Source organism: Streptomyces sp. NPDC059452 (assembly GCF_042750035.1).
Taxonomy (GTDB): Bacteria; Actinomycetota; Actinomycetes; order Streptomycetales; family Streptomycetaceae; genus Streptomyces.
This window is the reverse complement of sequence record NZ_JBHYVE010000008.1, coordinates 112005-226355: the sequence shown is the minus strand read 5'-3', so window position 1 is coordinate 226355 and position 114351 is coordinate 112005. Positions and strand designations below refer to the sequence as shown.

The 114351-nt window shown below is 71.9% G+C and carries 98 protein-coding genes and 1 riboswitch (1 of these 99 cut by a window edge); of the genes, 20 read left to right on the top strand and 78 right to left on the bottom strand.

The features are described 5' to 3' along the window. The 10 genes from ACFW9Z_RS14250 to rimP all read right to left on the bottom strand — a co-directional run. On the bottom strand, positions 1-685 hold the 5' portion of the coding sequence (locus ACFW9Z_RS14250; protein WP_384639348.1) for an XdhC family protein. Its footprint begins 548 nt before the window's first position; 685 of the gene's 1233 nt are visible here — the first part of the coding sequence; it begins with the start codon at positions 683-685; its stop codon lies beyond the left edge, outside the window. Between the two features lie 66 nt (positions 686-751). Continuing rightward, a complete protein-coding gene (locus tag ACFW9Z_RS14245; RefSeq protein ID WP_384639345.1) occupies positions 752-1708 on the bottom strand; it encodes a bifunctional riboflavin kinase/FAD synthetase in 957 nt (318 codons plus the stop codon). A gap of 43 nt (positions 1709-1751) precedes the next feature. Then, the gene (locus tag ACFW9Z_RS14240; RefSeq protein WP_384639342.1) at positions 1752-5498 is read right to left on the bottom strand and encodes a serine protease; all 3747 of its coding nucleotides are present in this window, start codon (positions 5496-5498) and stop codon (positions 1752-1754) included. Between the two features lie 228 nt (positions 5499-5726). Next, positions 5727-6626 (bottom strand): tRNA pseudouridine(55) synthase TruB, encoded by a 900-nt coding sequence (gene truB, locus ACFW9Z_RS14235; protein WP_384639339.1) that lies wholly within the window; start codon positions 6624-6626, stop codon positions 5727-5729. After that, a complete protein-coding gene (rbfA, locus tag ACFW9Z_RS14230; protein ID WP_384639337.1) occupies positions 6623-7096 on the bottom strand; it encodes a 30S ribosome-binding factor RbfA in 474 nt (157 codons plus the stop codon). Before rbfA ends, truB begins: the two co-directional genes overlap by 4 nt. Positions 7097-7132: 36 nt before the next feature. Next, entirely contained in the window at positions 7133-7426 is a 294-nt protein-coding gene (locus ACFW9Z_RS14225; RefSeq protein WP_015611818.1) for a DUF503 domain-containing protein, read from the bottom strand. Positions 7427-7603: 177 nt separating this feature from the next. Further along, positions 7604-10747 (bottom strand): translation initiation factor IF-2, encoded by a 3144-nt coding sequence (infB, locus tag ACFW9Z_RS14220; protein WP_384639333.1) that lies wholly within the window; start codon positions 10745-10747, stop codon positions 7604-7606. A 148-nt stretch (positions 10748-10895) separates the two neighbouring features. After that, positions 10896-11174 carry a YlxR family protein gene (locus tag ACFW9Z_RS14215; RefSeq protein WP_384639330.1) on the bottom strand — a complete coding sequence of 93 codons (279 nt, stop codon included), beginning with the start codon at positions 11172-11174 and terminating at the stop codon, positions 10896-10898. Between the two features lie 113 nt (positions 11175-11287). Then, positions 11288-12328: a transcription termination factor NusA gene (gene nusA, locus ACFW9Z_RS14210; RefSeq protein WP_384639328.1), complete on the bottom strand. Its 1041-nt coding sequence runs from the start codon at positions 12326-12328 to the stop codon at positions 11288-11290. Between the two features lie 2 nt (positions 12329-12330). Beyond that, positions 12331-12834, bottom strand: a complete 504-nt coding sequence (rimP, locus tag ACFW9Z_RS14205) for a ribosome maturation factor RimP (RefSeq protein ID WP_384639325.1) — start codon at positions 12832-12834, stop codon at positions 12331-12333. A 176-nt stretch (positions 12835-13010) separates the two neighbouring features. Between rimP and ACFW9Z_RS14200 the strand changes: the two genes are divergently transcribed. The 3 genes from ACFW9Z_RS14200 to ACFW9Z_RS14190 are packed head-to-tail and all read left to right on the top strand — an operon-like array spanning position 13011 to position 15037. Further along, the gene (locus ACFW9Z_RS14200; RefSeq protein WP_384639322.1) at positions 13011-13526 is read left to right on the top strand and encodes a hypothetical protein; all 516 of its coding nucleotides are present in this window, start codon (positions 13011-13013) and stop codon (positions 13524-13526) included. Continuing rightward, positions 13526-14035, top strand: a complete 510-nt coding sequence (locus ACFW9Z_RS14195) for a ferritin-like domain-containing protein (RefSeq protein ID WP_384639320.1) — start codon at positions 13526-13528, stop codon at positions 14033-14035. The genes ACFW9Z_RS14200 and ACFW9Z_RS14195 overlap by 1 nt, the downstream gene beginning before the upstream one ends. Before the next feature lie 30 nt (positions 14036-14065). Then, entirely contained in the window at positions 14066-15037 is a 972-nt protein-coding gene (locus tag ACFW9Z_RS14190) for an aminoglycoside phosphotransferase family protein (protein ID WP_384639317.1), read from the top strand. A 119-nt stretch (positions 15038-15156) separates the two neighbouring features. Here ACFW9Z_RS14190 and ACFW9Z_RS14185 read toward each other — a convergent pair whose 3' ends face one another. From ACFW9Z_RS14185 to ACFW9Z_RS14130, 12 genes are all read right to left on the bottom strand, one after another. After that, positions 15157-16860, bottom strand: a complete 1704-nt coding sequence (locus ACFW9Z_RS14185) for a proline--tRNA ligase (protein WP_384639315.1) — start codon at positions 16858-16860, stop codon at positions 15157-15159. Between the two features lie 69 nt (positions 16861-16929). Then, on the bottom strand, positions 16930-17502 hold the full coding sequence (locus tag ACFW9Z_RS14180) for a GNAT family N-acetyltransferase (RefSeq protein ID WP_384639312.1): 573 nt from the start codon (positions 17500-17502) through the stop codon (positions 16930-16932). A 154-nt stretch (positions 17503-17656) separates the two neighbouring features. Further along, on the bottom strand, positions 17657-18499 hold the full coding sequence (locus ACFW9Z_RS14175; protein ID WP_384639475.1) for a GNAT family N-acetyltransferase: 843 nt from the start codon (positions 18497-18499) through the stop codon (positions 17657-17659). Between the two features lie 177 nt (positions 18500-18676). Further along, on the bottom strand, positions 18677-19834 hold the full coding sequence (gene ispG, locus ACFW9Z_RS14170; RefSeq protein WP_384639310.1) for a flavodoxin-dependent (E)-4-hydroxy-3-methylbut-2-enyl-diphosphate synthase: 1158 nt from the start codon (positions 19832-19834) through the stop codon (positions 18677-18679). Positions 19835-20034: 200 nt separating this feature from the next. Further along, a complete protein-coding gene (locus ACFW9Z_RS14165) occupies positions 20035-21345 on the bottom strand; it encodes a M50 family metallopeptidase (protein ID WP_384639307.1) in 1311 nt (436 codons plus the stop codon). After that, positions 21342-22595: a 1-deoxy-D-xylulose-5-phosphate reductoisomerase gene (dxr, locus tag ACFW9Z_RS14160; RefSeq protein WP_384639304.1), complete on the bottom strand. Its 1254-nt coding sequence runs from the start codon at positions 22593-22595 to the stop codon at positions 21342-21344. Before dxr ends, ACFW9Z_RS14165 begins: the two co-directional genes overlap by 4 nt. 221 nt (positions 22596-22816) lie before the next feature. After that, a complete protein-coding gene (locus tag ACFW9Z_RS14155) occupies positions 22817-24772 on the bottom strand; it encodes an acyl-CoA dehydrogenase family protein (RefSeq protein WP_384639301.1) in 1956 nt (651 codons plus the stop codon). Positions 24773-24920: 148 nt separating this feature from the next. Continuing rightward, the gene (locus ACFW9Z_RS14150) at positions 24921-25508 is read right to left on the bottom strand and encodes a GNAT family N-acetyltransferase (protein WP_384639298.1); all 588 of its coding nucleotides are present in this window, start codon (positions 25506-25508) and stop codon (positions 24921-24923) included. A 352-nt stretch (positions 25509-25860) separates the two neighbouring features. Next, entirely contained in the window at positions 25861-26994 is a 1134-nt protein-coding gene (locus ACFW9Z_RS14145; RefSeq protein ID WP_384639295.1) for a hypothetical protein, read from the bottom strand. Next, positions 26991-27896 carry an NAD(P)-binding domain-containing protein gene (locus ACFW9Z_RS14140; protein ID WP_384639292.1) on the bottom strand — a complete coding sequence of 302 codons (906 nt, stop codon included), beginning with the start codon at positions 27894-27896 and terminating at the stop codon, positions 26991-26993. The genes ACFW9Z_RS14145 and ACFW9Z_RS14140 overlap by 4 nt, the downstream gene beginning before the upstream one ends. After that, the gene (locus ACFW9Z_RS14135; RefSeq protein ID WP_384639290.1) at positions 27893-28963 is read right to left on the bottom strand and encodes a hypothetical protein; all 1071 of its coding nucleotides are present in this window, start codon (positions 28961-28963) and stop codon (positions 27893-27895) included. Before ACFW9Z_RS14135 ends, ACFW9Z_RS14140 begins: the two co-directional genes overlap by 4 nt. Before the next feature lie 279 nt (positions 28964-29242). Then, positions 29243-29587, bottom strand: coding sequence for an ATP-binding protein (locus ACFW9Z_RS14130; protein ID WP_384639287.1), 345 nt, complete (start codon positions 29585-29587; stop codon positions 29243-29245). 128 nt (positions 29588-29715) lie between these two features. Here ACFW9Z_RS14130 and ACFW9Z_RS14125 point away from each other — a divergent pair, with 128 nt between their 5' ends. Next, positions 29716-31113 (top strand): hypothetical protein, encoded by a 1398-nt coding sequence (locus ACFW9Z_RS14125; protein ID WP_384639284.1) that lies wholly within the window; start codon positions 29716-29718, stop codon positions 31111-31113. Between the two features lie 67 nt (positions 31114-31180). On the opposite strand, the gene cutA is transcribed toward ACFW9Z_RS14125, so the two are convergent. From cutA to ACFW9Z_RS14095, 6 genes are all read right to left on the bottom strand, one after another. Continuing rightward, complete coding sequence (gene cutA / locus ACFW9Z_RS14120) at positions 31181-31504, bottom strand: divalent-cation tolerance protein CutA (RefSeq protein WP_384639282.1); 324 nt, start codon at positions 31502-31504, stop codon at positions 31181-31183. Positions 31505-31689: 185 nt separating this feature from the next. After that, a complete protein-coding gene (locus ACFW9Z_RS14115; protein ID WP_384639279.1) occupies positions 31690-33135 on the bottom strand; it encodes an aldehyde dehydrogenase family protein in 1446 nt (481 codons plus the stop codon). A gap of 153 nt (positions 33136-33288) precedes the next feature. After that, positions 33289-34497: an MFS transporter gene (locus ACFW9Z_RS14110; RefSeq protein ID WP_384639277.1), complete on the bottom strand. Its 1209-nt coding sequence runs from the start codon at positions 34495-34497 to the stop codon at positions 33289-33291. 140 nt (positions 34498-34637) lie between these two features. Further along, on the bottom strand, positions 34638-35234 hold the full coding sequence (locus ACFW9Z_RS14105) for a TetR/AcrR family transcriptional regulator (RefSeq protein WP_384639274.1): 597 nt from the start codon (positions 35232-35234) through the stop codon (positions 34638-34640). A 55-nt stretch (positions 35235-35289) separates the two neighbouring features. Continuing rightward, a complete protein-coding gene (locus ACFW9Z_RS14100; protein WP_384639271.1) occupies positions 35290-36864 on the bottom strand; it encodes a PucR family transcriptional regulator in 1575 nt (524 codons plus the stop codon). A gap of 173 nt (positions 36865-37037) precedes the next feature. Continuing rightward, positions 37038-39590 carry an ATP/GTP-binding protein gene (locus ACFW9Z_RS14095; protein WP_384639269.1) on the bottom strand — a complete coding sequence of 851 codons (2553 nt, stop codon included), beginning with the start codon at positions 39588-39590 and terminating at the stop codon, positions 37038-37040. A 269-nt stretch (positions 39591-39859) separates the two neighbouring features. Between ACFW9Z_RS14095 and gabT the strand changes: the two genes are divergently transcribed. Both gabT and ACFW9Z_RS14085 read left to right on the top strand, forming a co-directional pair. Further along, positions 39860-41200 (top strand): 4-aminobutyrate--2-oxoglutarate transaminase, encoded by a 1341-nt coding sequence (gene gabT / locus ACFW9Z_RS14090; RefSeq protein ID WP_384639266.1) that lies wholly within the window; start codon positions 39860-39862, stop codon positions 41198-41200. Positions 41201-41348: 148 nt separating this feature from the next. Then, a complete protein-coding gene (locus ACFW9Z_RS14085) occupies positions 41349-42176 on the top strand; it encodes a phosphatase PAP2 family protein (protein WP_384639263.1) in 828 nt (275 codons plus the stop codon). Here ACFW9Z_RS14085 and ACFW9Z_RS14080 read toward each other — a convergent pair. From ACFW9Z_RS14080 to ACFW9Z_RS14040, 9 genes are all read right to left on the bottom strand, one after another. Further along, entirely contained in the window at positions 42124-43377 is a 1254-nt protein-coding gene (locus tag ACFW9Z_RS14080; RefSeq protein WP_384639261.1) for an alpha/beta hydrolase family protein, read from the bottom strand. The two genes, ACFW9Z_RS14085 and ACFW9Z_RS14080, sit on opposite strands and share 53 nt — an antisense overlap. 157 nt (positions 43378-43534) lie before the next feature. After that, entirely contained in the window at positions 43535-45358 is a 1824-nt protein-coding gene (locus ACFW9Z_RS14075; protein WP_384639258.1) for a chitinase, read from the bottom strand. 87 nt (positions 45359-45445) lie between these two features. Continuing rightward, positions 45446-45910, bottom strand: coding sequence for a hypothetical protein (locus ACFW9Z_RS14070; protein WP_384639255.1), 465 nt, complete (start codon positions 45908-45910; stop codon positions 45446-45448). Positions 45911-46050: 140 nt separating this feature from the next. After that, on the bottom strand, positions 46051-47466 hold the full coding sequence (locus tag ACFW9Z_RS14065; RefSeq protein WP_384639252.1) for an NAD(P)/FAD-dependent oxidoreductase: 1416 nt from the start codon (positions 47464-47466) through the stop codon (positions 46051-46053). Between the two features lie 23 nt (positions 47467-47489). Beyond that, positions 47490-48293, bottom strand: a complete 804-nt coding sequence (locus ACFW9Z_RS14060) for an ABC transporter permease (RefSeq protein WP_384639249.1) — start codon at positions 48291-48293, stop codon at positions 47490-47492. After that, the gene (locus ACFW9Z_RS14055) at positions 48293-49225 is read right to left on the bottom strand and encodes an ABC transporter permease (RefSeq protein WP_384639246.1); all 933 of its coding nucleotides are present in this window, start codon (positions 49223-49225) and stop codon (positions 48293-48295) included. The genes ACFW9Z_RS14060 and ACFW9Z_RS14055 overlap by 1 nt, the downstream gene beginning before the upstream one ends. Continuing rightward, on the bottom strand, positions 49222-50376 hold the full coding sequence (locus ACFW9Z_RS14050; RefSeq protein WP_384639244.1) for an ABC transporter ATP-binding protein: 1155 nt from the start codon (positions 50374-50376) through the stop codon (positions 49222-49224). Before ACFW9Z_RS14050 ends, ACFW9Z_RS14055 begins: the two co-directional genes overlap by 4 nt. An 86-nt stretch (positions 50377-50462) precedes the next feature. Then, positions 50463-51710, bottom strand: coding sequence for a spermidine/putrescine ABC transporter substrate-binding protein (locus ACFW9Z_RS14045; RefSeq protein ID WP_384639241.1), 1248 nt, complete (start codon positions 51708-51710; stop codon positions 50463-50465). 73 nt (positions 51711-51783) lie between these two features. Further along, on the bottom strand, positions 51784-53298 hold the full coding sequence (locus ACFW9Z_RS14040) for a gamma-aminobutyraldehyde dehydrogenase (RefSeq protein WP_384639238.1): 1515 nt from the start codon (positions 53296-53298) through the stop codon (positions 51784-51786). 207 nt (positions 53299-53505) lie between these two features. On the opposite strand from ACFW9Z_RS14040, the gene ACFW9Z_RS14035 reads away from it, so the two are divergent. Then, positions 53506-54069 carry an NADAR family protein gene (locus ACFW9Z_RS14035; protein WP_384639236.1) on the top strand — a complete coding sequence of 188 codons (564 nt, stop codon included), beginning with the start codon at positions 53506-53508 and terminating at the stop codon, positions 54067-54069. Positions 54070-54298: 229 nt separating this feature from the next. On the opposite strand, the gene ACFW9Z_RS14030 is transcribed toward ACFW9Z_RS14035, so the two are convergent. Beyond that, complete coding sequence (locus tag ACFW9Z_RS14030; RefSeq protein WP_384639233.1) at positions 54299-54979, bottom strand: DUF4190 domain-containing protein; 681 nt, start codon at positions 54977-54979, stop codon at positions 54299-54301. Between the two features lie 162 nt (positions 54980-55141). Between ACFW9Z_RS14030 and ACFW9Z_RS14025 the strand changes: the two genes are divergently transcribed. The 3 genes from ACFW9Z_RS14025 to ACFW9Z_RS14015 are packed head-to-tail and all read left to right on the top strand — an operon-like array spanning position 55142 to position 57776. Further along, positions 55142-56176: an adenosine deaminase gene (locus ACFW9Z_RS14025; protein WP_384639230.1), complete on the top strand. Its 1035-nt coding sequence runs from the start codon at positions 55142-55144 to the stop codon at positions 56174-56176. Between the two features lie 22 nt (positions 56177-56198). After that, complete coding sequence (locus ACFW9Z_RS14020) at positions 56199-56912, top strand: glycerophosphodiester phosphodiesterase (protein WP_384639228.1); 714 nt, start codon at positions 56199-56201, stop codon at positions 56910-56912. A gap of 60 nt (positions 56913-56972) precedes the next feature. Continuing rightward, a complete protein-coding gene (locus tag ACFW9Z_RS14015; RefSeq protein ID WP_384639225.1) occupies positions 56973-57776 on the top strand; it encodes an SAM-dependent methyltransferase in 804 nt (267 codons plus the stop codon). 64 nt (positions 57777-57840) lie between these two features. Here the strand turns inward: ACFW9Z_RS14015 and ACFW9Z_RS14010 are convergent, their stop codons facing one another. Both ACFW9Z_RS14010 and ACFW9Z_RS14005 read right to left on the bottom strand, forming a co-directional pair. Further along, positions 57841-59004 carry a PotD/PotF family extracellular solute-binding protein gene (locus tag ACFW9Z_RS14010; RefSeq protein WP_384639222.1) on the bottom strand — a complete coding sequence of 388 codons (1164 nt, stop codon included), beginning with the start codon at positions 59002-59004 and terminating at the stop codon, positions 57841-57843. A gap of 169 nt (positions 59005-59173) precedes the next feature. Further along, a complete protein-coding gene (locus tag ACFW9Z_RS14005) occupies positions 59174-60613 on the bottom strand; it encodes a gamma-aminobutyraldehyde dehydrogenase (RefSeq protein WP_384639220.1) in 1440 nt (479 codons plus the stop codon). 176 nt (positions 60614-60789) lie between these two features. On the opposite strand from ACFW9Z_RS14005, the gene ACFW9Z_RS14000 reads away from it, so the two are divergent. The 4 genes from ACFW9Z_RS14000 (at position 60790) to ACFW9Z_RS13985 (ending at position 64789) form a co-directional block, all read left to right on the top strand. Next, the gene (locus ACFW9Z_RS14000) at positions 60790-61281 is read left to right on the top strand and encodes an Lrp/AsnC family transcriptional regulator (RefSeq protein WP_030928325.1); all 492 of its coding nucleotides are present in this window, start codon (positions 60790-60792) and stop codon (positions 61279-61281) included. Next, positions 61266-62645 carry an aspartate aminotransferase family protein gene (locus tag ACFW9Z_RS13995; protein ID WP_384639217.1) on the top strand — a complete coding sequence of 460 codons (1380 nt, stop codon included), beginning with the start codon at positions 61266-61268 and terminating at the stop codon, positions 62643-62645. The genes ACFW9Z_RS14000 and ACFW9Z_RS13995 overlap by 16 nt, the downstream gene beginning before the upstream one ends. Before the next feature lie 264 nt (positions 62646-62909). After that, positions 62910-63647, top strand: a complete 738-nt coding sequence (locus ACFW9Z_RS13990; protein ID WP_384639214.1) for an ABC transporter ATP-binding protein — start codon at positions 62910-62912, stop codon at positions 63645-63647. Continuing rightward, entirely contained in the window at positions 63629-64789 is a 1161-nt protein-coding gene (locus ACFW9Z_RS13985; protein ID WP_384639211.1) for a hypothetical protein, read from the top strand. The genes ACFW9Z_RS13990 and ACFW9Z_RS13985 overlap by 19 nt, the downstream gene beginning before the upstream one ends. 38 nt (positions 64790-64827) lie before the next feature. On the opposite strand, the gene ACFW9Z_RS13980 is transcribed toward ACFW9Z_RS13985, so the two are convergent. The 3 genes from ACFW9Z_RS13980 to ACFW9Z_RS13970 form a co-directional block, all read right to left on the bottom strand. Further along, a complete protein-coding gene (locus ACFW9Z_RS13980; protein ID WP_384639208.1) occupies positions 64828-65313 on the bottom strand; it encodes an SRPBCC domain-containing protein in 486 nt (161 codons plus the stop codon). 213 nt (positions 65314-65526) lie between these two features. Beyond that, positions 65527-66663 carry a glycosyltransferase family 4 protein gene (locus tag ACFW9Z_RS13975; protein ID WP_384639205.1) on the bottom strand — a complete coding sequence of 379 codons (1137 nt, stop codon included), beginning with the start codon at positions 66661-66663 and terminating at the stop codon, positions 65527-65529. A 49-nt stretch (positions 66664-66712) separates the two neighbouring features. Further along, positions 66713-67987 (bottom strand): hypothetical protein, encoded by a 1275-nt coding sequence (locus tag ACFW9Z_RS13970; RefSeq protein WP_384639202.1) that lies wholly within the window; start codon positions 67985-67987, stop codon positions 66713-66715. Between the two features lie 142 nt (positions 67988-68129). Between ACFW9Z_RS13970 and ACFW9Z_RS13965 the strand changes: the two genes are divergently transcribed. Further along, positions 68130-69392, top strand: coding sequence for a sensor histidine kinase (locus tag ACFW9Z_RS13965; RefSeq protein ID WP_384639199.1), 1263 nt, complete (start codon positions 68130-68132; stop codon positions 69390-69392). Continuing rightward, positions 69386-70054, top strand: coding sequence for a response regulator (locus ACFW9Z_RS13960; protein WP_384639195.1), 669 nt, complete (start codon positions 69386-69388; stop codon positions 70052-70054). Before ACFW9Z_RS13965 ends, ACFW9Z_RS13960 begins: the two co-directional genes overlap by 7 nt. 63 nt (positions 70055-70117) lie before the next feature. Here the strand turns inward: ACFW9Z_RS13960 and ACFW9Z_RS13955 are convergent, their stop codons facing one another. The 9 genes from ACFW9Z_RS13955 to rpsB all read right to left on the bottom strand — a co-directional run bounded on the left by ACFW9Z_RS13955 (position 70118) and on the right by rpsB (position 80115). Next, on the bottom strand, positions 70118-71140 hold the full coding sequence (locus ACFW9Z_RS13955; protein WP_384639192.1) for an ABC transporter ATP-binding protein: 1023 nt from the start codon (positions 71138-71140) through the stop codon (positions 70118-70120). A gap of 38 nt (positions 71141-71178) precedes the next feature. Further along, positions 71179-72792, bottom strand: coding sequence for an ABC transporter permease (locus tag ACFW9Z_RS13950; RefSeq protein ID WP_384639472.1), 1614 nt, complete (start codon positions 72790-72792; stop codon positions 71179-71181). A gap of 137 nt (positions 72793-72929) precedes the next feature. Next, positions 72930-74033 carry a thiamine ABC transporter substrate binding subunit gene (locus ACFW9Z_RS13945; RefSeq protein WP_384639189.1) on the bottom strand — a complete coding sequence of 368 codons (1104 nt, stop codon included), beginning with the start codon at positions 74031-74033 and terminating at the stop codon, positions 72930-72932. Positions 74034-74114: 81 nt separating this feature from the next. Next, positions 74115-74231: riboswitch (TPP riboswitch) on the bottom strand. Between the two features lie 101 nt (positions 74232-74332). Beyond that, complete coding sequence (gene rlmN / locus ACFW9Z_RS13940; protein ID WP_030569530.1) at positions 74333-75439, bottom strand: 23S rRNA (adenine(2503)-C(2))-methyltransferase RlmN; 1107 nt, start codon at positions 75437-75439, stop codon at positions 74333-74335. 111 nt (positions 75440-75550) lie between these two features. Continuing rightward, the gene (locus ACFW9Z_RS13935; protein WP_384639186.1) at positions 75551-76636 is read right to left on the bottom strand and encodes a phosphatidate cytidylyltransferase; all 1086 of its coding nucleotides are present in this window, start codon (positions 76634-76636) and stop codon (positions 75551-75553) included. Further along, a complete protein-coding gene (gene frr, locus ACFW9Z_RS13930) occupies positions 76636-77193 on the bottom strand; it encodes a ribosome recycling factor (RefSeq protein WP_018509617.1) in 558 nt (185 codons plus the stop codon). Before frr ends, ACFW9Z_RS13935 begins: the two co-directional genes overlap by 1 nt. 124 nt (positions 77194-77317) lie before the next feature. After that, a complete protein-coding gene (gene pyrH, locus ACFW9Z_RS13925; protein ID WP_384639183.1) occupies positions 77318-78091 on the bottom strand; it encodes a UMP kinase in 774 nt (257 codons plus the stop codon). A gap of 161 nt (positions 78092-78252) precedes the next feature. Next, positions 78253-79089, bottom strand: coding sequence for a translation elongation factor Ts (gene tsf, locus ACFW9Z_RS13920; RefSeq protein ID WP_030569540.1), 837 nt, complete (start codon positions 79087-79089; stop codon positions 78253-78255). A 99-nt stretch (positions 79090-79188) separates the two neighbouring features. Then, the gene (gene rpsB, locus ACFW9Z_RS13915; protein ID WP_030810176.1) at positions 79189-80115 is read right to left on the bottom strand and encodes a 30S ribosomal protein S2; all 927 of its coding nucleotides are present in this window, start codon (positions 80113-80115) and stop codon (positions 79189-79191) included. Between the two features lie 415 nt (positions 80116-80530). Here rpsB and ACFW9Z_RS13910 point away from each other — a divergent pair, with 415 nt between their 5' ends. Next, entirely contained in the window at positions 80531-81304 is a 774-nt protein-coding gene (locus tag ACFW9Z_RS13910; protein ID WP_384639469.1) for a murein hydrolase activator EnvC family protein, read from the top strand. Here ACFW9Z_RS13910 and ACFW9Z_RS13905 read toward each other — a convergent pair. From ACFW9Z_RS13905 to ACFW9Z_RS13825, 17 genes are all read right to left on the bottom strand, one after another. After that, positions 81255-81812, bottom strand: a complete 558-nt coding sequence (locus ACFW9Z_RS13905; RefSeq protein WP_384639466.1) for a TetR/AcrR family transcriptional regulator — start codon at positions 81810-81812, stop codon at positions 81255-81257. The two genes, ACFW9Z_RS13910 and ACFW9Z_RS13905, sit on opposite strands and share 50 nt — an antisense overlap. A 106-nt stretch (positions 81813-81918) precedes the next feature. Continuing rightward, entirely contained in the window at positions 81919-82755 is an 837-nt protein-coding gene (whiG, locus tag ACFW9Z_RS13900; RefSeq protein ID WP_384639180.1) for an RNA polymerase sigma factor WhiG, read from the bottom strand. A 254-nt stretch (positions 82756-83009) separates the two neighbouring features. Continuing rightward, complete coding sequence (gene dprA, locus ACFW9Z_RS13895; RefSeq protein WP_384639463.1) at positions 83010-84122, bottom strand: DNA-processing protein DprA; 1113 nt, start codon at positions 84120-84122, stop codon at positions 83010-83012. A gap of 275 nt (positions 84123-84397) precedes the next feature. Then, the gene (locus tag ACFW9Z_RS13890; protein ID WP_384639177.1) at positions 84398-86026 is read right to left on the bottom strand and encodes a YifB family Mg chelatase-like AAA ATPase; all 1629 of its coding nucleotides are present in this window, start codon (positions 86024-86026) and stop codon (positions 84398-84400) included. Further along, positions 86026-86385, bottom strand: a complete 360-nt coding sequence (locus ACFW9Z_RS13885; protein ID WP_384639174.1) for a YraN family protein — start codon at positions 86383-86385, stop codon at positions 86026-86028. The genes ACFW9Z_RS13890 and ACFW9Z_RS13885 overlap by 1 nt, the downstream gene beginning before the upstream one ends. Before the next feature lie 163 nt (positions 86386-86548). Beyond that, entirely contained in the window at positions 86549-86857 is a 309-nt protein-coding gene (locus ACFW9Z_RS13880) for a DUF2469 domain-containing protein (protein WP_109381766.1), read from the bottom strand. 64 nt (positions 86858-86921) lie between these two features. Beyond that, positions 86922-87410, bottom strand: a complete 489-nt coding sequence (locus tag ACFW9Z_RS13875; RefSeq protein WP_384639460.1) for an NUDIX hydrolase — start codon at positions 87408-87410, stop codon at positions 86922-86924. Between the two features lie 95 nt (positions 87411-87505). Next, positions 87506-88255: a signal peptidase I gene (gene lepB / locus ACFW9Z_RS13870; protein WP_384639170.1), complete on the bottom strand. Its 750-nt coding sequence runs from the start codon at positions 88253-88255 to the stop codon at positions 87506-87508. A 50-nt stretch (positions 88256-88305) separates the two neighbouring features. Beyond that, positions 88306-89244, bottom strand: a complete 939-nt coding sequence (gene lepB / locus ACFW9Z_RS13865; protein ID WP_384639457.1) for a signal peptidase I — start codon at positions 89242-89244, stop codon at positions 88306-88308. Continuing rightward, positions 89147-90223 carry a signal peptidase I gene (gene lepB, locus ACFW9Z_RS13860; protein ID WP_384639167.1) on the bottom strand — a complete coding sequence of 359 codons (1077 nt, stop codon included), beginning with the start codon at positions 90221-90223 and terminating at the stop codon, positions 89147-89149. The genes lepB (ACFW9Z_RS13865) and lepB (ACFW9Z_RS13860) overlap by 98 nt, the downstream gene beginning before the upstream one ends. Continuing rightward, positions 90216-90989 carry a signal peptidase I gene (gene lepB / locus ACFW9Z_RS13855; RefSeq protein ID WP_384639164.1) on the bottom strand — a complete coding sequence of 258 codons (774 nt, stop codon included), beginning with the start codon at positions 90987-90989 and terminating at the stop codon, positions 90216-90218. The genes lepB (ACFW9Z_RS13860) and lepB (ACFW9Z_RS13855) overlap by 8 nt, the downstream gene beginning before the upstream one ends. Positions 90990-91058: 69 nt before the next feature. Further along, a complete protein-coding gene (gene rplS / locus ACFW9Z_RS13850; RefSeq protein WP_384639161.1) occupies positions 91059-91409 on the bottom strand; it encodes a 50S ribosomal protein L19 in 351 nt (116 codons plus the stop codon). Positions 91410-91539: 130 nt separating this feature from the next. After that, on the bottom strand, positions 91540-92361 hold the full coding sequence (gene trmD, locus ACFW9Z_RS13845; protein ID WP_384639159.1) for a tRNA (guanosine(37)-N1)-methyltransferase TrmD: 822 nt from the start codon (positions 92359-92361) through the stop codon (positions 91540-91542). Then, entirely contained in the window at positions 92361-92963 is a 603-nt protein-coding gene (gene rimM, locus ACFW9Z_RS13840) for a ribosome maturation factor RimM (RefSeq protein WP_384639156.1), read from the bottom strand. The genes trmD and rimM overlap by 1 nt, the downstream gene beginning before the upstream one ends. Before the next feature lie 118 nt (positions 92964-93081). Further along, entirely contained in the window at positions 93082-93321 is a 240-nt protein-coding gene (locus ACFW9Z_RS13835) for an RNA-binding protein (protein ID WP_003980229.1), read from the bottom strand. Positions 93322-93323: 2 nt separating this feature from the next. Then, entirely contained in the window at positions 93324-93764 is a 441-nt protein-coding gene (rpsP, locus tag ACFW9Z_RS13830; protein ID WP_018488710.1) for a 30S ribosomal protein S16, read from the bottom strand. Between the two features lie 157 nt (positions 93765-93921). Then, on the bottom strand, positions 93922-94515 hold the full coding sequence (locus ACFW9Z_RS13825; RefSeq protein ID WP_018509633.1) for a hypothetical protein: 594 nt from the start codon (positions 94513-94515) through the stop codon (positions 93922-93924). Between the two features lie 618 nt (positions 94516-95133). Here ACFW9Z_RS13825 and ACFW9Z_RS13820 point away from each other — a divergent pair. Further along, positions 95134-96009: a methyltransferase domain-containing protein gene (locus ACFW9Z_RS13820; protein WP_384639153.1), complete on the top strand. Its 876-nt coding sequence runs from the start codon at positions 95134-95136 to the stop codon at positions 96007-96009. 79 nt (positions 96010-96088) lie between these two features. On the opposite strand, the gene ffh is transcribed toward ACFW9Z_RS13820, so the two are convergent. The 5 genes from ffh to ACFW9Z_RS13795 form a co-directional block, all read right to left on the bottom strand. Beyond that, positions 96089-97642 (bottom strand): signal recognition particle protein, encoded by a 1554-nt coding sequence (gene ffh, locus ACFW9Z_RS13815; RefSeq protein WP_384639150.1) that lies wholly within the window; start codon positions 97640-97642, stop codon positions 96089-96091. A 121-nt stretch (positions 97643-97763) separates the two neighbouring features. Next, positions 97764-100226 (bottom strand): [protein-PII] uridylyltransferase, encoded by a 2463-nt coding sequence (locus ACFW9Z_RS13810; protein WP_384639147.1) that lies wholly within the window; start codon positions 100224-100226, stop codon positions 97764-97766. Positions 100227-100656: 430 nt separating this feature from the next. Next, positions 100657-100995: a P-II family nitrogen regulator gene (locus ACFW9Z_RS13805; protein ID WP_003965965.1), complete on the bottom strand. Its 339-nt coding sequence runs from the start codon at positions 100993-100995 to the stop codon at positions 100657-100659. Continuing rightward, entirely contained in the window at positions 100992-102344 is a 1353-nt protein-coding gene (locus ACFW9Z_RS13800) for an ammonium transporter (RefSeq protein ID WP_384639145.1), read from the bottom strand. Before ACFW9Z_RS13800 ends, ACFW9Z_RS13805 begins: the two co-directional genes overlap by 4 nt. A gap of 402 nt (positions 102345-102746) precedes the next feature. Further along, entirely contained in the window at positions 102747-104222 is a 1476-nt protein-coding gene (locus ACFW9Z_RS13795; protein ID WP_384639454.1) for a hypothetical protein, read from the bottom strand. A 459-nt stretch (positions 104223-104681) separates the two neighbouring features. Between ACFW9Z_RS13795 and ACFW9Z_RS13790 the strand changes: the two genes are divergently transcribed. Next, a complete protein-coding gene (locus ACFW9Z_RS13790) occupies positions 104682-105329 on the top strand; it encodes a bifunctional DNA primase/polymerase (protein ID WP_384639142.1) in 648 nt (215 codons plus the stop codon). Between the two features lie 85 nt (positions 105330-105414). On the opposite strand, the gene ftsY is transcribed toward ACFW9Z_RS13790, so the two are convergent. Continuing rightward, positions 105415-106623 (bottom strand): signal recognition particle-docking protein FtsY, encoded by a 1209-nt coding sequence (gene ftsY, locus ACFW9Z_RS13785; protein WP_384639139.1) that lies wholly within the window; start codon positions 106621-106623, stop codon positions 105415-105417. Positions 106624-106800: 177 nt separating this feature from the next. Between ftsY and ACFW9Z_RS13780 the strand changes: the two genes are divergently transcribed. Further along, positions 106801-107760 carry an LLM class flavin-dependent oxidoreductase gene (locus tag ACFW9Z_RS13780; protein ID WP_384639137.1) on the top strand — a complete coding sequence of 320 codons (960 nt, stop codon included), beginning with the start codon at positions 106801-106803 and terminating at the stop codon, positions 107758-107760. Between the two features lie 88 nt (positions 107761-107848). On the opposite strand, the gene ACFW9Z_RS13775 is transcribed toward ACFW9Z_RS13780, so the two are convergent. The 3 genes from ACFW9Z_RS13775 to ACFW9Z_RS13765 form a co-directional block, all read right to left on the bottom strand. Continuing rightward, the gene (locus tag ACFW9Z_RS13775) at positions 107849-109267 is read right to left on the bottom strand and encodes a sugar porter family MFS transporter (RefSeq protein WP_384639134.1); all 1419 of its coding nucleotides are present in this window, start codon (positions 109265-109267) and stop codon (positions 107849-107851) included. A gap of 227 nt (positions 109268-109494) precedes the next feature. Continuing rightward, complete coding sequence (locus tag ACFW9Z_RS13770; protein ID WP_384639131.1) at positions 109495-113361, bottom strand: chromosome segregation SMC family protein; 3867 nt, start codon at positions 113359-113361, stop codon at positions 109495-109497. Between the two features lie 346 nt (positions 113362-113707). After that, positions 113708-113920: a hypothetical protein gene (locus ACFW9Z_RS13765; protein WP_003965973.1), complete on the bottom strand. Its 213-nt coding sequence runs from the start codon at positions 113918-113920 to the stop codon at positions 113708-113710. Positions 113921-114351: the final 431 nt, after the last annotated feature.

Genomic DNA, 114351 nt, shown 5'->3' with positions numbered 1-114351 from the left:
AGACGAGCATGCGGGGCGGCGGGGTGTGCGAACGGACGAAGACCGCGACCTCCGCCATCCGGCGCTGGCCGTGCGCCCCGTACCGCTGGATGCCGGTGAGGCCCTGTGCCAGCAGGCCCCGGGCGTCGTCCGTGACGGCCGCGTCCAGCCCTTCGCTGCCCAGGGTGCCGGTGGTGGGCCCGGCGCCGGAGGGCCGGACGACCAGGCGGGCCCCGGTCTCCACGCCCGCCCCGCCCTCCGCCGCCCCGGCCTCCGCCACGCCGGTCTCCGCCACGCCGGTCTCCGCCACGCCGGAGAGGACCGTGGCCTCGGCGACCGGCAGGTCCGCGGCGATCAGGTCGAGGACGGCGGCCAGTCCGGAGAGCTCGGCGGCGGTCGCGTAGGCGCGTACCAGGACCTCGATCGTGCCGCCGCACGTCAGCCCGACGCCGAACGCCTCGTCGTCGCTGATCCCGTAAGTCACCACGCGCGGCGCCGCCCCGGCGAGCACCTCGCGGGCGACCTCGTACACATCGCCCTCGACGCAGCCCCCGGAGACGCTGCCGAGCACGGTGCCCGGCCCGTCGACGGCCATCACCGCGCCCGGGTCGCGGGGCGCGCTGCCGTGCACGGCAACGACGGTCGCCAGGGCGAAGGGAGTACCGGCGGCGCAGCGGGCCTGGAGATCGGGCAGGATGTCGCGCACCCTGTCAGCATCCGCCGCCCGGTGGCGGGGCGCACGGGGAGCGGGTGCGTCAGTGGGTCGGGTGCGTCAGTGCGTACGGTCGTACGCGGCGATCAGCTCGCTGCACCGCTTCACATCGCCGGCCATCGCCACCAGGAGGTCGTCGATCGTGTCGAACTTCAGCATGCCGCGTACGTACGCGAGGAAGTCGACGGCCACGTGCAGCCCGTACAGGTCCAGGCCGACGCGGTCGATCGCGTACGCCTCCACCGTCCGCTCGGTGCCGTCGAACTGCGGGTTGGTGCCGACCGAGATGGCGGCGGGCATCGACTCGCCGTCCACCTCCAGCCAGCCCGCGTAGACACCGTCGGCGGGGATCGCGGTGTGCGGGAGGGTCTCCACGTTGGCCGTCGGGAAGCCCAGCTCGCGGCCGCGCTGGGCGCCGCGCACCACGATGCCCTCCACCCGGTGCGGGCGGCCGAGGATCTCGGCGGCCCCGGCGACATCGCCCTCGGAGACCAGGCGGCGGGTGAGGGTGGAGGAGAACGGCTGGCCGCCGCCCGCCGCACCGGTCACGAACAGGTCGATGACCTCGACGGTGTAGTCGTAGGTGGCGCCCAGCTCGGTCAGCAGCGCCACGTTCCCGGCGGCCTTGTGGCCGAAGCGGAAGTTGGGGCCCTCGATGACAGCCTTGGCGTGCAGCTTGTCGACGAGGACCTTGACGATGAAGTCGGCGGGCGACAGCTTCGAGAACTCGGCGGTGAACGGCAGGATCAGCACCGCGTCCACGCCGAGGTCCGCCATGAGCTCGGCCCGGCGGTGGTGCGGGGCGAGCAGCGGCGGGTGGCTGCCGGGGCGGACGACCTCGCTGGGGTGCGGGTCGAAGGTGACCACGACGGACGGAACGCCCAGCTCACGGGCGCGCTCGACGGCCCGGCCGATGATCAGCTGGTGTCCGCGGTGCACGCCGTCGTAGGAGCCGATGGTGACGACGCTGCGTCCCCAGTCCTGGGGGATGTCCTCCAAGCCACGCCAGCGCTGCACTGTGACCGCTCCTCGCCCGAACCTGTGTACGTGTGTATGTCGATTACGCAGGTCTAAGACTGCCATGCTCACGTCCCGCCGCCTGCATCGGCATCGGCATCGTCCGACGTGATGTCTCCAACGCCTCGACCGTCCGCCGGGCGCTGGGGCCCACCACCGCCGCCCACTCCTGCGGGGCGTCGGTGAGCCAGCGGATGACGAGGGCGGCGAATCCGGGCACGTCCCGGGCGAGTTCGACCAGGCGGCGGTCGAAGCGGGCGGCGCCCTCCGGGGTGCGGACGAGGAGCATGCCGGTGCGGTGGACGAGCGCGCGCGTACGGATCTCCGGGCGGGCCCCCGCGCCGCCCGCCGCGGCCTGGAGGAGGGCGTCCAGCACGTCCGGGTCACGCCCGGTGACCTGCTCGAACTCCAGCAGGACCTCCAGCAGCTCGGCCCGCAGCGGCCGGGAGGCGGTGGACCCGGCCCCGGCGAGCACCCGGGCCAGGGCGGCGCGGACCGGTGGCGGGGCGGGGCGGTCCCGGAGCAGCCCGGTGACCAGGGGGAGGAGCAGGGCGCGGGCGGCGGGGCCGTGTTCGAGGCGGAGGTCCACGTACTCGGCGGCGTGGGTGCCGTCGTCGGGGTGGGCGTCGATGTACTCGCGTACGAGCCCGGCGACGTGCAGCGCGAGCGCGGGCGTGTCGAGCCCGGCCAGGGCCCGCAGGACCTCGGCCGCGCCGTCGCCGGGGCGGGCCAGGCGGGCGCGGAGGGCGGCGAGGACCGGTTCGGGGTGAGCGGGGAAGACCTCGGCGAGCAGTTCCACGGGAAGCCGGGAGTCGCCGTACGCGAAGAGGCGGAGGGCCTGCGGGAGGTGGCGGCGGCGGGACTTCGGGTCCCGGACCAGGAGGGTGAGGGCGGCCGTGTGGAGGGCGGCGTCCTCGGGGCGGGTGAGCAGGATCTCGGCGGCGGACCTGAGCAGCGCCCGGTCCCCGTCGGCGGTGATCCGGGGCTGGAGGAGTCCGGCGTACCGGGCGGCGGCGGAGCGGCGGGCCGGGCGGTCCTCGTCCCGGGCCCAGCGCTCCACGGCCCGGCAGAGCGCGGTGGGCTCGTCCTCGGCGAGGGCGGCGAGCAGTTCCCCGGCCCGGGTGTGCGGGGTGGCGATCAGCGCGTCGGTGAGGCTGTCGAGGTCCAGGTCACGGCGGGCGTGGAGCAGGGCCTGCGCGGCGGCGGCCACGGTGGGGCGCGGCTCCATGTCCGGTGCGTCGGGGCCGCCGACCAGCAGCGGGCGCTCGTCGGTGAACCAGCGGCAGAGCAGCGGCTGGACGGTGGGGGCGTCGTAGCCGAGGCGGCGGGCCACGGCGTCCAGATACCGCTCGTCGCCGTCGGTGCGGGGCACCCCGTCGGCGGGGACCAGGCGGCGGAGGAGGTCGATCCGGTCCTCCTCGGGCAGCCGGAGCCGCCGCCAGAACCAGGGCCCGAACTCCCCGTACGCCCCCGAGCCCGCCGGTCCCCCGGTGGCGGCGGCCGAGCGGCGGGTGATGCGCCCGGCGAGGACGCGCAGGACACCCAGATACGGGCGGGCATCGGGCACCCGGAGCAGACTGCCCCCGAGAAGATGCGCGGCCCACCAGGCGGCGTCCTCGTCTCGGGGGCCTTCCTCGGCCCAGAGCCGGTCGAGCGCCTCGATCAGGTCGGCCATCCGGTGCGCGAGCGCGGCGGTGCCCTGACGGCGGCCGAGGAGCACCATCGCCTGGATCACCGGCCCGATCCGGTGCCGGGGCACGGGAAGGGAACGGGGCTCGTCGGCGGCGCGAGGTCCGTCGGTGGGGCGCGGCTCCCCGACGGCACGGGAACCCGGCACCCGCCCGGACCCGCTGCCCACCCCACGCGATACGCGTTCGGGCCTGCCGGGCGGAACACGCTCGGGGCCACCGCCCTGCACCCGCTCGGGCCTGCCCCGCCCCCGGTCCGGGCCGCCGGTCTCCCCGCGCGGCCCGGCACTCCCCCCGCGCGGCACCCGCTCCCGCCCCCCGCTCCCCCGGTGCCAGCGGTGCACCAGGGAGCGCAGCGCCGCGTCCAGGTCCAGATGGGCGCCCTGCACCCAGTCGCCCAGCTCCTCGTGGGCGAAGCGGTAACCGGCCCCGGCGGGGACGAGGAGCCCCTCCGTCAGCACGGCCGAGGCCCACCCCGTGCGCCAGGGGAAGATCTCCTCGAACGCCTCCCGGTCCAGCTCCCCCTGTCCCGGGCCCAGACAGCGCCGGGCCGCCTCATGGACCTGGCCCGCGACCCGGGCGGCCAGTCGGCGTACGGCGGTGCCCCGGGGCTGTTCACCGGCGGCGGCCGCGATCCGGACCGCGATGCGCACGCACATGAGGTCCAGGTGGGCGCCGAAGACGTCCTCGGTGTCGGGGCGGCCCGCAACGCCGGGCGGCAGGGCCTCGCGGACCTCGGCCAGCAGCCGCAGGGTGAGCGGGTGCCGGTCATGGCCGGGGGCGAGGGCGTTCGGCGGGATACCGAGGCGCTCCTTGGCCCGGTCGGCCTGGGCGGAGGTGAGGTCGGCCAGGCGCAGGGACGACGGCAGCCCCCGGGCGGGGCGGTGGGGGCGGTGCAGGGCGCCGGGCGGGTAGAGGGCCCCGGCGGTCTCCCAGTGCTCGGGGCGGCAGGCGACGACGAGCCGGACGCCGTGCTCCCGCAGCCAGATCGCGGTGTTCGCCGTCCATTCGGCGAGCCGGTGGGCCAGCAGCGGCGGCATCTCCTCGGGGCCGTCCAGGACCACGAGCAGCGGGTGGCCCGCTTCGGCGGCGAGGCGGGCGATGCGTTCCGCGGTGGCCGTGGCCATGTCACCGAGGGCCCCGGCCGCGGTGACGATCCGGGCCGAGCGGGTCAGCGTACGGTCCGCCGCGTCGGCGACCGAGGCGTCGTCGGCCAGCAGGTCGGCGCCGCGCAGCCAGAGGGTGGGGGCGGGCGCCTCGCCGTCGGCCCGGCGGGCGGCGAGGGCGGCGAGCTCGGTGGTGCGGCCGGTGCCGGGGGCGCCGACGAGGCCCAGGACCGTACCCGTACCGGCTTCGAAGGCGGCGAGCTCCGCGTGGATGTCGTCGCGCTCGACCGGCGCCGTGCGGGCTTCCGGCCCGTCCGCCGAGCCGACGGAGGTGGCGGTGAGCTGGAGGGCCCCGGCGAGGTTGAGGTCGGGGCCGTAGCCGGGTGCGGCGGTGCCGTTGCGCGCGAGGAGGGCGTCCAGGGCCGCGTCGGCGCCGCGCGGAACGGGGAGGGCGAGCCCGGCGGACTCGTACGGGGTGGTGAGGGCGGTGCACAGGAGGCCGAGGACCGCGCCCGTGGCCGGGTCCGTGACCGGTCCCCCGATCGCCGCGCCGCCGGAGCGCAGGGCGTCGCGCCCGTCGGTGCCGAGGGCCAGCTCCAGGGCGGCCGGGACAGGGTGGCTGCCGTCCGGGGCGGTGTAGGTGGCGGGGGCGGTGCCGAGGACCCGGGCCTCGCGGCGGCCGTGGGCGGCGATCCCGACGTAACTGCCGGGCTCGATCCGGTCCCGTACGGCGATGGGCAGCGGCTCCACACCGAGGGCCTCGGGACCTGGCGTACGCAGGAGAGCGAGGCCGAGGGCGGGGAGCGCGGTGATGGCATCGGGGCCGACGGAACAGGTGCGGCCGTCGGTGCCGTGGAGGAGGAGCGGGCCCGGGGCCGCGGTGGCCTGGTGGGCGGTGACGACCGTGCCCCGGTCGTCCGCGACGAATCCCGTCCCCCGCGGCCGGCCGGCCTGATCACAGATTCTTACCAGCGTCGACCGGTCCCCACTGCCCATGGTCCGACGTTAGGCCGCCGGTGATCGCAGGAAGTAGCGCGGACGGGGAAAGCGCCCCCCGCGCCCCCGGTATTCACTCCGAGCGCCCGTCCAATGGGGTGAATAGGCGTGTCCCGGCGGAGCAGAGATGGTCCCGGGGGTGGGGGATGTGGAGCGGGCACCGGATGGGGGGTGGGTGCCCGCTCCGCACATCACGGCAATAGCCGGACATCACAGGGAACAGCCGGGTCAGGCGAAGACGGCGAGGCTCTTGGCCTTGCCCTTCTCCTCCTCCACCAGCACGAGGAACGTCCCGTCCGGCCCGAAGACCGCGACCGGCCCCGGCGGGTGGGCGGGCATGTCCAGCCGTACGCCGTTGAGGAGCAGCTTGGCGCGCTTCTCGTCGACGTCCCAGCGGGGGAAGGCGGAGGCGGCCGCGTCGGCGACCGGCATCACCGTCAGCTCCTCCTGGTGCTGGTCGAGCGTCCGGGCCGCGTCCAGTCCGTACGGGCCGACCCGGGTGCGGCGCAGCGCGGTCAGATGGCCGCCGACGCCGAGTCCGGCGCCGAGGTCGCGGGCGAGGGCGCGGATGTACGTACCCGAGGAGCAGACGACGGAGACGACCAGGTCCAGGACGGGGGTGCCGTCGTCGGCGACGGCCTCGCGGACGTCGTAGACGCGGAAGGAGGAGACGGTCACCGGGCGGGCCGGGATCTCGAACTCCTCGCCACCGCGCACCCGCGCGTAGGACCGCTTGCCGTCGATCTTGATGGCGCTGACCTTGGACGGGACCTGCATGATCGGGCCGGTCAGGGCCGCCACTCCGGCGTCGATGCCCTCGCGGGTGACGCCGGAGGCGTCGGTGGACGAGGTGATCTCGCCCTCGGCGTCATCGGTGACGGTGTCCTGGCCGAGCCGGATGGTGCCCAGGTACTCCTTCTCCGTCAGCGCGAGGTGGCCCAGCAGTTTGGTGGCCCGCTGGACGCCGAGCACGAGGACTCCGGTGGCCATCGGGTCGAGGGTTCCGGCATGGCCGACGCGGCGGGTGCGGGCGATGCCCCGCATCTTGGCCACGACGTCGTGCGAAGTGAAGCCGGACGGCTTGTCGACGATGACAAGGCCGTCCGGCGTGGTGGTCTGCTCGGTCATGCGGAGGTCGGGCCCTCGTTCTTCTCGGAGGGGCCGTCGGACTCGTCCTCGTCCTCGGGCTTGCGGTACGGGTCGGCGTCCCCGGCGTACTTCGCGCCCGTGGACACCTCGCGCACCTCGGCGTCCTTGGCTCGCGCCTTGTCGAGGAGGTCCTCGATGGTGCGGGCGTTGTCCGGGAGGGCGTCCGGGACGAAGGCCAGGCTCGGCGTGAACCGGACCCCGGTCTGCCGGCCGACCTCGGAGCGGAGGACGCCCTTGGCGCTCTCCAGCGCCGCGGCGGAGGCCGCGCGCTCCTCGTCGTCGCCGTAGACCGTGTAGAAGACCGTGGCCTCCCGCAGGTCGCCGGTGACGCGGGCGTCCGTGATCGTCACGAATCCCAGCCGCGGATCCTTGATTCGCCGGTCCAGGGTCTCCGCGACCACGACCTGGATGCGATCGGCCAGCTTGCGGGCCCGCGCGTTGTCGGTCACCGGTCCGTCACTCTTCCTTCTGATTTCGCTTGCGTGTCAGTCTTCGTCACTGTGCAGCCGCCGTCTCACCGACAGCAGCTCCACCTCGGGGCGGGCGGCCACCAGCCGCTCGCACCGGTCCAGCACGTCCGTCAGGTGTCCGGTGTCACCGGAGACCACGGCGAGGCCGATCTCGGCCCTGCGGTGGAGATCCTGCCCGCCGGTCTCCGCCGCACTCACCGCGTACTTGCGCTGGAGTTCGGCGACGATCGGACGGACGACGGAGCGTTTCTCCTTCAACGACCGTACGTCGCCGAGGAGCAGATCGAAGGACAGGGTCCCCACATACATGTGTGTCCGGATGTCCCGCCGGTTCGGGTTCGTGCCCCGCCAGAGCTTGGCGGGGACATCAGAACCGTACCGGAACGGCCGGGGCCGATCGACGGAAATACGACCCGTCGACCGGCCCCGACCGTGGTGGCCGGGCTCCGGGGGCGAACCCCCGGAACCCGATCAGATCTTCGCGGATCAGCCTCGCGGCTTCTCGCGCATCTCGTACGTCGCGATGACGTCGTCGATCTTGATGTCGTTGAAGTTCCCGAGGTTGATACCGCCCTCGAAGCCTTCGCGGATCTCGGTGACGTCGTCCTTGAAGCGGCGCAGACCGGAGATGTTGAGGTTCTCCGCGATGACCTTGCCATCGCGCAGCAGGCGCGCCTTGGTGTTGCGCTTGACCTCGCCGGAGCGGACCAGCACACCGGCGATGTTGCCCAGCTTGGACGAGCGGAAGATCTCGCGGATCTCCGCCGTACCGAGCTCGACCTCTTCGTACTCCGGCTTGAGCATGCCCTTGAGGGCCGCTTCGATCTCTTCGATCGCCTGGTAGATGACCGAGTAGTACCGGACGTCCACGCCTTCGCGCTCGGCCATCTGCTGCGCACGCCCCGCGGCGCGCACGTTGAAGCCGATCACGATGGCGTCGGAGCCGGTCGCCAGGTCGATGTCCGACTCGGTGACCGCACCCACACCGCGGTGCAGGACCCGGATGTCGACCTCTTCGCCGACGTCGAGCTGGAGCAGCGAGGACTCGAGAGCCTCCACCGAACCGGACGCGTCGCCCTTGATGATGAGGTTGAGCTCCTGGACCAGACCGGCCTTGAGCGCCTCGTCCAGGTTCTCCAGGGAGAACCGGACACCCTTGCGGGCGAAGTTGGCGTTGCGCTCACGGGCGGCACGCTTCTCGGCGATCTGACGGGCCGTACGGTCCTCGTCGACGACCAGGAAGTTGTCGCCGGCGCCCGGGACGTTGGTGAGACCGAGCACGAGGACGGGGGTCGAGGGACCCGCCTCCTCCACGTTCTGACCGTTGTCGTCGAGCATGGCGCGCACCCGGCCGTAGGCGTCGCCCACGACCATCGTGTCGCCGATGCGCAGCGTTCCGCGCTGGACCAGGACGGTCGAGACGGCACCGCGACCGCGGTCGAGGTGGGACTCGATCGCAATACCCTGCGCGTCCTGGTCGGGGTTGGCCCGCAGGTCGAGCGAGGCGTCGGCGGTGAGGACGACGGCCTCCAGGAGCGCCTCGATGTTGAGGCCCTGCTTGGCGGAGATGTCGACGAACATCGTGTCGCCGCCGTACTCCTCGGCCACCAGACCGAACTCGGTGAGCTGACCGCGCACCTTGGTCGGGTCGGCACCCTCGACGTCGATCTTGTTGACCGCGACCACGATCGGCACCTCGGCCGCCTTGGCGTGGTTCAGCGCCTCGATCGTCTGGGGCATCACACCGTCGTTGGCCGCCACCACGAGGATCGCGATGTCGGTCGACTTCGCACCACGGGCACGCATGGCGGTGAACGCCTCGTGACCCGGGGTGTCGATGAAGGTGATCTTGCGGTCCTCGCCGTTGACCTCGGAGGAGACCTGGTAGGCACCGATGTGCTGGGTGATGCCACCGGCCTCGCCCGCGACCACGTTGGTCTTGCGGATCGCGTCCAGGAGCCGGGTCTTACCGTGGTCGACGTGACCCATGACGGTCACGACCGGCGGACGGGAGACCAGGGCCTCTTCGCCGCCCTCGTCCTCGCCGAACTCGATGTCGAAGGACTCCAGCAGCTCGCGGTCCTCCTCCTCGGGGCTGACGATCTCCAGGACGTAGTTCATCTCGTCCGCGAGCAGCCGCAGCGTCTCGTCGGAGACGGACTGCGTCGCCGTGACCATCTCGCCGAGGTTCATCATCACGGCGACGAGCGACGCCGGGTTGGCGTTGATCTTCTCCGCGAAGTCGGTGAGCGAGGCACCGCGCGACAGCCGGACGGCCTGTCCGTTGCCGCGAGGCAGCATCACGCCGCCGACGGACGGGGCCTGCATGGCCTCGTACTCCTGGCGCCTCTGCCGCTTCGACTTGCGGCCACGACGCGCCGGACCGCCGGGACGGCCGAACGCACCCTGCGTGCCACCACGGCCGCCGGGACCACCCGGACGACCGCCGAAGCCGGGACGGCCGCCGAAGCCGCCGCCACCACCGGGACGACCGGCACCGCCGCCGCCACCGCCGGGACCGGCCGGACGGCCTGCGAAGCCGCCGCCACCGCCACCGGGACGACCGGCGAACCCGCCGCCACCGCCGCCGGGACGACCGGCACCGCCGCCACCGGGGCGACCGCCGCCGGCACCGGGACCACGGCCACCGCCGGGGCCACCACCGGGACGCGGGCCCGCAGCGGGACGCTGCGGCATCATGCCGGGGTTCGGACGGTTACCGGCGGGACCGCCGCCGGGACGCGGGGACTGCGGGCGGGGCATGCCGCCCGGAGTGGGACGGGCACCGCCCGGAGCCTGACCGCCCTGGGGGCGCGGGGCGCCACCGGGGCCGCCCTGGGGACGCGGGGCGCCGGGGCGCTCCGAGCCGCCACCGGGGCGCGGGGCACCGCCGGGACGGGGCGCCGAGGGGCGCGCCATGCCGGTGGAACCGCCGGAGGTGAAGGGGTTGTTGCCCGGACGGGGACCGGCCGGACGGGCGCCGCCGGGGCGCGGTGCGCCCTGGCCCGCGGGACGTGCGGGGCGGTCGCCGCCGCGCTCGCCACCACGGCCGCCGTCACGCTGGCCGCCATCGCGCTGACCACCGTCACGGGCGCCGTCACGCTGACCGGCCGGGGCCGGACGGGCGGGGCGGGGACCCGGGGTGGCACCTGCGGGACGCGGGGCCTGGGGCTGCTGGGGGGCGGCCGGCTGGGCCGGAGCCGGAGCCGAGAACTCGGCGGCCGGGACCGGGGTCACCGGGGCCGCCTTCGGCGCGGGCTTCGGGCCCGGACGGGGGCCCGCCGACGGCGCGGAGGGCGCCGCGGGGGTGCTGGTCTCCGGGGCCTCGGCAGCGGCCGGCTTGGGGGCCGGTGCGCCGGGCTTCGGGGCAGCGGGACGTGCCGCAGCGGCCGGGGAGGGCGCTGCGGGCTTTGCGGGCGTCGCCTTACGGGGCGCGCCCGGCTTGGCAGCGGACTTGCCGGCGTTGCCGCCGGGCCCCTGCAGTGCGTCGGTCAACTTGCGTACAACCGGCGCCTCGATCGTCGAGGACGCCGAACGGACGAATTCACCGAGTTCTTGGAGCTTGGCCATGACGACCTTGCTCTCGACGCCGAACTCCTTGGCGAGTTCGTATACCCGGACCTTAGCCACTTCGCTCCTTTTAGGTCCGGGTTACCGCCGGACCGTCGCTACTTCATGGGCGTACTCATCGCGTACTCATCGAGTGCTCATCGCAATCTCGACCTACTTCCAACTCGCGAGGTACCTGACCGCACGGGGTCCCGTGCCGTTCACTTTCTTACGGTGTCGCCCACTCGACGAACCGCGTGAGTGCCGCGGTGTCGAACGGCCCCTTGGCCTTGAAGGCCCGGGGGAACGCCCGGCGGCGGACCGCCAGGTCGAGACAGACAGAGGTGGGGTGCACATAAGCACCCCGGCCGGGCAGCGTACCGCGTGGATCAGGGGCGCAAGCGCCCTCGTCCACCACGATGCGCAGCAGCTCGCTCTTGGCCACTCGCTCCCGGCATCCCACACAGGTTCGCTCGGGGCAAGCGCGGGCTTGCGTCCGGCCAGACACGTTTAAGTCTACCTCCCCGCACCGACCTCACCCCTTTGGGGCAAAAATCGAACGGATGTTGTCGTGATCTCAGCGTCGTACGGCCAAGATCTATTCCCTGGAGCGGCTCCGGGTCAACGCCTTTCCGAGCGCTCCCGGGCCCGCTCGGCCCGCTCGCGGTCGGCGTTCTCGCGCTCCTCGTCCGTCTCGGTGTCGGGACGGATGTCGATGCGCCAGCCGGTGAGACGGGCGGCGAGGCGGGCGTTCTGGCCCTCCTTGCCGATCGCCAGCGACAGCTGGTAGTCCGGCACGGTGACCCGGGCGGAGCGGGCGCCGAGATCGACGACCTCGACCTTGCTCACCCGGGCGGGTGAGAGCGCGTTGGCGACCATCTCGGCCGGGTCGTCCGACCAGTCCACGATGTCGATCTTCTCGCCGTGCAGCTCGGCCATGACGTTGCGCACCCGGCCGCCCATCGGGCCGATGCAGGCGCCCTTGGCGTTGAGGCCCGAACGGGTGGAGCGGACCGCGATCTTGGTGCGGTGACCGGCCTCGCGGGCGATGGCCTCGATGACCACGGAGCCGTCCGCGATCTCGGGGACCTCCAGCGCGAAGAGCTTCTTCACCAGGTTCGGGTGGGTGCGCGAGAGCGTCACGGAGGGACCGCGCACGCCCTTGGCGACCCGTACGACATACGTACGAAGGCGCAGACCGTGGGTGTACTCCTCGCCCGGCACCTGCTCCTGGACCGGCAGCATGGCCTCCATCTTGCCGATGTCGACCAGGACGTTCTTGGGGTCCTTGCCCTGCTGGACGACGCCGGTGACGACATCGCCCTCGTGGCCCGCGTACTCCCCGAAGGTGCGGTCGTCCTCGGCGTCGCGCAGCCGCTGCAGGATGACCTGCTTGGCGGTGGTCGCGGCGATCCGGCCGAACCCGGAGGGGGTGTCGTCGAACTCCTTGGGCTCCTGGCCCTCTTCGAGGTCGGCCGGGTCCTCCTTGGCCCACACGGTGACGTGGCCGTTCTCGTCGAGCTTCACGCGCGCCCGGCGGTGGCTGCCGTCGGTGCGGTGGTACGCGATGAGGAGCGCCGACTCGATCGCCGCGACGAGCACGTCGAAGGGGATCTCCTTGTCCTGCGCCAAGCCCTTCAAAAGCTTCACATCGATGTCCACGGCTACGCCTCCTCTTCCTTCTTGTCCTTGCGGTTGAATTCGATCTCCACGCGCGCCTTGGTGATCTCGTCGAAGGCGAGGCGGCGGGACGTGGGCTTGCGGCCCTTGACGCCGGGCACTTCGAGGTCGAGCCCGTCCTCGTCGACGGCGAGGATGCGGGCGACCAGCTCACCGGAGCCGTCGGCGGCGAGGTGGAACCTGGCCAGCCGGCCGGTGGCGCGTACGTAGTGGCGGTGCTCGGTCAGCGGGCGGTCCGCGCCGGGGGAGCTGACTTCGAGGACGTACTCGCCCTCGCCCATCACATCGGTCTCGTCCAGCTTCTGGGAGATCGCGCGGCTCAGCTCGGCGCAGGTGTCCAGCTCCACGCCCTCCTCGGAGTCCACGATGACCCGCAGCACTCCACGTCGGCCGGCCCGGGACACCTCGATCTCCTCAAGGTCCAGCTGCTGCGCGCTGACGAGCGGTTCCAGCAACCCGCGCAGCCTCTCGCTCTGGGTGGTGCTCATCCGGGTGACTCCTCGGCCGCGTGTGCTGTTGTGGGGATCGTCGTGTGTCAGGTCAAAGGGTATCCGGTCGCCAGGGGTGTTGCCGTCCGCCTGCCCTGTCGCCGCGGGTACGCTCGCCTGCGGTGATCACTTCTGGACAGATCCTGTCAGGATCGGTCCCGGCCCGAAGGAGAAACGTGCGGCGCACGGGGACGACCCGCAGGGGGGCGCTCACCGCGACGGGGGCTCTCGCACTGGGTGCGGTGCTGACCGGCTGCGGGGACGACGACACGCGTACGGGCCGGAACGGCCCCGTACGCACCGAGGCCGAAGCCGTCCGGGCCGAGAAGAAGCTGCGCACAGCGGCGGCGCACACCGCCGCCCTGACGCTCGCCCACTACGACCTGGCCGCCGAGGCCCACCCCGCCCTCACGGAGGGCCTGGCGCCCCTGCGAGCGGCCGTACGGGAGCACACCGAGGCGCTGGCGGCGGGCGGCGGGAAGGTGACCGTCTCGGCCGCGCCCGGTCCCGTCTCCGCCGACGCGCAGGCCGCGGTGAAGGAGCTGGCCGCCGCCGAGCGCCGCAGGGCCGACGCCCACGCCGAGGCCCTGCTCACCGCGGAACCGGAGCTGGCCCGGCTGCTGGCGTCGGTGGCCGCCGCGGCGGCGGCACACGCGTACCTGCTGACCGAGCTGGCCAAGGAGACCCCGTGATGCCCCTTCGCTCCGAGGACGAGACCCCGTCCCCCGCTCTCACCGCCACCCAGGCCGCGCTGGCCGCCGAGCACGCGGCGGTCTACGCGTACGGGGTGCTCGGCGGCCGGGTCGCCGGGAAGCGGCGCACCGAGGCGAGCGCGGCGTACGACGGGCACCGCGCGCGCCGGGACGCGCTCATGCGCACCGTGCGTGACCTGGGCGGTGCACCGGTCGCCTCGGACGCCGCGTACGCTCTGCCCTTCGCGGTTACCGACACCGCGTCGGCACTGCGCCTCGCCGCCGTCCTGGAGGACCGGGTGGCGGGCGTCTACTCCGATCTCGTACGGGCCACCGAAGGGCCCGCGCGCGCCGACGCGGCGGGCGCACTGCGGGAGGCCGCCGTGCGGGCGGCCCGGTGGCGGGGCGGCAACGTAGTGTTTCCGGGGCTCGCCGAGCGGGCCACGAGCGCCGATCCGGCCGCGACGACGGGCCCGGTGGAGGCTGCGGGAGCCGACGGCACGGACTGACCGAGGGACCGGAAAGGGAACAACGGACGTATGGGTTTCGAACCGCCGCAGCGCCTGGTGCGCGCGCTCGGCGAGATGTACGGGGACACCGAGGCGGCCGACTGGCTCGACCGGCTCCCCACGCTCACCGAACGGGCCATCGACGCCGCCGGGCCGGATCTCGCCGTGGAGCGGGTGGCCGCCCCCGGCGGACGCAGCGCCCTGGTGCTCCTGGCCCGGCGGGCCGACGGGACCCCGGCCGCGCTGAAGATCGCCCCGCCGCTCGCCGAACCGGAGCAGGAGCGGGCGGCGCTGGCGCACTGGAACGGCTGGGGCGCGGTGAAGCTGCTGGATGCGCCTGATCGCGATGTGGCCGATGCATCCGGTGTGGCCGACGCCGCCGATGCATCCGGTGTGGCCGACGCGTCCGGGGCCCTGCTGCTGGAGCGGCTGCACCACGAGGTGTCGCTGCGTTCGCTGCCGGAGGCCAAGGCGCTCCTGGAGGCGGCGGGCACGGTCCGGCGGCTGTGGGTGGAGCCGCCCGCCGGCCACCCCTTCGAGACCGTGGCCGAGCGGACCGGGCGGCAGACGGAGGGGATGCGGGCGGCGGCCGAGGCCGATCCGGAGCTTGCGCCGCTGGTGGAGGCGGCCCTCGCGGCCCGTACGGAACTGGTGGCGGGCGCCCCCGAACTCCTGCTCCTGCACGGCAACTTCCGGCAGAGCAAGGTCCTCTCCGGCGAGCGCGCCCCGTGGCTGACGGTGGGGCCCGAGCCGCTGGTGGGCGAGCGCGCCTACGACCTGGCACGGCTGGTGCGGGACCGGGTGGAGGATCTGATCGCCTCCCCCGGCGGCCCGGTGACGGCCCGACGGCGGGTCAAGAAACTGGCCGAGTCGCTGGAGGTGGAACAGGCCCGGCTGCACGGCTGGACGCTGTTCCGGGCGGTCGAGTCAGGCACCCGCGCGCTGGCCGAGGGGCGGCGGCAGATGGGCGAGGTCAACCTGGAGTTCGCGGGCTGGCTGTAACGGTTCGTCGTACGTACCCGTACGTACGGGAAGGGCCCCCGCGCACGGTGCGCGGGGGCCCTCCTCGTAGGCGGTGTGCGTGATGTACGCGATCAGGCCAGGTCGGCCTTCGTACGGGATCAGGCCAGATCGGCCGTCAGGCGGGCGATCGCCTCGTCGACGGTCAGCTCCTCGCGCTCGCCGGTACGGCGGTCCTTCAGCTCCAGGACGCCATCGGCGGAGCGGCGGCCGGCGACCAGGATCTTCGGCACGCCGATCAGCTCGGAGTCGGTGAACTTCACGCCGGGCGAGACGCCGGGGCGGTCGTCGACCAGGACCCGCAGGCCCGCCGCGTTGAGCTTCTCCGAGACGTCGAGGGCCAGCTCGGTCTGGAGGGCCTTGCCCGCGGCGACGACATGGACGTCGGCCGGGGCGATCTCGCGGGGCCAGCACAGGCCCTTGTCGTCGGCGGCCTGCTCGGCGAGGGCGGCCACCGCGCGGGAGACGCCGATGCCGTACGAGCCCATCGTGACGCGGACCGGCTTGCCCTGCTGGCCCAGCACGTCGAGCTGGAAGGTGTCGGCGTACTTGCGGCCGAGCTGGAAGATGTGGCCGATCTCGATGGCGCGGTCCAGGGTGAGGCCGGTGCCGCAGCTGGGGCAGGGGTCGCCCTCCTCGACCACGACGACGTCCACGTACTGGTCGACCTCGAAGTCACGGCCCGCGACGACGTTCTTCGCGTGCTTGCCCTCCTGGTTGGCGCCGGTGATCCAGGCGGTGCCGGGGGCGACACGGGGGTCGGCCAGATAGCGGACCTTCTCCAGGCCCTGGGGGCCGACATAGCCGCGTACGAGGTCGTCGCGGCCGACGAAGTCCTCGGCGGTGACCAGCTCGACGACGGCGGGAGCCAGGTGTTCGCCCAGCTTGCCGAGGTCGACCTCGCGGTGGCCCGGGACGCCGACGGCCACGATCTCGCCGTCCACCTTGACCAGCAGGTTCTTCAGGGTGGCCGAGGCGGGGACGCCCAGATACTCGGCGAGGGTCTCGATGGTCGGGGTGTCGGGGGTGTCCAGCTCCTCGACCGCGCCGTGCGCCGAGCCGTCGACCGGGGCGAGCGCGAAGGTCACGGCCTCGGTGTTGGCGGCGTAGTCGCAGTTCGGACAGTCGGCGAAGGTGTCCTCACCGGCGGCGGCGGGGGCCAGGAACTCCTCGGATGCGGAGCCGCCCATCGCGCCGGAGACGGCGGAGACGACGCGGTGGTCCAGGCCGATGCGCTCGAAGATCTTGATGTACGCGGCCCGGTGCAGGGCGTAGGAGTGCGCGAGGCCCTCGTCGGTGGTGTCGAAGCTGTACGAGTCCTTCATCAGGAACTCGCGGCCGCGGAGGACGCCGGAGCGGGGGCGGGCCTCGTCGCGGTACTTCGTCTGGATCTGGTAGAGCATCACCGGCAGGTCCTTGTAGGACGTGCACTGGTCCTTGACGGTCTGCGTGAAGATCTCCTCGTGGGTCGGGCCGAGGAGGTAGTCGCCGCCCTTGCGGTCCTGGAGGCGGAAGAGCAGGTCGCCGTACTCCTCCCAGCGGCCGGACGCCTCGTAGGGCTCCTTGGGCAGCAGGGCGGGCAGCAGCACCTCCTGGGCGCCGATGGCGTCCATCTCCTCGCGGACCACGGTGGAGATGTTGTCCAGGACCTTCTTGCCGAGCGGCAGCCAGGACCAGATACCGGCCGCGTTGCGGCGCACGTATCCGGCGCGGACCAGCAGCTTGTGGCTGAGCGTCTCGGCGTCCGCCGGGTCGTCGCGCAGTGTCTTGATCATCAATCGGGACATGCGCTGGACCTGGGCCATGGTGAACTCCTGCTCGCAAGGGTGGTGAGCCCGAGGTTAACCGGGCGGTGCGGGCAGGCGGAAATCCATTCAGTCGCCGCGCAGCAGCGGGAGGGGGGCGCCCATCACGGCGTACGGCAGCGGGGCGCTGGGGAAGACCACCTGGCGGGCCAGGTCGCGGTAGCCGAGGGCACGGTACAGGGCGCGGGCCGGGCTGTCCTTGTCGATCGCGGAGAGGATCGACCGGGGGTGCGGGACGGCGTCGGTGATGGTGGTGATCAGGGTGCGGCCGATGCCGTGCTGCTGGTGGTCGGGGTGGACGTGGAGCTCGGTGATGACGAAGGAGTCGTCGAGCCAGCCGTCGGAGCCGGTGGCCCGGAGGTAGGGCTCGACGACGGTGGACCACCAGTGGGCGCGGTCGTTGGGCAGCCCGTAGACGAATCCGGCCAGCCGCCCCTGGGGGGTGAGGGCACCGAGGGCGCGGGCCCCGGGGTTGTCCAGGTGTCTGAGGACGATGTGGCGGCGTACGTCGATCTCGTCCTGGCTGAGCCCGAAGGCGGCGGCCTGGACGTGGAGGGCTTCGTCGACGCGTGCGGCCAGGTCGATCGGACCGACCTCGATGCCGGGGTCTGCGGGGCCGTTCCCGGCGTCTGCTGGTGCCATGCGGGAACCCTACTGGCCGGGGCGGGCGGGCCGGAACGTACGGAGGCCGGGAAGCACCTCCGTACAGGCTGTCCAGAAGAAGCACCCACGCACAGGCTGTCCAGAAGAAGCACCCACGCACAGGCTGTTCAGAAGAAGCCCCCGTGCAGGCTGTTCAGAACAGCACGCTCATGAAGGTGCCCGTCTCGCGGAAGCCGACGCGGCGGTAGGCCTTGCGGGCGGGGGTGTTGTAGTCGTTCACGTACAGGCTGACGACGGGGGCGACATCGGCCAGGGCGTAGCGCAGGACGGCGGCCATGCCGGTCTCGGAGAGGCCCTTGCCGCGGTGTTCGGGGGCGACCCAGACGCCCTGGATCTGGCAGGCCTGGGTGGTGGCGGCGCCGATCTCGGCCTTGAAGACGACCTTGCCGTCGTCGATCCGGGCGAAGGAGCGGCCGGAGCCGATGAGTTCGGCGACCCGGGCCTGGTAGAGGAGGCCGCCGTCCCCGGCCAGCGGGGAGATGCCGACCTCCTCGGTGAACATCGCCACGCAGGCCGGCATCAGGACCTCGGTCTCGTCCTTGCGGATGCGGCGGACGAGCGGGTCGGGGGTGATGTCGGCGGAGGGGCTCTCGGTGACCATGAGGGGCTGGTTGGCGCGGACCTCGCGGGCGGGGCCCCAGCCCGGTTCGAGGAGCCGCCAGAGCAGGGCGGTGGGTTCGGCGGGGCCGACGATGGAGGAGCAGCGGCGGCCGGCCCGGCGGGCCCGGTCGGCGAAGGCGCGTACGGCTTCGGGCCCGGCGCAGATGGGGACCAGGTTGGCACCGGCGTAACAGAGGGAGCGGAGCCTGCCGTCGGCGTACCAGCCCCACATCTCGCCGCCGAGGCGCCAGGGGTCGAGCCCCGCGACCTGCACGCGGGACGTCACAAAAGCGTTGGCCACGGGCTCGCTCTCCAGGATGGCGAGCGCTGCGCCGAGGTCGCTGGGTTCGAGGACCCGGGTGGTGGTCTGCGTCAACACGAGGGGGCCTCACCATGCGGTCTGCTGATTTCCGCACTGTACCCAACAAGGCTGGAGAACGCTGCCCGGGTCCGGGAGCGGGCTCCTGGGGGCGCCCCGGATACGCCACCGCCCCGCCGGGCGCGAGGCTCGGCGGGGCGGTGACGACGCGGTGACGACCGGGAAGGGCCCAGGTCAGGCGCCGATGGAGACCTGGGGCTCGCCGGACGGGATGCCGTCCTTCTCCATCTGCTCGGCGATCTTCAGGGCTTCCTCGATGAGGGTCTCGACGATCTTCGACTCGGGCACGGTCTTGATGACCTCGCCCTTGACGAAGATCTGGCCCTTGCCGTTGCCGGAGGCGACGCCGAGGTCGGCCTCGCGGGCCTCGCCGGGGCCGTTGACGACGCATCCCATGACCGCGACGCGCAGCGGGACCTCCATGCCCTCCAGACCGGCGCTGACCTGGTCGGCGAGCTTGTAGACGTCGACCTGGGCGCGGCCGCAGGAGGGGCAGGAGACGATCTCCAGGCGGCGCTGCTTGAGGTTGAGCGCCTCCAGGATCTGGAGGCCCACCTTGACCTCCTCGGCGGGCGGGGCCGAGAGGGAGACGCGGATGGTGTCGCCGATGCCCTCGGAGAGCAGGGCGCCGAACGCGACGGCCGACTTGATCGTGCCCTGGAACGCCGGTCCGGCCTCGGTGACGCCGAGGTGGAGCGGGTAGTCGCTCTGGGCGGCGAGCTGGCGGTAGGCGTTGACCATGACGACCGGGTCGTTGTGCTTGACCGAGATCTTGATGTCGCCGAAGCCGTGCTCCTCGAAGAGGGACGCCTCCCACAGGGCCGACTCGACGAGGGCCTCGGGGGTGGCCTTGCCGTACTTCTTCAGGAGCCGCGCGTCCAGGGAGCCTGCGTTGACGCCGATCCGGATCGGGGTGCCGGTCTCGCCTGCCGCCTTCGCGATCTCCTTGACCTTGTCGTCGAACTGCTTGATGTTGCCGGGGTTCACCCGGACCGCCGCGCAGCCCGCGTCGATCGCGGCGAAGACGTACTTCGGCTGGAAGTGGATGTCGGCGATCACCGGGATCTGGGACTTCCGGGCGATCGTGGCGAGGGCGTCGGCGTCGTCCTGGGTCGGACAGGCGACCCGGACGATCTGGCAGCCGGACGCCGTCAGCTCGGCGATCTGCTGGAGTGTGGCACCGATGTCCGACGTACGTGTCGTCGTCATCGACTGCACGGAAACGGGCGCGTCACCGCCGACCGCGACCGAGCCGACCTGGATCTGTCGGCTGACCCTACGGTCGGCGAGCTTGGTCGGAACGGCCGGCATTCCGAGAGAAATCGCAGTCATGCGCTGTGCATCCCCAAGGTGTGGATCAAGGTCCCGATGTCGGCGGGCTCCGGGCTTCGAGGTTACGGCACCGGGGCCGGGAGAGCCGCACCGTATGGACAAGTCCATCCCAAGGTGACCGACCGGACACTACGGGTGTGCCCGGTGGTCACTTCCGGGACGGATGGGACGGCCCCTTGCAGGCGGCCCCTTGCCGAGGCTCAGCTGATCTTGACCGGATTCACGATGTCGGCCACCAGGACCAGCAGCGTGAAGCAGATGAAGAGTCCGGCGACCACATAGGCGACCGGCATCAGCTTGGCCACGTCGAACGGGCCCGGGTCGGGGCGCCGGAAGACCTTGGCCAGATTGCGCCGCAGCGACTCCCAGAGCGCGCCCGCGATGTGCCCCCCGTCCAGTGGGAGCAACGGCAGCATGTTGAACAGGAACAGCGACAGGTTGAACCCCGCGAGCAGGAACAGCATCATCGCGACCTGGTTCTGCGCCGGGATGTCGAGGTTCATCACCTCGCCGCCGATCCGGGCCGCGCCCACCACACCGACCGGCGAGTCGTCGGCGCGCTGGCCGTCGCTGAACGCCGCGTTCCACAGGTCGGGGATCTTGGAGGGCAGCGCGATGATCGCGTCGACGCCGTTCTCGATCATGTCGCCCATGCGCACGACGGAGTCGCCGAAGGAGAGCGGCACGATCTCGGTCTGGGCGGCGAAGCCGAGGTAGCCCGCCTTGATGTACTGGTCGGGGATGACGTCGCCCCGGGCGTCCTTCTTCGCGACGGCGTTCTCGCGCAGGACGGCGTTGAGGGTCACTTCCTGGCCGCCGCGCTCGACGGTGATGATGGCGGGGCCGATGGTCTTGCGGATGCGCTCCGAGAGCGTGGCCCAGTCATCGACCTTCTGCCCGTCGAAGGCGACGATCTTGTCGCCTTCCTTCAGGCCCGCGGCCTTGGCCGGGGAGACCGGGTCGGTGGCCTTGCAGGTGTCGCGCTTGTCGCTCTGCGAGATCACGCACTGCTGGACACCGGCGACCTCGGTGGTCTGCGTCTGGAATCCGAAGGTCATCGCGACGCCCATGAAGATGGCGACCGCGAGGATCAGGTTCATGAAGGGCCCGGCGAACATCACGATGACGCGCTTCCACGGCTTGCGCGTGTAGAACAGCCGCTTCTCGTCGCCGGGTTCGAGCTCCTCGTACGCGGCGGAGCGGGCGTCCTCGATCATGCCGCGCCACGGGGAGGTGGAGCGGGCTTCGAGGCGGCCGTCGGCGCCGGGCGGGAACATCCCGATCATGCGGATGTAGCCACCGGCCGGGATGGCCTTGATGCCGTACTCGGTGTCGCCCTTCTGCTTCGACCAGAGCGTCGGGCCGAATCCGACCATGTACTGCGGGACCCGGATGCCGAACATCTTGGCCGTGGAGAGGTGGCCCAGCTCGTGCCAGGCGATGGAGAACAGCAGGCCCACGACGAAGACGGCGATCCCCAGGACCGTCAGCAGGATCGAGGTCAGACTCATGCGCGCGCCTCCGCTGTCGCTTTCGCCGAGAGTTCCCGGGCCCGTGCGCGGGCCCAGGTTTCCGCTTCGAGGACGTCCGCGACGCTGAGCGGGGTTCCCTGGGCGGGGGTGCCGTGTTCGGACACCACAGCGGTGACCGTATCCATGATTCCGTTGAAGGGCAGCTGTCCGGCGAGGAAGGCGTCGACGCACTCCTCGTTGGCCGCGTTGAAGACGGCGGGTGCCGTGGAGCCGAGCGTACCGACGTGCCGGGCGAGGCCGACGGACGGGAAGGCCTCGGTGTCCAGCGGGAAGAACTCCCAGGTGGAGGCCTTGGACCAGTCGAAGGCGGGGGCCGCGTCCGGGACCCGCTCGGGCCAGCCGAGGCCGATGGCGATGGGTCCGCGCATATCGGGCGGGGTGGCCTGGGCGAGGGTGGAGCCGTCGGTGAACTCGACCATGGAGTGCACGTAGGACTGGGGGTGGACGACGACCTCGATGCGGTCGAAGGGGATGTCGTAGAGGAGGTGCGCCTCGATGACCTCAAGACCCTTGTTGACCAGCGTCGCGGAGTTGATCGTGATGACCGGCCCCATCGCCCAGGTGGGGTGGGAGAGTGCCTGCTCCCGGGTGACGTCGGCCAGTTCCTCGCGTGTACGGCCCCGGAAGGGCCCGCCGGAGGCGGTGACGACGAGCTTGCGGACGTCGGCGCGTTTGCCTGCCGCAAGCGCCTGGAAGAGCGCGGCGTGCTCGGAGTCGACCGGGATGATCTGGCCGGGGGCGGCGAGCGCCTTCACCAGCGGCCCGCCGACGATCAGCGACTCCTTGTTGGCGAGGGCGAGCGTACGGCCCGCCTTCAGCGCGGCCAAGGTCGGGGCGAGCCCGATGGAGCCGGTGATCCCGTTGAGCACGGTGTGGCAGTCGCTCGCGGCGAGGGTGGCCGCCGCGTCGGGTCCGGCGAGGAGTTCGGGGAGCGGCTCCCCGGCCCCGTACCGCTCACGCAGCGCCTCGCGCAGTCCTCCGACCGCGCCGGGGTCGGCGACGGCGACCGTGTTCACCCGCAGGAGGTGGGCCTGCTCGGCAAGCAGGGCGACCCGGCCGCCGGCGGCCGAGAGCGCGGTGACCCGGAAACGGTCGGGGTTGCGCAGGACCAGGTCGATGGCCTGGGTGCCGATGGACCCGGTGGAGCCGAGGATCACGAGATCCCGGCGGCCGTCCGCGGTGTCGAAGAGAAGATGCGGATCGGCGAGGGGGGCGGGGCTGTCGCTCATGCCCCCATTGTTGCCGCTCCGGCTGTGTGCGTGGACAGCGCGTCCCGGTGGGGCGGGGTTTCGGTGGGGAGGGGGGCGCGCCGGTCGTACGGTCGCGCCCCCTTGTAGTGGGTTACGGTCCGCTTGTAGTGGGTTACGGTCCGCCGGGCTCGGCGCACGGACTGCCGTCGGTCACGGCCTCGGGATCGGCGCACGAACTTTCGTCGGCTACGGGTTCCGGCTCAGCGGACCGGGCGGTGCTGGTTCTCCTCGGCCGAGGGACCGGGGGTGGCATCCGCGATCCAGGGGCCGTCGCCGCTGGGGTCGATGACGCCCTCCTCCAGCCAGGTGTACGTACCGGAGAGCACGCCCTCCACCACGCGCCGGTCCAGGTCGTCGGTGTTGGACCACAGCCGCCCGAACAGCTCCTCCACCCGGATACGGGCCTGCTCGCAGAAGGCATCCGCAAGCTGGTACGCCTCCCGGCCGTGCTCCCCGGCGCCCCGCAGATGCTCGGCGCGGACGCAGGCGGCACTCATCGCGAAGAGTTCGGCGCCGATGTCGACGATCCGGCCGAGGAACCCCTGTTTGGTCTCCATCCGCCCCTGCCAGCGGGACATGGCGTAGAAGGTGGACCGGGCGAGCTTGCGCGAGGAGCGCTCGACGTACCGGAGGTGCCCGGAGAGGTCACGGTGGCCGGACGGGCTGAACTCACCGTACGTACGAGGAAGCTGCCCGGCCCCGGTGACGAGCTGGGGCAGCCAACGGGCGTAGAACGCGGCGGCGTTGGCCCCGGCCTTGGCCTTGTCGGCGAGCGCCTTCTCCGGATCGATGATGTCCCCGGCGACCTTGAGGTGGGCGTCGACGGCCTCGCGGGCGATCAGCAGGTGCATGATCTCGGTGGAGCCCTCGAAGATCCGGTTGATCCGCATGTCGCGGAGCATCTGCTCGGCCGGGACGGCCCGCTCCCCCCGGGCGGCGAGCGACTCGGCGGTCTCGAAGCCGCGCCCGCCACGGATCTGGACCAGCTCGTCGGCGATCAGCCAGCCCATCTCGGAGCCGTACAGCTTGGCGAGGGCGGCCTCGATCCGGATGTCGTTGCGGTCCTCGTCGGCCATCTGCGAGGAGAGGTCGACGATCGCCTCCAGGGCGAAGGTGGTGGCCGCGATGAAGGAGATCTTCGCGCCGACCGCCTCGTGCTTAGCGACGGGCCGCCCCCACTGCTCCCGTACGGCGGACCATTCACGGGCGATCTTCAGGCACCATTTCCCGGCCCCGACACACATGGCGGGCAGCGAGAGGCGCCCGGTGTTGAGGGTGGTCAGGGCGATCTTCAGCCCGGCACCTTCGGGCCCGATGCGGTTGGCGGCCGGGACCCGGACCTGGTGGAAGCGGGTGACGCCGTTCTCGATGCCGCGGAGCCCCATGAAGGCGTTGCGGTGCTCCACGGTGACACCGGGTGCGTCGGCCTCGACGACGAAGGCGGTGATGCCGCCGGGGTGCCCCTCGGAGGCGGGAACGCGGGCCATGACGACCAGCAGATCGGCGACGACCCCATTCGTCGTCCAGAGCTTGACCCCATCCAGCAGATAATCATTCCCGTCGGGTACGGCGGTGGTGGCGAGGCGGGCGGGGTCGGAGCCGACGTCGGGCTCGGTCAGCAGGAACGCGGAGATGTCGGTGGTGGCCAGCCGGGGCAGGAAGGCGTCCTTCTGCTCCTGGGTGCCGAAAATCTTCAGCGGCTGCGGTACGCCGATCGACTGATGCGCCGAGAGCAGCGCCCCGATGGCGGGGCTCGCGGAGCCGACGAGGGCGAGCGCCTTGTTGTAGTACACCTGGGTGAGCCCGAGACCCCCGTACTTGGTCTCGATCTTCATCCCGAGCGCCCCGAGCTCCTTGAGCCCGTTGACCACCTCGTCGGGGATCTTGGCCTCGCGCTCGATCCGCGCACTGTCGACGTGCGCCTCGCAGAAGGCCCGCAGCCGAGCCAGGAACTCCTCACCGCGCCGGATGTCGTCGGGCGGCGGCAGGGGGTGCGGATGGATCAGGTCGAGCCGGAACCGCCCGAGGAACAGCTCCTTGGCGAAGCTGGGCTTGCGCCAGTCCTGCTCCCGGGCGGCCTCGGCGACGCGTCGCGCCTCACGCTCGGTGACCTTGGGCGCTTGGGGGACCTGGGGTGTGTTGTGTGGTGCGGACATGGGGACCTCACCTCGCCGCGCATCACCAGGACGGAGGGCCACCTGGGCACACGGACTGCTAGTCGCTGCCTACTGATCCGTATGTAACCCGTGTACCCGCTGCTCGGCACCTGCACCAGCCCTCGCGCACGAGGGGGCACCTGTTCCCTCAGCCGAGCCGGCCGAGCCGGCCGGGCCGCAGGAGCATCGGGTCGTAGACCGGGGACTCCGGGGCGTGCTTGATCCGGGCGTCGACCACCTCGTACCCCCATCGCGGGTACGCGCTGCGCGCGGGCTCGTTGTCCACGATGCACGTGAGAGTCGTCCAGGACTCCGGGCGCCCGTCGACCATCTCGTCGTGGAGCCGCCTGCCGATGCCCTGGTTGGCCGCCTTCGGGAGGACCATGAGCTCCCGCAGCCAGAAGACGTCACCGGCCGCTGCGGCCTGCTTGGCGTCGGCGGGCAGGTGGTCAGCGATCGATGCCCACCATGCACGGTCCGGCGTGAGCGTGACCCCGTGGACGTACCCGGCGAGGGAACCGTCGTCGAGACGCGCCGTGACGACCTCGAACCCGAGCATGGTGAAGGCGGCCGTAAGCCGGTCGGCGAAGGTCTCGACGGAGAAAAACGGATCGCCTTGGTAGGGCGGGACGCCGTACACCTCCGCGTATACGGAGGTCAGCTCATCGACGATCTCGTGCGCTGCGTCACCGTCGTGCCGGGCGAAGGTGAGGCCGGGCGTAGTGCGGGCGGGCATGCGGGGAGCTCCCTCGGCTGGGCGATGTGGTCGGTGAGCAGGTCGGTGGTGTGGATGTCGCGGAACCCGGCCCGATCGAGTGGACGGCGTCAGATGCACCCCGATGTCCACCAGCGTGCCGACGCCCAGGTGCACGTCCGGGTTCACCGTCGCGCACACGGTGTGCACGACGGCCTGGCCGAGAATCCGCTCCGCCATGTTCCGCACCATGGTGTTGTCCCGGAGGAGCGACGCAATCTACCGCTCCCCCGTCGATCGTCGAGTGGTGCGATGGAGCCCCGCGTCCCGGCCGCGCGGCGAACGCAGGGCAGCCGAGGGTGGGGGGGGAGTCCGTCAGGCCTGGCGCCGGGCGTCAGATCGCCTCTGCGACCTTCCGGAGCACGGCAACGCTCGCCGGGACGTCGTGGCTCAGGCGGACCGCGCGGTGAGGCAGCACCGCGAGGCGGGCCGTGACCTCCTCGCGGGCGCTCCGGCATCCCCCGCCGTCCACGCCCTGGGCCAGCTCGAAGACGTCCGGGTATCGGTCCTCCGTGGCCCCGGACATGAAGTCGGCCTCTCCCAGGGTCCGCGTACCGTCGACGGCGTCCGGAGCCGTATCGGCGTCGACCTGGGGGAAGAGGAGTCCGGCCGCCCGGCCGCCGGTGGCCAGCGGCACACCGAACAGACCGGGGAACTGGTCCGGGAACACCTGGACTTTCCGCTCACGCTTCCCGCTCTCCCACAGGGGCGTGCAGTCACCGGCGAGGAGGGCCGTCGTCACCGTGTCGTGCTGGGTCGGGTGGAAGGTGCCGCCCTCCCGCAGGTGGTCGCGCGCGGGAGCATCCCACCCGAGCGCCCGGACCAGGCCGAGGCCGAGCGCAGCGGCGGACGGCCAGGGCACCACCTCCACATCCCGTTCACCGGTAGGCCGGACCAGCACCCTGTCGTTGGCGAGGAGCTGCCAGCCGGACGAGGCCAGGAGCAGCGCGGTCGTGGTCTTCCCGGCCCCCTTGTCGCCGAACGCGAGGAGGGTGGCCCCGTCGTCGGGCCGGACCACGGCCGAGGAGTGGAGAACAGCCCACCCGTCTCGCAGGAGCTGACCTCGGATCACCTCACGGGCCAGGCGTGCGGCGGCCAGGGCGAGGGTCAGCACGTCGGCCCCGGAGAGTACGAGCCGGTCGGAGGACGGGGTCATGCGGTACGCGATCGCCTCGTCCGGCGACGTCGCGATGATGTCCTCCCCGTCACGGGCGACCAGCATCCTGTGCTTCGCGTACTCCACCTCTTCGGTGTGCCGCCCGTCGTGGACCTGGAGCGTCAGCTCCGCGTACTCGGTCGGGTCGACGTCCGCGACGAGGGCCGTGCCCGCGCACACCGACGCGGCCTCGACCGGGGAGGCGTTCCACCACGGTCCGAAGTAGCGTGCCGCCCAGTCCGTCACCTCCGTCCGGTTGCTCAGAACGGTGACGGCCGCCGTCGCGGCCTCAAGTCGGGTGGCGCTGATCATGCGGGGGTCCTCTCGGTGGGTGCGGGCAGGTGGGTGTAGGCGTCGCGGAGACTGCTCGCCGCAGAGTCCAGGCGCAGACGCTCGTATCGGTCGAGCGGGGGAAGGCACGGGGCGGCCCGGCCCCCGGTGAAGCGCAGCGGGACGCCGAGCCATACGTCCCCGTACGGGGCGGACAGCTCCTCGACGCCGTCGACCAGGCCGAGGACCTTGCGGAGCGTGGACAGCACGGCACCGGCCGGGCCGCAGCGCGTACGGCCGATCCCGGTCCGGATCAGCGTCGGCCGCTGCCGGAGGTCGTCCACGAACGCACGAGCGGGGGCCGTCACGGGGTGGCCGTCCACGGTCGTCGTGGACAGGCACGGCACCGCGCGGTCGCCGTGCTCCCCGATCACGTGTCCGCTCACCCGGTCCGGGGAGACGTGTGCATACCGAGCCAGGAGCAGCCGGTACCGGGCCGAGTCCAGATTCGACCCGATGCCGTAGACCCGGGCGCACCCGGACACCTCCGCGAACCGGCGGGCCATCAGGTCCACCGGGTTCGTCACGACGAGGACGCCGCCCCGGTACCCGTGCAGCTCACGGGCCAGGCGCCCCATGGCAGGGGTATTCGCCGTGGCGCCACCGCGTCGTACGTCCCGGGCCGCACTGTTCGTGAAGTCGGTGCGCAAGGCCACGATCACGGCGTCGCACCGGCGGAGGTCCGCGACCTCGCCTGCCTCGGCCCGGGTCCGTGACCGTGCGGACAGCGCCATGTCCTGGAGGTCGGCGGCCAGGGCGCGCGCCTGCTCCGTCCGCCGCGACACGACGACGAGCCGTCCGGGCAGCTCCACGGACACCAGCCCGGCCGCCAGGACCTGACCGACCGCTCCGGCTCCGACGAGGCCGACCACCGGCCCGTTCACCGCAGGTCCGGTGTGGTGTGCTCGACCTCGTGGAAGACGGCGTCGAGCAGCCCGGGCCCGGACATCGACCCGATGAGGAGGGCGCTCACCCGCTCCGCTACCGCCGCGATCCTGCGGGCCTGGGACGTCAACACCCGCTGGCTGGCCGTCAGCGGAAATCCGCGCGGTGCGTTCAGGCACGTGGTCAGGATGTTCACGATGTCCATCAGCCACAGGACCATGACCTCCCGAAGCTCGTCGCCCCGGTCGGACTTGGGCAGCGCCCCGAGGTACCGCCTCAGCGCGGACACCACACCCTCCGTGATCTGCCGCTCAGTGCGCGGCTCCTGATGGCACAAGGCCAACAGCAGCGACCGCCCGCACAGCTTCGCCACGTCCGGCTGCGGCCCGGCCGCCCACTGGATCGCGGGGTCGATGAACGTGAGGCGGCGGCCGTCGAGATGGACGTGCTCCGGCTTGAGGTCCCCGAACACGGCGGTCTTCTGTCGGGGCCGGATTGCCGCGGTGAGCCGCAGCAACCGGCGGACCGTGGTCCCGACCAGGCTGACGACCTCCAGGCGCTCGTGCTCCAGGAGACGGCTGTCCCGGCCGAGATCAGCCAGATACCGCGCCGCGGCAGGGCCCCGGACCTTCCGCAGGAACACATCCACGATCGACCGCTCGTTGATCGGCCAGGCCCCGCGCAGGTACGTCGTACCGGCCGGGCCGTACAGCTCCTTGAGGGACAGCAGGACCGAGTCAAGGAGCTCGGCCGTGTCCCAGGGGCGGGCCGTCATCTCCTCCGCGACCGTCGTCCCCGGCACGGCCCTCGTGAACAGGACCCCGGCGTGGAGCCCTGCCGTTTCACAGACCCGGGGGAGGCCGAGTTCCCGGAGGAACGCAAGGTGCTGCGCCTCCCGGCCTGTCAGCAGGTCGACGGAGTTGACGTACGGATGCTGTGCTTCCTGGACGTCCTCCCATGTCCCCCTCGCGCCGCGCAGGATGGACACCAGTGATGTGCTCAGCCATCCGTACTTCGCGAACAGCCCCTCGCCGCCCACCGTGACCCGGCAGACGTAGGACGTCACGCTCGGGCACGGTGAGCCGAGGAGCACGCCCCGGTCAGGCCACAGAGTCTCAGCCGCGCCGGCGCCGGCCCGGCGGCTCGTCTCGTACAACACGTCCGCGTCCACCACTGTGTCCCCGCTCGTGGTCAGCGTCATCAACCGCTCCGTCCTCGGGTTGTGTTCAGGTGTCGGCCACGCGCAGCGCAGCCGGGTCGGTACGGCTACGACTGGGAGATGCCGAGACAGATCGCCACGAGGAGCGAGGCCAGGGCCGCCCAGTAGAGGACCTGCTGCGTGCGCTCACTCACCGGGACCGCCCTTCAGCGGGCCGAGCGTGGCCCACACCCGCTTCCCCCACGGCAAGGAGTCGACGCCCCACTGGCCGCCGCTCAGCGCCTCCACGATCTCCAGGCCCCGCCCGGATTCCTGGTCGCTGCCCGCCGCGCACGGCGCCGGACACACCCTCGACCGATCGGCCACAGCCACGCGAACCCTGCTGTCGCCCAGGAGGGTCACCGTCACGCGGACCGCGTCTCGGGCCACGTGAAGAACCGCGTTCGCCATCAGCTCGCTCACGACGAGTTCGGCAGCATCACGAGCGTCGGCCTCGGCAACGCAGGTGCCCTCGCCGTGTCGTTCATCCATGCCCCCAGCGGCCATGCGGAGTTGTGACCCACGTCATGCAACCGGGAGATACCTTGGGTTGGACAGGACCGGTCAACACTCCATGCGTTTACCGGGTTTAACGCCCTGCTCGGGAGGGTGCACCCACCGTGACGAATACACGTGTGCGCAACGACAGACTCCGACTCGCCTTAGAGGAGGCATGTCTGACGTACGACCAGGCTGCCGCCGCCATCCGCGGCATCGCGGCCGAGGCGGGTGACGTCCTGCGGACGAATCGGTCTGCCGTGGCCCACTGGGTCGCCGGGCGACCGCCCTCCCCCTCAACGGCCGCATACATTGCGGAAGCCCTGTCCCGCCGCCTCGGGCGGCACCTCACACCGGCCGACTTCGGCTGGGAGGACCCCGGACACGGCAACGGGCTCGATGCCCGGCTCGGGTTGGGCATCGGGCCCGATCCTGTGGACGTCGTACGGCGAATCGGGGAGGCCGACATCAATCGCCGAAGGTTTCTGACGGGAGCGGCCTACAGCGTCGCCGGAGCGGCGCTCCCGCTCGGCATCGCCCACGCCGCCGAAGCAACTCACCGGTCGGCCACCCTCGGTGGCCGCAAGGTCGGCACGGCCGACATTGACGCCGTCCGGTCCATGCTCGCCGCGTTCACCGCGATCGACGAGCGACGGGGCGGGCTGCACGGCCGCCCCGCGATGGTGCAGTACCTCCGTACCGATGTCGCCGACCTCACCCGAGGCAGGTTCGCTCAGGAGAGCGTCCGGAGCGAAGCTCTCACAGCCGCTGGAGCGTTCGCGTTCCTCGCCGGATGGAAGGCATACGACGCCGGCGAGCACGGTCTGGCACAGCGCTACTACCTCCAGGCCCTCGGTCTGGCCCGCGAGGCCGACAACCCCCTGCACCAGGCGTGGGTTCTCCGGATCATGGCCCACAATGGACTTGACCTCTCCCAGCCGGACCACACCCTTGACCTTGCCGACGCCGCCCTCGACATCGCCAAGGGCCACGCCGGGCCCGGGATCCTGTCGATGCTCGTCATCTGCCGCGCCCGGGCCCTCGCGCACACCGGCCGGGGAACGGAAGCCGTCGCCGAAGTCCGCCGCGCCCAGGACCTGGCGATCCGGGGCGAGGTGGACGAGATGCCGTACTGGCTGACCTTGTCCGGTAAGCCACGCGCGGCCGTGGACACCCACGCGGCGAAGATTTTCCGGGCCCTTCGCGACCACCCCAACGCCGAGAAGCAGTACGCTGCCGCCGCGCGCAGCTACGGCAGTGCCAACGGAGGGGCCCTGTCCCGCATCACCGCCCTGTCGCTCGCCGCGCAGGGCAGGGAGCAAGCCGCTCAAGGCCACCTGGAAATGGCCTGCCGCACCTGGGAAAGAGCCGTCGGCGGTTTCGAAGGGGTCCATTCCGACCGAGCCGTCAAGCAGGTCGCCGGGATCCGCCGCCGGCTCGCCGTCTTCGAGCACCGCGGAGTCGGCGCGGCCGCCCAGCTCGACGAGCGGGCCCGGACCTGGCAGCTGGCCCACGCCTGACCCTGGGCATGTGGGTGCCCACCCGTCATCGGCGAACGGGGCACCTTCGCGGACCCTGACAAGCTCGTTAGGCGCGGGTATCGGACTCCCGAACCCAGTCGAGGTACCGATCGGCCCCCTCAATGACCGGCACCGCGCACAACTCCGGGTTGTCCCAAGGGTGCTGTTCCAGGAGGTAGGTCTCCAGCTCGGCGTACCGCTCCTTCGTCGTCTTGAGCAGGAGCTGCCACTCCTCCCCCGTGCCGTACTCCCCCAGGTGCCAGTAGACGCTGACGACGGGCCCCACGATCTGGGCGCCTGCCGCCAGCCGCTGCTGAACAGCCCCGCCCGCCAGGGTGACCGCTTCGTCCCTCGTCGCTGTGGCCGTGGATACCTGCACGCAATCAGTCATGGCCCGGAGCCTACGAGAGCACGCTCCGCCGTTCCGGCGGATTCGGCCGCAGAAGCGCCTCGGACCCCGCACGGACAGAAACGGCCGGAGCCCCCGCACAGTGGGCTCCGGCCGTTCTTCTCGCGTCCCCGTCCGCGCTCGCTGTCCAGGCGGGGGGGGCGCGGGCGGGGTGCGTCGGTGAGGTGTTACAGGGCGAGGCCCGTGAGGACCAGGACGCGCTCGTAGGTGTAGTCGTCCATCGCGTAGCGGACGCCCTCGCGGCCGACGCCGGACTGCTTGGCGCCGCCGTACGGCATCTGGTCGGCGCGGTACGAGGGGACGTCGCCGATGATCACGCCGCCTACCTCCAGGGCGCGGTGGGCGCGGAAGGCGGTCTGGAGGTCGTGGGTGAAGACGCCTGCCTGGAGGCCGTACTTGGAGGAGTTGACGGCGGCGAACGCCTCCGCCTCGCCGTCGACCTTCTGGAGGGACATGACCGGGCCGAAGACCTCTTCGCAGGCGAGCTGCACGTCGTCCGGGAGGCCCGCCAGGACCGTCGGGGCGTAGGTGGCTCCGTCGCGCTTGCCACCCGTGAGGAGTTCGGCGCCGCCCTGGACGGCCTCGTCGACCCAGGACTCGACGCGCTTGGCCGCGTCCTCGCTGACCAGGGGGCCGACGTCCGTGGTGGCGTCGGCCGGGTCGCCCGTGACCAGGGCCTCCACGGCGGCCACGATCTTCGGGACGAGCCGGTCGTAGACCGAGGCGTCGGCGATCACGCGCTGCACCGAGATGCAGGACTGGCCGCCCTGGTAGTTGGAGAACGTGGCGATCCGGGTCGCCGCCCAGTCCAGGTCCTCGTCCGAGGCGTAGTCGCCGAGCACGACCGCCGCGCCGTTGCCGCCCAGCTCCAGGGTGCAGTGCTTGCGCGGCACCGACTCCATGATCGCGTAGCCGACCGGGCCCGAGCCGGTGAAGGAGATGACCGGCAGCCGCTCGTCCTTGACCAGGGCGGGCATCTTGTCGTTCGGGACCGTCAGGACGGACCAGGAGCCCGCCGGGAGGTCCGTCTCGGCCAGCAGCTCGCCGAGGATCAGGGAGGAGATCGGGGTGGCCGGGGCCGGCTTCAGGATGATCGGGGCGCCCACGGCGATGGCCGGGGCCACCTTGTGGGCGCTGAGGTTCAGAGGGAAGTTGAAGGGCGCGATGCCGAGGACGGCCCCGCGCGGGAAGCGCCGGGTCAGGCCGAGGCGGCCCGTGCCGCCGAGGTCGGTGTCCAGGCGCTGCGCCTCGCCGCCGTTGAAGCGGCGGGCTTCCTCTGCCGCGAACCGGAACACGGAGATCGCCCGGCCGACCTCACCGCGCGCCCACTTGATCGGCTTGCCGTTCTCCGCCGAGATCAGCTGCGCGATCTCCTCGGTGCGCTCCCCCAGCCGCCGTACGACGTGGTCGAGCGCCGCCGCCCGTACGTGGGCCGGGGTCGCGGCGAACTCGTCGCGTACGGCGTGGGCGGCGGCTACGGCCTCCTCCACCTGGGCGTCGGTCGGCACGCTGACGGTGCCGACGAGGCGTCCGTCGTACGGGTTGGTGACGTCGAAGCTGTCGGCACCGGTGGCCTGGCAGCCGGCCACCCAGAAGGCGTGGGGCGAAGTCATGGAGGTTCCGGCCCTTCGGAGGTCATAGGAGGTGACGGAGGAGGTCGTCCAGGAGGTGATGAAGGAGGTCGTCCAGAAGATATGGCCTACATCGTGGGCGCCCGGGAGGCTCCCCTCCGTCTCCACGGTAGGGCGGGGAGGCCGCGATCGCTTTTATCCGAGGTGGAGTGGGGTGGGCGTCCGCTGCTCCGAATTGGCGGGGGCGACGTCCGGACCGGGCTTCCGCGTACGCCGCCGGAGCAGATCCGGTACGAGGGTGAGCAGGCCGGTCACCGCCAGGGCCGTGCCCAGCCAGAGCGGGGCCCGCAGGCCGAAGCGGTCCAGGCCCAGGCCGCCCAGCGCGGAGCCGAGCACCACGCCGAAGGTGATGAACGAGGTGTGCACGGTGTTGACGAGCGGGCGGGCGTTGCCGGTGCGCTGGACCCGGGTGACCAGGGCCGGGTTCATGGTGACCCCGACCAGTCCGACGCCCAGCATGCAGAGCACCGCCCCCGCCTCGAACCGGGCCAGCAGGGCGAACCCGGCCAGGAACACCGCGTTCAGGGAGAGGCCGACGAGCAGGACGGGGAGGGTGTGCCGGTCCGCGAGCCGGCCGACCACGGTGTTGCCGATCACGGTGGCGGCGCCGTACGCCAGGAGCAGCAGCGGGACCGCGCCCGGGGAGAAGCCGGTGAGCCGGGTGAGGATCGGGTTCAGGTAGCTGAAGGCGGAGAAGGTCGCGCCGATGACCATCGTGCTGGTCAGCAGCGTGAGCCAGAGCCGGGGGGCGCGGAAGGCCGTCAGCTCGGCGCGGAAGGTGCCGCTGCCCTCCGGGCGGCCCGTCCGGGCCACGCCGATCGCGGTGCAGAGAGCAGCGAGGGCCGTCAGCGCCGAGATCGCCCAGAACGCGGCCCGCCAGCCGTACCGTTCGCCGGTCAGGGTGGCCAGCGGCAGCCCCAGCAGGGTGCCGAGCATCAGCCCGTTGAGGATGACCGCCACGGCCCGGCCGCGGACCTCGGGGCGGGTGAGCTGGGAGCCGAGCGAGATCGCGACGCCGAAGAAGGCCTGTGAGGCGACGCCGGTGATGATCCGGGCGACCACCATCTCCGCGTAGCCGGAGGCGGTGGCGGCCAGCACATTGCCCGCGAGGAAGACCGGGAAGAGGACCATGAGCGCGGTCTTGGGCGGGAGCCGCAGCAGGGCGACGGAGAGCAGCGGTCCGCCGAACGCCATGGAGAGGGCGAAGACCGTGATCAGGTAGCCGATCTGCGGGACGGTGACACCGAGGCCGTCGGCCATCTGTGGCATCAGGCCTGCGACGACGAATTCACTGGTGACCATGGCGAAGATGCCGAAGGCCAGGACGTGGACAGCACGAGGCACGGAGTTCCCCCGGAAGTTGGTTTTGTATTGATTGGTTCAAAACTTGGGCATGGGTGAGACGCGCCCCGGTTCGGCACGTGAGGACCAGCGGGCCGGCAGGTCAGCAGGTCAGTGGATCAGCGGGCCAGTCGATCAGTGGATCAGCGGGTCAGGGCGTCCAAAGTCGTGTCCGCGACGGACTGGACCGCGGCCCGGTCGGCGCCCCCCTGCGCCGCGATCCGCATACCCCCGACGACAGCGTTGACGTACCGGGCGAGGGCATCGGAGCCCCGCGCGGAGGCGATCGATCCGTCGCGCTGCCCGGCCGCGATCACGGCGGACAGCGTCCGCAGCCTGCGGGCGGCGTCGCGGTCCAGGAGGCGGGCCGCCTCCGGGTCGCGGGCCGCGAGCTCGACCGTGCTGTTGACGCCGAGACAGCCCAGGCTGCGGCCGTCGGGGCGGTGGTCGAACTCATCGGCCACGATCTTGTCGAGCAGCGCGCGGACCCGCTCGCCCGGCGGGCGCGACACGTCCTCCAGTACGGCTTCCTGGGCGTCGGCCATGGTGTCCAGGTAGCGCGCCAGCGAGCGCGCGAACAGCTCGCGCTTGCTCTGGAAGGTGTTGTAGATGCTGCTGCGCCCCAGCCCTGTGGCGGTGCACAGGTCCTGGGTGGAGGTGGCCTCGTAGCCGTACTCCCAGAAGGTGCGCATCGCGGCGTCCAGGGCCCGGTCCTCGTCGAACTGCCTCGGTCGGGCCATGGCAGCACTCTAGGGTTTTGGAACGAGTGATGCAATACCGGGCCGGTACGGTGGCTCAGTCCTCGGCCGGTGCCGCCGCGTCCGTCGCCTTCAGCGCCAGCCACAGCTCCATCCGGACGTCCGGGTCGTCCAGTGAGCGGCCCAGGATCTCCTCCACCCGGCGCATCCGGTAGCGCAGGGTGTGCCGGTGTACGCCGAGGTCGGCGGCGGCCGCGTCCCACTGGCCGTGGCGGGAGAGCCAGGCGCGCAGGGAGGCCACGAGGTCGCCGCGGCCCTTGGCGTCGTGCTCGTACAGGGCGCGGAGCATGCCGTCGGCGAAGGCCCGTACCGCGTCGTCGGCGAGGAGGGGCAGCACCGAACCGGCTGCCAGCTCCTCGTGCTCGACCAGGGCCCTGCCCCGGCGGCGGGCGACCGAGAGGGCCTGCTCCGCCTGCTTGTACGCGGCGGAGACCGCGATCGGGCCGCAGGGGGCGGAGAGGCCGACCACGACGTCGCTGTCGTCCGGCCCCGCCTCGCGCGGGGCGCGGTCGTCCTGGGCCTCGGCGTAGGCCGCGCAGGCGGCGACGACCGTTCCGCCGTCGGCTGCCAGGACCACGACGCGTTCGCCCTCGGGGACCATGAGCAGCGCCTCGCCGGAGCGGGCGGCGGCGGCCTCCATCGTCTCGGTGAGCAGCTCGTACGCGGCGGGCGCGGCCGTCTCCGCGATCAGCAGCCGGAAGGGGGCGTCGAGCAGTCCGCCGTACAGGTCTCCGGCGACCGCCCGTGCGTGGTCGGGCTGGCCCGCGAGCAGCATGCGCAGGACGGCGGCGCCCAGGCGCTGTTCGGCGCCCTGGAGGGAGCGGGAGCGGGCGGTGGTGAGGGTGAGCAGGGCAACGGCGGAGTTCACGGCGTACCGCTCGGCGGTGCCGAGGGCGGCGCCCGTACCGACGGCCAGCGCGCCGCGCGCCCGGCGGCCGGTGCCCAGCGACTGGAGCTCCACCCGGTCCTCGTTGTCGCCGACGACGACGCTGGCGGGGGCGGGGCGGTCCCGGAGGCGTTCGACGTCGGGGGTGAGGCGGGCGGCGCGGCGGGCGGCCCAGTCGGGGGCGGCGGCGAGCACCGCGCCGGAGGTGTCGTACAGCGCGGCCCAGCCGTCGACGTGGGCGGCGAGACGGGCGAGGAGGTCGGCCGGGCCGTCCCCGGAGAGCGCGGCCTTCGTCAGCTCGCGCTGGGCCTCGAAGCCTGCCGTGACCGCGCGGTACTGGTCGGCGGCGATGGCGGCGGAGACGGCCTTGCTGATGGCGAGGAACGGGGTGCGGCGGGGGACTTCGAGGAGGGGCAGGCCTGCTTCCTCGGCGGCGGCGACGAGGGCGGTCGGGATGTCCTCGTAGTTCACGCCGACCCCGAAGCCGACCCCGGCGACCCCGGCACCGGCCAGCCGCCGTACGTACCGCCGCATGGACTCGGCGTTCTCGGCGTCCAGGTTGGTGGCGGTGACGAGGAGGAGTTCACCGCCGTCCATGTACGGGACGGGGTCGGCGAGCTCGCTGGCGTGGGCCCAGCGCACGGGGGTGTCGAGCCGGTCCGCGCCCGCCCGCACGGTGAGCTTGAGCGCCGAGTGCTGGACGAGCGAGGCGAGCGTAGGGGGCATGGGACCGGAAACCCTTGAGGTCGGTGACGTCCGGCCGGTGGCGCGTCGCGCGTTGCGCCTGCCGGAACGGTGTGCATTACGCCGTCCCGTATGAACGGCTGTCACCGATTCTGCCAGGGCGGCAGAGTTCCTGTAACCGCTCTCAGCCGCCCCCGCCTCGCGAGGGGCCTTTCTCAGCCGCCCAGCTCCACCAGCAGCGGTGGCGCGTGCTCGCCGTCGACCGTGGCCAGCCGGATCACCGCGTGCCCGGCGGGGACCGCGTACGCGAGCTCCGAGGCCGACCAGCGCTCCTTCTCCACCTGCCGTACGGTCACCGCGTCCGTGGTCACCGCCTTGCCCGTGACCAGCTTGCGCAGGGCGTGCAGGGCGCGGGTGAACGCCTGGTCGGCGAAGACGGTGTGCTGGGCGACCTCGCGGGTCTCCACCCACTCCTTGCCCCAGGCCTCGGCGAACCGTTTGCCGTCCCAGGTGGTGATGCCGGAGAAGGCGGCCGTGCAGCCGACCGCGCCGAGGAGTGGGGTGTGCAGGGCCTCGGGCACGTCGTCGACGGTACGGAGGGTGAGGACGGCCCCCGCGTTGACCGAGCGCAGCCGGCGGATGCCGCGTACGGTCTCGGCGGTCACCGCGTGGGTCGCGTCGTCCAGGACCAGGCCCGCGAAGAGCGTGGTGTCGGTACGGGCCGCGGTGATCGCGGTGAACTGGGCGAGGAGCAGCCGGGTGAGCAGGCGCGAGGCCTCGGCGTGGCCGCGCTCCGGCAGGTCGACGCGGACCCGCAGCGGGTACTGGCCGAGCGAGCGCAGCGCGAAGGGGCGGGCGTCGGGGCCGGTGGCGAAGAACCCGGCGAACGCGGGCCGGTCCAGCAGCGCGACCCGGTCCGCGAGGGCCGGGGCGGGGTCGCCCGCCCCACCGGCCTGGCGGGCCCGGGCGTCCAGTTCGCGGAGCATCGCGTGATGTCCGGCGGCTTCGAGGGGGGCGCGGAGCGCCGCGAGTGCGCCCGGACCGCCGTCGAGCAGTTCGCGCAGCTCCGGTACGGAGGGGAAGTGGCCGTGGGCCGTCCGGTACGGGCCCAGCAGCTGGGCCAGGACGGTGGCGGCACGGCGGCTGTCCAGGCTGCCGACATCGCCGACGAGCCCTTCCGCGAGGACGGCGGCGGCCTCGTCGGGGTCGGTGGTGCCCCCGTACAGATCGAGGTCGTGGGCGGAGGCCGGGTTGCCGACGCGTACGACGACGTCGAAGGCGTCGTCCGGGCCGAGCGGTGCGCCCGCGCCGCCGACGGCGAGGACGGCCGCCTGTCCGGCCAGGGCGCGCAGCCCGAGGGCCTCGACGACGGGCCGCACCAGCCGGGCGGACTTGCCCGCGCCGGGCGGCCCCACGGCCAGCAGCGAGGTGCCGAGCAGCGTCGGGTCCAGGGCGAGGCCGGTGGTGCGGCGGGCGTAGGGGTTGTGCGGGTCCTCGGCGCAGCGGCCGATCCTGACCTGGCCGGTGAGCACGTCGTGGCGGGCGGTGCGGCGGGGCAGATCGCGGTCGCCGGAGGGGTGCGGGGCGGCCGCTCCCCCGGTGCGCAGGACGGCTTCGGCGAGCGGGGCGAGCCGGTCGGGGCTCCGGGTGGCCCGCGCCCAGGCGTGGCGCAGCCGGGCCACGTCCACGTCGTTCATCCGGCCGGTGCGGACCTCGGCGGTGAGGGTGTCCGCCGCGTCGGTCCACCCGGCGGCACGCAGCTCGGGCCACTGGTCGGCGGAGGTCGCGGTGGCGGGGGCCGTGGTGTCGTCGGCCGGGGCCGGTGTGCCGCTCCCCCGGCCCGCGGGGAGCAGCTCGCGCCAGCGGCCGAGGCGGGCGAAGGGGTACAGGACGGCGGCGGCGATCACCGCGTAGACGACGTTGGCGACGGCCTGGCTCTGGTAGATCTCACCGCCACCGACGGCGGCGACCAGCACGAGGACCGGGGCGGCGACCGGCAGGGTCCCGTTCCAGACGAGCAGCAGTGTCAGGCCCGCCGCGACGGCCGTGGCGACGGCGAGGAACGGCTGGCCCCGGCTCGCCACATGGCGGCGGAAGATCTCGGACCAGTTGCCGAGGCGGCCGCAGCCGTAGACCAGCAGCCCGAAGAGGAGCGCCTCGTACACCGCGAGGGCGCGGACGCCCTCGATGGTGCGGGCGCCGCCGGAGACTCCCGGGTTCCACCACTCGCCCGGGGTGAAAAGCTTCAGGGGGACGAGCCGGTAGGGGAGGTAGCCGTTGCGCCAGAGGGACCAGAGGAGGAGGGCGGAGAGGAGGGAGATGAGGGCGCCCACGAAGAGGGAGCGGTCGGAGACCCCGTCCCCCTGCTCGGGCGGACGCGGGGTGAACCCGAACCGCCAGACACCCGGCGCCTGCGGGGGGCGGGGCGTCCGCAGCCAGGCATCGAGGGCGGGGGCCCCGGCGGGGGGCTGCTCGACGGGGGGCGGTGGTGGGGAGGCGGGGCGGGCGGGGGGTGGTGCGGCGGACGTCGGCGAGTGGGTCCACGCGGAGACGTGGGCGGGCGGCTGGTGGGGGGACGGCTGCTGGGCGGGTGCCGTACGCCCGGGCGGCTGCTGGGCGGGTGCCGTACGTCCGGGCGGCTGGTCCCCCGGCGCCGTACCCCCGGGCTGCACGCCCCCCGGCCCCCGCGGCGCCCCCGTCGGCCGTGGCGGCACCGTCGGGCCGGGCACCCTGTCCGCGTTCGTGCTCCGTGTGCCCTCGTCGTCCATGAACCACTGCCCCCTTGACCTGCCGGTCCGTCCGCTGCCCCGGTCAATCTAGTGCGCGCGCACGGGGAGTTCAGCAACCCGCCCGAACAGTGACCGTCCCGGCCCGGACCGGACCCGCATCGCACCAGGTCGGCAGGGGGTCGGCCGTCATCTGTCCGCGACGGACAACGACACGCACCCATCACTCCCGATCGGAGCATGCCCGGGCACACCCCCCGCCCCTAGCCTGCGAGGAGAAGAGCGTCCGAAACACCCCCCAGGAGCCCCTCATGACCGCAATTCCGCAGGAGCGCCGCGTCGTCACTGCCATCCCCGGCCCCAAGTCGGCCGAGCTCCAGGCTCGCCGTCTCGCCGCCGTCGCCGCAGGTGTGGGCTCCACCCTGCCGGTCTTCACCGCCCGCGCGGGTGGCGGGATCATCGAGGACGTGGACGGCAACCGTCTGATCGACTTCGGCTCCGGCATCGCCGTGACCTCGGTCGGCGCCTCCGCCGAGGCCGTCGTACGCCGGGCCACCGCGCAGCTCGCGGACTTCACCCACACCTGTTTCATGGTCACGCCGTACGAGGGGTACGTCGAGGTCTGCGAGCAGCTCGCCGAGCTGACGCCGGGCGACCACGCGAAGAAGTCGGCGCTGTTCAACTCGGGCGCCGAGGCCGTCGAGAACGCGGTGAAGATCGCCCGCGCCTACACCAAGCGCACCGCCGTCGTCGTCTTCGACCACGGCTACCACGGCCGGACGAACCTCACGATGGCGCTGACGGCGAAGAACATGCCGTACAAGCAGGGCTTCGGCCCGTTCGCGCCCGAGGTCTACCGCGTCCCGGTCGCCTACGGCTACCGCTGGCCGACCGGCGCCGAGAACGCCGGTGCCGAGGCGTCCGCGCAGGCCATCGACGCGATCACCAAGCAGATCGGCGCGGAGAACGTCGCCGCGATCATCATCGAGCCGGTGCTCGGCGAGGGCGGCTTCATCGAGCCGGCCAAGGGCTTCCTCCCGGCGATCGCCCAGTTCGCCAAGGACAACGGCATCGTCTTCGTCGCCGACGAGATCCAGTCCGGCTTCTGCCGCACCGGCCAGTGGTTCGCCTGTGAGGACGAGGGCATCGTCCCCGACCTGATCACCACCGCCAAGGGCATCGCGGGCGGTCTGCCGCTCTCCGCCGTGACCGGCCGCGCCGAGATCATGGACGCCGCGCACGCGGGCGGTCTGGGCGGTACGTACGGGGGCAACCCGGTCGCCTGCGCGGGTGCGCTCGGCGCCATCGAGACCATGCGCGAGCTGGACCTGAACGGGAAGGCCAAGCGGATCGAGGAGGTCATGAAGGACCGCCTCGCCCAGATGCAGGCCAAGCTCCCCAACGGCGACATCATCGGCGACATCCGCGGCCGCGGCGCCATGATCGCGATCGAGCTGGTGAAGTCCGGCACGAAGGACCCGAACCCGGAGGCGGCCGGCGCGCTCGCCAAGGCCTGCCACGCCGAGGGCGTCATGGTCCTCACCTGCGGTACCTACGGCAACGTGCTGCGCTTCCTGCCGCCGCTGGTGATCGGTGAGGACCTGCTCAACGAGGGCCTGGACGTCATCGAGCAGGCGTTCGGCACCCTCTGATCCCTCGAACCCGGGAGCGGGCGGACGCGGCTTTTCGCCGCGGCCGTCCGGCATCCGGGTGAGGGCCTGTGAAGAAGGTGTGCGGGGCCGATGGCGGGTGGCGGTTGCGGCTGTCGGCCGCCCCGCCACTGCCGTACGGTTTCTGCAGATGAGAGAAACACATCGCCCGCAGGAAACCGCGGGCGGTTCCGGGCCGGGGCATCCCCTGCGCCGTCCCGGGCGTGCCTTCGCGCACGGCACCGGAGCCTCCGGCTCCGGGACTCCTCACCGATCGGACGGCCGCCCGCCCCACACCCCCCGGGGCGCGCGGCGACCCGGTCCCGCCAGCCATCCCGGAACAACCCCCCCTGTTCCCGGGTGGCCGGCCTCTCTCCTTCTCGCCCTCCTGGTGACGCTGTTCGCGCTGATCACCTGGCAGGTGGCGGCCGAGGGACCGCTGCTCCGGCTGGACGAACGCGTCGGCGGCAGCCTCTTCGAACGCGGCCCGGCGGCGCTGACCCAGCTCCTCTCCGACCTCGGCGGGGTGCCGGTGGCGCTCCCGGTGCTCGTCTGCTCGATCGCGTACGCACTGTGGCGCGGCGCCCGCAGGCTGCCCGTGTACGCGGCCCTCACCATGGCGGCCGTGCCCGCGCTGGTGATCCCGCTGAAGGTGGCCACCGCCCGGCAGGGCCCGCTGACCGAGGCGGTCAACTACTACCCGTCGGGTCATACGGCGACGGCCGCGGTGGCGTACGGGGCTTCCGCCCTGCTCCTCCTCGCCGTCCCCCGCCCGTCGTGGCTGCGCGCGTGGCTGCCGCCCGCCGCCGCCGTGCTGCTGACGGCGGCGACGGGCGTCGGTCTGGTGCTGCACGGCTACCACTGGCCGCTGGACGTGCTGGCGAGCTGGTGTCTGGGGCCGGTGCTGCTCGCGCCCCTGTGGTGGGTCAGCCGCCGTCGGCGGAGCCGCCCTCCAGGAGAGCCGCGAGCCACTCCGTGAGCTCCGGGGTGTCGTGGCCGATCGTCGCGAAGTGGATGCCGAGCGGCTCGTCGGCGGGGACGGCCCCGGGCTCGTACCGCCGGTAGAGGACGTTCGCGCGCGATCGGTTCGTCTCGGTCAGCTCCTCGACCAGGGCATCGGTGCCCAGCAGGGGTGCGGGGTCGGCGCTGACGCGTTCGTCGTCGGCGGCCTGGGTGATGCGGACCGGGACGGTGATGGGGAGGTCCGGGTTCATCGCCGCCACCTGGCGGTCGAACTTGGCCTGGTGGGTGTTGGGGGCGGCGGGATAACCGGCCCTGAACTGCTCGTTGCCCTGGATGCCGCCCCAGGAGTCGGGGCGGCTCAGACCCGCGCGGGAGCGGTCCCGTACATGGGGCCAGAGCTCCTGGAACGCCCGGGGCGCGAGGACCTGCTCCGGGTCGATCGTGGGGTCGCCGCCGATGGCTCCGGCCAGGAGGAGCGGGGTGAACGCGAAGCCGCTGTTCACCTGGTCGAAGAGGGCTCCGGCCCGGACCAGGCCCAGGAGGTGGTTGGCGGGGGCGATGGCGGCGACACCGGCCAGCCCTTCGACCCGGCCGGGGGCGTGGTGGGCGGCGAACAGGGCCGCCTGGCCGCCCTGGGAGTGTCCGACGATCGCGTACCGCTCCCCGATCTCCCCGGGAAACAGCCCGCGCGCGGCCGTCACGATGTCGAGGACGCCCATGGCCTCGGAGCGGCCGCACAGGTACGGGTGCAGATGCTCGGCGGTCCCGGTGCCGAGCGCCTCGTAGTCCGTCATCGCCACGGCCCACCCCTGGTCCAGGAAATGGCCGAGAAGGGTGAGCGGATAGGCGTTCATGGGGGAGGCCCCGGTGTCGCCCCGGTCCCGCGAGGGCGCGCACCGGTTGGCCGCGCCCACCGTGCCGTGGGCCCAGCTGATCAGCGGGTAGCCGCCCTCGGGGACGGGGTGGGCGGTGCGGTCCGGCAGGGCGACGATCCCCGAGGTGGCGACCGGGCCGCCGTCGACGCCCTCCGACCGGTGGAGGACCAGCCAGTTCTCCCCGCCGGGTACGGCGGCGGCGGGGTTGTCCAGGCGGCGCACGTGGATCGGGTCGCCGGGGGCGCCGTCGGGCAGCGGGATCGGCGGGGTGTAGAAGTCGTCCCCTGCGGGGGCGTCCGCCGCGAAGGCCTTGAGGGAGGGAAGGGAGGAACCGGTGCTCACACGCTGTCCTTTCTCGGACGCGGCGGGCGGGCGCGATGCGCTCTCCCGCCGCGTCGGGCGTCTTGGTCACCCTAGGACGGCATGGATGATGCCCGTCGCCGCGATCCTCTTCACCCCGGCGACGGGCATCGGTCTGGTGGGTTGCCTCAGAGGCGTCTCAGCGACCGAAGTAGGTGTTGAAGTTGCGGGAGAACTCCCAGTTGTTGAACCGGTCCCAGTTGATCGACCAGGTCATCAGTCCGCGCAGATCCGTCCAGGTCCCGTGCGTCTGGTAGGAGCCGCAGTCGGTCTTCTTGATCAGGCAGTTGAGCGCCTTGTTGACCTCGGCCGGTGAGGTGTGGCCGTTGCCCGCGTGGGTGGAGGCCGGGAGGCCGATGGCGACCTGGTCGGGGCGCAGGCCCGGGAAGACCCGGCTGGTGTTGCCCGCGACCGGGAAGCCGGCGAGCAGCATGTCCGTCATGGCGATGTGGAAGCCCGCGCCGCCCATCGAGTGGTACTGGTTGTCGAGCCCCATGATCGGGCCCGAGTTGTAGTCCTGGACGTGCAGCAGGGTCAGATCGTCGCGCAGGGCGTGGATGACCGGCAGGTAGGCGCCGGCGCGCGGGTCCTGGCCGCCCCAGGGGCCGGAGCCGTAGAACTGGTAGCCGAGCTGGACGAAGAAGGTCTCGGGCGCCATCGTCAGGATGAAGTCGGCGCCGTACTTCGCCTTGAGGGTCTTCACCGCGGAGATCAGGTTGACGATCACCGGCGAGGTCGGGGCGCGGAAGTCGGTGTCCCCGGTGTTCAGCGAGAGGGAGTTGCCCTCGAAGTCGATGTCCAGGCCGTCGAGTCCGTAGGTGTCGATGATCTGCGAGACCGAGGTGACGAAGGCGTCCCGGGCGGCGGTGGAGGCGAGCCGCACCTGGCCGTTCTGGCCGCCGATGGAGATCAGGACCTTCTTGCCCGCCGCCTGCTTGGCCTTGATGGCGGCCTTGAACTCCGCCTCGGACTCCACGTTCGGGCACTCGGTGACCGGGCAGAGCGAGAAGCGGATGTCGCCGGAGGTGACGGTGGTGGGCTCACCGAAGGCGAGGTTGATGACGTCCCAGGAGTCGGGCACGTCCGCCATGCGGGTGTAGCCGGAACCGTTGGCGAAGCTGGAGTGGAGGTAGCCGACGAGCGCGCGGGCCGGGAGCTTGTTGTCCCCGCCGTCGCCGCCCTCGGCGGTGGTCGCGGTGACGGCGGCCGACTTCGCGGACTCACCGGCCGCGTTGGTGGCGGTGACCTGGAAGCTGTACGGGGTCGAGGCGGCCAGCCCCGTCACGGTGGCGGCCGGACCGGTGACCGTGGCCACCTTCGTACCGCCTCGGTAGACGTTGTAGCCGGTCGCGCCCGAGACGGCGTTCCAGGCGAGGGCGACCGAAGAGGAGGTGAGCGCGGTGGTCCGCAGGCCGTTGGGAACAGCCGGGACGACCACGGGGTCGCCGCCGGGGCCGATGAGGGTGAGGTCGTCGACGTAGTGGGCGGGGGTGCCGTACCAGCCGTGGGTGTAGATGCTGACGGAGGTGGTGTTGGGGCCCGTGGTGAAGCTGGTGCTGAGCTGCTTCCAGGCGCCGGAGGACTGGGTCCAGGTGGAGACGTCGGTGGTGCCGGTGCCGGTGGCGCCGAGGTAGACGTAGCTGCCCTGCACCCAGGCGCTCAGCGTGTAGCGGGAGTTGGGCCTGACCGTGACGTCCTGGGAGCACCTTGCGTTGTCCTGGCCCGCCGGGGTCGCCTTCAGCGCCGCCGTACCGCCGTGTACGGGAGTGGAGACGACCGACCCGCTGGCCGCGCTGCAGCTCCAGCCGTCGAGGCCCGCCTCGAAGCCGCCGTTGCGCGCCACGTCCACGTCGGCCGCGCTGGCTGCCGGTGCCGTGGCGACCAGGGCACCGGCAGCGAGCACCGCGGCCGTACAGGTGGCCAGAAGTCCGGAAAATCTGACGGTTGGTCCGGTGCGTCCCACAACAGCCTCCGTGCAGGGGGGAATTGGGTGTGGCGTGCGCACAACATGGTCCAGACCAATGAGGTTGTCAAGACCTCTGGCAGTGGGTCACCCCTCTTCGCGGCCGTCCTGGGCGGCGGCTCCGGCCGCCTCGTGCATCGCCAGCTCCAGGAGCCCCGCGTCGGTGAGGGTCCCCGAGCCGTCGGGCGGGATCAGCCAGCGCACTCCCCCGGCCGCCCGGCCCGGATGCGGGACGACGATCCAGGTGCCGGGTCCCGCGCCCCGGATGCCGGTGCCGAGCCAGCGGGACGCGGTGCCGGGCGGGACGAAGAAGCCCATACGGGCTTCGCCGAAGTCGGCGAGGACCGGTCCCGGCCGGTCGATGAGACGGGTGAGCACGTCGAGCGTCGGATGGCCCAGCTCACCCGGGAGAATCAGCACGTCCCAGCGCTTGCCGGCGGGGAGGAGCGCGATTCCCTGCGGATTGCGCTCCCACTCCCACCGGCAGGCGCCGGGATCCGGTGCCACCGATGTGAGCCACTCGACCGCGGCCCTGGTCTCCGAGCCAGCCATGACCAGCCTCCCGTTGGTGTGGAGAACACCGGCAGGGTTCCGCCGGTGCGTACACGGACGAGAGAGCGTCGGGCCCGGACTATGACGCGGCTTGGGGCTACTTGTTGGTAGTGAGGTGGGTCACACAGTTGGGCGGGGTGTCAGCTGTCGAAGCCCAGCCCCAGCTTGTCCATGGCCTTCAGCCAGAGATTGCGGTGTCCCCCGTTGGCGTCGGCGCGGGCGAGGGACCGCTTGGTGATCTCGATCCCGGCCCAGGCGAACGGCTCCGGCGGGAACGGCATCGGCTTGGAGCGGACCATCTCCAGCCGGGTCCGCTCGGTCTCCTCACCGGCAAGGAGATCGAGCATCACATCGGCCCCGAAACGCGTCGAGCCGACACCGAGACCCGTATATCCGGCGGCGTACGCGACCCGCCCCTGATGGGCGGTTCCGAAGAAAGCCGTGAAGCGGGAACACGTATCGATCGCACCGCCCCAGGCGTGCGAGAAATTCAGCCCGGAAAGCTGCGGAAAACAGTCGAAGAACTGCTCCGCGAGCTTGATGAACGTCTCCGGCCGCTGGTCCAGATCGGCGCTGAGCTTTCCGCCGTACGGATAGATCGCGTCGTATCCGCCCCACAGGATCCGGTTGTCCGCGGAGAGCCGGAAGTAATGGAACTGATTGGCGCTGTCGCCCAGTCCCTGGCGCCCCTTCCAGCCGATGGATTCGAGCTGCCCGGGGGTGAGCGGCTCGGTCATCAGCGCGTAGTCGTAGACCGGCACGGTGTACGGGCGGACCCGCTTGACGAGCGAGGGGAAGATGTTGGTGCCGAGCGCGACCCGGCGGGCGAAGACCCGCCCGTACGGCGTACGCACCGCCATCCCCGGGCCGGAGCGCACCAGGTCGAGGCCGCGGGTGTTCTCGTAGATCCGAACGCCCAGCTCCCGACAGGCCCGCTTCAGGCCCCAGGCGAGCTTGGCCGGGTGCAGCATCGCGACACCGCGCCGGTCCCAGAGGCCGCCGAGGAAGGTGGGCGAGTCGACCTCGGCGCGCAGGGCCTCGCGGTCCAGGAAGTCCACGCCGGTGATGCCGAGCGCGACGAGCTCCTGGTGCCATTCCCGCAGCTCTTCGAGCTGGTGGGGCTCGGTGGCGACATCGATCTCACCGGTCCGCTCGAACTCGCAGTCGATGCCGTAGCGGGCGACGGCGGCCTCGATGGCGTCGAGGTTCCGCGCCCCCAGCTCCTCCAGCTTCGCGATCTCGTCCGGCCACCGCTCGACGCCGTTGGCGAGGCCATGGGTGAGGGAGGCGGCGCAGAAGCCGCCGTTGCGGCCCGAGGCGGCCCAGCCCACCTCGTGCCCCTCGATGAGGACGACATCCCGCCCGGGGTCGCGCTCCTTGGCGATGAGCGCGGTCCACAGTCCGCTGTAGCCGCCGCCGATGACCAGGAGGTCGGCGTGCTCGTCGCCGGTAAGGGCGGGCAGCGCGTCGGGTTTGGCCGGGTCGTCCAGCCAGTAGGAGACCGGCTTGGCACCGGCGATCGATTGTGCGGCAGTACGCATGGCAGCTGGGGCCATGGTTTCCAACTCCTTCAGGACTTTCAGGATCGAGCGTTGCTCTTCCGTCGGCTCGCGATGAGCTGACCGACGAGAACCATCAGTACCGCAATGATGAACATGGCGGTGCCGATGACGTTGATCTGCACGGGCGTGCCGCGCTGTGCCGAACCCCAGACGAACATGGGGAAGGTGACGGTGGAGCCCGCGTTGAAATTCGTGATGATGAAATCGTCGAAGGAGAGCGCGAAGGCGAGCAGCGCGCCCGCCGCGATTCCGGGTGCGGCGATGGGAAGGGTCACGCGGAGGAATGTCTGTACGGGTCCCGCGTAAAGATCGCGGGCGGCTTCCTCAAGCCGTGGGTCCATCGACATCACGCGCGCCTTGACGGCCGTCACCACGAAGCTGAGGCAGAACATGATGTGCGCGATGAGCACGGTCCAGAAGCCGAGCTGGGCGCCCATGTTCAGGAAGAGCGTGAGCAGGGATGCGGCCATGACGACCTCGGGCATCGCCATCGGCAGGAAGATCAGCGAGCTGATCGCGCCGCGCGCCCGGAAGCGGTAGCGGACCAGCGCGAAGGCGACCGCCGTGCCGAGCGCGGTGGCGCCCAGGGTCGCCCAGAAGGCGATCTGGAGCGAGAGGGAGAGCGAACCGCAGAGGTCGGCGACCCCGCAGGGGTCCTTCCAGGCGTCCAGCGAGAACCGCTGCCACTCGTAGTTGAAGCGGCCGTTGGGCTTGTTGAACGAGAACACCATCACGACGATGTTCGGCAGGATCATGTACGCGAGGGTCAGCAGACCCGCGATGACGACCAGGTTCCGGCGTATCCAGCGCAGTACGGGCATCAGACCAGGTCCTCCGTCCCGGAGCGGCGGATGTAGAAGGTGACCATCAGCAGGACGATCGCCATGAGGATGAAGGAGAGCGCGGCGGCCGTCGGATAGTCCAGGACCCGCAGGAACTGGCTCTGGATGACGCTGCCGACCATCTTGGTGTCGGTGGAGCCGAGAAGCTCGGCGTTGACGTAGTCGCCGCTGGCCGGGATGAAGGTCAGCAGGGTGCCGGCGACGACACCGGGCAGGGAGAGCGGGAACGTCACCTTGCGGAAGGTGGTGGCCGGGGTGGCGTAGAGGTCACCCGCCGCCTCGTGCAGCCGGCCGTCGATCCGCTCCAGCGAGGTGTAGAGCGGCAGGATCATGAACGGCAGGAAGTTGTACGTCAGACCGCAGACGACGGCCATCGGGGTGGCCAGGACCCGGTTGGACTCGGTCCAGCCGAGCCAGCTGGTGACGTCCAGGACGTGCAGGGTGTTGAGCACGTCCACGACCGCGCCGCCGTCGGCGAGGATCGTCTTCCACGCCAGCGTACGGATGAGGAAGCTGGTGAAGAACGGGGCGATGACCAGCACCAGCACCAGGTTCCGCCAGCGGCCCGCCTTGAAGGCGATGAGGTAGGCGAGCGGGTAGCCCAGCAGCAGGCAGAGGATCGTGGCGGTGCCCGCGTACAGCAGGGACCGGATGAACTGCGGGTAGTAGTCGCGCAGCGCGTCCACGTACGTCTGGAAGTGCCAGGTGACCTCGAAGCCCTGCTCCAGGGAGCCGGTCTGTACGGAGGTGGAGGCCTGGTAGACCAGCGGCAGGGCGAAGAAGACGAGCAGCCAGAGGATGCCGGGGAGCAGCAGCCAGTACGGGATGAGCCGTTTGCGGGTGGAGGGCTTGCGGAGCACCGGTTCCTGGGGCTCGGCGGACGGCGCGGGCGGCGCCTGGGTGACGCTCACTCCGCGTCCTCCACGCTGGTGGCGCCCGCGTCGATGTCCTGGGCGGCGTCGAGGCCGAAGGTGTGGGCCGGGTTCCAGTGCAGGACGACCTCGGCACCGGGGGTGAGCCGCGTGTCCCTCTCGATGTTCTGCTCGTAGACCTGGAGCGCCGTCCCCGCCGGGCTCTCGACCACGTACTGGGTGGAGACGCCGATGAAGCTGGAGTCGGTGATGCGGCCGGTGACGCGGTTACGGCCTGCGGCGATGTCATCCGCGTCGTCCGCGTGGGCCAGGGATATCTTCTCGGGCCGGATGCCGAGGAGGAGCCGGCCGCCGCTGGTGGCGGGGGCCGAACATCGCTCGCGGGGCAGGGTGAGCTTCCCGCCGCCCGCGGCCACCACCAGGTCGCCGCCCGTGGAGACGATCTCGCCCTCGATGAGGTTGGAGGTGCCGAGGAAGTTGGCGACGAAGGTGGTGCGCGGGTTCTCGTAGAGGTCGGCGGGGGCACCGAGCTGTTCGACGCGGCCCCCGTTCATCACCGCGACGGTGTCGGCCATGGTCATGGCCTCCTCCTGGTCGTGGGTGACGTGCACGAAGGTGATGCCGACCTCGGTCTGGATGCGCTTGAGCTCCAACTGCATCTGACGGCGGAGCTTGAGGTCGAGGGCGCCGAGCGGTTCGTCGAGCAGCAGGACCTGCGGGTGGTTGATGAGCGCGCGGGCGACGGCGACGCGCTGCTGCTGGCCGCCGGAGAGCTGGTGCGGTTTGCGGCGGGCGAAGTCGCCGAGCTGGACCAGCTCCAGCATGTCGTCCACCTGCTTCTTCACCGACTTGATGCCGCGCCTGCGGAGCCCGAAGGCGATGTTCTCGGTGATGTCCAGGTGCGGGAAGAGCGCATAGCTCTGGAAGACGGTGTTGACCGGCCGCTTGTACGGGGGCAGGTCGGTGATGTCCTTCTCCCCGAGGTAGACCGTGCCGGTGGTGGCCTCCTCCAGCCCCGCGATCATCCGCAGGGTGGTGGTCTTGCCGCAGCCGGAGGCACCGAGCAGGGCGAAGAAGGAGCCCTCGGGGACGGTCAGGTCGAGCGGCTGTACGGCGGTGAAGGAGCCGTAGGTCTTGCTGATCCCGACGAGGCGGACATCGCCGCCCGCGGTCTGCTGCTGCTGTGTCATGGGTCGCGGTCCCAGTGTGTTCGGGGGGAGTTCGGGGAAGGGGCGGCCCCGGCGGAGGGGCGCGCCGGGCCGGTGGCCGGGCCGGGTCAGGCGCCGATGAGCTTGGCGAACTTCTCCTCGTACGCCGTCTCTTCCTCGGTGGTCAGGGAGCGGAAGGAGCGGGACTTCGCCGCCATCTCCCGGTCGGGGAGGATCAGGGTGTTGGAGGCCATCGACTCGTCGATCTTGGCCAGTTCACCGCGTACGCCGTCGACCGGGCAGACGTAGTTGATGTACGCGGCGAGCTGGGCGGCGACCGGCGGCTCGTAGTAGTAGTCGATGAGCTTCTCGGCGTTGGTCTTGTGCCGGGCCTGGGCGGGGACCAGGAGGTTGTCGCTGGAGGTGATGTAACCGGCGGCCGGGATGGCGAACTTGATGTCCGGGTTGTCGGCCTGGAGCTGGATGATGTCCCCGGCCCAGCCGACACAGGCGGCGATGTCGCCCTTGCTGAGGTCGGCGGTGTAGTCGTTGCCGGTGAAGCGGCGGATCTGCTTCTTGTCGACGGCCTTCTGGAGCCGACCGATCGCCCCGTCGAAGTCGGCGTCGGTGAACTTCCCCGGGTCCTTGCCCTGGTCGAGCAGGGTCATGCCGACGGTGTCGCGCATCTCGGAGAGGAAGGAGACACGTCCCTTGAGCTTCGGGTCGTCGAGGAGCTGGGTGACGGAGTCGACCTTCCGGCCGCCGGTCGCCTTCGCGTTGTACGCGATGACCGTGGGGATGCCGGTCCAGGGGTAGGAGTAGGCGCGGCCGGGGTCCCAGTCGGGGGTGCGGAACTGGGCGGAGACGTTGGCGAAGGCGTGCGGGAGGTTCGCGGGGTCGAGCTTCTGGGCCCAGCCGAGCCGGATGATGCGGGCGGCCAGCCAGTCGGTCACGCAGATGAGGTCGCGGCCGGTGTTCTGGCCGGCGGCGAGCTGCGGCTTGATCTTCCCGAAGAACTCGACGTTGTCGTTGATGTCCTCGGTGTACTTGACCCTGATCCCGGTGCGCTTGGTGAACGCCGCGAGGGTGGGGCGGCTCTTCTCGTCGTCGCCGACGTCCATGTACTCGGTCCAGTTGGAGAAGTGGACTTCCTTCTCCCGCTCCGAGTGGTCGTCGGCGGCGGCAGTGCCCTCGGCGCGTCCGGCGGGCGGGATGCCGCAGGCGCCGAGGGTGGCTATCCCGCCCAGTGCGAGGGCGCCCATGCCGGAGGCGCGCAGCAGGGAGCGGCGGGTGAGGGCGCCCCTGCCGTTGGTCAGGGATCGCCTCATGGCCGCCAGCTGGGCGGACGAGAGGCGCTCGGGCTCGTAACTCTCCATACGCGTTTGCCCTTTCGGGTGGGAGGCCGCCGGGGCCCGCCGTCGTGGACGGGCCCCGATCGTGCGGCAGCTGCTATCGGTCCCCGAAGATCGTGCGGTGCCAGTCCTTGCGGGCGACCGCGGTGTTGTCGTACATGACGTGCTTGACCTGCGTGTACTCCTCGAAGGAGTACGCCGACATGTCCTTGCCGAAGCCGCTGGCCTTGTATCCGCCGTGCGGCATCTCGGAGAGGATCGGGATGTGGTCGTTCACCCACACACAGCCCGCCTGGATCTCGCGGGTGGCGCGGTTCGCGCGGTACAGGTCGCGGGTCCAGGCGGAGGCGGCCAGTCCGTACGGGGTGTCGTTGGCCAGCGCGATGCCCTCGTCGTCGCTGTCGAAGGGCAGCACCACGAGGACGGGGCCGAAGATCTCCGACTGGACGATCTCGCTGTCCTGGGCGGCGCCCGCGACGAGGGTGGGCCGGTAGTACGCGCCTTCGGCGAGGTCGCCGCCGGGGGCCTCGCCGCCGGTGACGACCTGGGCGTAGCCGCGGGCCCGCTCGACGAAGGCGGCGACGCGGTCGCGCTGGGCGTGGCTGATGAGGGGGCCGAGGTCGGTGGACCGGTCGAAGGGGTCGCCGAGGCGGACGGTCTCCATGAGGGCGGCGACGTCCCGGACGAAGGCGTCGTAGAGGGGGCGCTGGACGTAGGCGCGGGTGGCGGCGGTGCAGTCCTGGCCGGTGTTGATGAGGGATCCGGCGACCGCGCCGTGGACGGCGGCCTCCAGGTCGGCGTCGTCGAAGACCACGAAGGGGGCCTTGCCGCCCAGCTCCAGGTGGAGGCGCTTGACGGTGGCGGTGGCGATCTCCGCGACCCGCTTGCCGACGGCGGTGGAGCCGGTGAAGGAGGTCATCACGACGTCCGGGTGTCCGACGAGGTGTTCGCCCGCGTCCTTGCCGGCGCCGGTGACGATGTTGATGACCCCGTCGGGAATACCGGCCTCGGTGGCGGCCTGGGCGAACATCAGCGAGGTCAGCGGGGTGAGCTCGGCGGGCTTGAGGACGATGGTGTTGCCCGCGGCGACGGCCGGGAGGACCTTCCAGGCGGCCATCTGGAGGGGGTAGTTCCAGGGGGCGATGGAGCCGACGACACCGATCGCCTCGCGGCGTACGTAGGAGGTGTGGTCGCCGTCGTACTCGGCGGCGGCCTTGCCCTCCAGGTGGCGGGCGGCGCCCGCGAAGAAGGCCGCGTTGTCGACGGTGCCGGGGACGTCGAACTCGGTGGAGAGCTTGATCGGCTTCCCGCACTGGAGGGACTCGGCGTACGCGAAGTCGTCGGCCTGCTCGGCGAGGACGGCGGCGAACCGGTGCAGGGCCTCGGAGCGCTCGCCGGGAGTGGCGGCCGACCAGCCGGGGAAGGCCGCGCGGGCGGCGGCGACGGCCGCGTCGACGTCCTCGGTGCCCGCAAGCTCGTACCGCAGGACGGTCTCACCGGTCGCGGGGTTCACGATGTCGTGGTGGCGGCCGGACGTGCCGGGGAGCAGCTTGCCGCCGATGTACTGCGCACCTTCCGCGAAGCGGTCCTGAACCTGGAAGCCGTTGCTCATGACGCTCTCCTCCGCCGCTGTACCCGCTGGGCGGGGTCGGCGTAGCCTCTTCGTGAATTGAGTGCCGATCCTGACAGAGGGGTCCAGGCCCAACAAGTGATTCCGTTGTTGCCTTTTGGTTACGCGACGGAATCTGTCGACCATGTGTCGTGTCGGTGCGGAAATCCCCGTACGGAGTGTCAGTGGCGGATGCCACACTCACATGTCATGGGACCGATCGATGAGCTTCTGGCGGACGTGGCGCGGGGCAAGCGGGTGAAGTATCTGCCGTTCTGGGGCCACCGCCCGCGCCCGGACGGCCGGCTGGGACCGAGCTGCCTGAGCCAGTGGTGGCCGTCGCCGTTCACGGTGGAGGGCGTGACGTACGCGAGCGCCGAGCACTGGATGATGGCCGCGAAGGCGCGCCTCTTCAGTGATACGGAGGCGGAGGAGGCGGCTGTTACGGCGTCGAGCCCGGCGGCGGCGAAGAAGGCGGGGCGGCTGGTGCGCGGCTTCGACGAGGACGTGTGGATACGGGAGCGGTTCGGCCTGGTGGTGGCGGGCTCCACGCACAAGTTCGGGCAGGACCCGGAGCTGGCCGGGTATCTGCTGGGGACCGGCGACCGGGTGCTGGTGGAGGCGTCCCCGGTGGACCGGATCTGGGGCATCGGCCTCGCTCCGGACGACGAGCGGGTGGAGCGGCCGCAGGAGTGGCGGGGGCTGAATCTGCTGGGCTTCGCGCTGATGGAGGCGCGGGAGCGGCTGCGGGCGGGGGCGGTCCAGGCCCTCTAGGGCGCGCCGGGTGCGGGGGCTCTTTAGGGCGCTGGGTGCGGGGGCTGCGGAGGCTGTTGAGCGTTCCGGGTACGGGGGCTGGGAGTCCCGGGTGCGGCAGTACGGGGCCGGGTACAGCGGCGCCGCCCGGTCCGGCGGGAGTGGTTTCCCTGCTGGACCGGGCGGCGGATGCGGTGCGTACGGCGGCCGGTGACTGCGGGTGGCTGCCGGTGGCTTTCAGGTGCGGCTGCTAGCCGCGGCCCTCGATGACCAGCGATGTGGCGAACGGGTCGTTGGAGTCCTTCCAGTTGCCGTTCTCGTCGGCGTTCACACCGACCCAGATGATGAAGCCGAGGATCGCCGCACCGACCACCATGCCGACCGCGCCCAGGATGATCCCGGCGATCGCCATGCCCCGGTTGGTGGCCTCGCCTCGCTTGGCCCGGCCGAGGCCGATCAGGCCGAAGATCAGCGCGAGGATGCCCAGGACGATGTTGACCCCGTACAGGCAGAAGCCGACCACCGAGACGATGCCGAGCACCATCGCGGCGATACCGAGGCCGTTCGCGGGGGCGGGCCCCCAGGGCTGCTGGGCGCCATAGGGGTCGTACACCGGATAGCCGCCGTACGGCTGCACCGGAGGCGCCGGGTAGCCGTAGTGCCCGGCGGGCGGCGGCGGTGCCTGGTGCCCGGGGCCGCCCGGACCCACCGGCGGCGGACCCGCCGAGGGTGCGGGACCGAAGCCACCGGGCGCCGGTATCGGTCCGGTGCCGTCCCCCGCGGCCGGCATCGACGTCACGGTCGGCTGGTCGTGGACAGCGGGCGGCGGCGGACCGGCGTCCTGCTTGCCCAGCTCCACCCTGCTGTCCGGCGGTGCCCACGGATCGCGCGGCGCGGCCCCGCCCCCGGGCTGCTCTGTGTTGTCTGGCATGGGCCTCCCCCATCGTGGTCCCGTCATGCTACGGCCCAGGTCCGCGCCGCCTCACCCCGCATACGATGATCGGTGCGGCCGGCCGGCCCCGAGGGCAACGGGGGCAGTTCGACGACAGGCCCTGGCACCGCCGACGTACACGCCTAACCGGGAGAGAGACAGATGACCGATCCGCACCCCTTCATCGCCGGGCTGCCCAAGGCCGAGCTCCATGTCCACCACGTCGGGTCCGCCTCGCCCCGGATCGTCGCCGAGCTGGCCGCGCGGCACCCGGACTCCAAGGTCCCCACCGACCCGGAGGCGCTGGCCGACTACTTCACCTTCACCGACTTCGCGCACTTCATCGACGTCTACCTCTCGGTGGTGGACCTGGTCCGCACCCCCGAGGACGTCCGGCTGCTCACCTTCGAGGTGGCCCGGGACATGGCGCGGCAGAACATCCGGTACGCGGAGCTGACCGTGACCCCCTTCAGCTCGACCCGGCGCGGAATCCCCGAGGTGGCCTTCATGGAGGCCATCGAGGACGCCCGTAAGTCCGCCGAGTCGGAGCTGGGCGTCATCCTGCGCTGGTGCTTCGACATCCCGGGCGAGGCCGGGCTCCAGGCCGCCGAGGAGACGGCCCGGCTGGCGGTGGAGCGGCGGCCCGAGGGGCTCGTCTCCTTCGGGCTCGGCGGACCGGAGATCGGGGTGGACCGCCCACAGTTCAAGCCCTACTTCGACCGGGCCATCGCCGAGGGCCTCCACTCGGTGCCGCACGCCGGGGAGACCACGGGGCCGCAGACGATCTGGGACGCGCTCACCGCGCTGCGCGCCGAGCGCATCGGCCACGGCACCAGCTCCGTCCAGGACCCGAAGCTGCTGGAGCACCTGGCCGAGCACCGTATCGCCCTGGAGGTCTGCCCGACGTCGAACATCGCCACCCGCGCGGTCACCGACATCGAGCTCCACCCGATCCGGGAGATGGTCCGGGCGGGCGTCCTGGTCACCGTCAACAGCGACGACCCGCCCATGTTCGGCACCGACCTCAACAACGAGTACACGGTCGCCGCCCGGCTGCTGGAGCTCGACGAGAAGGGCATCGCGGGCCTCGCGAAGAACGCGGTGGAGGCCTCGTTCCTGGACCCGGCGGGCAAGCGCAGGCTGGCCGAGGAGATCGACACGTACACGGCGGACTGGCTCCGGGGTCCCGCCCGCTGACCCCGGTCGTCACAATGGCCCCATGGCTGACACCACCACCCGGCTCACCGCCGTAGGACACCGCGGCGACCCGTACCGGGCCCGCGAGAACACGCTGCCCTCGATCCGCTCCGCCCTCGACCGGGGGGCGGACGCGGTCGAGATCGACGTACGGGTGACCCGGGACGGCGTGCCGGTGCTCCTCCACGACGCGACGCTGGAGCGGCTGTGGGGCCATGACCGGCGCGTCGACCGGCTGACCCACCAGGAGGTGCTGGAGCTGACCGGCGGCGGGGTGCCGACCCTGGCCGAGGCGCTGGACGCCGCCGGGGAGCACCGGGTGATGGTGGACCTGCCCGGCTCCACGGACGCCTCGGTGAAGAAGACCGTGGGTACGGTCCTGGAGTGCGGCGCGGGCGACCGGGCGTACTACTGCGCGGGCGCGGACGCGATGCTCCGGGTGCGCTCCGCCGACCCGGCCGCCGAGATCGCGCTCACCTGGAACACGCTCGCCCCGCCGCGCCCGGTCCTGCTGGAGGCGGTGAAGCCGCGCTGGCTGAACTACCGCTTCGGGCTGGTCAGCCGTGAACTGACCGACCGGGCCCACCGGGACGGTCTGCTGGTCTCCGCCTGGACGGCCGACACGAAGCGCACGATGCGTCGGCTGATCGCGCGGGGCGTCGACTCGATCACCACCAACCGGATCGACGCCCTGCACCAGGTGCGCACCAACTCCCCTGCTCCGAGAGCCTCTTGACCGGTCCGGCATGATGGTCGGTGCCGTAACCCGCCGGACAGGTACCGAGGAGCAGCAGACGTGAGCGAGAACCGACCGCAGGCCGACGCCACCGCCCGGATACGTGCCGATGTCGCGCACAACGCCCGCGTCTGGAACTACTGGCTGGGCGGCAAGGACAACTACCCGGTGGACCGGGCGGTGGGCGACCAGGTCACCGGGATGTACCCGAGCATCGGTGAAGTGGCCCGCGCGGACCGGGCGTTCCTCGGCCGGGCGGTGCGGCATCTGGCCGGGGACACAGGGATCGACCAGTTCCTGGACATCGGCACCGGCCTGCCGACCGCCGACAACACCCACGAGATCGCCCAGCACACCACACCGCACGCCCGGGTCGTCTACGTCGACAACGACCCGATCGTGCTGGCCCACGCGCGCGCCCTGCTCAGCAGTTCGCTGGAGGGCGCCACCGAGTACGTGGACGCGGACGCACACGACCCGGAGCGGATCCTGAAGGCGGCTCAGCCCACCCTGGACCTGGGGCGGCCCGTCGCGGTGATGATGCTCGGCATCCTCAACTTCGTACTCGACACGGACGAGGCACGGTCCATCGTCCGCACCCTGATGGCGGCCGTCCCCTCCGGCAGCCATCTGGTGCTGACCCACCCGACGCTGGAGCTGGGCGGCGAGGGCAACGAGGCGGCGATGCGCTTCTGGAACGAGAACGCCACCCCGCCGATCACCGCCCGCAGCCGCGAGGAGTTCGCGTCATTCCTGGACGGTCTCGACCTGCTGGAGCCGGGGATCGTCTCCTGCTCCCGCTGGCGTACGAACCCGCGGGAGCCGGAGGTCGCCCAGTTCGGCGCGGTGGCCCGCAAGCCCTGACGGGCCGGGCGGGTTCACAGCCCGACGGGCCGGGCGGGTTCACAGCCCGACGGGCCGGGCGGGTTCACAGCCCGACGATGGCGTTCCACTTCTTGGCGTAGTCCATCCGCTCCTCGGCGGTGATGTCCCGGGCGATGGCCAGCCGTTGACGCATCGCGTCGTCGGGGAAGATCAGCGGGTCCTCGGCGAGCGCGGCGGTCTCCTCGTCCTTCGACGAGGCCAGGACGTCACGGGCGGCGGGCACCGGGCAGACGTAGTTGACCCAGGTGGCGAGTTCGGCGGCGATCTCGGGGTCGTAGTAGTGGTCCACCAGCCGCTCCGCGTTGCGCTTGTGGCGGGCGAGGTTGGGGATCATCAGGGACTCCGCCCACAGCTCGGCGCCCTCCTCGGGGACGACGAACTCGATGTCCGGGTTGTCCGCCTGGAGCTGAATGACATCGCCGGAGTACGCCTGGCAGGCCAGCACATCGCCGGTGGAGAGGTCCTTGATGTAGTCGTTGCCGGTGAAGCGGCGGATGTGCTTCGAGCGGACCCGCTTCTCGACCTGTTCGCACATCGTGTGGAAGTCGTCGGCGGTCCAGCGGGTGATGTCGGCGCCGTTGCCCTGCATCAGCAGCGCGAACGCCTCGTCGAGCCCGGAGAGCAGGGTCACCTTCCCGCGCAGGTCGTCCGCCCACAGCTCGCTCGTGGACCGGATCTCGCGGCCGAGCCTCTTGCGGTTGTACGCGATGCCGGTGATCCCGGACTGCCAGGGGACGCTGTGGCGCCGCCCCTCGTCGAAGGCGGGCGAACGCAGCTGCGGATCCAGGTACTTGGCCACATTGGGCTGCTTGGCCCGGTCCATCTCCTGGACCCAGCCGAGCCGGACGAAGCGGGCGGCCATCCAGTCGCTGATGACGATCAGGTCGCGGCCGGTCTGCCGGCGGTTCATCAGGGCGGGGCTGATCTTCCCGAAGAACTCGTCGTTGTCGTTGATCTCCTCGGTGTACGTGACGGAGATCCCGGTCCGCTTCGAGAAGGCGTCCAGGGTGGGCCGCTTCGAGGTGTTCTCGTCGTCGGTGTCGATGTAGAGCGGCCAGTTGGCGAAGTGGAGGCGGTGGTCGGTGTCGGAGCTGTCGTGTCCGGCCCGGTCCCCCGGCTCGACATAGGCGGCGGGCACCCCGCAGCCGGCCAGGACGGTCCCTGCGGCCCCCGCCCCGAGGGCGCGCAGCAGGGAACGGCGGTTCATGGGGTGGTTCTTCGGGATCGCTCGCACCCGCGCAGGATGCCGGGTGATCACCGCGGCGGACAATGGACCAAGCGTCCAGCGGGGCGGGCCCGCCCCGCACACGTTGTCCAGAAAGGGAACGGCCCCGGGCGTGGAACCCGGGGCCGTATCCGTACGGCGTGCGCGTCGGTCAGTCCTCGATGGACGTCATGACGTGCTTGATCCGCGTGTAGTCCTCGAAGCCGTACGCCGAGAGGTCCTTGCCGTAGCCGGACTTCTTGAACCCGCCGTGCGGCATCTCCGCGACCAGCGGGATGTGGGTGTTGATCCACACGCAGCCGAAGTCGAGGTTCTTGGACATGCGCATGGCGCGGGAGTGGTTCGTCGTCCAGACCGAGGAGGCGAGCGCGTAGTCGACGCCGTTGGCGTACTCCGTGGCCTGCTTCTCGTCGGTGAACGACTGGACGGTGATGACGGGCCCGAAGACCTCGTTCTGGATGATCTCGTCGTCCTGCTTGAGGCCGGAGACGACGGTCGGGGCGTAGAAGTAGCCCTTGTCGCCGACCCGGTGGCCGCCCGCCTCGACCTTGGCGTGGGCGGGGAGCCGCTCGATGAAGCCGCTGACCTGCTTCAGCTGGTTGGCGTTGTTGAGCGGGCCGTACGCCACGTCCTCGTCGTCCGGCTGCCCGGTCTTCGTGTCGGCGGCGGCCTTGGCGAGCGCGGTGACGAACTCGTCGTGGATGGACTCGTGGACCAGGACGCGGGTCGCGGCCGTACAGTCCTGGCCCGCGTTGAAGAAGCCCGCCTCGGAGACGCCCGCGGCGGTCTTGGCGATGTCGGCGTCCTCGAAGACGACGACGGGCGCCTTGCCGCCGAGCTCCAGGTGGACGCGCTTGACGTCCTTGGCGGCGGACTCGGCGACCTGGATGCCGGCCCGTACCGAACCGGTGATGGAGGCCATCGCCGGGGTCGGGTGCTCGACCATCGCGCGGCCGGTGTCCCGGTCGCCGCACAGGACGTTGAAGACGCCCTTGGGCAGGATCTGGCCCATGATCTCGGCCATCAGCACGGTCGACGCCGGGGTGGTGTCGGACGGCTTGATCACGACGGTGTTGCCCGCGGCGAGCGCCGGGGCGAACTTCCAGACGGCCATCATCATCGGGTAGTTCCACGGCGCGACCTGCGCGCATACGCCGACGGGCTCGCGGCGGACGATGGAGGTCAGGCCCTCCATGTACTCGCCCGCCGAGCGGCCCTCCAGGAGCCGGGCGGCCCCCGCGAAGAAGCGGATCTGGTCCACCATCGGCGGGATCTCTTCGCTGCGGGTGAGCCCGATCGGCTTGCCGGTGTTCTCCGACTCGGCGGCGATCAGGTCCTCCGCGCGCTCCTCGAAGGCGTCCGCGATCTTCAGCAGGGCCTTCTGTCGCTCGGCGGGCGTCGTGTCGCGCCAGGCCGGGAACGCGGCCGCGGCGGCCTCCATGGCGGCATCGACATCGGCCTGGCCGGAGAGCGGCGAGGTCGCGTAGACCTCTTCCGTCACCGGGCTGACCACATCGATGGTCCGCCCGTCCACGGCGTCCCGGAACTCTCCGTTGATGTAGTTGCGCAGACGGCGCACCTCGGTGGTCATGACCACCCCTCCTGTCGGCTGTCCGATGGGTGAGACACCCACCCTAATCGCTCCGGCGACGCTTTCGACATACCCAACCACCCGCAGCTTCGGATTCAGTCGACAATTGGCACTCACTCAACGAATTTCATCGCTCAGGGGTTGCGAGACAGACGAGTGCGGTGCAGAGTGGATGTGTGGCCAGTCGCAGCGCAGACTCCAGGACCGGGAACGGATCGTCACCAGCGGTCGATGCCGTCTCCCTCGCAATCATCGAGCAGCTCCAGGAGGACGGACGCCGTCCGTACGCCGCGATCGGCAAGGCCGTCGGCCTCTCCGAAGCGGCTGTGCGCCAGCGCGTCCAGAAGCTGCTCGACCAGGGCGTGATGCAGATCGTCGCCGTCACGGACCCGCTCACCGTGGGATTCCGGCGCCAGGCGATGGTCGGCATCAATGTCGAGGGCGACCTCGACCCGGTGGCCGAAGCCCTGTCGGCGATGGCCGAGTGCGAGTACGTGGTCATGACCGCGGGCTCCTTCGACCTGATGGTGGAGATCGTCTGCGAGGACGACGACCACCTGCTGGAGACGATCAACAAACGCATCCGGGCCATTCCCGGCGTGCGCTCCACCGAGAGCTTTGTTTACCTCAAGCTCAAGAAGCAGACCTACATGTGGGGAACCCGATAGCCGTGAGCAAGGACCTCAGCCGAACCGCGTACGACCACCTGTGGATGCACTTCACCCGCATGTCGGACTACGAGAACGCACCCGTTCCCACCATCGTGCGTGGCGAGGGAACCTACATCTTCGACGACAAGGGCAAGCGCTACCTCGACGGCCTCTCCGGCCTGTTCGTGGTCAACGCGGGCCACGGTCGTCACGAGCTCGCCGAGACGGCGTACAAGCAGGGCCAGGAGCTCGCCTTCTTCCCGGTGTGGTCCTACGCCCACCCGAAGGCCGTCGAGCTGGCCGAGCGTCTCGCCGACTACGCGCCGGGCGACCTGAACAAGGTCTTCTTCACCACCGGTGGCGGCGAGGCCGTCGAGACCGCCTGGAAGCTGGCCAAGCAGTACTTCAAGCTCAAGGGCCAGCCGACCAAGTACAAGGTCATCTCGCGTGCGGTGGCCTACCACGGCACCCCGCAGGGCGCCCTGTCCATCACCGGCCTGCCCGCGCTCAAGGCCCCCTTCGAGCCGCTGGTCCCCGGCGCGCACAAGGTGCCGAACACCAACATCTACCGCGCCCCGCTCTTCGGCGACGACCCGGAGGCCTTCGGCCGCTGGGCCGCCGACCAGATCGAGCAGGAGATCCTCTTCGAGGGCCCGGAGACCGTCGCCGCGGTCTTCCTGGAGCCCGTGCAGAACGCGGGCGGCTGTTTCCCGCCGCCGCCCGGCTACTTCCAGCGGGTCCGCGAGATCTGCGACAAGTACGACGTGCTGCTCGTCTCGGACGAGGTCATCTGCGCCTTCGGCCGCCTCGGCACGATCTTCGCCTGCGACAAGTTCGGCTATGTGCCGGACATGATCACCTGCGCGAAGGGCATGACCTCCGGCTACTCCCCGATCGGTGCCTGCATCGTCTCGGACCGCGTCGCCGAGCCGTTCTACCAGGGCGGCAACACCTTCCTGCACGGCTACACCTTCGGCGGCCACCCGGTCTCCGCGGCGGTCGGCCTCGCCAACCTGGACATCTTCGAGCGCGAGAACCTCCCGCAGCACGTCCTGGACAACGAGAGCGCCTTCCTCACCACGCTCCAGAAGCTGCACGACCTGCCGATCGTCGGCGACGTCCGCGGCAACGGCTTCTTCTACGGCATCGAGCTGGTGAAGGACAAGGCCACCAAGGAGACGTTCACCGACGAGGAGACCGAGCGCGTCCTGTACGGCTTCCTCTCCAAGGCGCTCTACGACAACGGCCTCTACTGCCGGGCCGACGACCGCGGCGACCCGGTCATCCAGCTCGCGCCGCCGCTGATCTCGGACCAGTCGACGTTCGACGAGATCGAGGGCATCCTGCGGGCCGTGCTGACGGAGGCGTGGACGAAGCTCTGACCACGGCCAAGGGCGTCTGACCACTGCCCACCGCCGTCGGCGTCTGACCACCACCATCAGCGCCGGATGATCATCATTCAGCGGTCATTTCATACGGTCCACCCGGCCCGGATACGCCCTTTCGAGTGAGAAGGGGCGCATCCGGGCCGCGTGCTGTCCGTACACCCCGGTCCGACTCCCTACGGTGCCCAGTGACCGATCGGCCGCGTCCTCGTTCCCCCGTACGGGGGAACGGGAAAACTCATCCGAACCGAGGTGTACGCCATGGTGGCCCCGCCGGACAACGACGTGATCTGGGCGCGTTCCCTGCACCACTCCCACAACGGATCACCCGGTCTCGGCGGTGTCTCCGTGGGCATCCGCGACGCCGAGATCCTGGCCGTGACGGGCCCGCGCGGCAGCGGGAAGACGACCCTGCTGCACTGCCTGTCGGGCCGGCTGGTGCCCGATCAGGGCGAGGTCTGGTTCAACAGCGTGCCCGTGCACACCATGAGCCCCCGGGTACGCGAGCAGCTGCGGAGGGAACGGTTCGGCTGGATCGCCGCCGATCCGCAGCTCGTCCCCGAGCTGACCGCCTGGGAGAACGCGGCGCTGCCCCTGCTGCTGCGCGGTGTCTCGCACCGGGCCGCGAAGAAGGCCGCCACCGAGTGGCTGGAGCGCCTCGACATCGCCACCCTCGCCAAGAAGCGCCCGCACGCCCTGCTCCAGGCCGAGCGCCAGCGGGTCTCCGTGGCCCGGGCCCTGTGCGCGCAGCCGACGGTGATCTTCGCCGACGAGCCCACCGCGACCCTGCACCGGGCCGAGCGCTCCCAGCTCCTGCGCACCCTGACCGCCGCGGCCCGCTCGCACGGCATCACGGTGGTCCTGGCCACCCATGACGCCGAGGTCGCCGCCCTCGCCGACCGGACCGTCCCGCTCCTGGACGGCCGCCGCGTCGCCACCGTCGCGCTCCCCGGCGTACCCGATACGGAGGGCAGCGCGGCGTGCTCGCTCTCCGTCTAGCCCGCGGTACGCATCCCCTCGTCCTGGTCCGGCGGCTCCTGGTGGCCGCCGCATCGGCCGGAGTCGGCTTCCTTCTCCTCTCCGCCCTCGGATACGCCTCCGCGCACCCCGCCTCCGCCGGTTCGGTGCTGCGGCTGCTGTGGTGCTTCGTGCCGCTGGCCGCCACCGTGCAGTTCGCCGTGGCGGTGGCCCGTACGGACCCGAGCACCCGGCCCCGGCCCGGCCTCTCCTCGGTGGGCCTCGGCCCGGTGCGGCTCTCGGTGCTGGCCGCCGTCTCGACCGCCGTCTCCACGACGCTCGGTTCGATGGTGGCGCTGCTCTTCTTCCTGCATCTGCGCGGCGATCTGACCGGGATGCCGTTCGACGGCGGTGCGGCGGAGTTCCTCGGCGCGGGCGCCCCGTTGCCGCTGGGCGCCGCGCTGATGCTGCTGGCCCTCGTACCGGTAGCCTCGGCGACGGCGAGTGCGCTGGCCCTGCGGTCGCGGCCCGACCCGGCGCGGGACACCTTCGGCTCCGAGGAGCTGCCGGAGCCCGCTGCCGCGCCGAGCGGTCTCCCCTGGGGCGTGGCGCTGGTGGCGGCGGGGCTGGCGGTCGAGGCGTACGCGTCACGGGGCGGGGCGGGGAGCGCGTTCCCGCTGCCGGGCCGGTTCGACGCGACCCCGGTGGCGGTGCTGGTGGGCTGGACGCTGACCGCGATCGGCCTGGCCATGGCCGGACCGGGCCTGACCCACCTGTGCGGGCGGGCGCTCCAGGCGGTGCGCCCCGGTGCCGTACGCCTGCTGGCGGGCCGGGTCCTGATGGACGAGGCGCGCCGGATCGGCCGTCCGCTCGGGATCGTCTGCGCGGTGATCGCCGCCGTGATCGCCGCGTCGGCGCTGTACGGGGGCGACGAGCGCCCCTGGGGCCCGCTCACCGCGCTCGGTGCGGTGCTGGTCCTCGGCTGTACGGTGGCGACCCTGCTGACCTCGGCCCTGGAGGCGAAGCAGGCCCGCGCCCACACCGCTCAGGCGCTGCTGCGGATGGGCGCACCGGCCTCGGTCCTGCGCTCGGCGACCGCGCTGCGGGCGGCCGCCCTGCTGGCCGTGTTCGCCCCGCTGACCTGGGTGATCGCGGAGCTGGCGGCGCTGCCGCTGGCGAAGTAGGCCGGGCCGCTGGGGGGGGCGGACCGGGGCCCGGTGGCTCAGGGGTGGGTGGCGAGGCGGGCGGCGAGGGCGTCGAAGAAGGCCTCCCAGCCGTCCTCCGCCGCCGCGTACTGGGCGGGCGTGAGGTTGCCGCCGCGCTGCTGGAAGGCCAGCTCGGTGGTTCCGTGGCCGAGATCGGTGAAGGTGACGGTGATGACCTCGCTCTCCGTACCCTCGTCCCCGTCCTCTTCCTCTTCCTCGGGCGCCGTCGCGGAGCCGTCCTTCAGTGTGAGGACCAGCCCGTCGGGCTCGCTCACCTCGCGGTACACCCCGTGGAACGGCATCTCGACACCCGGCATCACGATGACCAGGCTCCACTCACCGCCGGGCCGCACGTCCATCGACACCCGGTCCAGCGGGACGTCGGCCTCGCCCCCGTACCAGGCGGCGAAGTCCTCCGGTGACGTCCAGGCCGCGAAGACGCGCCGCTGCGGGGCGTTCAGCACACGGGTGAGATCGATGCCCTGACGGGTACCACCGTTCATGGTCGCGGTCCTTGTCTTGAGGGCGGGGGCGGCGGGGGCGGGGGTCTGGGGTCCGGTCCGGGGGCTTGGGTCCTGGGGCTTGGGTCCTGGGGCTTGGGTCCGGAGGGCCGTCTCCAGCTTGCCCGGCCTGCCCCGCCCTGTCCTGTCCTGTCGTCCTGCCTCTGCCCCTGCCCCTGCCCCTGCCCCTGCCCCTGCCCCGTCCTATCGCGCCGGTCAGGGCCTCAGCAGCCCCTCCAGCGTGGCGTACGTGCTGTCCCACCCCCACTCCTCGCGGACCCAGGCCCGGCCCTTCTCTCCCATCGCGGCGGCGGCCTCGCGGTCCCGCAGCAGCCCGATGAGCCGGTCCGCGACGGCGTCCACGTCCCGCCCGTCCACCACATGCCCCGTCTCCCCGTCCCGCACGGCGTCGGGCGCCCCGCCGGAGTCGCCGACGAGGACCGGCAGCCCGGCAGCCGCCGCCTCCAGGAAGACGATGCCGAGCCCCTCCACCTCCAGGCCGCGTCTGCGGGTCCGGCACGGCATGGCGAAGACGTCGGCGGCGGCGAAGTGGCCGGGCATCCCGGCGTGCGGCTGCCCGCCCGCGAGGATCACGTGGTCCGCCACCCCTGTGTCCGCGGCGAGTCGGCGCAGGGTGCGGGCGTACGGTCCGTCGCCGGTCAGCAGGAGTACGGTGCCGGGCACCGCACGCCGTACGGCGGGGAGCACGCGGATCAGGGTGTCCTGGCCCTTGCGGGGGACGAGCCGCGCCGCGCACAGGACCACCGGCCGGGCGCCGAGCCCGTACCGCTCGCGGGTCCGCCGTCTTCCGGCCCCTCCCCGGAACGCCTCCGCGTCCACCCCAGGTGCCAGCCGCACCATCCGGCGGGCGGCGGCCGGGCCGAGTGCGGCGGCTATGGGGGCGCGGGTGGCCGGGCCGAGATAGGTCACCGCGTCGGTACGGGCCCCGATGCGCCGGAGCAGCGCCCGGCTCCCCGGGGTGCGGGCCCACCAGACCTCGTGCCCGTGCGTGGTGGCGACGGCCCGACGCACCCCGGTCTCCCGCCGCAGCCGCGCCGCCATCAGCCCGAGCGGCGCGGCGGCCCCGAACCACACGCTGTCGCAGCCGTGGCGGCGGGCGAGCTCCACGGCCCGGCCGGTGACGCGCGGGGTGGGCAGGAGCATCCGGGCGGGGTCGCGGACCACCGGGTACGGCAGACCGGCGTCATGGGCGGCCGCCCCCGGTTCGGCGGAGGTGTACACGACGACGGAACCGGCGGGGAAGCGTCCGGTCATGGCGTGGACGAAGGTCTCGATCCCGCCCTGGCGCGGCGGGAAGTCGTTGGTGACGACGAGGGTACGGCGGCGGGTCATCGCGTTGCCTTCTTCTGTACGCGTACGGGGGCGGATGCGCGGCGGACAGTCATCGCGGCGCCTTCTTCCGCACGCGCACGGGGGCGAGAGCGGAGGGACCGACCGGCCTCCGCCGCACCGCCGCCGCCCACACCGCGAGGACCAGCGGGTGCACCAGGTACCCGAACCGGGTCGCGGGCAGGAACGCGATGGCGAGGAGCAGCCCGAGCGCGAGCCGCAGCGCGGCGTCCGGGGCCGTGGCCGGAGGCCGTACGAGCAGGGAGACCACGACCAGAAGGGCGCTCGCCCCGAGCAGGAGGAGGGCCAGGGTGCGGCCGCCCGGGACATGGGTGGCGAGCAGATGGCCGGGGAGCGGGCTGGCAGCGGAGGACACCGCGTCGGTCAGGCCGAGGGGGAAGGCCACGACATGGGCGTAGAAGGCCCCGGGATCGCGCAGGGCGGCGGGCAGGACGAATGCGGCGGCGGTGAGAAGGGCGACGAGCGCGCACCGCAGGGTGGCACCGGGCCGCCGCACCGCTCTCGGAGCACCACCCGACCGCCCAAGCCCTCCCCGTACCGCCCACGAAACGCCGCGCCCCTCCCCTGCCGAAGCCGCCGCGAGCAGAGCCAGCACCACCGGCAGCGCGGGCCAGGCCGTCCACTTGAGCGCGGTGGCGAGCCCGATCCAGAGCCCCGCGCGCCCGGCCCTCCCCCGGCCCGCCTCCGCAAGGCCGAGGCACATCAGGCCGACCACCGGCAGGTCCACCCCGCCGACGGCGAGCGGCAGCGCAACCAGCGGGCAGGCGGCGAGCCACATCAGCGGCCCACGCCGGGCCCCCGCCGGAAGGGCGTACGCGACCGCAGCGAGGAAGGCCGCGCCCATCCACAGCCGGGGGTCGGTGAACGGCCCGGCCCCGGCCACCGCTTCCGGAATCCCGAACACCGCCATGCCGGGCAGATACGGGGTGAAGTCCTCGGGTATCAGGGGGTGCGCGGAGTACGGCGTGCCGTCCGTCAGCAGGAGCGCGGCCGACCGGGCCACGACCGTCACCTCCAACTGCGCCCGGTCCAGGGCGAGGAGGACCACCAGCGGCAGTGCGACCGCGCCGGTGACGGCGACCGCGCCCACGGTCCGGACGCGATGTCCGCGGGCCGCGAGCACGGCGGCCGCCGCGTAGCCGAGCGCGCCGGTGACGCCCCAGACGCGGTGCGGGCCGAGGGAGGTGAGGGCGGCCAGGGCCAGGGAGGCCGCCGCGCAGAAGCTCCACCAGCCGGGGCCGCCGGGCAGCCCGAAGCGTTCCGGCAGCCGCTGGTCGGGGGTGGTGGGAAAAGCCGTGATCGCCATGTATCCGAGGCTAGGAACGGCCCGCTCACGGATCGTCACACCACCGTCCGGTCTTCCGGGTCAAACCGCGGTATGACACGGCCCCGCGAATTCGCACCGTGGTCCGATGCTTCCGCCCCGGGCGGTGACGAAGAATCGCCGTATGACACGCACCATCGGGGAGACCGGAACGGCAGCGACCGCCGCCGGGACCCCGCCACCGGAACGGGACCTGCGGCAGCGGCTGCGGCGCTGGACGTCGGCGCCCTCGTACGCCGCGCTGACGGGGGGCGCGCTGACGCTCTACGCCGTCGTGGAGCTGATTCTCGTACCGGGTTCGGCGATCACGGCGTTCGGGGTGCTGGTGTGCACGGCCTCGTTGACGCTGCGGTCCGTCCGGCCCACCGTGGGGTTCCTGAGCGTCGGCGCGGCGCTGCTCAGCTTCGGCACCGACGGCAATATGGCCCATGCGACGGTGGCCGGTCTGCTGATGGGGTGCTACACGCTGGGGCGGCACCGGGTGCAGCACCCGGCGGTGCTCGTCCTGACCGGTTCGCTCGCGGCCCTGACCGTCAACCTGGTGCACATCGACCGCTGGACCCGGGACGGCTCCCCCGCCCTTCCGGCGCTCCAGGGCGCCGACCGGTTCAACCTGGGGCTGTACGCCGAGACGCTGGTGCTGACGGTGATGATCCTGGGTGCGGTGAGCGCGGGTGACGCGGTACGGGCGCGCGAGGAGGCCCGGCACACGCGGGCCGCCGCCCAGTCGCGGCTGCTGGCGATGGAGCGGCGGCAGGCGGCCGAGGCGGAACGGGCGGCGATCGCCCGGGAGTTGCACGACATGATCGCGCACTCGGTCTCGATGATCGCGGTGCGGGCCGAGAGCGCCACGTACACGACACCGGACCTCTCACCACCGGCCCGGGACGCCTTCCAGGAGATCGCGGGCACGGCGCGGTCCTCGATGGCGGAGCTGCGACGGCTGCTCGGGGTGCTGCGCACCGGCGCCGACGCCCCCGTCCTCACCGCCCCGCAGCCGTCGCTGGCCGCGCTCGGTGAACTCCTCGACCAGCACCGGGCGGTGGACGGTTCGGCGGAACTGCGCGTCAGCGGCGAGGAGACGCCGCTGCCGGCGTCCTGGGAGCTGTCGGCGTACCGGATCGTGCAGGAGGCGCTGACCAATGTGCGTCGGCACGCGCCGGGCGCGCACGCGGTCGTGGAGATAGACCACCGGCCGGGGCTGCTGCGGGTCCGGGTCGGAGACGACGGTCCGGGTCCGCCCGCCACCCGGGCGGCGGAGCCCGTCGGACGCCCCGGTCACGGCCTGGTGGGCATGGGCGAGCGGGCCGCCCTGCTCGGCGGCAGACTCACCACCGGCCGAGGTCCGGCCGGCGGCTTTCTCGTGGAGGCGGAACTTCCGTGGTGATCCGAGTGATCGTCGCCGACGACCAGGCGGTCGTACGGACGGCGTTCTCCAGCCTGCTGGACACCCAGGACGACATCGAGGTGGTCGGCGAGGCGGAGGACGGTGAGCAGGCGGTCCGGGTCGCGGCCGAACTGCGGCCCGATGTCGCGCTGCTGGACATCCGGATGCCCCGGCTCGGCGGGATCGGGGCGGCCCGCGAGATCGTCACCGCCTCGGGCGGGGCGACGAAGGCGCTGATGCTGACGACGTTCGGCCTGGACGAGTACGTGTACGACGCGCTGACGGCGGGCGCCAGCGGCTTCCTCCTCAAGGACGCGACCTTCCCCGAACTGCTGCACGCGGTACGGGTGGTGGCGGACGGCCACGCGCTGCTCGCCCCCGAGATCACCGGGCGGCTGATCTCGGAGTTCACCCGGCAGCGGGTCAGCGCGCCGCCGGTCCGCTCGGTCGAGGGGCTGACCGCGCGCGAGGCGGAGGTGCTCGTCCTCATCGCGCAGGGCCTGTCCAACGCGGACATCGCCGCCCGGCTGACCATCACCGACCACACGGTCAAGACGCACATCAACCGGCTCTTCGCGAAGATGGGGCTGCGGGACCGGGCGCAGGCGGTGATCCTGGCGTACGAACTGGGGCTGGTGGTGGCGGGAAGCCGCGCCCCCTAGGGCCTGTCGTCAAACTGCCGCCTGCCGGGGCCCGCGAGCCCGGCATGATCCAGACGAGAGGCCCTACGCGCCTTCGAGCACCACCGTCTCCGCCGCGTCGAAGCGCACCCCCACCACCGCGCCCTCGTCCGGGGTGTCCCGCAGGGTGCACTCGGCCTCCAGCACCGGGGCGTTCTCGGGGGTCAGCCGCACGGTCACGTGGTTCCCGCGGAACGTGCGTACGCCGACCACGCAGCGGAGCCCGTCCTGCGGGGCGCCGATGAGCACCCCGGCGGGGCGGACCAGGACATCCACCTCGCCCTGGGGGGAGCCCGGGGGGACCGGCACCTTGCCCCAGGCCGTGGCGGCGGCGGAGCCGGTCACGGTCGCCGGGGTCACGTTGTCGAAGCCGAGGAAGCGGGCGACGAACGCGGAGGCGGGGTGCTGCCAGACGTCCAGCGGGCTCCCCTCCTGGGCGATCCGCCCGTCCCGCATCACGACGACCCGGTCGGCGAGCGCGAAGGCCTCGCCCTGGTCGTGGGTGACGGCGAGCACCGTCGTACCCAACTCCTGGAACAGGGTCCGCAGTTCGACGACGAGCCGTTCGCGCAGGCTGCGGTCGAGCTGGCCGAGGGGTTCGTCCAGCATCAGGAGCTTGGGGCGGGGGGCGAGGGCGCGGGCGAGGGCGACGCGCTGCTGTTCGCCACCGGAGAGGGCGGCGACCGCGCGGCGTTCGGCGCCGGGGAGGCCGACCAGCTCCAGCAGTTCACGGACCCGGCGCTCGGTCTCGGCCCGCCCGGTGCCGTGCATCCGCAGGCCGAAGGCAACGTTGGCGCCGACGTCGCGGTGCGGGAAGAGCTGGTGGTCCTGGAACATCAGGCCGAGGCCTCGCCGGTGGACCGGGATGCCGCTCTGGTCCTGGCCGGCCAGCAGTACCCGGCCGCCGTCCATGGGCTGGAGCCCGGCGACGGCCCTCAGCAGGGTGGACTTCCCGCTGCCGCTGGGGCCGAGCACACAGACGATCCGGTGGTCGGCGACCTCCAGGTCGACCGCGTCGAGGGCCGTCCGCTTCCCGAACCGTACGGTGGCGGCTTGCAGGCTCAGCATGTGCACCGTTCCCCGGCCATCGCGCCCTCTGCCATCGTTCAGAACTCCCCGGATCGGTCGGTACGGATACGTTCGAGGAGCAGCAGCGAGACCGCGCACACCAGCATCAGGATCGTGCTGAGGGCCATCGCCTGCCCGTAGTTGAGCTCCCCGGACCGGCCCAGCAGCCGGGCGACCGCGACCGGCAGGGTCGGGTTGTCGGGCCGGGCGATGAAGACGGTGGCGCCGAACTCCCCGAGCGACACGGCGAACGCGAAGCCTGCGGCGACCAGCACCGCCCGCCGCACCAGCGGCAGATCGACCTCGCGCCAGGCCCGCAGCGGGGAGGCTCCCAGCACGGCGGCGGCCTCGCGCAGCCGCTCGTCCACCGCGCGGAGCACGGGGAGCATGGTCCGTACGACGAAGGGGACGCCCACCAGCGCCTGGGCCAGCGGGACCAGGATCCAGGAGGTGCGCAGGTCGAGCGGCGGCTTGTCGAGGGTGATGAGGAAGCCGAAGCCTACGGTGACGGCGGAGACCCCGAGCGGCAGCATCAGCAGGGCGTCGAAGCCGCGTACCAGCCGTCCCGCCCGCCGGGTCAGGGCGGCCGCCGCGAGACCGCCGACGACCAAGGCGATGAGCGTGGCGACGAACGCGTACTGGAGGGAGTTGCCGACCGCCTCCAGCGGCGGTACGAGGAAGGTCGAGCCGCTGCCCCCGGCGGACTGAAGGGCCTCGTAGTAGCCGAAGCCGTAACCCTCCGGACCGTCGAACGACCGCTCCACCAGCACACCGAGCGGCAGCAGGATCAGCAGCAGCGCGGTGAGCAGCACCCCGCCGAGCAGCGCCCACTGGCCGGGGCCGTGCGGCCGGCGGGAGGTCTGCGCCGGGTCGACGAGCTTCAGCGCCCGCTCCCGGCGGCGTACGGTCACGGCGTGCAGGGCGAGGATCGCGCCGACCGCCACGAACTGGACCATGGTCAGCACGGCGGCCGTCGGCAGGTCGAGGAGCTGGGCGGTCTGACGGTAGACCTCCACCTCCAGGGTGGAGTAGGCGGGGCCGCCGAGGATCTGCACGACACCGAACGAGGTGAACGTGAAGAGGAAGACCATCAGCGCGGCGGCGGCCACCGCCGGGCCGAGCGCGGGCAGGGTCACCCGCCGCCAGGCGGCGAACCGTCCGGCGCCGAGCACCCGGGCGGCCTCCTCCTGCCGCGGGTCCAGCTGCGACCAGAGGCCGCCGACCGTCCGGACGACCACCGCGTAGTTGAAGAAGACGTGCGCGAGCAGGATCGCCCACACGGTGGTGTCGAGCCGTACGCCCCAGAGCTCGTCCAGGAAGCCGCCGCGCCCGAGCAGCGCCAGGAACGCGGTGCCGACGACGACGGTGGGCAGCACGAACGGCACGGTGACGACCGCGCGCAGCACCTGCTTTCCCGGGAAGTCGAAACGCGCGAAGACGTACGCGCCGGGGAGGGCGATCAGCAGGGTGAGCGCGGTGGAGGCGAGGGCCTGCCAGGTGGTGAACCAGAGGACGTCGAGGATGTCCGGGCGGGCCAGCACCTCGCCGACCCGACCGAACTGCCACGCACCGTCCGTCTTCAGCCCGCGGCCGACGATCGCGGAGACGGGGTAGGCGAAGAAGACGGCGAAGAACGCGACGGGCACGGCCATCAGACCGAGCCGCACCGCGGCTCCGCGCCGCCCGCCTCCGCCGCCGAGCCGCACCGCCGCACCACGCCGCCCGCCTCCGCCGCCGGTCCGCGCGCCGCCGGGCACGGGTCCGGACCCGGCGGCCTTGGAGGTGCTGCCTACTTCACGACGAGCGAGTGCCACGACCGGACCCACTGCTCACGGTTGGCGGCGATCTTCTCCGGCGCCACCGTGGCCGGCTTCTCGACGGTCTCACCGAACTCCGTGAAGATCTCCGGCAGCTCGGCGTCCTTCACGACCGGGTTCACGAACATGTTCAGCGGCACGTCCTCCTGGAACGTCTTGCTGATCAGGAAGTCCAGGAGCGCCTTGCCGCCCGCCTCGTTCTTCGCGCCGTTCAGGAGTCCGGCGTACTCGGTCTGCCGGAAGCAGGTCCCGGTGGAGACGCCGGTCGGGGCCTCCTTGGGCTGCGGGTCGGCGTAGAGGACCTCGACGGGCGGGCTGGAGGCGTAGCTGACGACCAGCGGCCGGTCCGCCTTGGCCTTCTTGCCGCCCGCGGAGCCCGAGAACTCCTCGTGGTACGCCTCCTCCCAGCCGTCGACGACCTTGACGCCGTTGGCCTTCAGCTTCTTCCAGTACTCCTCGTAGCCGTCCTCGCCCTGGGTGGCGACGGTGCCGAGGAGGAAGCCGAGGCCGGGCGAGGAGTTCGCCGCGTTCTGGGTGACGAGGAGGTCCTTGTACGCGGGCTTCAGCAGGTCCTCGAAGGTCTGCGGGGGCGCGAGCTTCTTGTCGGCGAAGTACTTCTTGTCGTAGTTGACGCAGATGTCACCGGTATCGACGGGCGTGACGCGGTGCTTGTCGTCCTGCTCGGTGCCGTCCGCGACCCGGTCCAGGCCCTTGGCCTCGTACGCGGTGAAGAGGTCGTTGTCGAGGGCGCGGGAGAGCAGGGTGTTGTCGACACCGAAGAAGACGTCACCGCGCGGGGAGCCCTTGGTCAGGATCTCCTGGTTGAGCGCGGCACCGGCGTCACCGCTCTTGAGGAGCTCGACGGTGTAGCCGCTCTCCTTGGTGAACTGCTTCAGCACGTCTTCCGAGGCGTTGAAGGAGTCATGGGTGACCAGGGTGACGGTCTTGGAGCCGCTGCCCTTGGACGCGCCGGAGCCGGCCGGGGCGTCGTCGTCGGAGCTGCCGCAGCCCGCGAGGACGGTGACGCCGAGCGCCGCGGCGAGCGCGGTCGCGGCGTACTTCTTGGTGGTGTTCATGTGATTCCTCCTGGAGGTGACCAGGAAGAGACGCGGCCCCGCCCGCCCCCGGACGTACCGGAAGCGGGCAGGGCGCAACAGCTTGAGTAAGGTCCGAACTTCCTACCCGGAATGACCCGGGCGAGGTTCAGAGGGTCTGCGGCCAACCTGTCCTTGGTGCCGCACTCTCAGCGCTGTGGCGCTCCCCTGTCGGAATATGAAGTTGATTTCGGCCCAGGCTACACCGGCGGTTTTCGGCCTCGTCCGCCGGAGCGTCCCGGGACCGGTGAGGTGGCCGCTCCCGGCGCCCGTCGCGGCCCTCAGCGCTCGGAGGCCGCCAGCTGCCCGCAGGCCCCGTCGATCTCCTGGCCACGGGTGTCCCGGACGGTGACGGGCACGCCGTGGGCCGCGATGGCCTCGACGAACGCCTTTTCGTCCTCGGGCCGTGAGGCGGTCCACTTGGAGCCGGGCGTGGGGTTCAGCGGGATCAGGTTGACGTGCACCCGCTTGCCCTTGAGCAGCCGGCCGAGCAGGTCGCCGCGCCAGGCCTGGTCGTTGATGTCCCGGATCAGGGCGTACTCGATGGAGATCCGGCGGCCGGACTTCTCCGCGTACTCCCAGGCGGCGTCCAGCACCTCGCGGACGTTCCACCGGGTGTTGACGGGGACGAGGGTGTCGCGCAGCTCGTCGTCCGGGGCGTGCAGCGAGACGGCGAGGCGGCACTTGAAGCCCTCGTCGGAGAAGCGCAGCATCGCCGGGACGAGCCCGACGGTGGAGACGGTGATCCCGCGCTGGGAGAGGCCGAGACCGTCCGGCTCGGGGTCGGTGAGCCGGCGGATCGCTCCGACGACACGGTTGTAGTTGGCGAGCGGCTCGCCCATGCCCATGAAGACGATGTTGGAGAGCCGGGCCGGACCCCCGGGCACCTCGCCGTCGCGCAGGGCGCGCATGCCGTCGACGATCTGGTGCACGATCTCGGCGGTGGACAGATTGCGGTCGAGCCCGGCCTGCCCGGTGGCGCAGAAGGGGCAGTTCATCCCGCACCCGGCCTGGGAGGAGATGCACATCGTGACGCGCTCGGGGTAGCGCATCAGGACGGACTCGACCAGTGTCCCGTCGTGCAGCTTCCACAGCGTCTTACGGGTGGTGTCGTCGTCGCAGCTGATGTGGCGGACCACGGACATCAGGTCGGGGAACAGCGCCTCGGCGAGCTTCTCCCGGGATCCGGCGGGGATGTTGGTCCACTGCTCCGGGTCGTGCGCGTACCGCGCGAAGTAGTGCTGCGAGAGCTGCTGGGCGCGGAACGGCTTCTCGCCGGTCGCGGCGACCGCTTCCTTGCGCTCGGCGGGCGTGAGGTCGGCGAGGTGCCGCGGCGGCTTCTTGGCTCCGCGGGGCGCGACGAAAGTGAGTTCTCCGGGCTTAGGCATGGTTCATCCAGTGTCGCAGACAGACGGGTGAGGGCCCGCCGCCCTGTGGACAACGGACCCTCACTCGTAGAACGTGCAGGTCGGGCGTGGTGCGCGCCCTTGAGAGGACGCTCAGCCGGAGCCGACGAACAGGACCAGCAGCAGCCAGACCACCGGTGCGGTCGGCAGCAGTGAGTCCAGCCGGTCCATGATGCCGCCGTGGCCGGGGAGCAGGGTTCCCATGTCCTTGATCCCCAGGTCCCGCTTGATCATGGACTCGCCGAGGTCGCCGAGGGTGGCGCTGACGGCGACCGCGAGACCGAGCAGCAGCCCCTGCCACCAGGCGCCGCCGTCGATCAGGAACTCCATGCACAGCGCGCCCGCGACCATGGCGAAGGCCACGGCACCGAGCAGGCCCTCGCGGGTCTTGCCGGGGCTGATGCGGGGGGCGAGCTTGTGGGTGCCGAAGCGCCAGCCGACCGCGTACGCCCCGGTGTCGCTGACGACGGTGAGGATGAGGAAGGTCAGCACCCGCCACGGTCCGTCGTCCGCCGTCAGCAGCAGGGCGACGAAGGTGGCCAGGAAGGGTACGTAGAACGCGGCGAAGACGCCCGCCGTGACGTCCTTGAGATACCCCTCCGGGGGCTCGGTCATCCGCCAGACCAGCACCGCGAGCGCGGTCAGGGCCATGGCGACCCAGGCCCCCTCCGCGCCCCGGGCGTAGCCGGCGACGACCATCGCGGCTCCGCCGACGGCGAGCGGAACGAGGGGCGCCTTGATGCCCTTCTGCTCCTGGAGCCGGGAGGTGAGCTCCCAGAGGCCGACCACGACGGCGAGCGCGATCACACCGACGAAGACGGCCTTCACGATGAACAGCGAGGCGGCGATGACGGCGCCGAGCCCCACGCCGACCCCTATGGCGGCGCGCAGATCACGCCCCGCACGCTTCTTCTGCGGCGGGGACGGCAGCGGGGTGGACATGGGCTCCTGCGGCATCTCGTCACGGAACAGGGGGCCGCTGACGTGCGCGGCGTCCCTGTCCCGGTCTCCACGGCTCTGTGCGTCTCTACCTGCGTCGGGAACGTCCGGCACGTTGGGCATGGGCCGAGTCTGCTGGGCTTCATGCACATCGTAGGCGGGACCCGCCGGAGCGACCCCCATCTCGGGGGCACCCCGGTAACCGGCTCCCTGCGGTGCGCCCCAGGAAGAGTCGTTCATCAGACTTCGAGCAGCTCGGCTTCCTTGTGCTTGAGCAGCTCGTCCACCTGCGCGACGTACTTCGCGGTGGTGTCGTCGAGCTCCTTCTCGGCGCGGCGCACCTCGTCCTCGCCGGACTCCTTGTCCTTGACGAGCTTGTCGAGCGCTTCCTTGGCCTTGCGGCGGATGGAGCGGATCGAGATCTTGGAGTCCTCGGCCTTGGTCTTGGCGACCTTGATGTACTCCTTGCGGCGGTCCTGGGTGAGCTCGGGGAACGTCACCCGGATGATATTGCCGTCGTTGCTCGGGTTGACGCCGAGGTCGGAGTCGCGGATCGCCTGCTCGATGTTGCGCAGCGCGGTCTTGTCGAACGGCGTCACGACGGCCATCCGCGGCTCGGGCACCGAGAACGAGGCCAGCTGGTTGATCGGGGTCAGTGCGCCGTAGTAGTCCGCGACGATCTTGTTGAACATCGCCGGGTGCGCACGGCCGGTACGGATCGCGGCGAAGTCCTCTTTCGCGACGACGACGGCCTTCTCCATCTTCTCCTCGGCCTCAAGGAGGATTTCTTCGATCACCACGTGCTCCTGCGTGTCTTGTGTGGGCGCGGCATCGTCATCACCGTGCCCTGCGGGTCCTGCGTCGCGTCCTCACCTGCACGGTGTCCGACCGGCAGGCCGTTGTCCATCCTGGGGGGGGCCGTCAGGCCCGGGTGCTCTCGTCGCTGACGAGCGTGCCGATCTTCTCACCCTTGACGGCGCGAGCGATATTGCCCTCGGCGGTCAGCTCGAAGACGAGGATCGGGAGCTTGTTGTCACGGCAGAGCGTGATGGCGGTGGCGTCGGCGACCTTCAGGTCGCGCGTGATCACCTCGCCGTACTCCAGCGCGTCGAACTTCACCGCGTCGGGGTTGGCCTTCGGGTCGGAGTCGTAGACCCCGTCCACGCCGTTCTTCCCCATGAGCAGCGCCTCGGCGTCGATCTCCAGGGCGCGCTGGGCGGCGGTGGTGTCGGTGGAGAAGTACGGCATGCCCATACCGGCGCCGAAGATGACGACGCGCCCCTTCTCCAGGTGCCGTACGGCACGGAGCGGGATGTACGGCTCGGCGACCTGACCCATGGTGATGGCGGTCTGGACGCGCGAGTCAATGCCCTCCTTCTCCAGGAAGTCCTGGAGCGCCAGGCAGTTCATGACGGTGCCGAGCATGCCCATGTAGTCGGACCGGGCCCGGTCCATGCCGCGCTGCTGGAGCTCGGCACCGCGGAAGAAGTTGCCTCCCCCGATGACCACCGCGATCTGGGCGCCGTCGCGTACGACGGCGGCGATCTCGCGGGCGATGGTGTGCACGACGTCGGGGTCGACGCCGAGGCCGCCACCACCGGCGAAGGCCTCGCCGGAGAGCTTCAGCATGAAGCGCCCGGAAAACGTGTCGTCGCGCTTGTCGTCGGCCTGAATGGCGTCCGCGCCCTTGTCCATGGAAATTCTCCTCGTGCACATACGAAGAAGGCCATTGCCGGTGGGTCTGGTGTCCCTACAGCGGCAATGGCCTCCTCGTCAGATCTGCGGTCGTCCGGCGTGAGTGCGGCCGTCGACTGCACCCGACCCTATCGGGTCGGATGCTGTTCGCCCGGACGGACTCAGATGCCGACCTTGATGCGCGAGAAGCGCTTCAGGGTGACACCGGCCTCGTCCAGAACCTTCTGGACGGACTTCTTGGCGTCCAGCGCGTACGGCTGGCCGAGGAGGGTGGCCTCCTTGAAGAAGCCGTTGACGCGACCCTCGACGATCTTCGGGAGCGCGGCCTCGGGCTTGCCCTCGGCGCGGGTGGTCTCCTCGGCGACGCGGCGCTCGGCCTCGACGACCTCGGCCGGGACGTCCTCGCGGGAGAGGTACTTCGGGGCGAAGGCGGCGATGTGCTGCGCGATGCCCTTGGCCAGGTCGGCGTCGGCCTTGTCCAGCTCGACCAGGACACCGATCTGCGGGGGCAGGTCGGGCATGGTGCGGTGCATGTACACGGAGACGAAGTCGCCGGTGAACTGCGCGAAGCGGTCCAGGACGATCTTCTCGCCGAGGTTGGCGTTGGCCTCGTCCACGTACGCCTGGACGGTCTTGCCGGGCTCGATCTCGGAGGCGAGGAGCGCGGCGATGTCGGCCGGGGAGGTGGCGGCGACGTGCGCGGCCAGCGCGTTGGCGACGGCCTGGAACTTGTCACCCTTGGCGACGAAGTCCGTCTCGCACTTCAGCTCAAGGAGGACGCCGGACGTCTTGTCCTCGGAGATGAGGGAGACGACGGCACCGTTCTCGGCGGAGCGGCCCTCGCGCTTGGCGACGCCCTTCTGGCCCTTGATACGGAGCGCCTCGACGGCCTTGTCGACGCTGCCGTCGGCCTCGTCGAGCGCCTTCTTGCAGTCCATCATGCCGGCGCCGGTGAGCTCGCGGAGCTTCTTGACGTCAGCGGCGGTGTAGTTCGCCATGAGTCTGTATGTCTCTCTCGAAGTCTGAAAGATCTACGGGTGGACGGCGGGGGCAGCGCTTGTGGCGCCGGCCCCCGCCGTCAGTAGCCGTGACGGGTGTCAGGCCTGCTCGGCGTCCGCGTCGGCGGCCGGAGCCTCGACAGCGGCCTCGGCCTCGGCGACGGCCTCGGCCGGCTTCTCGGCGTCGGCGACCTTCTCGGTCTCGGCGGAGGACTGGACCTCGGCGGCAGCCGCGGTCTCGTCCTTCTTGTCGCCCTCGAGCAGGTCGCGCTCCCACTCGGCGAGCGGCTCGCCGGCGGCCTTCTCGCCCGGCTTCGAGTCACCGGTGGCGGCACCGGAGCGGGCGATGAGGCCCTCGGCGACGGCGTCGGCGATCACGCGGGTGAGCAGGGTGACGGAGCGGATCGCGTCGTCGTTGCCCGGGATCTTGTAGTCGACCTCGTCGGGGTCGCAGTTGGTGTCGAGGATCGCGACGACCGGGATGTGGAGCTTGCGCGCCTCACCGACGGCGATGTGCTCCTTCTTGGTGTCGACGATCCAGACGGCGCTGGGCACCTTCTGCATCTCGCGGATACCACCGAGGGTCTTCTCCAGCTTGGCCTTCTCGCGCGAGAGGACCAGGAGCTCCTTCTTGGTGAGGCCGGAGGCGGCCACGTCCTCGAAGTCGATGAGCTCAAGCTCCTTCAGACGCTGAAGGCGCTTGTAGACGGTGGAGAAGTTGGTGAGCATGCCACCGAGCCAACGCTGGTTGACGTACGGCATGCCGACGCGCGTCGCCTGCTCGGCGATGGCCTCCTGGGCCTGCTTCTTCGTACCCACGAACATGATGGAGCCGCCGTGGGCGACGGTCTCCTTGACGAACTCGTAGGCGCGGTCGATGTACGACAGCGACTGGAGCAGGTCGATGATGTAGATGCCGTTGCGCTCGGTGAAGATGAAGCGCTTCATCTTCGGGTTCCAGCGACGGGTCTGGTGACCGAAGTGGACGCCGCTTTCCAGCAGCTCCCGCATCGTGACGACGGCCATGGCCGTACTCCTTGAGGTACTCGGTTGTCGCGACCGCAGGTTTACGGTCGCGCCTGACGCCCCGACGCGCCGTGCCACAAGGGACCGAGGAGCGCGGCCACCGTCCGCGAAGAGGGAGGTGGCGGGGCGTGCGAAGTCGACCCGGTGACCCGGATCGCCGTAAGAAGTGTACGGGACCCGTGGGGTACCGGGTGACGGCGATGTCCACAACCGGCGAGTACTCCACAGGAGCGGTCCAAGATCCCCGGAATCCGCCCCTCCGGGAGAGCGTTGATCCATGCGATTCCTGCGATCTCCGCGATTCCCCCGATCCCTGCGATTCCCCCGACCTCTGCGGCTCCTGCCGTCCCCGCGCCTCCCGTCCCCCTGCCTGCCGCCCCGCACGCCCGGCCTGCGGCGCCGCGTCCGCGTGCCGGTGTTCCTGCTGGTCGCGGCCTTGCTGACGGCCGCACTGCCGCCACCACGGGCGCCGGCCGGGGCCACCGGGTCATGGCTGCTGCCGACCGCACGGGCCGAAGAGGCGCCACCGCCGATGTCCGGGCCGGGGGCGGGCGGGGATCAGGGTGCGGAGGGGGAGCCGGGTCCGGACCGGAAGCCGGGGGCGGGCGAAGGCCGGGAGCCGTCTCCGTCGGCGGGTGGGCCGGGGGCGGGCGTGGGGGCCTTCGTGGAGGTGGGTGGTGGTCCGGTCTGGCCGGTGGGCGGGAGGCCTGCGGTGTTACGGGGGTGGGAGCCGCCGTCCACCCCGTACGGGCCCGGCCACCGCGGCGTCGACCTTGCGGCATCGCCGGGCACCGTCGTGCTGGCCGCCGCCACCGGCCGGGTCTCGTTCGCGGGGCGGGTGGCCGGGCGCGGGGTCCTCGCCATCGAGCTGGCCGGGAGCGGGGCGCCGCCGTTGCGGACGACGTACGAGCCGGTGCGGGCGCTGGTGCGCAAGGGCGACCTCGTGGTGGCGGGCCAACCGGTCGGCCTCCTGGAGGCGGGTCCGTTCCACTGCGCCACGGGCTGTCTGCACTGGGGGCTGCGGCGGGGGAAGGCCTACCTGAACCCGCTCTCGCTCCTTCGGCGCGGCCCGTCGCGGCTGCTGCCGGTGTTCGGGCTGCCCGAACCGGCGGGGGCGGCGGTGCCCGGAGCCGCCGGGCTCAGCCCCGTACGCCGCGCAGGATCATGGCGACGGCGGTGTCCGCGATGACGCCGGGCTCCTCCGCCACGGTCAGCTCGATACGGCGCACGGCGGCGTCCACCGAACCTTGCAGGAGCATCGCGGCGAGCCTCGGCTGGGTGTGGCCGAGGTCGCCCAGCGCTTCGACGATCATGGCGATCAGACCGCCGTGCGCGGCCCGGATCTTCTCCCGGGCACCGGCGTCCAGCTCGCTCGCGGAGATCGCGACGACCGCCCGGTGCCGACGGTCCCCGACGAGGTCGAGCTGTCGGCGGACATACGCCTCGATCTTCGCCTCGGGGGTCTCGGCACGCTCCATCGCGTTCTCCACCTCGGCCGCCCAGACGGGGAAGTCGACGGCGCAGAGCTCCTCGACGACGGCGGCACGGGAGCGGAAGTACTCGTACACGGAGGACCGGGCGAGCCCGGTGCGCTCGGCGAGTGCGGGGAAGGTCAGCGCCTCCGTACCGCCCTCGGACAGCAGGGAGCGCGCGGCGTCCAGGAGGGCGCCGCGCTGCATGGTCCGGTGCTCGGCCACGGAGGCCGCTCGAATCCTGGGCACGTATCCACTCTACGGCGGCGGGTGCCGGAGGGAAGGGCCGAGCCCGGGGCCGTGCGTTCGGATCAGGCCGGAGGGAGGGGTTTCAGCGACCGGCGTCGGCCAGTTTGGCCCGCAACTGGAGCACGGACTTGGTGTGGATCTGGCTGACCCGGCTCTCCGTCACTCCGAGGACGTTGCCGATCTCCGCGAGGGTCAGGCCCTCGTAGTAGTAGAGGGTCACCACCGTCTTCTCCCGGTCGGGGAGCGTGTTGATGGCGCGCGCGAGCAGCCTTCTGAGCTCGCGGTCCTCGGCCACCTCCACCGGGTTGTCGGCGGCGGTGTCCTCCAGGGTGTCCATCAGGGTCAGCCGCTCGCCGCCCTCGCCGCCCACCTGGAGCATCTCCTCCAGGGCGACGACATTGGCCAGCGACAACTGGCTGAAAACCGCGTGCAGTTCCTCCAGGCCGATGCCCATCTCCGAGGCCACCTCGGCCTCGGAGGGCGTGCGCCTCAGCTGGGCCTCCAGCGTGGCGTAGGCGCGCTCCACGTTCCGCGCCTTCTGCCGGACGGAACGGGGGATCCAGTCGAGCGCCCGCAGTTCGTCGATCATCGCGCCGCGGATCCTGGTGATCGCGTACGTCTCGAACTTGATGGCCCGCTCGATGTCGAACTTTTCGATGGCGTCGATCAGTCCGAAGACCCCGGAGGAGACGAAGTCGGCCTGCTCGACGTTGGACGGCAGCCCCACACTCACCCGGCCCGCGACGTACTTGACGAGCGGCGAGTAGTGCAGGATCAGCTGCTCCCGCAGCCGCTCGTCGCCGGTGGTCTTGTACGAACGCCACAGTTCGTCGAGCGAGGAGGGGGCGGGAGGGCGCACAGTGCCACGCGCAACCGGTGGTACTGCCGCGCGGTCAGACCCGGAGGTGTGCTGGGGCATGTGGTGCCTTGAGCCGTTCTGCCGTGAAGTGCTGGGGGACTTTTGTCTGGGGCGGAATCCTTGTGAGCGTAGCGTGACTACGGCGTCGCAGTCCGCACAGGAGCGGAGATCCGGGCTGCGTGATTGCGTTCTGCCGTTCACGCTGCCCGCACCCGCCGGGAGCCGGGCCGACACCGTGGTCAACGGCCCCGGCGCAGGTCACCGATCGATCGTGCGAGGTCATCGGCCTTACCTTTTCACCCGAATGCTCCAGGTCAAGGACCGCCTCGCCGCGCGTCGCCGTTGCGTGGCGCCGGGCGCGTCAACCTCCAGCTGTCGCCTTCCCGTTCGACGAACCCCAGTGAGTGCAGTTCGTACAGTCGCCCGAGTGTTTCGTCGGTGGAGGTCCCCGCCTCGCGGGCGAGGTCACGGGGGTGGACCGAGCCGTGGTAGGGGAGGGCTTCGAGGACCCGCGCCCCCGCCGCGTCCAGCCGGTCCCGGGGCAGCAGCGGGCCGCGCCGGTCCGGTGCGAGGTCCCCGATGTCCCCGATCAGTTCGGCGACTTCGGACGCGTCGGTGACCAGCACCCCTTCGCCGCGCAGCAGTTCGTGGACCCCGGCCGACAACCCGCTGGTGACGGGCCCGGGCACCCCCATCGCGAACCGGCCGAGCCGCTGCGCCTGACGGGCGGTGACCAGGGAACCGCTGCGGTACTCGGCCTCCACGACGACCGTTCCCCTGGTCAGGGCGGCGATCACGCGGTTGCGCAGGACGAACCTGCTGCGCGTCGGGTGGGCGCCCGGCGGCAACTCCGCGATCACGAGGCCCTGTTGCACCACCCGCCCGAGCAACTCCGCGTGGCCGCGCGGGTAGGGTACGTCGACACCGCAGGCCAGCACCGCCGCCGTCGCGCCGCCCACGGCCAGCACCCCCCGGTGCGCCGCTCCGTCCACCCCGAACGCGGCGCCGGACACCACCACCCAGCCGCGCTCGGCCAGCCCGGCGCCGAGCGTGGCCGCCATGTGGGCCCCGTACGGGGTGCAGGCCCGCGCGCCGACCACCGCGACCGAGCGCAGGGCCCACAGCCGCAGGTCCGGCCGGCCCCGCACCCAGAGCCCGACGGGCCGTGCGTCGCCCAGGTCGTCGAGCTGGCTCGGCCACTCCCGGTCCCCCGGGCAGACGAACCGCCCGCCCACGGCCGCGACGGCCGCCAGGTCCCGCTCGGGCTCGGCCGCCGCCGCGCGGAGCCGGTAGCCCTCCAGCCGTACGGCGCTCATCCCCCGTAACCGCTCGGCGGTGCCGTCCGCGACGCACAGCGCCCGCAACAGCCCGACGGGCCCGGTCTGCCGCAGCCATCCCCCGGCACGCTCGTCCCCCGGCTCCAGCACCCGGGTCAACGCGGCCCGCGCCAACCGCTCGGCCTCCGACACCGCCCCCGACCGCCGCTCGTCCGGCTCCGGCCCCAGGGCTGGCTGCCCACAGTCCGCCCCGAGCCCCGGCTGCTGCGGGCCCGGCCCCGGCCCCGGCCTCCGTTCAACCGGCGTCGGCCCCTGGACCGGCCGCTCTCTGTCCACCCCAGCCCCCGGCCCCGACCGCTCCAGGGCCAGCCGCTCCAGGCCCGGCCGCTCCAGGCCCGGGCCCGACCGCCCCGCCTCCACCCCCTTCACAGCGCCCCCGCCTCCACCGGCTCCATCGGCGCCCCCCGCTGGATGCCCGTCCGCAGTTCCAGGGCCACCGCGATGTCGTGGGCCTCCGGCCGGGGAGCGCCCCGTAGGTCTGCCACCGTCCAGGCCACCCGCAGCACCCGGTCCAGGCCCCGGGCGGTGAGGAGGCCGCGCTCCAGGTCCCGTTCGGCGGCGGCCAGGGCGCCGGGGGCGGCGAGCAGGCGGGTGCGCAGTTCGTGGCCGGGGACCTCGCTGTTGGTGGTCCACGGCGTCCCGGTCAGCCGCTCCGCCGCCCGTGCCCTGGCCTCCCGCACCCGCGCGGCCACCACGGCCGTCGGCTCGCCCCGGCCGCCCTGCTCCAGCAGGTCCGCCCGGTCGACCGGCTCCACCTCGACCCGCAGGTCCACCCGGTCGAGCAGGGGGCCGGACAGTCGCGCCTGGTAGCGGCGGGCCACCGAGGGCGGGCACTCGCAGCCCGCCCCGGTCAGGGTGTGCCGCCCACAGGGGCACGGGTTGGCGGCCAGCACCATCAGGAACCGGGCGGGCAGCCGCACCACCCCCGCCGCCCGCGCCACCACCACATGGCCGGACTCCAGCGGCTGGCGCAGCGCGTCCAGCGCCTTGCCCGAGAACTCCGGCGCCTCGTCCAGGAAGAGCACCCCGCGATGGGCGAGCGAGACCGCCCCCGGCCTCGGCATCCCGTTGCCCCCGCCCACCAGCGACTGCATGGTCGCCGAGTGGTGCGGGGCGCAGTAGGGCGCCCGGGAGACGAGCGGTTCACCCGGGGGGAGGATGCCCGCCACGGAGTGGACCGCCGTCACTTCGAGGGATTCCTGCCGGGTCAGCGGCGGCAGGACCGTCGAGAGCCGCTCGGCCAGCATGGTCTTGCCCGCACCCGGCGGACCCGAGAGCAGCAGGTGGTGTCCCCCGGCCGCCGCCACCTCCAGGGCCCTGCGGGGGCGCAGCTGCCCCGCGACGTCGGCCAGGTCCGGGGTGTGTCCCTCACCGCGTGCGGAGGCCGGGGCCAGCCCGGCGCCGAGGCTGCCCGGGACCATGAGTCCGGCGAGCATCGCGTCGGGGCGCCCCCGGCCCTCGGCAGACTCATCGGGGACCGGTTCGTCGCAGAGCACGGCGATGAGCTGGCGCAGGCTCCGTACGCCGAGGACCGAGATGCCCGGCACCAGGGCGGCCTCCCCCGCCGTCTGCTCGGGGACGACGACGTACTCGTATCCGGCCTCGGCCGCCGCGAGGACGGCGGGCAGCACTCCCCGTACGGGACGGACCCGCCCGTCGAGCCCCAGCTCGCCGATCATCACCACATCGGCGATGGCGGCGGGGTCGAGCCGCTCCGCAGCGCCGAGCACCGCGCACGCTACGGCGAGGTCGAAGCCCGAGCCGCTCTTGGGGACCGAGGCCGGGGAGAGCCCCACCGTGAGCTTCTTCTGCGGCCACTCCGCCCCGGAGTTGACCACCGCCGCCCGCACCCGGTCCCGGCTCTCGACCAGGCTCTTGTCCGGCAGCCCGACCAGGGTGAAGGCCGCCACCCCGGGCTCCAGATCCGCCTGGACCTCCACCACCACGCCCTCGACGCCGACCAGCGCCACGGAACACGCCCGTGCGTACCCCATCAGGACACCCCCCGCGCATGCTCGGTGACGGGAGCTCCGCGCCGGGGCACGAGCACCCCGACCAGATCGATCCGGACCCCGCCCGGCGGTGGCCCACCGTGCCGGTCCAGCCAGATCTCGGCGAGCCGCCGCAGCCGGTCCGCCTTGACCGGGGTGACCCCGGCCATGGGATGTTCGAACCCGCCCGACCTGCGGGTCTTCACCTCGCAGAAGACCAGTGCGTCGCCGTCCCGGGCGACGATGTCGATCTCTCCGGCGCGACAGCGCCAGTTGCGCTCGATCACGGCCATTCCGGCGTCGGTCAGCAACCGTGCCGCCAGATCCTCGCCGTACCGCCCGAGTGCCCCCCGTGCGTTCATTCGGCACCACCTCCGGGACCGACTCTGACCCGGCCGCCGGAATGTTGTGGATCTTGGTGGACAACCTTCCCGATGTGGAAAACCCGGCCACCCACACGGGTGACCGGGTCTGTACCGCGTCTCGCACGAGTCGGCGGTCCCGTGACGTACGGACCGCGCGGGGTCAGCCTCCCGGAAGTTCCAGATCGCTCTTGTTGAGCTCTTCGATATTGACGTCCTTGAAGGTCAGCACGCGGACCTTCTTGACGAACCTCGCGGGCCGGTACATGTCCCAGACCCAGGCGTCCGCCATGGACACCTCGAAGAAGACCTCACCCTGGACGGAGTGCACCTGCATCTCGTAGTCGTTGGTGAGGTAGAAGCGCCGTTCGGTCTCGATCACATATTTGAACAGACCGACGACATCGCGGTACTCCCGGTAGAGCTTCAGCTCCATCTCGGTCTCGTACTTCTCGAGGTCCTCGGCGCTCATGGCATGTTTCCCCTTCAGCCGTGCGTCCCCCCATTGTGCGTCAGCCTTCGACGCCCCTGGACGATCAGACGATTTCGGGGGCGAGGACCGACGGGACACGCGGGGGACCCTCGTCGAGGAGCGTGCGCAGCAGCTCGGCGAGTCTGGTCGGGTACACCGTCTCACGCGTCGCGAGAAGTTCGGCGGAGGTCCACCACCTCAGACCGTCGACGCTGCGCAGTTCCAGCTCGGTGAGGCCCCGGGGGTCGGTGGCGGTCCGTTCCGTACGGGCCAGGAAGTACCACTCGTCCTGGTCCCAGCGCCGCCCGTCGAACGGGAAGGAGCAGATCCGCTTCCAGATCACCGGGCCCAGCTCGATGCCGGTGATCCCGGTCTCCTCGGCCACCTCGCGGCGGGCCGCCTCCTCATGGCTCTCGTCTCCCTCCAGGCCGCCGCCGGGCGTGAACCACCAGTCGTTGCCGGGGTCGCCGGGCTCATGGCCGTGGAGCAGGAGGATCCGGTCCTCCGGGTCCAGGAGCACCACCCGGGCCACCCTGCGCCTCGCACCGGCCACCGGGCCGCTCCGACCGCCCGCCTCACCGGCCACCGGGCCGATCCCATCGCCCGCCTCACCGGCCACCGGCCCGATCCCATCGCCCGCCTCACCGGTCACCGCGCGGCCCCCGCGGCCCGCCTGCGGGCGGAGCGGGCGGCGATGGGCCCGTACGCGGCTCCGCCCAGGATGAGGACCATGCCCACCAGCGCCGCCCCCACCTGGAGCCGGAGCGGGCCGTCGGCGGAGACTCCGCCGGGCAGCGCGGCGAACGACTCGGGGCGGCCGATCATGCCGTTCATCGGCCAGGCCACCGCGTCGACCCGGCCCTGGACCGCGCTCAGGGGTACGGAGCCCTGTCCGGCGTCCGCCAGGTGGACCCGGGAGTCCAGGGAGGTGGACCGCTCGTCGCCGAGGAGGAAGATCTGCCCCTCGGGCACCTCGGCGGAGAACTCCTGCGGCGAGGCGGGCGCCGGGGTGCCGTCGGCGGGGCCCCGGTTCAGATACGGCTCCTCGACGGGCGTCCCGTCGACCGTGAGCCGCCCCTTCTCGTCGCAGCAGGCCACCGTGTCCCCGCCGACGCCGACCACGCGCTTCAGCATGGGAGTGTCCCCCCAGACCTTGTCGGTGAAGACCACCACGTCACCACGGCGGACATCGGCGCCGTCGATCCGCTGCGCGAGCACCCGGTCGCCCACGTTCACCGTGGGCGACATCGACGCGGTGGGGACGCTGTACGGCTTGTAGACCACCGCCGCCCAGAGGAACCCGCCGAGGAACAGCACACAGCCGACGGCCACGGCCAGGCCCGACACCATCGCGCCGGCCCGGCCGTGGCCGTCCTCACCACCTCGCGTACCGCTCATCCCAGCGCTCCCCCATCGGAGATCGACAATCGCTGATCCGAGTCGGCACCCTACCCGGCGGTACGCCTCACGGTCAGCCTCCTGCGCCGCCAGAGCACCAGGGGCAGCGCTCCGGCCACGCCCAGCGCGGCCGGGGCCATCGCGGCGGCCGCGTTCAGACCGGGCTGGTCGAAGGTGCCGGGCACCGGCAGGGTCGCCCAGCGGCCCACCGGCCAGGCCACGACGATCGCACGGCCGACGACCTCGTCCGTGGAGACGGTGCCCTGGCCGGGAAGCTCCTGGTGGTAGCGGGAGTCCAGCGAGTTCTGCCGGTGGTCGCCCATGACGAAGATCCGGCCCTCCTCCACCTTGATCGGTCCGAAGGGCCTGTCGTTGCACGGGGTGTTCCCCGGGAAGATGAACGACTTCTCGTCGAGCGCCTTGCCGTTGACCGTGACCGGTCCGTTCTCCTTGCACTCCACGGTGTCACCGCCGACCGCGATGACCCGCTTGATCAGGTCCTTCTGCTCGGAGGAGGGCATCAGGCCGATGAAGCTGAGGAACTTCTGCGCCACGTTGGGCTCCGGAACGGCGGTGTCGTCCAGCCAGCCGCCCGGGTCGTGGAAGACCACGACCTCGCCGCGCTCCGGCTCGGCGCCGAACCAGGGCGTCAGCTTGTCGACCAGCACCCGGTCGCCCCGCTGCAGGGTGTTCTGCATGGAGTCCGAGGGGATCGAGAACGCCTGGACCAGGAACGTCTTGATCAACAACGCCAGAATCAGTGCGATACCGATGAGCAGCGGCAGCTCCATCCAGAAGGAGCGCTGCTTTCTGGGGGGCCTGCCACCGTCCCCGTCCGGCGTACCGCCGTCCCCGCCGGGCGTACCGCCGTCGCCGCCCGGAGCGCCGCCGTCACCGTCCGGCGGGCGGGGCGCCCCGCCCGCGGGAGACTCGTCGCGCCCCGGCCGGTCCTCGGGTTCGTCGTGTCCGGATCGTGCGCCGACCGCCAAATCCCCCACATCCACTCCTCAATACGTGCCACTGCCCGCGCCCGATCCGGTGCAGGCCCACCACTCCCATAACGAGCGGGAGTTCCGCAGGGGTCGGGAGCCGGACCATTCCGTCCCGATCCGGAGTGGCAACCCTATGCGACGGGGCCGGACCCGCCGCCTCCGCTCCGCTCGCGCGGTCCACGGCGGCGAAGGCCTCGCGCTCCTCCAGGGTGCTCCAGTTGCCGAGCGGCCAGGCGATCACCACGGCACGTCCCACCACCTCGTCCTCGGAGACCGTGCCCTTGTCGGGCTCGTCGAGGTGGAAGCGGGAGTCGGCGGAGTTGGACCGGTGGTCGCCCAGCATGAAGAGCCGCCCCTGGGGGACCTCCACCTCGAACTGGACGGTGGAGGGCCGGTCGTCGGGGTGCAGGTAGGGCTCGTTCAGCGGTACGCCGTTGACGGTGACGCGGCCGTCCTCGCCGCAGCACTTCACGGTGTCGCCGCCGACGGCCACCACGCGTTTGATCAGGTCCTGCTCGTCGTCGGAGGGCAGCAGGCCGATGAAGGTCAGCGCCTCGGTGATCTGCTTGATGCCGACCGGCGGGTCCTCCTTCTCCCCGGTGTTCTCCTGCTGGAGCCAGCCGCCGGGGTCCTTGAAGACGACAACGTCGCCGCGCTGCGGTTTCGACCCGAACCGCGAGGTCAGCTTGTCCACCAGGACGCGGTCGCCGATCTGGATGGTCTGCTCCATCGATCCGGACGGGATCACGAACGCCTGGACGAGGAAGGTCTTCAGGACGAGCGCGATCAGCAGCGCCATGACGATGAGGACCGGTATCTCCTTCACCGCGGACCTGCGGCGCTTGCGCCGGACCTTCTTGGCGAGCCTGCGGCGCTCGGCCCGGGTCGGCAGCGAGCGGGGGGTGGTGGGCCGGCTCCCGGTCGGCAGGGAGGCGTCGGGGTCCGGGGCGCCGCGCGGGCGCCCTCGGTTACCCATGCGCCCTGCCGGGTGCCCGTACGCCGTCGAAGGCGCCGGTCTCCGCCAGGCCGCCGATCCGGGCGGGCGGCCAGCCCAGCCAGTCCACCCGGCCGGTCACCCGCTCGACGGGGACCATCCCGCCACCGGGCGACCCGAGGTGGTCGCGGGAGTCGCTGGAGCGGCTGCGGTGGTCGCCGAGCATCCAGAGGGTGCCCTGCGGTACGACGATGTCGAACGGCGCCTCGGAGGCGGTGTCCCCGGGGTGGAGGTACGTCTCGTCCACCGGCACCCCGTTCACCCGGAGCCCGCCCCGCGCGTCGCAGCAGACGACGCGGTCGCCGCCCACGCCCACCACGCGCTTCACGAAGTCGGTGTCGGCGGGCTCGGCCAGGCCCAGGGAGGCGGCCGCCCCGCGCGCCAGCGCGGTCACCGGGTTCGCGTCCAGGTCCTCCCGTACGAAGGAGCCCGTCCCGTCGAAGACCACGACGTCCCCGCGCTGGGGCTCGGCGCCGAAACGGTACGCGAGCTTGTTGACGAGCACCCGGTCCCCGACCCGCAGGGTGGGCTCCATCGAGCCGCTGGGGATCAGGAAGGGCTGGACCACGAAGGCGCTGAACAGCAGCAGCCCGGCCGTGCCCGCCATCCCCGTGAGGAGGATCCGTCGCCGCCAGGACCGTACGGAGGCGACAGCGCCCCGGACACGCGAGAAGCGCGACCCCTCCTCGGACCCGGCGGGGGGTTCCGAGGAGTGATCGCGCTCCGGGTGCTCTGCTTGCGTGTCCATCGCGGCCGAATCCTATCCGGCCGCGCTGTGGACACCAGCGGGTGCCTTACCGGCACCCCTGGAAGCAGCTCAGTTGTCGCGCTTCTCCTTGATCTTCGCGGCCTTGCCACGGAGCTCACGGAGGAAGTACAGCTTGGCGCGACGGACGTCACCGCGGCTGACGAGCTCGATCTTCTCGAAGATCGGGCTGTGCACCGGGAAGGTGCGCTCGACGCCGACGCTGAAGGAGACCTTGCGGACCGTGAAGGTCTCGCTGACGCCCGAGCCCTGACGGCGGATGACGACGCCCTTGAACTGCTGGATACGGGAGCGGTTGCCCTCGATCACGCGCACGTGGACGTTGACGGTGTCACCGGGGCGGAACGCCGGGACGTCCGAACGGAGGGTGGCGGCGTTGACGCCATCGAGCAGGGAAGCCATGAGTTCTGCTTTCTTCGCCGATGCCACAGGTCATCGACGGAATGATCGAGAGGAGTTCGGAGTGCTGTTCGCGTCGGGCGGGCGTCTGTCCCCCTGTGGCAGGGGCGCACGCCGGACGTACAGCAGCGGCCTATTCTTCCACGGCCGGGGGCCTGCGCCAAAATCGGCCGCCGGGCTCCGGCGCGAAGCCGAGGATGGAGAGGATCTCGCGGTCCTTCTTGTCGAAGGCGCTCGCCTCGCACCGCTCGATCAGATCGGGCCGGTTGAGGGCGGTACGGGCGAAGGCCCGGTCCCGCCGCCAGCGCGCGATCTTCCCGTGGTGGCCGCTGAGCAGGACGTCCGGGATACCCCGTCCGCGCCACTCGGGCGGCTTGGTGTAGACGGGCCCCTCCAGGAGGTTGGCCATGGCGCCGGGGGCGAAGGAGTCGTCGCGGTGCGATTCGGCGTTGCCGAGGACACCGGGCAGCAGCCGGGCCACGGCCTCCGTGATCACCAGGACGGCGGCCTCCCCGCCGGCCAGCACGTAGTCGCCGATGGAGACCTCGACGACCGGGAGCCGGGTGGCGTACTCGTCGATCACCCGGCGGTCGATGCCCTCGTACCGCGCCGGGGTGAAGACCAGCCAGGGCTTGGCGGAGAGCTCCACGGCCAGCTCCTGGGTGAACGGGCGGCCGCTGGGCGTGGGCACGACGAGGACCGGGGAGTGCGCACCGGCCTCGTACCCGTCGGCCAGGGCCTCGTCCAGCGCCTCGCCCCAGGGCTCGGTCTTCATGACCATGCCGGGACCGCCGCCGTAGGGGGTGTCGTCGACCGTGTTGTGCCGGTCGTACGTCCACTCCCGCAGGTCGTGGACGTGGACGTCGAGCACCCCGCGGGCGCGGGCCTTGCCGACGAGGGAGACGTTCAGCGGGTCCAGGTACTCGGGGAAGATCGTGACGACGTCGAGCCGCATCAGGAGCCCTCGCCCTTCGGCGCCTCGCCGGACTTCCCGGCCGTCCCCTCGGGCTCCGCCTCCTCGTCGCGGGAGGAGGCCACCACGGCCTCGCTCTCGTCGATCAGGCCGGGCGGCGGGGTGATGACCGCGCGCTGCTCCGCCAGGTCGATCGCGGTGACGATCTCCTCCACGAAGGGGATCATCACCTCGCTGCCGTCGGGGCGCTCCACGATGAAGAGGTCCTGCGAGGGCAGGTGGGAGATCTCGGTGATCCGGCCGATCTCGGTGCCGTCGGCGAGGACGACGTCGAGGTCGATCAGCTGGTGGTCGTAGAACTCGTCCTCGTCCTCGGGAAGCTCCTCCGGGTCCACCTCGGCGATCAGCAGGGTGTTGCGCAGGGCCTCGGCGCCCGTACGGTCGCGTACGCCTTCGAAGCGGAGCAGCAGCCTGCCGCTGTGCACCCGGCCGGACTCGATGGTGAGCGGGCCGGTGGCCGCCGGGTCGGTGGCCAGGACGGCGCCGGGCCCGAGCCGCAGCTCCGGCTCGTCCGTTCGTACCTCGACGGTGACCTCGCCCTTGATGCCATGGGCGCGGCCGATCCGCGCAACTACCAACTGCACGCTGTCTCTCCGATGGGTGGGGTGCGGACGTGGACAGGAGAACGTCCGGGGTGGCCGACGACAAAGGCCGGGGACGGCTCGAAAGCCCTCCCCGGCCCTGGCCGGTGTTCAACTGCGGTCAGCGGACCTGGTCCACGTCGACGAGGTCGACCCGGATGCCACGGCCGCCGATGGCGCCCACGACGGTCCGCAGAGCGCGAGCGGTGCGGCCGTTGCGGCCGATCACCTTGCCGAGGTCGTCGGGGTGGACCCGGACCTCCAGCACACGCCCGCGGCGCAGGGTGCGCGAGGCCACCTGCACGTCGTCGGGGTTGTCAACGATGCCCTTCACGAGGTGCTCGAGAGCCTCCTCGAGCATGCTCAGGCCTCGGTCGACTCGGTGGACGCGGCAGCGTCAGCCGCCTCGTCCGCCTTCTTGTCCGACTTCTTGGCCTTGGGGGTGATGGCCTCACCCTTGGCCTCGTCGCCGTCCGCGGACAGCGCCTCGAACAGGGCACGCTTGTCAGCCTTGGGCTCCGGCTGCAGCAGCGGCGCGGGGGCCGGGAGGCCCTTGTGGGCCTGCCAGTCACCGGTGAGCTTCAGGATCGCGAGGACCGGCTCGGTCGGCTGGGCGCCGACGGACAGCCAGTACTGCGCACGCTCCGAGTTGACCTCGATGCGCGAGGGGTTCTGCACCGGGTGGTACAGGCCGATCTCCTCGATGGCCCGGCCGTCACGGCGGGTACGGGAGTCGGCGACGACGATGCGGTAGTGAGGCGAACGGATCTTGCCCAGACGCTTCAGCTTGATCTTGACTGCCACGGAAGTGGTGTCTCCTGGTCTATGACGTGGTTGGGCACAACTAGATGCCACGTGGGGTTGCGGTACTCGGAGTGCCCGATGGACGCGTCAGCCGGAGGAGAGAGGGGTCCTGTGCGACTGTCGAGTACAGCTAGCCATTGTGCCACACCACTTCGCCTCACCCCACCGCGACCGCCGCTTCCGGGATCTGGAACGGCTTGCCGCAGCCACCGCAGACGATCGGGGCCTGGGCCAGGACCGAGGGGACGACGCGGACGTTGCGTCCGCAGTCGCAGACGGCCTTGACCCGGACACCGCCTCCGGAGGACCCGTGCCGGGCGGCAGGGCCCCGGAAGGAGCGCTTGGTGTCGGCGGCGGTGGCGACCGTGTGCGCCTTGAGGGCGCGCTGGAGCCGTTCGGTGGTCGGGCGGTACCGGCGCTTGGCCTCGGGATTCAGCGTGACCAGCGAGAATCCGCTGCTGGGGTGGGGTTCCTCGGCATGATCGAGGCCCAGCTCCTCGGCGATCGCGAGGAAGCGTCGGTTGTGGTAGCGGCCGGCGCGGGAGGTGTCACGGACTCCTCTCGCGGCGGCGATGCCGTGGACTGCCTCATGGAGCAGTCGCTCGAAGGAGAGCTCGGCGCCACAGGCGGACGAGGACTCTCCGATCAGGGACTCGGGCGCGGCTAGATCGGGCAGCTCGGGGTGGTACCGCTGAATGTCGGCCCACGCCTGTGCCAGCTCTGCGGCAAGTACAGGTGGTGTCGTGCTCACGTCGTGACAACGAGTCCGAGTGCTCCGGTGTTCCTATTCCGGGGCATCCCAAATAATTTGCACGTACCAGTCAGTTGCCCGTGATGTGCCCTGGATGCGTCCGGAGGCGGGCGGGTGCGCCGAACTGCGGAGAAGACGCATAGCTCGCACCAAGGTGGTGCACAGCGCGCGGGATGCGCGGCGCACGGGATGTGCGGTGCGCGGGATGCGCGGCGCACGGGATGTGCGGTGCGCCGGCGCCCGGTGCCGCTTACGGGCCCGGCAGCGAGGGTACCCGGCGGGCCGCTCGACGTGCCCGTCGCCCGGTGTCGGGTAAGACTGGTCCGAAGAGCAGACGTGGGCCGCCATGTGCCGCCGGGTGCGGCCGCACGGCGGTCCGGCGGCAGACCCTCGGGCCGGACCGGGCGCACGACGGACCGGGTTCACGACGGCGTGAAAAGGCCGGGCGCGGCGGTCCGCCGACGGGGCGCACGACCGGGGTACGCAAAGAGTGCCCCACAACCCCTGGACGGAACGGCGGATGCGCAGTTCCCTGGCATACGGGGGGGTGCGGACATACGCACACGGGGGCCGTCCACTCGGGCAAGATCGACCTCTTGGCGGATTGGGGCGCTTTCCATGACACCAACGCTCGTCCGGAACCTCCGGGACGCGGATCCCTCCGCGCCGGCGGACGCCGGTACCCGTGCCCGCGACTGGGCCGAGATCCAGGAACGCATGCTGGCACCGCTCTACGAGGCGGTGTACGACCGGCTCGAAGTCGGGCCCGCCACCCGGATGCTGTCGCTCGGCTGCGGCTCCGGGCTCGCCATGCTCGTCGCGGCGGCCCGGGGGGCGCAGGTCACGGGCGTCGACTCCGACCGGGAGCGGCTGGCGCTGGCCCGTGAGCGGCTGCTGCCCGACGAGGGCACGGAGGGCACGGAGGGCGCGGAAGGTGCGCCCGCGCACCGGGCCCGGCTGCACGACACCGGGCTCCCCCCGTCCGCCGGCGCGGACGGGGCACCGTACAACCTGATCACCGTGTTCGAGCCGATCGGGTGTGCGGCCGGGGACACCGAGGGGCTGGTGCCGGCGCTGCGGTCGGCCGTCCCGCTGGCCGTCCGGGGCGCGACCGTGGTCCTGACCGGCTGGGGCCCGCCGGAGCGGTGTGCCACGGCGCCGGTGCTGCGGGTGGCGGCCCGGCTGACGGAGTCCGCGCGTCCGCCCAGGCCGGGCGGGTGGCGGCCGACCCTCCGGGACGATCTGGAGGACGTGGCCGCGCGGGCGGGTCTGAAGCCGGACGGTTCGGGGCGGGTCTCCTGCCCGTTCGGGTACGCGGACCCGGACAGCGCGGTGCGCGGGCTGCTGGCGACCGGCCTCTTCGACGCCGCCGTACGGGCCACGGACCGCTCCCAGGTGGAGAAGGAGGTCACGGAGGCGCTGCACCCCTACCGGCGGGCGGACGGCACGGTGTGGATGCCGAACGTCTTCCGTTACCTGGTCTGCACGACGTGACCTGAAAGAAGGCGCCACGGACGCGCGTAAGGGGCGCCCTCTCTCAAGGGCGCCCCTTACGCGCGAGCCTGTGGGCCGGTCAGCCCATGAACTTCTTGAACTCGTCCGGCAGCTCGAAGTTCTTGTCCTCCTGGGCCGGGAGCCCGAACGCGCCGCCCTGGGCGGCGGCCTGCTCGCGGCGCTCCGCGGCGGCGGCCTCCTCGGCCTTGCGCTTCATCGGGTTGCCGCTCTTGCGCTTGCCCTTGGCCTGCTTGACCTGCTTCTTCTGGCGGCCGGGGCCGCCGCCCATGCCGGGCATCCCCGGCATCCCGGGCATGCCGCCGCCCTGGGCCATCTTCGACATCATCTTGCGGGCCTCGAAGAAGCGCTCCACCAGGCTCTTGACGGCGGAGACCTCGACGCCCGAACCCTTGGCGATACGGGCCCGGCGCGAGCCGTTGATGATCGTCGGCTCGGCGCGCTCCTTGGGCGTCATCGACTTGATGATCGCGGCGGTGCGGTCGATGTCGCGCTCGTCGATGTTGTTGATCTGGTCCTTGATCTGCCCCATGCCGGGCAGCATCCCGAGCAGCTTGGAGATGGAGCCCATCTTGCGGACCTGCTCCATCTGGGCCAGGAAGTCGTCGAGGGTGAAGTCCTTGCCACCCTTGCTCGACTGGAGCTTCGAGGCCATTTTGGCGGCCTCTTCCTGGCTGAACGTCTTCTCCGCCTGCTCGATCAGGGTGAGCAGGTCACCCATGTCGAGGATGCGGGAGGCCATCCGGTCCGGGTGGAAGGCGTCGAAGTCCTCCAGCTTCTCGCCGTTCGACGCGAACATGACCTGCTTGCCCGTGACATGGGCGATCGACAGGGCGGCGCCACCGCGGGCGTCGCCGTCGAGCTTGGAGAGGACCACGCCGTCGAAGCCGACGCCGTCACGGAAGGCCTCGGCGGTGTTGACCGCGTCCTGGCCGATCATCGCGTCGACGACGAAGAGGATCTCGTCGGGGCTGACGGCGTCACGGATGTCCGCGGCCTGCCGCATCAGCTCCTGGTCGATACCGAGGCGGCCCGCGGTGTCGACGATGACGATGTCGTGGACCTTGGCCTTGGCGAACTCGATGGAGTCCTTGGCGACCTGGACCGGGTCGCCGACGCCGTTGCCCGGCTCGGGGGCGTAGACCGCGACCCCGGCGCGGTCGGCGACGACGCTCAGCTGGTTGACGGCGTTGGGGCGCTGGAGGTCACAGGCGACGAGCAGCGGGGAGTGGCCCTGGCCCTTGAGCCAGAGGCCGAGCTTTCCGGCCAGCGTCGTCTTACCGGCACCCTGGAGACCGGCGAGCATGATCACGGTGGGCGCGGTCTTGGCGAACCGCAGCCGCCGGGTCTCGCCGCCGAGGATGGCGACGAGCTCCTCGTTGACGATCTTGACGACCTGCTGGGCGGGGTTCAGCGCCTGGGAGACCTCGACGCCGCGCGCCCGCTCCTTGACGTTGGCGATGAAGGCCCGGACCACGGGCAGAGCGACGTCGGCTTCCAGCAGGGCGATACGGATCTCGCGTGCCGTGGCGTCGATGTCCGCCTCGGACAAGCGGCCCTTGCCCCTGAGGTTCTTGAAAGTCGCGCTAAGGCGGTCGGAGAGAGTATCGAACACGGCGCTCGTCGGTCCTCAGGGTCGGGGGCGGGGCAGGTCAGTCGCCCTCCAGGGTATCCGGCCCCCGGAGAACACCAAGCCCTCGCCCGGATCCAGCCGGACGAGGGCTTGTCGCAAGCAGTCAGCCGAGGGCCTTCTCGACCTCCCGGGCGACCTCGGCGGCCCGGATCTCCGGCAGCGGTTCGCCATCGGTCCCGGTGACGTAGAAGGCGTCCACCGCGTTGGCGCCGAGCGTGGAGACATGGGCGCTGCGCACCCGTACCGCACTCCCCTCCAGGGCGTTGCCGATCCGGTGGAGCAGCCCCGGGGCGTCCTGGGCGCGGACCTCGATGACGGTGGCCCGGCGGGAGCCCGCGGCGGCCACGGTCACCCGGGGCGGCGGGGCCTTCACGCCTCTGCGGCGCGGATAGGCGGCCTCCCGCTCCGCGAGCCGGGCCCGGATGTCCAGGGAGCCGTCCAGGGCGCGTACGAGGTCGGCGCGGAGCCGGGCGGCCTGCGGGAGGGACCCGTACTCGGCCGCCACCCGCCAGCTGAGCAGCAGCAGGTCCGCGGTCTCCCCCACCTCGTTGGGGAGCTCCACCGCGCGCAGGTCGGCGGCGCGCACGGTGAGGCGGTGCAGGGCGAGGACCCCGGCGGCAGCGGGCAGGACGCCGGGGCGGTCGGGCAGGGCGATGAGCAGCTCGACGCCCACGGGTTCCACCTCGCCCTCCCCGGCGGGCTCCTCGGGCTGGGTGTGCAGGGTGAGGACGGGTTCGCCGGTGCGCAGGGCCTCGATCGCGAGGCGTTCGTGCTCGGCGCTGGGCGCGGCCTCCTCCGGCTCCTGGGGGGGCTCCCCCGCGAGGACGGCGGCGACGCGTCTGACGAGGTCGGTGACGAGGGAGGCCCGCCAGGTGGACCAGGCGGCGGGCCCGGTGGCGAGCGCGTCGGCCTCGGTGAGGGCGTGCAGCAGCTCCAGGGTGGAGGCGGTGGAGACGGCCTCGGCGACCGACCGCACGGTGGCGGGGTCGTCCAGGTCGCGCCGGGTGGCGGTCTCCACGAGCAGCAGATGGTGGCGTACGAGGGTGGCGATGACGCCCACGTCGTGCTGGTCGAAGCCGATCCGGGTGGCCATGTCCCGGGCGATGACCTCACCGGCCACCGAGTGGTCGCCGGGCCAGCCCTTGCCGATGTCGTGGAGGAGGGCGGCGACCAGGAGGAGGTCGGGGCGGTGGACGCGGCGGGTGAGGGAGGCGGCGCGGACGGCGGTCTCCACCAGGTGCCGGTCGACGGTCCAGGTGTGGACGGGGTTGCGCTGGGGGCGGCAGTGGACGCGTTCCCAGTCGGGCAGCAGCCGGGTGATGATCCCTTCCGCTTCGAGCGCCTCCCAGACGCCGATGGTGGACTCCCCCGCGCCGAGCAGGGTGACCAGCTCCTCGCGGGCCTCCGGCGGCCAGGGGACCGGCAGCGGCCGGACGGTGGTGGCGAGATGGCGTACGAGGTGGCGGGAGAGCGGCAGCCCGGCCTCGGCGGCCGCGGCCGCCGCGCGCAGGGTGAGGACGGGGTCGCGGTCGGGGCGGGCGGCGCGGGCGAGGACCACTTCGCCGTCGGCCTCCACCACTCCGTCGGCGAGCGGGGAGCGCTCGGGCGCGGGCTTGGTTCCTCCGAGAGAGCCGCTGAGCATGGCGCGGAGCCGGGGGCGGACCGAGCGGGCGCGCAGGACCCGGTTGACCTCGCGCCAGGTGACGTCGGTGGCGTACGAGACCGTCCGGGCGGCCTCGTACACCTGTCGCAGCAGCGCGTCGGCGTCGAGCAGGCCGAGCGCCCCCGCGACCTGGTCCTGTTCCTGGAGGGCGAGCCGGTCGGTGGCGCGGCCGGTGGTGAGGTGGAGGGCGTCGCGGGCGTCCAGGAGGGTGCGTCGGGCCTGGTCGAGCCCTTCGCGCGGGGCGTCGGCGACCCAGGAGGCGGCGACCGCGCGCAGGGCGGTGGCGTCGCGGAGGCCGCCCCGGGCCTCCTTGAGGTCGGGTTCCAGGAGGAACTGGAGCTCGCCCGCCCGCTCCGCGCGCTCCTGGCAGAGCTCGTGGAGGGCGGGGAGGCGTTTGGGGGCCTGGTTGCGCCAGTCCGCGAGGATCGCGGTGCGCAGGGAGGCGACCAGTCCGAGGTCTCCGGCGACCGGTCGGGCGTCCAGCAGGCCGAGCTGGACCTTGAGGTCCTCCCCGGCCGTCCTGCGGGCCTCGCCGGGGGTGCGTACGGAGTGGTCCAGGGCCAGGCCCAGGTCCCAGACCGGGTACCAGACGGCGTCCGCGAGGGCGGCGACGGCCGCCGGTTCGGCGCTGCCGTCGTGCAGGAGGAGCAGGTCGAGGTCGCTGCGCGGGGAGAGTTCGCCGCGTCCGTAGCCGCCGACGGCGACGAGGGCGGCGCCCCGGACCCCGGCGCGGGTCGCCGCCGCCGTGAACAGGCCGGTGAGCCAGTCGTCGGTGAGGCGGGCGAGGGCCGCACGGCGCGGCGGCCCGGACCGCACCTCCTGCTGGAGGAGGTGCAGCCGGGCCGCCGCGTAGCCGCTGGGTCCCGAGTCTTCGCTTCCGGTGATCGCTTCGGTGCTCGTCACCCAGGTGCCTTCCGTTTGGCGGGGCCTTCGGTCAGGGGCGCCCGTCCGGTGTGCGGGGCCGTCGGTCGGAGGGGGCGTCGGGCCGAGGGCCGGGACCCAGGCCGGGACGCCCGGCTGGTGCCGGGGACGCCCGGCTGGTGCCAGGGGCGTCCGGCTGGTGCCAGGGGCGTCCGGCTGGTGCCAGGGGCGTCCGGCTGGTGCCAGGGGCGTCCGGCTGGTGCCGGGGCCTTCGGCCGAAGGACGTTCCGGCCACAAGCCGAACCATCGGCCGGAGGCATCCGGCCGGGCGCCGGAGCCAGGCCCCGGGCGCCTCGGCCGGAGCGCGCCCGGCTCGCGGGCCCCGGCTCCCGGCTCCCGGCTCCCGGCTCCCGGCTCCCGGCTCCCGGCGGGAGCCTCCGTCAGAGGGCCCCGGAGGGCCCCGGGCGGACCCTCAGAGCGCGTCCGGGCCGCGTTCGCCGGTCCGGACCCGGACGGCGGTCTCGACCGGGACGCTCCAGACCTTTCCGTCACCGATCTTGCCGGTACGGGCGGCCTTGACGACGACCTCGATGAGCTGTTCGGCGTCCTCGTCCTCGACGAGGACCTCGATGCGGATCTTGGGGACCAGGTCGACGGTGTACTCGGCGCCCCGGTAGACCTCGGTGTGGCCGCGCTGACGCCCGTATCCACTGGCTTCGGTGACGGTCAGCCCCTGGACGCCGAAGGCCTGGAGGGCCTCCTTGATCTCGTCCAGCCGGTGGGGCTTCACGACCGCGGTGATGAGCTTCATGCGTCCACCTTCTTTGCCTTCGGTGCTGCCGTCGTGTCCGTCGCGGGGGCGGTGGTGCGGGAGACCGTGCCGCCGCCGGCGCCGCTGAAGTCGTATGCGGTCTCGGCGTGCTCGACCTGGTCGATGCCGGAGATCTCGTCGTCCTCGGAGACCCGCATCCCGATGGTCTTGTGCAGCACCAGGGCGATGAGGCCGGAGACGACCAGAGAGTACGCGAGGACCGCGACGACGCCGATGACCTGCTTGCCGAGCTGTTCGACTCCGCCGCCGTAGAAGAGGCCCTTGGCGTCGGACTGGACCCCGCCGGTGGCGAAGAAGCCGACCAGGATGGAGCCGATGATGCCGCCGACGAGGTGGACGCCGACGACGTCCAGGGAGTCGTCGTAACCGAACTTGTACTTGAGGCCGACGGCCATGGCGCACAGGACACCGGCGATGGCGCCGACCGCGATGGCGCCGAGCGGGGAGACCGAACCACCCGCGGGGGTGATGGCGACCAGACCGGAGACCGCGCCGGAGGCTGCGCCGAGGGTGGTGAAGGAGCCGTGGCGCAGCTTCTCGTAGATCAGCCAGCCGAGGACGGCCGCGGCGGTGGCGACCTGGGTGTTCAGGAACATGACCGCGCCGACGCCGTCGTCGTTGCCGAGCCAGGATCCGGCGTTGAAGCCGAACCAGCCGAACCACAGGAGGGCCGCGCCGAGCATGACGAGCGGCAAGCTGTGCGGCCGCATCGGGTCCTTCTTGAAGCCGATGCGCTTGCCGATGACGAAGATCACGCCGAGGGCCGCGGCACCCGCGTTGATGTGGACCGCCGTACCGCCGGCGAAGTCGATGACGCCCATCTCGAAGAGCCAGCCGCCCGAGCCCCAGACCCAGTGGGCGACGGGGAAGTACACGATGGTGACCCACAGGACGATGAACAGCGCCCACGCGGTGAACTTCACGCGGTCGGCGAGCGCACCGCTGATCAGGGCCGGGGTGAGGACGGCGAACATCAGCTGGAAGGCGGCGAAGACGTACACCGGGATGGTGGTGCCGTCCCAGAGTTCGGTGATGCCGATCCCGCTGAGGCCGACGTAGTCGGAGCTCCAGCCGATGACCGAGCCGATGTCGGAGCCGAAGGCGAGGCTGAATCCGTAGAGCACCCACAGGATCGTGACGATCCCGAGGCTGATGAAGCTCATCATCAGCATGTTGAGGGTGCTCTTGACGCGGACCATGCCTCCGTAGAAGAAGGCCAGGCCGGGGGTCATCAGCATCACCAGGGCCGAGCAGATCAGCATGAACCCGGTGTTGGCGGCAGACAGCTCAGGGGCGTCTGCGGCAAGCGTCGTGATGCCTGGGGGCATCGGCGTCTCCTCGTCGTCGGAGCGGCCGCGGCGTGCGGGGGAAAGCTGCGGGACCACTGGGAAAAGGTGCGGGCCGGTCAGGGGGTGTCCGCCGGATCATGGCCGGAGACCCTCCGTGCGCCATGAGATTGGCGGAGCGCCGTTTCCGGGGAAGCCGCACGATGTTTCGCGAGCGTGACGAAGAGGTGGTGCGTGTTACGTCGGAATGAATCCCGGATGGCGGCTCCGGTGCGCTGCCTACCATGCGGCCCATGCCGCATACGGTCCGGTTGAAACGCCGCCGGGTCCCTCCGAGGGGCGAACGACGAGAACCGGCCACGGCTCCCCTCCGGGTGACCAGGCGATGGGGGAGCCGAGTCGGGCTGTACGGAGGGGTGCCGCGGCCGGGGCCGGGGTGCCGGGTCAGACCGCTTCGGCGGTCTCCGGCAGCTGCTCGCTGAGCAGATCGGTGAGCCGGGCGACGTCGGCGACATCGCCGAAGTCCCTGGCAGCGGTGTCGACGGTCTTGCGCAGCCGGGTGTTGACCCGCTCGGAGCGGACCTTCTTGGCGATCTTCAGGGCGCGGGCGGCGAGGACGGTGGACTGCTCGGGCTCGCGCTGGAGCAGATGGACGGTGGCCATGCCGATCAGATTGAGCGCGTAGGAGCGCTGGTGCTCGTCGTCCTCGCCGAACAGCTCGACGGCCTTCTCCATGACGGGCTCGGCGAGCGAGGCGTAGGTGGGGCTGCGGCCGGCGACATAGGCCAGGTCACGGTAGGAGTGGGCGTTCTCCCCGTTGAGCTCGGCCTCGGAGAAGAAGCGGATCCAGTCGGGCTCGGGCTCGCCGTCGAGTCCGGCGTCCAGGAAGGTGTCCTCGGCCATCCGGACCGCGCGCTTGCACTTGCTGGGCTGGCCCATGTTGGCGTACGCGCGGGCCTCCATCGCATACAGCATGGCCTGCGTACGGGAGGTGGCGCAGTCGCGGCTGCCGTACTGGGCGAGGTGGATCAGCTCCAGGGCGTCGTCGGGGCGGCCCAGGTGGATCATCTGACGGCTCATGCTGGAGAGGATGTAGCTGCCGAGCGGCTTGTCCCCGGCCTCCTTGGCGGCGTGCAGGGCGAGCACGAAGTACTTCTGGGCGGTGGGCTGGAGGCCGACGTCGTAGCTCATCCAGCCGGCCAGCTCGGCCAGTTCGGCGGCGCAGCGGAAGAGGCGCTGGGCGGTGGGGCCCGGCTGCGGTTCCTGGAGCAGGTCGGTGACCTCGTGGAGCTGCCCGACGACGGCCTTGCGGCGCAGTCCGCCGCCGCACTGGGCGTCCCACTGCCGGAACATCGTGGTGGTCGACTCCAGCAGGTCCAGCTCGGGGCCGGAGAGCCGGGAGGGCCTGCGGGCGGCGGCCTCCGACTCCGGTTCGCCCGGGCCCTTGGGCGGGACGGGCACCAGCCAGCGCTGCATCGGCTCGATCAGGGCGGGCCCGGCGGCCAGCGCGAGCGAGCTGCCGAGGAAGCCCCGCCGGGCGAGCATCAGGTCGCTGCGGGAGAACTCGCTGAGCAGGGCGACGGTCTGCGGTCCGGCCCAGGGCAGATCGACCCCGGCCACCGAGGGTGACTGGTGCGCGGTGCGCAGCCCGAGGTCCTCGACGGCGACCACGGCGCCGAACCGCTCGGAGAACAGCTCGGAGAGGATACGCGGAATCGGCTCGCGCGGCTGCTCGCCGTCGAGCCAGCGCCGTACCCGGGAGGTGTCGGTGCTGATGTGGTGGGCGCCCATCTGGCGCGCCCGCCGGTTCACCTGGCGGGCCAGTTCGCCCTTGGACCAGCCACTGCGCACGAACCAGGAGCCCAACTGCGCGTTGGGCCGCTTCCCCGTGTCCGTATCGCCTGTGCCGCTGCCGCTCACCGGAACGCCCCCATTCCCCGTCATCCCCGTTGAATCCTTCATCGCGCGAACCACTATCAGAATGCCGTGCGCCGGTACTGCTCGTCCGGTACTGCTCGTCGGGGGTTGCCGCCCATCGACGTCGAACTGGTAACCGAGTTGCCCGAGGCATACCCGTGACCGCACATTCTCCCAGGGTTCGTGTACCGACGGTAATCCTACGATCACCCCTCCCGCGAGGGGGATTGCGGAAACGCCACCATTCGCCACCCCTTCGAATGAACCCGACTGCCCCTGCACGCGCTTGACTTGAGCCACCACGACCGAGAGCGAGCGCACGGAATCACTCGGGGGCGCACGCACCGCGCCACACCACCCAGCGCACCACGACGCACACCACTCGATCGAGTTGCAGCGACGGAGGGTTACCCGAGCGCTCCAGGTCGTAACCACCGATGAGTCGGACCCGTTGGAGGGGGCATGGGCTTCACGATCGGCGGCATCCGTGAGAAACGTTCCGGCACGTGGCGGCGCGGCCGCAGCGCCGAGGGCACCGCGGTGGCCGAGTACACAGGACTCTGGGGCTGGGCCGTGGTGCCCGGCACCCGCGCCCAGGCCGGAGTCTGCTCCTGCGGGCAGCGCTCCTGCCCCTCCCCCGGCGCCCACCCGCTGGGCTTCGCCCGGGAGGTCCCGGCCGGCACCGGGCTGGACCGCGCGGCGGACGCCTGGTCCGAGACCCCGGGCGCCTCGATGCTGCTGCCGGTGGGCCGCACCTTCGACGTCCTGGACGTCGCGGAGCAGGCCGGGCGGCGCGCGCTGGTCCGGCTGGAGCGGATGGGGCTGCCGCTGGGCCCGGTGGCGGTGACACCGACCGGCCGGGCGCAGTTCTTCGTCGCCCCCGGGGCCGCCGCCGAACTGCCCGCGCTGCTCTACCGCATGGGCTGGGACGACGCGGACCTGGACCTGCGGGCGCTCGGCCCGGGCGCGCACATCACCGCCCCGCCCTCCGACCTCGGCGGCCTGGGCCCGGTCCGCTGGCTGCGCCCCCCGGTGCTGGACACCGCGGCCGCTCCCCCGCAGGCGCGGCTGTTGCTGGGGACACTGGCGTACATCTGCCACCGGTCCTGACCCAGAAGCACAACGGCGGACGGGCGGCAGGCTCCTCATGGGAGCCGCCGCCCGTCCGCCGTACGGAGTGGTGCGCAAAGGCGCGTCAGTCGCCGATCAGCGCGTCCACGAAGGCGCCCGGCTCGAACGGAGCCAGGTCGTCCGCCCCCTCGCCGAGCCCGACCAGCTTCACCGGTACGCCCAGCTCGCGCTGGACCGCGATGACGATGCCGCCCTTGGCGGTGCCGTCGAGCTTGGTGAGGACGATGCCGGTGATGTCCACGACCTCGGCGAAGACCCGGGCCTGCACGAGGCCGTTCTGCCCGGTGGTGGCGTCCAGGACGAGCAGCACCTCGTCCAGCGGACCGTGCTTCTCCACGACCCGCTTGACCTTGCCCAGCTCGTCCATGAGCCCGGTCTTGGTGTGCAGCCGGCCGGCGGTGTCGATGAGGACCACGTCGGCCCCCTCCGCGATGCCTTCCTTCACCGCGTCGTACGCGATCGACGCCGGGTCGCCGCCCTCGGGTCCGCGGACCGTACGGGCTCCGACGCGCTCGCCCCAGGTCTGGAGCTGGTCGGCGGCGGCGGCGCGGAAGGTGTCGGCCGCGCCGAGGACGACGCTGCGGCCGTCGGCGACGAGCACCCGGGCCAGCTTGCCGGTGGTGGTGGTCTTGCCGGTGCCGTTGACGCCGACGACCATCACGACGCCCGGGGTCTCGGCGCCGCCCTCGGTCTTGACCTCGCGGTCGAAGTCCGGGCCGAGCAGGGTGATCAGCTCTTCGCGCAGCAGGGCGCGCAGGTCCTCGGGGGTACGGGTGCCGAGCACCCGGACGCGCTCGCGGAGCCGCTCGACCAGCTCCTGGGTGGGGGCGACGCCGACGTCGGCGGTGAGGAGGGTGTCCTCGATCTCCTCCCAGGTGTCCTCGTCCAGGTTGTCCCGGGACAGCAGCGCGAGCAGCCCCTTGCCCAGCGAGTTCTGCGAGCGGGCGAGCCGGGCCCGCAGCCGGACGAGCCGCCCCTCGGTGGGCTCGGGGATCTCCAGCGCCGGGGGCGGCGGAGTCTCGACGACCGGGGCCTCCTCGGCGGGCGCGGTGGCGTCCGGGAGGCCGACTTCGTCGATGGTGCGCCGCGCTTCGTCGCGCGGCGTCTCGGCCTCCTCGCCGACGTGCGGCTCGGCGGGAGGAGTGATGGTCGGCGTGGACGGCGGCGGGGGCGGCAGCTTCTTCTTGCGGCTGCCGACCACGAGCCCGCCGACCAGGCCGACGGCGGCCAGGGCGATGACTACAGCGAGGATGACGATTTCGACGAGTTCCATAACCCGTCCAGTATCGGCCACGGCCGCCGCACGGGCACGGCCCCGCACGCCACCCGGCGATCCGCCGAATCCGTATGCACCTTTTGGCCGAAATCGGCAGACCTCACCCCTACCTTTCTGATGACACGTCAACTACTGTGCGCCCCGCCTGCCCGCCCGGCGAAAGGGACACCCGTCATGGCCTTCACCGTGGTCCGGTTCAATCTCGTCGATCCCGAAGCCACCCCCGTAACCCTCTCGGCCCGCTATCGGGCCGCCCTGGAGATGGCCGCGTACGCCGACGAGCACAGCGTCGACACCGTGCAGACCGAGGAGCACCACGGGGTGGCGAACTCCTGGCTGCCCTCCCCGTTCACCTTCGCCGGAGCGGTCTTCGGCGCCACCCACCGGATCGCGGTGACGGTGTCTGCGGTCATCGGGCCGCTGCACGACCCGCTCCGGCTCGCGGAGGACATCGCGGTGCTCGACCTGCTGAGCGCCGGGCGGCTGGTGACGGTCGCGGGGATCGGCTACCGCCCCGAGGAGTACGAGCGGGCGGGCGTGGAGTGGGGACGGCGCGGCAGGCTCCAGGACGAGCTGCTGGAGACGCTGCTGGCGGCGTGGACCGGGGAGCCGTTCCCGTACCGGGGGCGTACGGTACGCGTCACCCCGCGTCCGTACACGCTCCCGCATCCGCTGCTCCTGGTCGGCGGCAGCTCGCGGGCGGCGGCGCGGCGGGCGGCGCGGCTGGGGCTGCCGCTCTTCCCGAGCGCGCACCTGCCGGAGCTGGAGGCGTACTACCACCGGCAGCGGGAGGAGTACGGGACGGAGGGGTTCTGCATGATGCCCGCCGCCCGGACGCCGCTGCTCCATGTGTCGGAGGACCCGGAGCGGACCTGGGCGCTGTACGGGGAGCATCTGCTGCACGAGGCGCGGACGTACGCCTCCTGGCAGTCGAAGGACATCCGCTCGGCGGTGCGCTCGGCGGCCACGACGGTGGCGGAGCTGCGCGAGGAGGGCGTGTACCGGATCGTCACGCCGGAGGAGCTGAAGGCCCTGGACGCGGAGTCCCTGGTGCTGCATCCGCTCTGCGGCGGGATGCCGGTGGAGGAGGGGTGGCGGAGTCTGCGGCTGTTCTGCCAGGCGCTTGTTCTGTGAGGCGCTTGTTCTGTGAGGCGCTGAAGACGCCCACCGCCTCGGCTCAGCAGTGAACCAGGGCAGCGCGTGAGCATAAGGAAGAAGGCTGCTAGCCCATCTCCTCCAGCGTCTTGCCCTTCGTCTCCTTCACGAACTTGAGCACGAAGGGGATGGAGAGCACCGCGAAGCAGGTGTAGATGATGTACGTCCCCGAGAGGTTCCAGTCGGCCAGGCTCGGGAAGCTGGCGGTGATGGCCCAGTTGGCCATCCACTGGGCGAAGACGGCGACACCGAGGGCGGCGGCGCGCAGGCGGTTGGGGAACATCTCGCCCAGGAAGACCCAGACGACGACACCCCACGACATGGCGAAGAAGAGCACGAACGTGTGAGCGGCGATCAGGGCCACGGCACCCTGGGTCTCGGGGAGCTTGCCGTCCACCAGGTCGGCGGAGAAGGCCCACGCCTCGACGGCGAGCGCGAGCGCCATACCGACGGAGCCGACGAGGGCGAGCGGCCTGCGGCCCACCCGGTCCACCAGCGTCATCGCGATCACGGTGCCGATGATGTTGATGATCGAGGTGGTGAACGAGTAGAAGAAGGAGTCGGTCGGGTCGATGCCGACCGACTGCCACAGCGTCGCCGAGTAGTAGAAGGCCACGTTGATGCCGACGAGCTGCTGGAACATCGACAGGCCGATGCCGACCCAGACGATGGGCAGGAAGAAGAAGCGGTTGCCGAGCAGGTCCTTGAAGGAGGACTTGTGCTCACGGTGCATGGCCGTCTCGATCTCGGCCACCCGGGCGTCGAGGTCGACGCTCCTGCCCTCGACCTCTTCGAGGATCTTGCGCGCTTCGGCCTTCTTGCCGATCGAGACGAGGAAGCGCGGGGACTCGGGGATCGCGAAGGAGAGCAGCCCGTACAGGACGGCCGGGACGACCATCACACCGAGCATCCACTGCCAGGCCTCCAGGCCCAGGATCTTGCCGCGCTGGTCGCCGTCGGCGATCTGGAGCACGGTGTAGTTGACCAGCTGGGAGACGGCGATGCCGATGACGATCGCGGCCTGCTGGAAGGAGCCGAGCCGGCCCCGGTAGGCGGGCGGGGAGACCTCGGCGATATAGGCCGGGCCGATGACGGAGGCCATGCCGATGGCGAACCCGCCGACGATGCGCCACATCGCCAGGTCCCAGAGCGCGAACGGCAGCGCGGAACCGATCGCGCTGGCCGTGAAGAGCACCGAGGCGATCTGCATGCAGCGGATGCGGCCGATCCGGTCCGCGATCCGCCCCGCGGTGGCGGCGCCGATCGCACAGCCGATCAGCGCGATGGCGATGACCTGGGCGAGCGTCCCGGAGCCGATGTCGTACCGGTCGCGGATCGCCTCGACGGCCCCGTTGATGACGGAACTGTCGTACCCGAAGAGGAAGCCGCCCATCGCCGCGGCCGCCGTGATGAAGATGACATGGCCGAGGTGGTCCGGATGGGCCGCTCGGGCTCCGGACTCCGGTCCGTTCGCTGCGCTGGTCACATGAACTCCTGATGCCTGGCCGCAAGTCAGACGTGGGGGGTGAGCCTTCTCAGTGGGGCACAACATCCGGCCCGCCACCACTTGAAGGTGAAAACGACTCCGCAGAGGTTATGTGTTCAAGAAACGAAGTCAAACAGCGGGCCGGAGCCACGTGTACCCAGGTGCACACAAAAGGTGCGTCAAACCTCTGATGATTCGGTAAAAAGTTGGCGGCCGCGTCGGCCGGGTCAGCGCAGCCGCTGACCGATCACCTTCGACACGCCGTCACCCTGCATGGAGACGCCGTACAGCGCGTCGGCGACCTCCATCGTCCGCTTCTGGTGCGTGATGACGATGAGCTGGGAGCTCTCCTGGAGCTCCTCCATGATCCGGATCAGCCGCTGGAGGTTGGTGTCGTCCAGCGCGGCCTCCACCTCGTCCATCACATAGAAGGGGCTGGGCCGGGCCTTGAAGATGGACACCAGCAACGCCACGGCCGTCAGGGACCGCTCACCGCCCGAGAGCAGGGAGAGCCGCTTCACCTTCTTGCCCGGCGGACGGGCCTCGACGTCCACCCCGGTGGCGAGCATGTTGTCCGGATCGGTCAGGATCAGCCGCCCCTCACCGCCGGGGAAGAGCCGGGCGAAGACGCCCTCGAACTCGCGGGCGGTGTCCCGGTACGCCTCCGTGAACACCTGCTCGACCCGCTCGTCGACCTCCTTGATCACCTGGAGCAGATCGGCCCGCGTCTTCTTCAGGTCTTCGAGCTGCTCGGAGAGGAACTTGTGCCGTTCCTCCAGGGCCGAGAACTCCTCCAGGGCGAGCGGATTCACCTTCCCGAGTTGCTGGTACGCCCGTTCGGCCGCCCGCAGCCGCTTCTCCTGCTCGGTGCGTACGAAGGCCTTCGGCAGGTTACGCGGATGGTCCGGGTCCTCCGGCAGCTCCTCGCCCTCGGCGGGCGGCGACGGCGGCACCAGCTGGTCCGGGCCGTACTCGGAGACGAGCCCGGCGGGCTCCACACCCAGCTCCTCCAGGGCCTTCGTCTCCAGCTGCTCGATCCGCAGCCGCTTCTCGGCGCCGAGCACCTCGCCCCGGTGGACGGAGTCGGTGAGCTTGTCCAGCTCGCCCTTGAGGTCGCGGCCCCGGCCCCGCTCGGCGGCCAGCTCGCGCTCCCGCCCGCCCTTGGCGGCCTCGGCCGATGTGCGCTCCTGATCGGCCCGTACGAGGGACACCTCGACGTGGGCCAGCAGTTGACGGGCGCCCGAGGCGACGGCGGAGGCCACGGCCGCCTCGTGGCGCAGCCGGGCCCGGCGCTGTTCGGCGCGGGCGCGGGCCTCGCGTTCGGTCCTGGCCGCCCGGTCGAGCCCGTCGGCGCGTCCGGCCAGCGACTTGACGCGTTCCTCGTGCGTACGGGCCTGGAGCCGGGCCTCCATCTCGGTCTGACGGGCGTTGGCCCCGTCGGCGGCGAGCCGGTCCCGTACGGAGGTGTCGGGCTCCTCCTCGACCGGCGCCTCCTCGGCCACCAGCAGCCGTTCGGCCAGCTCCTCGGCCTCCTCCACCGCCCGCTCCAGGGCCTCCTGGGCCCGCGCGGCGGACGCGGTCATCCGCTCGGCCTCGCCCGCCGCCGCCCTGGCCTGCCCGGAGAGCCGGCCGAGCTGCTGGGCGACGCCGGACTTCTCCCGCTCGGCCGCCCGCCGCCGCTCCCCCAGCTCCTCGACGAGCGCGGCGCCTTCCTTGCGCCGCTCCCCCGCCAACCGCTGGGCCTCGGCCAGCTCCTCGCACCGCACGGCGAGACCGGCCAGCTCGGCGGCGGCCTCGTCCACGGAGGCCTGCACCTCCAGGAGGCTCGGCGCCCCGGCGGACCCGCCGTGCGCGAAGTGGGCGGAGAGCACGTCCCCTTCACCGGTCACGGCGGTGAGCTCCGGGTGCGCGGCCACGAGCGCCTCGGCGTCCTCCAGGGTGGGGACCACGACGGTGTCCCGTACGAGGAGACGCACGGCGTTCATCAGGGGGGCGGGGCCGGTGAGGAGATCGGCGACGGCGGGGGCGGTGAGGGTGGTGATGCTCGCGGTGCGGCCGTGAGCCTCGGCCCCGGTCTCCGTATCGTCCGAAGCTCTGCTCTGCACGGGCAACTGGGCGGCATGCCCCTCACCCGGCAGGGGTTCCCCGGACTGCTCCGGTACGTGAGCGGGCTCCGGGGCCATGGCACCGAACCGGCCCGGTACGTCAGACGGCTCCACGCCCGGCGCCTCGGTGGCCGCTTTCGGCCGGGCTCCGTCCCGTACGTGCTCACCCGGCTGCCCCGGCCCGTGAGCCGACTCCGGGCCCATGGCACCGGGCTGCCCCGGTACGTGCCCGCCCCGTACGCCCTCCGCGCTTTCCGCGTCCTCCGCCACCCCGCCCGCCAGCAGCATCGCCGCACGCCCCGCGTCCCGGTCGCGGAGGAGCCGGATCGCCGCGGCCGCCGCGGCCGGGTCGCGGACCGCCACCGCGTCCGCCGCCGCGCCGAGGGCGGCGGCCACCGGGATCTCGTACCCGGGCTCGACGGTGAGCAGTTCGGCGGCCGGGCCGAGCAGGCCCGTCAGGTGGTCCCGGGCACCGAGCAGGGCGCCCGTACCGTCCTTGCGGCGCAGCCCCAGGGCCAGCGCCTCGTGGCGGGCCGCGACCGCCGCCCGCCTGCGCTCGGCGGCCGTGGCCTCCTCGCGGGCGGTGCTGTGGGCGGCCTGGGCCCCGGCGAGGGCCTGCTTGGCCTCCTCGTGGCGGGCGGTCAGCTCCTCGTCGTCCGCGTCCAGGCCGTCGACCTCGGCCTTGAGCTGCTCGTACTCCTCCTGGGCGGCCTGCGCGCGTTCCTGGGCCTCGTCGCGGGAGGCGGCCAGCCGGTCGATCTCGGCCTGTGCCGAACCGGCCCGGCCGCGGGCCGCGTTGACCTGGCCGCTGAGACGGGCCAGCCCCTCGCGCCGGTCCGCGATGGCACGGGCCGCGTCCTTGAGCCGGCGCTCCTCGGCGACGAGCTCGCGCTCCAGCTCGGCGCGGTGGGCGACGGTGTCCTCCAGCGCGTGTTCGGCCGCCTCCAGGGCCGCCGTCAGCTCCGCCTCCTGCTCACGGATCCGGGCGGCCTCGCGCTCCAGGTCCTCGGGGTCGCGGCCCCGGCGCTCCTCGGTGGGAGCTTCGGTGGCGCTGCGGACCCGGGCGTCGGCCAGGGAAACCGTGCCCCGTACCCGCTCGGCCAGTTGCGACAGCTCGTACCAGCTCTGCTGGGCACGCTGGAGCCGGGGCGCGAGCCGGCGCACCTCGCCCTCCAGCTCCGCCTCGCGGGCGAGCGCCGCCTTCAGCTCGCCCTCCGCCGCGTCCTTGCGCTTCTTCAGCTCGGCCTCGTCGGCGATCTCGTCGCGCAGCGCGTCCCGGAGGGTCGTCAGGTCGTCGGCGAGGAGCCGGAGGCGGGCGTCGCGCAGATCGGCCTGGATGACGGCGGCCCGGCGGGCGACGGCGGCCTGCCGGCCGAGCGGCTTGAGCTGGCGGCGCAGCTCGTCGGTGAGGTCCTGGACACGGGCCAGGTTGGCGCCCATCGCGTCCAGCTTCCGCAGCGCCTTCTCTTTCCGCTTGCGGTGCTTGAGGACGCCCGCGGCCTCTTCGATGAAGGCCCGGCGGCCCATCGGGTCGGCGTGCAGAACGGAGTCCAACTGGCCCTGGCCGACGATGACGTGCATCTCGCGGCCGATACCGGAATCGGAGAGGAGTTCCTGGATGTCGAGCAGCCGGCAGGTGTCGCCATTGATCTGGTATTCACTGCCGCCATTGCGGAACATGATCCGAGTGATCGTCACTTCGGCGTACTCGATGGGCAATGCGCCATCGGAATTGTCGATGGTCAGCGACACTTCGGCGCGGCCGAGCGGGGGCCGCCCGGTCGTCCCGGCGAAGATCACGTCTTCCATCTTGCCGCCGCGCAGGGATTTGGCTCCCTGTTCTCCCATGACCCAGGAGAGGGCATCCACCACATTGGACTTTCCCGACCCATTGGGGCCGACGACACAGGTGATCCCCGGTTCGAACCGCAGGGTGGTGGCGGACGCGAACGATTTGAAACCACGCAGGGTCAGGGCCTTGAGGTGCACGCCGCCGGACTCTACCTTTCGCTCTCGGTTTCGGTGATGAAGGTGCAGGGCACATCAGACGTTAGGCGAAGGGGGCTGAGGCGGGGGACGGACCGGGGGCCGGGGCCGGGCAAAGAAAAAGGGACGCCGAGGCGTCCCTGTAGATCTTGGTGCGGTCCTGCACGACGCATCGCCACGGCAGCCGTGCGGTGCGCTGCCGGTGAATCCGGACAGGGGGCGGCCCTGTCGCTTCAGGGGCCCGGTCGTCCGGGGACGGCGATCCGTGACGCAGGACGGATCGGAGATGTGAAGATGTTCCGAGGCTGCTGAGCGTGCTCAGCCCGACCGGCCCGTTACGGGCCACCGGTCAGGTCAGCGCAGGCTCGCCCTGGGGTACGTCGATGTCGATGCTGTCGAGCAACGACTCCTGGTGCTGAGCGGCGGCGTTGAGCGCGTCGTTCTCGTCCTGGATCCGGTTGAGCTCGGATTCCAGGTCCTGGACGCGCTGCTGGAGCCGTCGCATCTCGGCGAGGAGTCGCGGGTCGGAACCGCCGACGTAACCGAGAAGCGCCTTTGCCATGATGGATGGTCCTCCACAATGAGTGACCGACCGATGCGGTGTGGGTCGTCAGGGGATCGCACCCGCGGTGCTCGGCAGGGCTCTGTCACCACTGCGGTTCTGCTGCATATCAGCTCTACCGAACAGCTAAGGTGCGCGGGGTTTTCAGCGTCTCACCAAAAAGTTTGACGGTCAACACGATCACACCGCGTGGAGCCGGGCGTCCCGGGGGCGCGCGGCCGGACGATCATGCGGCGCGACTCTCCTGCGGAACCCCGACGGGTGTGGGGATCTTCGTCAATGCCGCAGCCTTGCACGACATTCCGCATCTGGCAACCATCGGCCGTCGCGCGGTCCCTTCGCAGGTCATTTCGGGTGCGGGGGCCGCCGGGCCGGGCTGTGACCGTTCGCTCCGGCGCGCTCACCGAGCGGATCGGGAGCGCCGGCGCGAG

Bases quoted from the DNA above. Each gene is read 5' to 3' on its own strand.
- ACFW9Z_RS14040 (WP_384639238.1), bottom strand. From the start codon at position 53,298: ATGAGCAACGGCTTCCAGGTTCAGGACCGCTTCGCGGAAGGTGCGCAG.
- ACFW9Z_RS13790 (WP_384639142.1), top strand. From the start codon at position 104,682: ATGGGCTTCACGATCGGCGGCATCCGTGAGAAACGTTCCGGCACGTGG.
- ACFW9Z_RS14025 (WP_384639230.1), top strand. From the start codon at position 55,142: ATGACCGATCCGCACCCCTTCATCGCCGGGCTGCCCAAGGCCGAGCTC.
- rplS (WP_384639161.1), bottom strand. From the start codon at position 91,409: ATGGCTTCCCTGCTCGATGGCGTCAACGCCGCCACCCTCCGTTCGGAC.
- ACFW9Z_RS13835 (WP_003980229.1), bottom strand. From the start codon at position 93,321: ATGCTCGAGGAGGCTCTCGAGCACCTCGTGAAGGGCATCGTTGACAAC.
- ACFW9Z_RS14180 (WP_384639312.1), bottom strand. From the start codon at position 17,502: ATGGCACCAGCAGACGCCGGGAACGGCCCCGCAGACCCCGGCATCGAG.
- ACFW9Z_RS14050 (WP_384639244.1), bottom strand. From the start codon at position 50,376: ATGACACAGCAGCAGCAGACCGCGGGCGGCGATGTCCGCCTCGTCGGG.
- ftsY (WP_384639139.1), bottom strand. From the start codon at position 106,623: ATGGAACTCGTCGAAATCGTCATCCTCGCTGTAGTCATCGCCCTGGCC.
- ispG (WP_384639310.1), bottom strand. From the start codon at position 19,834: ATGACTGCGATTTCTCTCGGAATGCCGGCCGTTCCGACCAAGCTCGCC.
- whiG (WP_384639180.1), bottom strand. From the start codon at position 82,755: ATGCCCCAGCACACCTCCGGGTCTGACCGCGCGGCAGTACCACCGGTT.
- ACFW9Z_RS14045 (WP_384639241.1), bottom strand. From the start codon at position 51,710: ATGGAGAGTTACGAGCCCGAGCGCCTCTCGTCCGCCCAGCTGGCGGCC.
- ACFW9Z_RS13955 (WP_384639192.1), bottom strand. From the start codon at position 71,140: ATGCTGAGCCTGCAAGCCGCCACCGTACGGTTCGGGAAGCGGACGGCC.
- ACFW9Z_RS14030 (WP_384639233.1), bottom strand. From the start codon at position 54,979: ATGCCAGACAACACAGAGCAGCCCGGGGGCGGGGCCGCGCCGCGCGAT.
- ACFW9Z_RS14100 (WP_384639271.1), bottom strand. From the start codon at position 36,864: ATGCCCCCTACGCTCGCCTCGCTCGTCCAGCACTCGGCGCTCAAGCTC.
- ACFW9Z_RS14115 (WP_384639279.1), bottom strand. From the start codon at position 33,135: ATGACTTCGCCCCACGCCTTCTGGGTGGCCGGCTGCCAGGCCACCGGT.
- ACFW9Z_RS13880 (WP_109381766.1), bottom strand. From the start codon at position 86,857: ATGAGCGCCGAGGACCTCGAGAAGTACGAGACCGAGATGGAGCTGAAG.
- ACFW9Z_RS14070 (WP_384639255.1), bottom strand. From the start codon at position 45,910: ATGGCTGGCTCGGAGACCAGGGCCGCGGTCGAGTGGCTCACATCGGTG.
- ACFW9Z_RS14190 (WP_384639317.1), top strand. From the start codon at position 14,066: ATGGGTTTCGAACCGCCGCAGCGCCTGGTGCGCGCGCTCGGCGAGATG.
- ACFW9Z_RS14010 (WP_384639222.1), bottom strand. From the start codon at position 59,004: ATGAACCGCCGTTCCCTGCTGCGCGCCCTCGGGGCGGGGGCCGCAGGG.
- ACFW9Z_RS13935 (WP_384639186.1), bottom strand. From the start codon at position 76,636: ATGAACGACTCTTCCTGGGGCGCACCGCAGGGAGCCGGTTACCGGGGT.
- ACFW9Z_RS14005 (WP_384639220.1), bottom strand. From the start codon at position 60,613: ATGACCACCGAGGTGCGCCGTCTGCGCAACTACATCAACGGAGAGTTC.
- ACFW9Z_RS13990 (WP_384639214.1), top strand. From the start codon at position 62,910: ATGGTGGCCCCGCCGGACAACGACGTGATCTGGGCGCGTTCCCTGCAC.
- ACFW9Z_RS13885 (WP_384639174.1), bottom strand. From the start codon at position 86,385: ATGAACGCACGGGGGGCACTCGGGCGGTACGGCGAGGATCTGGCGGCA.
- ACFW9Z_RS14095 (WP_384639269.1), bottom strand. From the start codon at position 39,590: ATGGACGACGAGGGCACACGGAGCACGAACGCGGACAGGGTGCCCGGC.
- ACFW9Z_RS14195 (WP_384639320.1), top strand. From the start codon at position 13,526: ATGCCCCTTCGCTCCGAGGACGAGACCCCGTCCCCCGCTCTCACCGCC.
- trmD (WP_384639159.1), bottom strand. From the start codon at position 92,361: ATGCGGCTCGACGTCGTCACGATCTTCCCCGAGTACCTGGACCCGCTG.
- ACFW9Z_RS13950 (WP_384639472.1), bottom strand. From the start codon at position 72,792: ATGGCCGTGCCCGTCGCGTTCTTCGCCGTCTTCTTCGCCTACCCCGTC.
- lepB (WP_384639167.1), bottom strand. From the start codon at position 90,223: ATGGGTAACCGAGGGCGCCCGCGCGGCGCCCCGGACCCCGACGCCTCC.
- ACFW9Z_RS14060 (WP_384639249.1), bottom strand. From the start codon at position 48,293: ATGCCCGTACTGCGCTGGATACGCCGGAACCTGGTCGTCATCGCGGGT.
- ACFW9Z_RS14155 (WP_384639301.1), bottom strand. From the start codon at position 24,772: ATGTCCGCACCACACAACACACCCCAGGTCCCCCAAGCGCCCAAGGTC.
- pyrH (WP_384639183.1), bottom strand. From the start codon at position 78,091: ATGGACAAGGGCGCGGACGCCATTCAGGCCGACGACAAGCGCGACGAC.
- ACFW9Z_RS13975 (WP_384639205.1), bottom strand. From the start codon at position 66,663: ATGACCCGCCGCCGTACCCTCGTCGTCACCAACGACTTCCCGCCGCGC.
- ACFW9Z_RS14035 (WP_384639236.1), top strand. From the start codon at position 53,506: ATGGGACCGATCGATGAGCTTCTGGCGGACGTGGCGCGGGGCAAGCGG.
- ACFW9Z_RS14150 (WP_384639298.1), bottom strand. From the start codon at position 25,508: ATGCCCGCCCGCACTACGCCCGGCCTCACCTTCGCCCGGCACGACGGT.
- ACFW9Z_RS14085 (WP_384639263.1), top strand. From the start codon at position 41,349: ATGAGAGAAACACATCGCCCGCAGGAAACCGCGGGCGGTTCCGGGCCG.
- ACFW9Z_RS14185 (WP_384639315.1), bottom strand. From the start codon at position 16,860: ATGGCCCAGGTCCAGCGCATGTCCCGATTGATGATCAAGACACTGCGC.
- ACFW9Z_RS14145 (WP_384639295.1), bottom strand. From the start codon at position 26,994: ATGATCAGCGCCACCCGACTTGAGGCCGCGACGGCGGCCGTCACCGTT.
- ACFW9Z_RS13890 (WP_384639177.1), bottom strand. From the start codon at position 86,026: ATGGGGTACGCACGGGCGTGTTCCGTGGCGCTGGTCGGCGTCGAGGGC.
- ACFW9Z_RS14020 (WP_384639228.1), top strand. From the start codon at position 56,199: ATGGCTGACACCACCACCCGGCTCACCGCCGTAGGACACCGCGGCGAC.
- ACFW9Z_RS13980 (WP_384639208.1), bottom strand. From the start codon at position 65,313: ATGAACGGTGGTACCCGTCAGGGCATCGATCTCACCCGTGTGCTGAAC.
- rimP (WP_384639325.1), bottom strand. From the start codon at position 12,834: ATGAGCACCACCCAGAGCGAGAGGCTGCGCGGGTTGCTGGAACCGCTC.
- rlmN (WP_030569530.1), bottom strand. From the start codon at position 75,439: ATGCCTAAGCCCGGAGAACTCACTTTCGTCGCGCCCCGCGGAGCCAAG.
- ACFW9Z_RS13780 (WP_384639137.1), top strand. From the start codon at position 106,801: ATGGCCTTCACCGTGGTCCGGTTCAATCTCGTCGATCCCGAAGCCACC.
- dxr (WP_384639304.1), bottom strand. From the start codon at position 22,595: ATGAGCGACAGCCCCGCCCCCCTCGCCGATCCGCATCTTCTCTTCGAC.
- ACFW9Z_RS14240 (WP_384639342.1), bottom strand. From the start codon at position 5,498: ATGGGCAGTGGGGACCGGTCGACGCTGGTAAGAATCTGTGATCAGGCC.
- ACFW9Z_RS13965 (WP_384639199.1), top strand. From the start codon at position 68,130: ATGACACGCACCATCGGGGAGACCGGAACGGCAGCGACCGCCGCCGGG.
- tsf (WP_030569540.1), bottom strand. From the start codon at position 79,089: ATGGCGAACTACACCGCCGCTGACGTCAAGAAGCTCCGCGAGCTCACC.
- rpsB (WP_030810176.1), bottom strand. From the start codon at position 80,115: ATGGCCGTCGTCACGATGCGGGAGCTGCTGGAAAGCGGCGTCCACTTC.
- ACFW9Z_RS14165 (WP_384639307.1), bottom strand. From the start codon at position 21,345: ATGAGTCTGACCTCGATCCTGCTGACGGTCCTGGGGATCGCCGTCTTC.
- ACFW9Z_RS13800 (WP_384639145.1), bottom strand. From the start codon at position 102,344: ATGCCCCCAGGCATCACGACGCTTGCCGCAGACGCCCCTGAGCTGTCT.
- ACFW9Z_RS13820 (WP_384639153.1), top strand. From the start codon at position 95,134: ATGACACCAACGCTCGTCCGGAACCTCCGGGACGCGGATCCCTCCGCG.
- ACFW9Z_RS14130 (WP_384639287.1), bottom strand. From the start codon at position 29,587: ATGGATGAACGACACGGCGAGGGCACCTGCGTTGCCGAGGCCGACGCT.
- cutA (WP_384639282.1), bottom strand. From the start codon at position 31,504: ATGACTGATTGCGTGCAGGTATCCACGGCCACAGCGACGAGGGACGAA.
- gabT (WP_384639266.1), top strand. From the start codon at position 39,860: ATGACCGCAATTCCGCAGGAGCGCCGCGTCGTCACTGCCATCCCCGGC.
- ACFW9Z_RS13765 (WP_003965973.1), bottom strand. From the start codon at position 113,920: ATGGCAAAGGCGCTTCTCGGTTACGTCGGCGGTTCCGACCCGCGACTC.
- ACFW9Z_RS13970 (WP_384639202.1), bottom strand. From the start codon at position 67,987: ATGGCGATCACGGCTTTTCCCACCACCCCCGACCAGCGGCTGCCGGAA.
- ACFW9Z_RS14225 (WP_015611818.1), bottom strand. From the start codon at position 7,426: ATGTATGTGGGGACCCTGTCCTTCGATCTGCTCCTCGGCGACGTACGG.
- lepB (WP_384639164.1), bottom strand. From the start codon at position 90,989: ATGGACACGCAAGCAGAGCACCCGGAGCGCGATCACTCCTCGGAACCC.
- truB (WP_384639339.1), bottom strand. From the start codon at position 6,626: ATGACCGAGCAGACCACCACGCCGGACGGCCTTGTCATCGTCGACAAG.
- ACFW9Z_RS13945 (WP_384639189.1), bottom strand. From the start codon at position 74,033: ATGAACACCACCAAGAAGTACGCCGCGACCGCGCTCGCCGCGGCGCTC.
- ACFW9Z_RS14105 (WP_384639274.1), bottom strand. From the start codon at position 35,234: ATGGCCCGACCGAGGCAGTTCGACGAGGACCGGGCCCTGGACGCCGCG.
- ACFW9Z_RS13805 (WP_003965965.1), bottom strand. From the start codon at position 100,995: ATGAAGCTCATCACCGCGGTCGTGAAGCCCCACCGGCTGGACGAGATC.
- ACFW9Z_RS14065 (WP_384639252.1), bottom strand. From the start codon at position 47,466: ATGGCCCCAGCTGCCATGCGTACTGCCGCACAATCGATCGCCGGTGCC.
- lepB (WP_384639170.1), bottom strand. From the start codon at position 88,255: ATGAGCGGTACGCGAGGTGGTGAGGACGGCCACGGCCGGGCCGGCGCG.